Origin of the sequence: Flavobacterium aquiphilum, from assembly GCF_027111335.1 — a bacterium.
Lineage (GTDB): Bacteria > Bacteroidota > Bacteroidia > Flavobacteriales > Flavobacteriaceae > Flavobacterium > Flavobacterium aquiphilum.
The window spans coordinates 57,672-173,014 of record NZ_CP114288.1 but is presented as its reverse complement, the minus strand read 5'-3'; the positions used below and the strand labels follow the sequence as shown (position 1 = coordinate 173,014).

Sequence of the window (115,343 nt, the reverse complement as noted above, 5' to 3'; positions counted from 1 at the left end):
GCAAAAATGGCTTATACCTTCGGAAATAGTGTGGGGCAGGAATTGCGCGCCCGGGACAAAGACATGTTGCTTTCGCCAGCCATCAATATTGTGAGAACTCCATTGGGAGGACGAACTTACGAATATATGTCGGAAGACCCTTTTTTGAACAAAAAAATTGCAGTACCATTGATTGTTGGACTTCAAAACAACGATGTTATGGCTTGTGTTAAACACTTTGCTGCCAATAACCAAGAAACGAATCGTGATATTTATGACGTTCAAATGGATGAACGAACCCTGCGGGAAATATATTTGCCTGCCTTTGAAGCTGCCGTAAAAGAGGCAAAATCGTATGCGGTAATGGGAGCTTATAACAAGTTAAGGGGAGATTATTTATGCGAGAACGATTATATGCTGAATACCATTTTACGTGACGAATGGGGGTTTAAAGGTGTAGTCGTTTCTGATTGGGCTGCTGTTCATTCGACAGTAAAATCATTGAAAAACGGATTGGACATCGAAATGGGAACACCAAAACCGTTCAATGAATTTTTCTTGGCCGACAAACTAATTGCCGCTGTCAAGGCGGGCGAAATCTCGGAAACAGAAATTGACAAACATGTCAAAAGAATATTAGGTGTTTTATTTCAAGTAAAAGCGATGGGAGGCGAAGACCGTGTGAAAGGCAGCATTGCCACTGAAGCACATTATCAGGATACCTACAAAATTGCTTCGGAAGCAGTGGTGTTGTTGAAAAACGAAGGCAACGCCTTGCCTTTAAAATTGAATCGAATAAAATCCATTGCGGTGATTGGTAACAATGCAACCAAGAAAAATGCTTTGGGCGGATTTGGCGCTGGTGTAAAAACCAAAAGAGAAATTACGCCTTTGGAAGGTTTGAAAAACAGATTGCCTAGTTCTATCAAAATCAATTATGCCGAAGGTTATTTGGAACGTTATGAAGTAAAAAACAAGGGAAATATGGGGGATATAACCATGAACGGTCCAGTAACAATCGACCAGTTAGATCCAAGCAAATTGGAAGAGGCCATTGAGGCAGCCAAGAATTCAGATATGGCAATTGTTTTTGCAGGTTCCAACCGTGATTACGAAACCGAAGCTTCCGATCGCAGAAACTTGAAGTTGCCGTTTGGACAAGAAGAATTGATTGATAAAGTTAGGGCGGTCAATCCAAATACGATCGTTGTTATCATTGCAGGAGCCCCTTTTGATATTGACGCTATTAGCAAAAAAAATAAAGCCTTGGTATGGAGCTGGTTCAATGGTTCCGAAGGAGGAAATGCCTTGGCAGATGTATTGTTGGGAAAAACAAACCCTTCAGGTAAATTGCCTTGGACAATGCCAAAAAACATAATGGATTCACCAGCTCATGCCACCAACAGCTTCCCTGGCGGGAAAACCGTAAATTATGCCGAAGGAATTTTGGTAGGTTACCGTTGGTTTGATACCAAAAAGATTGAGCCCCTTTATCCATTTGGCTATGGGTTGTCTTATACCACATTTGCTTTCGATAATGCCAAAACAGATAAAAAAGAATACGCTACTGATGAAACAATTTCAGTTTCTGTAACGGTTAAAAATGCAGGAAAAGTGGATGGTAAAGAAGTAGTTCAATTGTATGCGTCTAAATCGGATTCCAAAATTACTCGCGCTGCACAAGAGTTGAAAGGCTTTGAAAAAGTATTGGTCAAAGCTGGAAAATGGGAAACGGTAACGATTAAAGTTCCAGTAGCAGAGTTGGCTTATTATAATGCCGAGGCCAAAAAATGGACAGTGGAGCCTGGGAACTATAAGTTGAAACTAGGAAGTTCTTCACGTGATATTAAGAAAGAAGTTATTGTAACTATCAAATAAGCAATCGATATGCCTAATGTGGTTGATTACTGAAAAATTACTTAAAGCATAATTCCATTGCCAGCCCTCAATTTTGGTGTTGACTATGGAATAACCAAAAAAACCAAACAAAAAACCAAAACCAAAAAAATGAAAAAAGTAATTAATCGGATATTGAGCATTCTTTTATGCTCAGTATCCCTTGGAATTTGGGCTTGCAGTTCCGATTCGGGTACTGAAGAACCGAAGCCTGCTGCGAAAACACTAACGGTTGATACTAGCAAAATTGATTTTGATAGTAATGAAAATACAACCAGCGTTAAGATTTCAGGAACTGTTAGCTCTTGGTCGGTTAGCTCATCGGATGCGAGTTGGATCCAGTTGAGCCAGACTTCAGGTTCGGGAACTGTAACGATAAGTATTAAAGCGTTAGCGAATGCATCCACTTCATCGCGATCAGCAGTAGTAACCGTAAGTTCAACTGAAGCAGCATCGGTACAAGTTTTAATTTCTCAACTTGGTGTGATAGTTGTTGCACCTTTATACCCAAGTTATAATACAAATCCTCTCCCGGCTGATGCAACCGGAATGGCTAATAGTGCAACCGACTTGGCAGCAAAAATTAAATTGGGTTGGAATATTGGTAATACGCTCGAAGCTACTGGAGGTGAAACCGCTTGGGGAAATCCAAAAGTTACTAAAGCATTGATTGATTTGGTCAAAGCAAATGGTTTCAATGCGATTCGTATCCCATGTTCTTGGAATCAATATTTAGCCAATACTACTACTGCTCAAATCAAAGCGGATTGGCTGAACAGAGTAAAAGAAGTTGTTCAGTATTGCGTCGATAACGATATGTACGTTATCGTTAATATCCACTGGGACGGTGGTTGGTTGGAAAACAATGTTACCGAAGCCAAAAAAATAGAAAACAATGCTAAACAAAAAGCGTTTTGGGAACAAATAGCGACCAATTTGCGTGGTTTTGATGAACATTTGCTTTTTGCAAGTGCCAATGAACCAAACGTAGATAATGCAACTCAAATGTCGGTTTTAACATCTTATCACCAAACCTTCATAGACGCAGTTCGTTCAACGGGAGGTAAAAATGCATATCGTACTCTGATTATTCAAGGACCAACAACAGATATCGAGAAAACAAATAAATTGATGCTGACTTTGCCAACGGATAATGTTGCTAATAAAATGATGGTTGAGGTGCATTATTATACGCCATATCAATTTTGCCTTATGGATAAAGATGCCGATTGGGGAAAAATGTTTTATTATTGGGGAGCGACTAATCACTCCACAACTGATTTAACTCGAAATCCAACATGGGGTGAAGAAGCCGATTTAGAAAAATTTTTCAAATCAATGAAATCGCAGTTTGTAGATAAAGGAATTCCTGTTGTATTAGGGGAGTTTGGCGCCATTAGACGTGATTTGACTGGAGATGCCTTGACTTTGCATCTTAATTCAAGAGCATATTTTTTAAAGACGGTTGTAAAACAAGCCAAAGCCAATGGGATGTTGCCTTTTTACTGGGATGCTGGAAATTTGGGTACAAACACTATGTCTTTGTTCAATAGAACCAATAATACCGTTTATGATCAACAGGCATTGACAGCTTTGCAAGACGGATTGAAATAATTTTAAAGTTTCTAAGTTGCTGAGATTCTGAGGTCCTAAGTTTTTTTAATTCTTAGTATTTTAGAGTCTTAGCAACTTAGTATCTCAATAACTTAGAAACTCTGAAAGAATGAAAAAAAGTATCATATTTCTTTTTCTGATTTTTGGCGCAATGGTTAATGCCAATGTCCGAATGCCTTTGCTGTTCTCTGACGGAATGGTTTTGCAGCGCAACAAGCCAATCCCGATTTGGGGTTGGGCTGACGCCAATGAAAAAGTCGAAGTCCATTTTAATAAACAGACGAAATCCATTATTGCCGATAAAAACGGAAAATGGATGATTAAACTGGATGCTGAAAAAGCGGGCGGCCCTTTTGAATTGATTATTACCGGTAAAAATAAAATCGTCATTGCCAATGTCTTAGTTGGTGAAGTTTGGATTTGCAGCGGACAATCCAATATGGAATTTCAGGTTTTCAAAACAATGAATGCTACTGAAGAAATTAACGATTCTAATTATCCAATGATTCGTCATTTTGGTGTAGCCCAAGATATGAGTGGTACTCCAAAATTAGATTTAAAACAAGGGAAATGGGAAGTTTGCGGTAAAGAAACTGTTGGCAATTTTACGGCAGTAGGCTATTATTTTGCCAAGAAATTATATGCCGAATTAAAAATCCCAATCGGAATAATTAATACTTCTTGGGGAGGAACTTGTGTGGAGACCTGGACCAGTCGCCAGGCATTTGAAAAAAGCGATTACTTCAAAGATATGATTGCCAATGTCCCCCAAGTGGATATGCAGGCTGCATTTGAAGTGTATCAAAAATCAGTTTTGGACAACATCAATAAAATACAAGGTTTTGATGTTTCAATGGAAAATGAAGATCAGTTTAAAGATCCAAATTTTCAGGATACTAAATGGCCCGAAATAAAGGTGCCTTCTTTATGGGAAAATCAGCAATTAGGTAATATTGATGGTGTTGTCTGGATGCGAAAAACAATAGTGCTTTCTGCTGAGCAAGCAAAAAAAGAAGCCGTTTTATATTTGTCCAAAGTTGATGATGAAGATCAAACGTATGTTAACGGGGTTTTGGTTGGAACAAATAATCTTTGGGACAAGCAAAGAATTTATAAGATTCCCGAAAATGTTTTAAAAGAAGGTAAAAACGTAATAGCAGTCCGCATTGCCGATTATACCGGAGGTGGCGGAATTTATGGCGATCCAGCCGATTTGAGAATTGATTTTAAAGATTCAAATTTGCCGCTTGAAGGTCTTTGGAAATTTAATGTAGTACAAGTGAAAATTTCCATTTCGCCAAACACTTATCCTTCGTTATTGTATAATGCGATGGTGAATCCTTTAATTCCGTATGCTTTTCAAGGAGTTTTATGGTATCAGGGAGAAGCCAATGTTTGGAGAGCCAATCAATATAAAAAAGCATTCCCTTTGATGATAAATGATTGGAGAAGCAAATGGAATCAAGGTAATTTCCCTTTTTACTTTGTTCAGTTATCGACTTATAATGAGTTTAACGGAAACAGTAAAGTAGGAAGCCGTTGGGCTGAACTTCGTGAAGCGCAAACCCAGACACTGCAATTACCAAATACCGGAATGGCTGTAACGACTGATATTGGAAATGCAAAAGACATTCATCCCACAAACAAACAGGATGTTGGTAAACGTTTGGCGGCAATTGCCCTGAATAATGTTTACAGAAAGAAAATGGTTTACAGTGGGCCAATGTATAAATCGATGGAGATTAAAGGGAATCAAATACTTCTTTCTTTTAGTAACATTGGCAGCGGATTATCAGCTTCTGATAATTCAGAGAGTTTGAAAGGATTTGAAATTGCCGGTGCCGATAAGGTTTTTTATTCTGCGAAAGCGATAATCAAAGACAATAAAGTAATCGTTTCATGCGAAAGCGTTCCTAATCCGGTTGCCGTTCATTATGGTTGGGCAGACGACGATACGGAAATCAATCTTTTCAATAAAGAAAAATTTCCAGCTTCCCCTTTCAGAACCGATAATTGGGAGATGTTAACGGCGAACGAAAAATATAAAGTGAGCAAGTAATCTGGATTTTGAATTATGAAAACAACTATTCTGTCACTTATTTTTTTCTTGTCGATTGCAAGTCATGCACAACAGCAAAACGCTAAAATTCAGCCGAAGTTTCTTCTTTCAACCATAATGTTTTGAGCGGATTCATGAGTCTTCGTTTGGGGCTTTCTGCTGTTGGTGATGGTCAGGTTACGTTTAAAAATTTTATTTATAAAGCCATTCATTAAATAAGGAAAACATTTAATTTTAGGAATTAAAAAATAAATCTTTACCTATGCGATCGAGTCTCTTAACAAAAATTATTTTGGTTTTTATTCTCTCTTCTTTTGGAGCGAGAATAGTTGCACAATCCAGTCATGTTTTATGGTATAAACAGCCTGCCGATTATTTTGAAGAAAGCCTGGTTTTGGGAAATGGAAAGACGGGCGCGACTGTCTTTGGAGGTGTCAATTCCGATAAAATTTATCTGAATGATATCACGCTTTGGTCGGGAGAGCCTGTAAATGCCAATATGAATCCCGAAGCTTACAAAAACATACCTGCCATTCGTGAAGCATTGAAAAACGAAAATTATAAATTGGCCGATGAACTGAATAAAAAGTTACAAGGAAAGTTTTCTGAGTCTTTTGCACCTTTGGGAACAATGAATATTGTTCATTTTTATAAAGACAAAGAGGCGAAATATTCTGATTATTACAGGGAATTGGATATCGCAGATGCCATTTCTAAAGTGAGTTACGTCATCGAAGGTGTGCACTTTACTCGTGAGTATTTTATTTCAGCTCCAGATAAAATTATGGTTGTCAAGCTCACATCTAGTAAAAAAGGAGGGCTTAATTTTGATATCAACTTTGAGAGTTTGTTGAAATATAATGCTACAACCCAAGAGAATCTAATGCAGATAGAGGGATATGCTCCAGTTCATAGTGCTCCAAGTTATGTAAATGAAGAAAATCCAATTGTGTTTGATGAAAATAAAGGAATACGTTTTTCAAGTTTAATTCAGGTAAAAAACACAGACGGGACAATAAGTAAAATGGGTTCGAATTTAAGTGTTAAAAATGCTACTGAAGCAATAATTTTTGTTTCCATAGCGACAAGTTTTAATGGATTCGATAAAAATCCCGCTACCGAAGGATTAAATGCTAAGGCTATTGCGAAAGAGAATTTAACTAAAGCAATGGCAAAGCCCTATGGGATTTTGAAGAAATCCCATATTGCAGATTATCAAAAATTTTATAATCGGGTGAGTTTGAATTTAGGAAAAACAACAGCGCCTAATTTGCCTACTGACGAACGTTTACTACGCTATGCAGAAGGAAAGGAAGATAAAAATTTAGAGATTTTATATTTTCAATATGGAAGGTATTTACTGATTAGCAGTTCCAAAACATTAGGTGTTCCAGCCAATCTACAAGGTATTTGGAATCCCTATATGCGTCCGCCATGGAGTAGCAATTATACCACAAATATCAATCTCGAAGAAAATTATTGGTTGGCAGAAAACACCAATCTTTCTGAATTACATCAGCCTTTGTTGCATTTCATTAAAAACATATCCGAAACCGGGAAAATTACTGCCAAGACATTTTATGGAGTCAATGGTTGGACGGCAGCCCATAATTCAGACATCTGGGCGATGAGCAATCCTGTTGGAAATTTTGGAGGAGGTGATACCAATTGGGCTTGTTGGAATATGGCTGGAGCTTGGTTGAGTACTCATATTTGGGAACATTATTTATTTTCTCAGGATAAAGATTTTTTGAAAAAAGAGGGTTATGAGATTCTACGTGGAGCTGCCCAGTTTTGTTTAGAATGGCTGGTAGAAGATAAAAACGGAAATTTAATTACATCACCATCCACTTCACCTGAAAATAAATTTATCACACCTGATGGCTATGTGGGTGCTACTTTATATGGAGGAACTGCTGATTTGGCAATGATTCGTGAATGTTTTTTAAATACGATTGCGGCATCTAAAGTTTTAAATACTGATACTGAATTTAGAACTAAGCTGGAGAATGCGCTTACGAAATTATATCCTTACCAAATAGGAAAAGAAGGAAACTTACAAGAGTGGTATTTTGATTGGAAAGATGAAGATCCAAAACACCGCCATCAATCGCACCTTTTTGGACTTTTTCCAGGCAATCATATTACGGTATTAAAAACACCAGAGTTGGCTGAAGCTTCGAAAAAAACTTTGGAAATTAAGGGTGATGAAACAACCGGCTGGTCAAAAGGTTGGAGAATTAACCTTTGGGCTAGGCTTTGGGATGGTAATCGTGCTTATAAAATGTACCGTGAATTGCTTCGATATGTTGATCCAGATGGTAAAAAAACGGAAAAGCCAAGAAGAGGAGGAGGGACTTATCCTAATTTATTTGATGCGCATCCTCCGTTTCAGATTGACGGGAATTTTGGGGGCGCAGCTGCAGTTGCCGAAATGTTGGTTCAGTCTAATGAAAATGAAATTCGTTTATTACCTGCTTTGCCGGATGCCTGGGAGAACGGAAACGTAAAGGGAATTTGTGCCAGAGGAGGTTTTGAAATTTCAATGGAATGGAGTGCCAAAAGATTAAAAACGCTCACAGTGTTTTCTAAAAAGGGAGGAAAAACGACTCTTATTAGTGGAGATAAGAAACAAAGTGTCACTTTGCAAAAAGGACAGAAATTAAAAATAGTCTGGTAGTAAAACAAAAGAGGTGCTGATTTAATAGCACCTCTTTTGTTTATATTGGGTTTCCAATGATTTGATCCATCACCCAACTGGTATGAGCAGCTGTAGATCCGCTCGATGGATGTGTTTGGTTTCCTAAAAGATGTTCTCTCATTTGTTGCACATGATAAAGCTGAATGTTTTCAGGATGTTCTATAAAATGTGTCGATTCGCCATCTGCCGTTTTCAGAATTATAGGCTCATTTTCGAAAACTGAAAAAGTGATTTTGCCTTTGCTTCCATAAATTTCAACAACATCTTCTCTTTCAAATGAACCAAAATTCCAGCTTCCGCTACCTGTAACCCCCGATTCGTGAAGCCAGTTGGCGACAGCTGCATCTTTTGACGTATAAAGTCCTTGCTGATTTAAGCTAATTCCTGAAACTTCTTTTATCGGTCCAAGATAATGAATGAACAAATCCAACCCGTGACTTGCCAAATCGTCAAAATAACCTCCTGTAGCAATGTTTATGTCAGTTCTCCAATTGTAGTCGCCGGAAAGGTCAATGTCGTTTGCTGCCTTGGACAAATGCCATCTGATGTGTCTTATATCACCGATAGTTTTAGAATCAATCCATTTTTTGATTTGTTCAAAATGAGGAAGTGATCGTCTGTAATAAGCAACAAATAACGCAATGTTCTTTGCTGCAAAAGCTTCAACAATATTCTGGCAATCTTGATAATTTGGGGCTAAAGGTTTTTCGATACAACAGGGTTTTCCTGCTTCGGCAACTTTTAGACCATAATATTTATGAGTATCTGGCGGAGTAGCTATATATACGGCATCAACTTCAGGGTCATTGATGAGTTCGTCCGCATTTGTGTAATATTTGTTTATACTGTGTCTTTTGGCATAATCTGCAGCTTTTTCCGCATCTCTGCGCATTACTGCCGTTATTATGAATCCTTCGGTTTTTTGATAGGCGGGGCCACTTTTTACTTCAGTGACATTTCCGCACCCAATGATTCCCCAACGGACTAATTTAGTAGTGTTATTCATGGTTATTTAGTTCGTATTTTGGTTTAAAAGTTTAATGTTTAAAGTTGAGGCAAGAGCCTAAAAAACATAAAGTATGCAACCTATACCAAATATTAATTATTCACAACCTTCAATTGTGCAGCTGTTTGTTGCGACAGTATTTTCAATTTTTATAGAAGTCTCAAATTTTCCTTCTTCCCAAGCTTTTTCGAGAGTTTTTAAAAATGCTTCTGTTGGTTGCGCTCCAGAAACAGCATATTTGTTATCAAAGACAAAGAAAGGAACACCTGTAATTCCAAGTGATTGAGCTTCCTGTTGGTCTTGAAGAACTTCTTTGGTGTATTCATTTGAATTAATAAGTTGTTCTATTTCGGATATTTCTATTCCAACTTCCAGACCAATTTCTTTTAAAACATTCCAATCATTTACATTTTTGCCTTCAGTGAAATGAGCTTTGAACAATAATTCTTTTACTGGACTGGATTGTTTGTGTTTTTTTGCCAAATGCATTAATCGGTGTGCATTCAATGAATTGGCTAAAATAGCTTTTTCAAAATGAAATTCAAGACCTGATTGTTTCGCATTTTCGGTTACATTATCAACCATTCCTTGTGCCCAATCGGTATCTCTTCTATATTTTTCTGCCAAATGATCTACTATGGTTTCATTGGGAGTTGCAACAAAATTAGAATCTAGTTGAAAACTTTTCCATTCAATAATTACTGAATCTTTATTTTCAAATTGGGTGAGTGCTTCTTCAATTTTTCTTTTACCTATATAGCAAAACGGACACATTACGTCCGACCAGATTTGTACTTTTAATTGATTTTCCATTTTTGGGCTAAGTCAAATTTGTTAAGATCGCAAAATTACGAAATTAAGATTCTAAGCTTTTTTGTTTTAAGAGTTTATTGTGAATTAACTAAGGAATGATTCAGTCCGCTTTAGTTTTTTTATCTGGAAATTGGTAGTTAAATTGTTTTAGATTATTGTTTTCTTTTTTCTTTTTTGAAACGCTATCAGGTACCATTGATTCCTTCTCATTTAAATCTGTTTTATTAGAAAGATAATTGGAGAAATATTTTTTAAGCACTTGAATTTTGTGAACTTCAATGGAGTAGATGGTTTTCTTTCCTTCATTTTTAATATTCAACAATTCAGCTTTTTTTAATTCAGATAAATGCTTAGAAATTGTTGATTGTGCCAATGGGATTTGTGCTACTATTTCTCCACAGGTTCTATTGTTTTCTTTCCATAACAGAGTCATAATTTGCATACGGGTAGGATGCCCCAAGGCTTTACAGATTTCTGCGATCGCATTTGTTTCCTGATCGAAATATTGTCTTTTAGTCGTTCCCATAGCTCATTAGTTTCATATCGTAATTTAACGATTATATTTGAGACAAGAGGACTTATTTGTATTTTTTGTTAATACTCTTATGAAGCAATAACTTTGGCGAAGATTTAGTTTTTAGGGTATTTAAAGTTTTATTGGAAAAGAATTTCAGTAAATCACGTATTAATACGTTAAAATGGGAATTTTGTATTTGATATCTTCGCTAATATTAAACTTGTAGGGGGATTTATATAAATAATATTTATAGTTATTTTATAAAAATAGATCATAAATATTTATTCACATAAATTTTAGGTTTAATTAGATTCGGGGGAAAATGCCATCAATTCATTTAATTGATGGTTTTTTTTTAAAAGTAAAGAACCAGCCAAATATTTGACTGGTTCTTTACTTTATAGAAATACAGTTTCATTCTATGCTAATAAATCCAAAACTAACGAAGGGAACAATCCTAAAATTATATTCAAAAGAATTGAAATGATTGCAACTGCATAAATCAAGAATGGTTTTCCAGTACGGGCTTCATTCGACTCTTTGGTGTACATAGCCAAAATCAGTTTAAAATAGTAGCCAACACTTACAATCGAGTTGATTACGGCGAATATAACCACTACTAAATACCCTGCTTGAATCGTTTGGCTAAACAATGCTAATTTAGCAAAGAAACCTGCGAAAATTGGAATACCCGCCATCGAAAGTAATGATCCCGTTAAGATGGCTGCCAATAATGGATTTGTTTTTCCTAAACCGTGAAAGTTTACAATGTCTTCGTTTTCTCTGTTTTTGCAAACGTATAATATCACGCTGAAAGCAGCGATACCTGACAATGCATAAGCCGAAGTGTAATACAATAAGCTTCCGGCAGAATTAGCTAAACTCAATAAGGCCATTAACATAAATCCAGCATGCGAAATACCTGAAAAAGCCAACATACGTTTTACATTAACCTGTCTTAACGCCATAATATTTCCAACAGTCATAGATGCTATGGAAATGATAACAACTACAATTTGGAAAGAGTAATTGATATCGGCATTCATGCCTGCCAATAATTTATAAAGTGTTGCGATTGCTACCACTTTTGCTAAAGTACTCATTAAAGCTGTTGTCAAAGTTGGAGAACCTTCATAAACGTCAGGTGCCCAAAAATGGAATGGAACGGCTGCGATTTTAAATAACATTCCTATTGTCATCAGTACAATTCCGATTGGGAACCAAATTGGTAACTCGGCTGATTGTGACATGTCGCTGATTTCAGTGATATCAAATGATCCCATCGCTCCATAAATCATACAGATACCAAATAAAATAATTCCCGATGCAAATGATCCCATCAGGAAGTATTTCATACCTGCCTCATTACTTTTTATATTTAATCTGTTACTTGCAGCAAGTACGTAAAGTGATATTGATAGGATTTCAATTCCTAAAAAGAACATTGCTAAATTTCCAAATGAAACCATAGCAACAGCTCCGGATAAAAGGAATATTTTAATGGCAATATAATCAGAAAGTTTGGTTTGATGGTTTTCGTAAAAACTATGTCCCAAGGCTATCAAAAAGATTGTCAATATAATGAATAGACTAGAAAAAGAAACCGAAAATTTATTTACAACAATCATATTGTTATAGTAACTTCCAGGAGAATTAAATTCGGACACGGTAAGTCCCAGAATAGCCAACAATCCAATAATTGTTACCGGAATAATCGCTTTTCTAAAATCAAAGATTTCAAATACAAGGCTTAAAATACCTAATCCTACTATAGCTATTAATGTTGTCATTTATATTATGCTTTTTACTTAATTGTATTTATTAATAGTGTTTAAAATAGTTTCAAGACTTGGCGTTATCAAATCGTTGATTGGTTTTGGATACAATCCGAAGAAAAACAGGACAGCAATAATGATTACCATTGTTAGACCTTCAGATAAAGTAATATCCGCAAAAAGTTTTTTGTTTGTTTCTCCAAGCATTACGTGTTGGAACATTTTCAACATATAATAAGCTCCCAAAATGATTGTTGTTCCGCCCAAAATAGCGAACCAAACATTCACCTGAAAAAGGCTGTACAGTACTGTAAATTCACCAATAAAGTTAAAAGTTGTTGGTAAAGCAACAGATGCTAATACCAAAATCATAAACATCGAAGTGAATTTTGGAGATTGGTAACGAATACCACCCATTTCGGAAATTAATCTTGTTTCGTATCTTCTGAAAATGATTTCAGCAGCGAAGAACAATCCAACAACCACAAAACCGTGTGCAATCATTTGTAAAACCGCTCCTCTAAAACCGTCAAGGTTTAAAGCATAAGTTCCGGCAGCAATCAAACCAACGTGAGCAAGGGAAGAATAAGCCAATAATTTTTTCAGGTCCTTTTGTCTCAAAGCAACAATTGAACCGTAAATTACTCCCACTATACCTATTCCGATGAAAATATACATGTATTCTTTGGCAGCTAATGGAGCCAAAGGCAATTGCCAACGGATCAGGCTGTACAATCCCATTTTTAGCATAATACCTGATAAAAGCATGGTTCCAAGAGTTGGAGCTTTTTGGTACACATTTGCCTGCCAAGTGTGAAAAGGGATCAACGGAATTTTAATAGCATAAGCAAGGAAGAAAGCCGTAAAAATCCATTTTTGTTCGTTTATGTCGAGTTTTAATTTATATAAATCTTCGATTAAGAAGCTTCCTGCTTTTTGATACATATAAACAAATGCAACCAGCATGAACAAAGATCCTGCAAGTGTATAGATAAAGAATTTAACTACTGCTTTTTTTCGCTCTTCGGCATCACCATTACCCCAAATCAAAGCGATAAAGTAAATAGGGATTAATGATAATTCCCAAAAGATATAGTATAATAAACCGTCGCTTGCCAAGAAAGTTCCTGTCATAGCAAATGACATAAACAATATTAGTGAGTAAATGGCTTTTGAATTTTTGAATTCGTTACCAAAAGAAGATAAGATGATAACCGCTGTCAAGGTAACTGTCAACAAAATCATTGCCATTGATAATCCATCGGCTTGTAAAGCAAATGAAACTTTTGGTAATGTTATCCATTGGCTGCTGTAGCTGATGTTTTCGCCTAAATTAAAATGATTTAATAAAACAATTGAACAACCCGTAGCCGTTAACCCGAAAAATAAAGCCACTTTTGAAGCGAGCTTGTCGCCAGCTAAATAAGTCGCAAATGCGCCAACTAAAAGGATGATTAATATTAGAGATACATTCATTTGTAATTTTTTATTGTTTTTTAAATGTCAAATGGAATAGACTTTTTTTAAATTATTTTTAGTAAAAAAGTCTATTTCATGGTATATAATTATTGAGCTAGAAATATAAATGAAACAATGGCGCACATACCCAAAACAAAAGCAAATAGATAAAGTCCAACGCTTCCATTCTGTAATTTTTTCCCTTGGTAACTTAGTTCGTTTGCAATTTTACCAAATCCAAAGACTACCGAAGAAATTCCTGTTTCTACATAGTCTCTAAAGATTTTAGACAAACTGTTTATTGGTGCAACAAACAATGAATCATAAATTTCATCAACATAGTATTTGTTGTAGAGAACTTTTGAGAACCCTGCTATGTCAGCATCTTCGCTTGGAACAGCATTTTGTTTGATGTATTTAGCGTAAGCAATTCCGATTCCGACTAATCCGCCGACAACCGCGATTGCCATCAACATATATTCAGTGGTCCCCAATACATGTTCTTCTGTTCCCGCTTTAGCGAAAAGAGGAGCCAGGTACTCGTTCAACCAACTATTGCCAGGTAAACTGATTAATCCTCCAAAAGTTGCCAAAATAGCCAATACAATCAAAGGAAAAGTGATTAAAGCCGGGCTTTCGTGTAAATGATGTTTTTGTTCTTCCGTTCCTCTGAAATCATTAAAGAAAGTCAGGAACATTAATCGGAACATATAGAAAGCAGTCATGATAGAAGCAACCGATCCAACAACCCAAAGCGGAATGTTATGGTGGAAAGCGGTCATCAAAATTTCGTCTTTAGAGAAGAATCCCGAAAACAAAGGAACACCTGAAATGGCTAATGACGAAATAAGCATGGTCCAAAAAGTAATTGGCATCGCTTTTTTCAAACCACCCATTTTACGCATGTCTTGTTCACCATGTAATCCGTGAATTACCGAACCTGATCCTAAGAACAGACAAGCTTTGAAGAAAGCGTGAGTGATTACGTGAAATATCGCCACCTCATAAGCACCGAAACCTAATGCCAAGAACATTAATCCTAATTGAGAAACGGTAGAGTAGGCTAGTACCTTTTTGATATCATTTTGAACCAAACCAATTGTTGCGGCAACTAATGAGGTTACACCTCCGATTACAGCAATAATGGTTTGTATTTCGTGTGTTAAATCAAATAAGAAATGCATTCTAGATACCATGAAAATACCGGCAGTTACCATCGTTGCAGCGTGGATTAATGCCGAAACAGGTGTTGGTCCGGCCATCGCATCAGGTAACCAAGTATATAATGGAATTTGAGCCGATTTTCCACAAGCTCCAATAAATAGAGCTAATGCAGCTATACTCAACCAAACGGTATCAAGATTGTGAGCTCCTGCAATTGCTGTTTGTAATGAAGCAAAATCCAAAGTAGAGAATTGAGCTCCTAAGATAAATATCCCGATAAGCAATCCTAAATCCCCGATACGGTTCATGATAAATGCTTTTTTGGCAGCATCGTTATAATCTTGGTTTTTGTACCAAAATCCGATTAATAAGTACGAACAAAGTCCAACTCCTTCCCAACCAATGAACATTACCAATAAGTTGCTTCCAACTACAAGGGTAATCATGAAAAAGATAAAGAGATTTAAATAAGCGAAGAAAGAATGCATTTTTTCGTCGTCATGCATATAGCTGATGGAGTATAAATGAATCAGCGAACCGATTCCAGTTACAAACAACAACCATAAAACGGATAACTGATCTAGTAAAAAACCAAAACTAATATTGAATTTGCTGATTTGAATCCAATCAAATAATTGAATGTTTATCGCTTGTTTTGTTTGATTGATTTGTAGAAAAAAGGAAACAGCAACAACAAATGAAACCACTACAGAAAGTGTTCCGATAATTCCCGAAGCCGATTTTCCTAAACTTTTCCCGAAGAAAACATTAATTAAAAATCCTAAAAAAGGAGTTAATAGTAAGACTAAAGCTAAATTGGTATCCATTGCCATTTATCCTTTTAAGTTTTTTAAATTATCGATGCTGATTGATCCAATATTTCTAAATATCGAAACCAATATGGCCAGTCCTACTGCGACTTCAGCCGCTGCTACAGCCATGGAGAAAAATACGAATACTTGACCTTGTGTGTCTTGGTGGTAAGTTGAAAAAGCCACAAACAATAAGTTAACAGCATTCAGCATGATTTCGATAGACATGAACACAATGATTGCATTTCGTCTGTACAAAACCCCAAAAATACCAATACAAAAAAGTGTTACACACAGGAAGATATAGTTTTCTATACCAATTTGAGTTAAAATATTATTCATTATTTCCCTTGTTTTTCTTTTTTAGACAATAGTACAGCTCCAATCATTCCCACTAATAACAAAATGGAAGCAAATTCAAAAGGCACCATATATTCATTCAACAATGCTTTTCCTAGAACTTTTATCGATTGGTAATCCTCTCCTGTATAATCATATTCCACGATTGGTTTTGAGTGGATAAATATTTTGATCAAAACCAAACAAACCAAACAGAAGGAAACAATAGCTCCTAATCTTGTGAATCTCGGTTTGTGTACTTCGTCTTCATGGTTTAGGTTCATCAACATTATGGTAAACAGAAGCAAAATCATGATAGCCCCGGAATAGACAATGATGTGTACAATTGCCAAAAACTGAGCGTTTAGTAGTAAATAATGTCCTGCGATGGAAAAGAAACAAATTACCAGATAAATGGCACTGTGAATTGGATTTCTGCTAAAAATAGTTAAAAATGCTGTTAGCAATGTGACTGCAGACAATATGCAAAATAAAATAAGTACTGTTGACATATTAGTTAGCGTTTTTAAGTTGAGTATTTTTCAAAGCCATTTCCAGTGGCATAACCAGTTTATCTTTTCCAAAAATGAAATCTTCCCTGTCATAATTAGATGGGACTAACTCTTTAGAAATTGTCAAATAGATAGCGTCTTTTGGACAGGCTTCTTCACAAAGTCCGCAAAAAATACATCTCAACATATTGATTTCATATATCTCGGCATATTTTTCTTCTCTGTATAAATGCTTTTCTTCCGGTTTGCGCTCAGCAGCTTTCATCGTAATAGCTTCGGCCGGGCAAGTCAAAGCACACAAACCGCAAGCAGTACAGTTTTCTCTGCCTTGTTCGTCACGTTTCAACATGTGACGCCCACGATACACCGGACTCATCTCGCGAACTTGTTCAGGATATTGAATCGTTGCTTTTCTTTTGAATAAATGCTTCAGCGTAATGAACAAACCTTTTACAATCGCAACCAGATAGATGCGTTCCAAAAAAGTCATCTCTTTATTGGAGACTACCTTTTTTCTTCCCGATAAGGATATAGTTTCTATTGACATTTTATATTTTTTATTTGTAGCTAATCCTGCTATCCGCTATATCTTTTATTTTTTAAAGGAAAAAATAAAAGGATGCCGCTTCTATCAGGGCTAGTCCAGTTAACTATTGGGATTTGGTTGAATTAAAATCCTAAATAAGCAGCGATATCGTGTCTTAAAATCACAACTCCGGTAATCATAATATTAGCAATTGCAAGTGGAATCAAAATTTTCCATCCCAAATGCATCAATTGGTCATATCTAAATCTTGGAATTGTCCAACGAACCCACATGATAAAGAAAATAAAGCCGCATAATTTAATGAACAGCACCGCCATTCCCAGTACATTGGCAACATTTACTCCACAGTTTTCCAATACCCAACCCATTCCAGGATAATTGTATCCGCCGAAAAACAATACAGCCAAAATGGTAGAGGAAACGAACATATTCGCGTATTCAGCAAATAGGTAGAATCCCATTTTCATCGATGAATATTCGGTGTGGTATCCACCTATTAATTCCGATTCACATTCCGCCAAATCAAAAGGTGTTCTGTTTAATTCTGCAAAAGAACAAATCAAGAATATTAAAAATGTTAGTGGTTGGTAAAGCACATTCCAATGCCATTCGGATTGCTGAATAGAAATTTCTTTTAGGCTCAAAGTTCCAGTCATCATAATCAAAGCGATTATGGATAATCCCATCGCTACCTCATAAGAAACCATTTGAGAAGCAGCTCTAATTGAGCTCATCAAAGAGAATTTATTGTTGGATGCCCATCCTCCAATCATGATGCCATATACTCCAAGGGAAACTACTCCAAAAATGTACAATATGGCAATGTTCACGTCAGTTGCTTGAAGCAAAATATCTCTTCCAAACAAATGTAGTCGATCACCCCATGGAATAACAGCACTTGTCATCAAAGCTGTTCCCATAGCGATTGCCGGACCGGTAAAAAATAAAAATTTGTTTGGCGTGTTTGGTTCAAATTCTTCTTTCGAAAACAATTTCAAACCATCGGCAAGAGGTTGGAATAATCCCAATGGTCCTGCTCTATTTGGTCCAATCCTGTCTTGCAACCAAGCTGCTACTTTACGTTCAGCCCAAGTGGCATACATGGCCATTAACATTGTAAGGGCAAATACCACAATTATAACTACACTTTTTTCTATAACAAATGTACTTTCCATTTTTTAAGATTTTTGAGTGTTAGTGTCCAATGGAATTGCTGCCATACTTATTTTTTTTCTGTCTTGATCTCTTCCCAAAAGAATATTTTTTTCAGTATTGATTTCTACTTTTTCTAATGGGCGGGTATAGTTATTTTGGTTGATAACCGAATCTTTTTCGAATTCACGAGGTCCTTCGATTACCCAGTCAGTCACTTCTTTTTTATCGAAACGACAAGTGTTACAGATGAATTCTTCTACTTCGTGAAATTCGTCTTTACGGCCAGTAACACGCTGAATTTCGTTCCCAAACATCCAAACGGTAGTTTTTCCACAGCATCCTGGAGTTGTACATTCTCTGTGTGCATTATAAGGTTTGTTAAACCAAACTCTTGATTTAAATCTAAAAGTTTTATCAGTCAAAGCACCAACTGGACATACATCAATCATGTTTCCAGAAAATTCATTTGTTATGGCTTTTGAAATACAAGTAGAGATGTTTGCATGATCACCGCGATCCAATACTCCGTGAACTCTGTTGTCTGTCAATTGATCGGCAACTTGCACACATCTTTGACATAAAATACAACGGTTCATGTGCAATTGAATGTTTGGACCAATATCTTCGGGTTCAAAAGTTCTCTTTTCTTCAATAAAACGGGAAACCGATTTTCCGTGCTCAAAGCTTAAGTTTTGTAAATCACATTCTCCTGCTTGGTCACAAATAGGGCAATCAAGTGGGTGGTTGATTAGTAAAAATTCTGTTACTGCTTTTCTGGCTTCTTGAACTCTTGGAGATGCTTTACTTGCGATTTCCATTCCGTCCTGACAGCCCGTCACGCACGATGCCATTAATTTAGGCATAGGTCTTGGGTCAGCATCACTTCCTTTGGTCACGTCAACCAAACAACAACGGCATTTACCTCCACTTCCTTTTAATTTTGAATAATAGCACATTGCAGGCGGAACAACATCTCCACCAATCATGCGCGCAGCTTGCAGAATCGTTGTTCCTGCTTCTACTTCAATTTCTTGACCGTCTATGGTTACTTTCATATGCTTCGGTTTAAAAGTTTAAGGTTTAAAGGTTTAAGTGTTTGAACTTCTAACTTCCAACTTCCAACTTCGTACTTTTAAATTATACTGCTTCTTTAGAAACTAGGTGCTTTACTTTTTCAAAAGGTTCGGCAACAAAATGGTCTCTGTTTTTTATTTTTTCAGGGAAACGAATATGATATTCAAATTCATCTCTAAAGTGACGAATAGCTGCTGCTACAGGCCAAGCTGCCGCATCACCTAGAGGACAAATTGTGTTTCCTTCTATTTTACTTTGAATGCTCAATAACAATTCGATATCTTCCTCACGTCCGTGACCGTTTTCGATTCGGTGCAATACTTTTTCCATCCATCCTGTACCTTCTCTACACGGAGTACACTGTCCACAACTTTCGTGGTGGTAAAAACGAGAGAAATTCCAAGTGTTGCGAACGATACAAGAAGTGTCATTATATACAATAAATCCACCAGAACCCAACATAGATCCTGTGGCAAAACCACCGTCGCTTAAAGATTCGTAAGTCATCAAACGATCTTCGCCAGCTGCAGTTTTGTAGATTAAATGTGCAGGTAAAACCGGAACAGAACTTCCTCCAGGAACAAATGCCTTCAATGGACGGTCTGAACTCATTCCGCCAAGATATTCGTCAGAATTCATGAATTCGTAAACGCTTAATCCCAATTCAATTTCATAAACTCCAGGGTTTTTGATGTGACCTGAAGCAGAGATTAATTTGGTTCCCGTAGATCTTCCAATACCAATTTTAGCATAATCAGCTCCGGAATTGTTTACAATCCACGGCACAGTTGCGATAGTTTCTACATTATTTACTACCGTTGGATTTGCCCAAAGTCCCGAAACAGCTGGGAATGGTGGTTTGATACGAGGATTTCCTCTTTTACCTTCCAATGATTCGATTAGCGCAGTTTCTTCACCGCAGATGTAGGCTCCGGCACCACAATGAACATGTAGTTCCAAATCATATCCTGTACCCAATATGTTTTTTCCTAACCAACCAGCAGCTTTTGCTTCGGCGATGGCTCTTTCTAATATTTTGTAAACCCACATGTATTCTCCACGAATGTAGATATACGAACGGTTTGCACCCAATGCATAACTCGAAGTAATCATTCCTTCAATCAGTAAGTGAGGAATGTATTCCATCAAATAACGATCTTTGAAAGTTCCCGGTTCAGACTCATCGGCGTTACAAACCAAATGTCGAGGTTTTCCTGATTTTTTATCGATAAAACTCCATTTCATTCCGGCAGGGAAACCAGCACCACCACGACCGCGTAATCCTGAAGTTTTTACTTCTTCAACTACTTCGTCAGGAGTTAGCATTTTTAGTGCTTTTTCCACAGAAGCGTAACCACCGTTTTGACGATACACTTCATAGGTTTTAATCCCAGGAATATTGATTTTGTCTAATAATATTTTTTGTGACATCTTATTTATCGTGTAATATTATTTTATCGTCTTTGCAGTCAGCAATTAACTGATCTACTTTTTCTTTTGTCAAATGCTCTTTGTAAAAATCGCCCAACTGCATCATTGGAGCATAACCGCAAGCACCCAAACATTCAACTCCTCTTACTTCAAAAAGACCGTCAGCTGTAGGTTCTCCTACTTGTACGCCTAATTTTTCACAGGTATAATCCATTAAATCTTCAACACCGTTCAAGCAACATGGAGAAGTTTGGCAAAATTCAAACATGTATTTACCAACCGGTCTTCTGTTGTACATCGTGTAAAACGAAACAACTTCATATACTTCGATTGGTTTTATTTGTAAAATTTCGGCAACTTTATCTTGTAATTCAATACTCAACCAGTTGTCGTGGGCATCCTGAACTTCATGTAAAACAGGAAGCAGTGCCGATTTTCTTTTATCTTCAGGATAATGGCTGATCAATTCATTGATGCGGGACATCAATTCCTCAGTCATGTTTATTTCTTGTTTGTAATGTGTGTGTACCATAATCTATGCGTCTAATTCTCCAGCAATAACATTTAAACTTGATAAAATAACGATGGCATCAGATAACATTGAACCTTTAATCATGTCCGGATAGGCTTGATAATAGATGAAACAAGGTCTTCTGAAATGCAATCTGTATGGAGTTCTACTTCCGTCTGTTTCAAGGTAAAATCCTAATTCTCCATTAGCACCTTCAACAGCATGGTAAATTTGTGCAATTGGAACCGGAACTTCTCCCATTACAATCTTGAAATGGTATATTAAAGATTCCATATTGGTGTAAACATCTTCTTTTGGAGGAAGATAGTATTCGGGAACATCAGCATGGTATTCATTTCCTTCCGGCATTTTGTTCAATGCTTGATTGATAATGCTTAAACTTTCCCAAACTTCGGCATTACGAACACAAAAACGGTCGTAAGTGTCTCCTGATTTTCCTACCGGGACAATGAAGTCAAAATCTTCGTAAGAGCTGTAAGGTTGTGCTACACGTACATCATAATCGATTCCGGCAGCACGCAAATTTGGTCCGGTAAGTCCGTAAGCCATTGCTTTTTCTGCAGTTATGGCTCCAACATTTACGGTACGATCAATAAAAATTCTGTTTCTTTCGAATAGATTTTCAAATTCTTTCCAGGCAATTGGGAAATCTCTTAAAAAATCGTCGAGTTTTCTGAAAGCTTCAGGAGACCAGTCTCTTTCGAAACCACCGATTCTTCCCATATTGGTCGTCAATCGGGCTCCACAGATTTCTTCGTAGATTTCGTATATTTTTTCTCTGAATTGGAATACATAAAGGAAACCTGTATAAGCTCCAGTATCCACTCCCAGAATGGAGTTACAGATTAAGTGGTCTGCAATACGAGCCAATTCCATTACGATAACACGTAAATAATCGACTCTTTTAGGGACTTTTATGTCAAGAAGTTTTTCAAGTGTCATCCACCATCCCATATTGTTGATTGGAGAAGAACAATAGTTCATTCTGTCCGTGAGAGGTGTGATTTGATAAAAAGGGCGATTTTCGGCGATTTTTTCGAAAGCCCTGTGGATATAGCCAATAGTTGGTTCAGCATCCAGGATTTTTTCACCGTCCATCAATAAGATGTTTTGAAAAATACCGTGCGTAGCGGGATGTGTGGGGCCTAAATTCAGAATAGAAAGCTCGCTTCCGTCTTCATTGTGTTTTTCCTGAATTATTTTAGCATAGCGATGCTCCGGTGGTAATAATAGTTCTGACATTTATTTAATGTGAAAAATTATATATAGTTTTTTTAGCAATTTGATGGCGTTCTTCCAAAATACCTGTCGTCTTTGTCAGTTCTTCCACTGTCTTCCATCGGGAATTCTTTTCGCAATGGGAATGACGTCATTTCATCCATGTTCAAAATACGTTTCAATTGTGGATGCCCTATGAAATTGATTCCATAGAAATCATAGGTTTCCCTTTCCATCCAGTTGGCACATAAAAAGATATTTGAAACAGTTTTGATTTCCGGTTTTGACTCGTTTAAGAAGGATTTAATTCGGATGCGTTTATTGTCAATCCAATTGTGTAAATGATAAACAATCGCAAATTGTTTGCTTTCTTCATTATCCGGGTAGTGAACACCACATAAATCGGTTAAAAAGTTAAAACGCAAAGTGGGGTCGTTTTTTAAATAAAGAATAACAGCTGTTATTATGTCTGATTCTACTTCAAATGAGAAAATATCTTTGTCCTGTTTGAATTCTAAAACTTTTGAACCAAAAGTAGTAGTTAATTTCTCTTGAATTTCTGTTGTTTCTAACGCCATTTTACTTATTGAATGTTATAAGATGCCAATAATTCTTGGTACTCCGGGGAACTTCTTCTTCTTACGGATTCGTTTTTTACTAACTCCTGTAATCTCATAACTCCATCTACGATTTGTTCCGGACGTGGTGGGCAACCAGGAACATATACGTCAACCGGAATCACTTTGTCAATTCCTTGTAAAACAGAATAAGTATCAAAAATTCCACCTGAAGTGGCACAAGCACCAACAGCGATTACCCATCTTGGTTCAGCCATTTGTTCGTAAACTTGGCGTAAAATTGGAGCCATTTTTTTTGAAATAGTCCCCATTACTAGTAGCATGTCGGCTTGACGAGGAGAGAAACTTACTCTTTCGGAGCCAAAACGGGCCAAATCATAATGTGAAGCCATTGTAGCCATAAATTCGATTCCGCAACAAGAAGTTGCAAAAGGTAAAGGCCAAAGCGAATTGGCACGTGCTAATCCTACCACATCATTTAGTTTTGTAGCGAAGAAACCTTCACCAACAACACCTTCCGGAGGAGCTACCATATTTATTTTTGAATCGCTCATTTTGTTTTTATTTTTTAGATTTCGGATTTAGCTTCTTGGCGATCCTAAAGCCAGAATCAATGTTTTATAAAATCGTTTTAATTAATGAATTTCAATTTCGGATTTTTGCGTCTTAAATCCTGTTTTCGAATTATTGAAATTAAATTTAAGACTAAATACCTAAAATTTGAATTTACTTTTTATTCCCATTCTAAACCTTTCTTCTTGATGATATAGAAAAAACCAACCAAAAGAAGCATCATAAAGATAATCATTTTTATCATTCCTTCAATACCTAAGTCTTTGAAATTCACGGCCCAAGGGTATAGAAAGATTACTTCGACATCAAAAAGAACAAACAAGATGGCAACAAGGAAATATTTTACAGAAAATGGGATTCTGGCGTTTCCTATTGATTCGATACCACATTCAAAGTTTCGGTCTTTGTTTTCCGATGATCTTTTTGGTCCAAGTTTGCCTGAAATTATGATTACGGCTACTACAAATACCACAGCCAAAGCTAGCTGCATAAAGACTGGAATATAGTTTATTTGTTCGGATTGCATGATTGAAAATGTTTTGCTTAAAAATCGATGCACAAAGATAGCTTTAGTGAGTGTAAATCACAAGTAGAAAATCAAAATTAGTTTAAGAAAAATTTATAAATTCTCATTATTTTGATCTGTTATAAATAATGTCATATTTGAGAGGCTTTATAGTGAGAATATCGCAAAAAAAAACGTTCCGAAATTAATCGGAACGTTCTTTTAGACGCTCTTGCAAAAAATATGAAATTATTTTTATGCTTAGATAACTGCTACTTTAGCAGCTACTTTTCCTTTTCTTCCTTCTTCTTCTTCATAACTTACTCGGTCACCTTCGCGTAATTCTTCCGCGCTGATCCCTGATGCATGAACAAAAATGTCTTTTCCTGTTTCTTCGTCTGTAATGAATCCGTAACCTTTAGATTCATTGAAAAATTTAACTGTACCTGTACGCATTGTAATAGTAATAATAATTTATAATAAAACAAATGTAATCTTTAATATAATACAAAAATCATTCTATCAAAATTTTTTTCTAAAATTATTGATATTCAATGTTTTCGACTAATTTGTTAAATTTAATTTAATATTCAATTCCTTTAATTGTGATTCGTCAATAATTGATGGAGCATCAATCATAACATCTCTTCCCGAATTGTTTTTTGGGAAAGCGATAAAATCACGAATTGTTTCTTGTCCCCCTAAAATAGCCACTAGACGATCTAGTCCAAAAGCCAAGCCTCCATGTGGCGGTGCTCCAAATTGGAAAGCATCCATCAGGAAGCCAAATTGCGCTTTGGCTTCTTCTTCGGTAAAACCTAAATATTTAAACATCAATTGTTGTGTTGCTTTATCATGAATACGAATTGAGCCTCCACCAATTTCATTTCCGTTCAAAACCATATCATAGGCATTGGCACGCACTTTTCCTGGATTAGTTTCCAATAAGTGCATGTCTTCCGGTTTTGGAGATGTAAATGGGTGGTGCATTGCGTGGTAACGTCCGCTTTCTTCGTCGAATTCCAATAATGGGAAGTCAACTACCCAAAGTGGTGCAAATTCGGCTGGATTTCTCAAACCTAAACGAGTAGCCAGTTCCATACGCAAAGCGCTTAATTGTGTTCTTGTTTTGTCGGCAGGGCCTGAAAGTACAAAAATCATATCACCAGGTTTTGCTCCTGTAGTTTTTGCCCAATTAGTCAAATCTTCCTGATCGTAAAATTTATCTACGGATGATTTATAAGTTCCGTCCTCGTTGCATTTTACATATACCATTCCACTGGCACCTACTTGCGGACGTTTCACCCAGTCAATTAAGGCATCAATTTCTTTACGAGTGTAATTTCCAGCTCCAGGAACCGCGATTCCAACAACCAATTCGGCTGCATTGAAAACAGGGAATTCTTTGTGTTGTGCGAATTGGTTCAACTCGCCAAATTCCATTCCGAAACGGATATCCGGTTTGTCGTTACCGTAGGTTTTCATCGCATGCTCGTAAGTCATCCTTGGGAATTTATCGACTTCGATTCCTTTTAGTTCTTTTAGCAAATGACGGGTCAATCCTTCAAAAACATTCAAAATGTCTTCTTGTTCAACAAAAGCCATTTCGCAGTCGATTTGTGTAAATTCAGGCTGACGGTCAGCACGTAAATCTTCGTCGCGGAAACATTTCACAATTTGGAAATATTTATCCATTCCGCCAACCATCAATAATTGCTTAAAAGTTTGCGGCGATTGTGGCAAAGCATAGAATTGTCCTTCGTTCATACGGGAAGGCACAACGAAATCTCTTGCTCCTTCGGGAGTTGATTTGATTAAGTATGGTGTTTCCACTTCGCAGAAATCTAAATCCGAAAGGTATTTTCGCACTTCCATTGCCACTTTATGACGGAAAAGAAGGCTGTTTTTTACAGGATTTCTTCGAATGTCTAGGTAACGGTATTTCATTCGGATGTCTTCGCCACCATCAGTTTCATCTTCGATAGTAAACGGAGGCGTCAAAGCTGCGTTTAAAATGTTCAGTTCCGAAACTAAGATCTCGATTTCTCCGGTCGGAATGTTTTTGTTTTTGGCTTCACGCTCAATAACAGTTCCTTTTACCTGAATCACATACTCGCGTCCCAATGTTTTGGCAGCTTCAAAAACTTCTTTTACAGTACGGCTTTCGTCAAAAATCAATTGTGTAATTCCGTAACGGTCTCGTAAATCAACCCAATTCATAAATCCTTTATCCCTTGATTTTTGAACCCATCCGGCAAGTGTAACTTCTGTATTGATATGTGAGGCGTTCAATTCGCCACAATTATGACTTCTGTACATGATATAAAATTTAGTTTTTTTGCTCTTTTTAGCGCGAGTGCAAATTTAGGACTAATTATGAATTTTAGAATGTGAAAGTCAATTTTTTGCGTTTTGCATTTTTATTTTTTTCAAAAATGATAATTAATAATTTCAGATAAATTGCAAATTACTGATTTTTTGTATTTTAACTATTGAAAATCAATATGTTAAGATTGAAAAATGCTCGTTTTTTTGATTCCCAATGTTAAGTTTTCGTTTGTGTTACGAAATTGTTACCAAAATGTTTTTTTAATGTAAAAATTGTCTCTAATTTTGATAAAAAAGATATAAACAATTAAAAACTAACGATATGAAAAAGCTTGGAATCTTAGTGGCGTTATTATTCTCAGGGGTTGTTTTTGCTCAAGATGCGAAACCTGTTTTAGAACCATTTGGAAAAAAAATTAAAGCTACCTATTTTTATGAAAATGGACAGGTACAACAAGAAGGTTATTTTGAAAATGGTAAATTGGAAGGACTATGGGTTTCTTACAATGAATCAGGAGACAAGATTGCCTCAGGAGAATATACAGCGGGAGTAAAAACTGGCAAATGGTTTTTCTGGTCTCAAAAAGACGGAAAAAATAGCCTTGCTGAAGTAGATTTCTCCAATAACCAAGTTGCAAAAATTAAAAATTGGAGACAAGATGCATTTGCAACTTCAAATGAATAACAACAAATAGTTAATTTTAGAAAAAGGAGAAAGCTTTCATAGGTTTTCTCCTTTTTTTATTGTTGATTTTCAATGTTATAACTTTGTTAAGTCTGAGTTTTTTATATGTATTTGTTGTAACTTTAATGTTGAAATACAACATATAATTTGGGGTGAAATAGAGAACCAGTTAGTTTAAATATCTATTTGTAAGCGTTCCGAATTATAAAATTTGTGTTTGTTAAGAAATCGGCTTATATAGGTTACTGTATTAGCCGATTTTGACTGTTTAGTGTTTTTTTTAAATTTTAAATTTAAAAAACAATTGATGTAACTGCCCCTTTCAGCATTAATCTCTTTCATTCCTTTTGTTGTTTACTAAAGCGGATTCAAAAAGAGATTTTCTATAATTATTTTATTCTAACTTTTTTAATCTAATTACTATGCCAAAGTATGTTATTGAAAGAGAAATTCCCAACGCGGGGAATTTAACACCAGAACAATTAAAAGAAATTTCGAATGCTTCTTGTGAAGTTCTAAGAAAAATGGGGCCTGAAATACAATGGAAACACAGTTATGTAACCGATGACAAAATTTATTGTGTTTACATTGCCCCAAATGAAGAAATGATTCGGGAACATGCCGATAAAGGTGGTTTTCCAGCCAACAAAATAAGCCTTGTTTCTGAAATAATTGATCCTGTCACAGCCGAATAGCTTTTGAAGTTTATAAAAAAGGAGAAAACCGTTGTGATTTTCTCCTTTTTTGTGTTTTATGTAGAAAAGTATTTGATTTTAGCTTCTAAACAATATTTATTTGCCACAGATTCACAGATTAAAATGATTTTAAAATCTGTGAATCTGTGGCAATTTCATGAATTTCGAGATTGCTGGATGTCAGTTCGAGGCCAATTTGCTATAATCAAAAACACCGTCCCAGATCTCGTCAATCCTTATAAGCGCTTGTTCCAAAGGAATAACTTTCCACTTGCCATTGGTTTTAATGCCAAGGTCACTGTTTTTTAATTTCTGCAATGCTTCTTTCACGTCAAAATCAAGATCGGTATTGTGTTTTGTTTTAAACCAAGATTCAATTTGATGGTCGAGTTCGTCAGCCGATAACGGTATTTTGCTTCGGTTCAAAAAGGAGTAGGCAAGGATTGTTTCCTTCAAAACTTCCTCTTCTGAAGAGTTTAATAAAGAATAAAAAGCACCGCTGTTATTTCCTATATTTTTGAAATAAAGGCTGTCCGAAAGCATTTTGGAATACTTTATTTTCTTGTTCACAAAGTTGTTGTATTGGCGGAATAAGTAAGCACCCAAAATCCCAAGAGCAATCAAACCTTGATTTAAGGAGGTTTTGCTGTTCAAAAGATCAATAGTTTCACCCGATTGATAAGCTGCCTGCATTTTAATCAGCGCCGGAATTACTTTGGCACTCAATAAGGAAATACCACCCACAACGCCCGGAACCCATAATAACAGCTTGTCGGTTAACGACATTTTGGGCGTGGCATTCGGGAATATGGTTTCCAAGTCATTTTTTGGAACACGTTTGAAAATCTTCAAAACGACAGTTCCGGGTTCTATTAATGATTTGTGTTTTTTAAGCTTTTTCTTTTTGTAATAATCCGCATCGTGATATTTGAGGTAAATCATTACACGGTCATAATACTCGACCTCAATTTTTTTCTTCCAAAAAAAGTATTTAGTGACCTTTTCTTTGGCAGTATGCTGACCCCTAACATATATCTCATAGTCTTTATAGACGTCCAAATCAATGTCCAGTTTCAATCCTATCAAATCCGAATCCTTAAAAGCCTTGTCCAAAACTTCCTGGCTCACTTTCGAATAATTGCTTAGTTCCAGTACTTTAATCAAGGTGTCTTTAAAAACCGAAAAGTCGCTTTTCCCTTTAAAAGCCTCTCTTTCTTTGGCAGGCAGATCAGGGTCAAAAAAAGCGTAATTCTTTTTTATGTTCCGAATCAGGTTAAAGGCTTCGTGGTGATAATAATGTTCAATAATGTCAAACAGCTTCTTGAAATCCTCGACCTGTTTTTCGTCACCAGCATATTCCGCCAGTTGTTCATCGAGCAGAAATTCCTTATCAAATGGGATATAATGTTCTCGGTTCATTTTGAATTCGATGGGGCTTTTTTAAGTTTTGCAAAGGTAAATTACAAAAGCCGAAATCTTTAAATTTTTCAATGCCAATTCTTTGCTAAATTTTGAAAATAATAAGGAGCGAAAGAATCGGCTTTATCGGGAGACATGGGTTCCTGCTCTTGCCTTTATCTCTCCTCTCGTCCCAAAAGACGAGATACGAGGATATCGGCTAACACGAGTGTAGCGAACTGGCGAAGCAATCAGGGCTAGTAGGCAGGCAGAGGGATTTTTGGAGATATTTAATTATCCAAAACAATAAACCACGTTTAAAATCAGTAAACGAGGTTGTGCTTTGTTATTATTTTATTTTTCTGTGTTCAACATCCTGACGGTTATCCCAAAAGGATACAATCTCAATTCTATCTTCATTTATTTCATAGAAAATAAGATAAACTTTCATTGGAATTACACGTGTAAATTTATTTGAAGTCAGTCTTCTAATTAGTTCAGAGTTAGAAAGTGTATTTAATAAGTCTTCTACTTCTTTAAGTAGTTTTAAACTATAATTTGGATTACCATCTCTCTCAACATAATATTCCAAAACAGTTGCAAATTGAAGTTTTGCAATTTTTGACTAAACTATCACTTTTTTAGCCATTCTCTCATTTCAGAAATTACTTCATCGTTGTTGTGAAATTTTCCCTCTTTGATTTCGTTTCTGCCAATTTCAATTGAAGATTGTTGTTCTGCAGATAATTGATATAAGGCTTGTTCTGACGAATCAAATATAGTTTGAAGCGCATTTAGAAAGTTCAAATCCTTAGAATCTTTAATTCTAGAAATTAAGTTCTTTTTTATTTGGGCTGTCATATCCATAACCAACATTTTTATTATTCAAAAGTAAAGATTTATTTTCAAATGGCGTTGCAGATGTATTGTGGAATTTTGTCTATATAATAACGTATTTCTCTATCCAACAACAAAAAAAACCACCCAAAATCAAATTTCAGGTGGTTTTATTTATATAAAATTTAAAAAATTATTCTTCGATAGGATGCTCTTTTCTCCAATCTCTTAACCAGTATTTGGTTCTTTTTACCAAGTAGAACATCACCGGTACCATAATCAGGGTCAAGACTGTGGCATAAGTTAATCCGAAGATGATGGTCCAGGCCAATGGTCCCCAGAAAATCACGTTGTCCCCTCCCATGAAAATGTGCGGATTCAAGTCGGTTATTAAGGAGAAGAAGTCAAAGTTCAGTCCAATCGCCAGCGGGATCAATCCCAGTACCGCCGTAAGAGCCGTAAGCAATACAGGGCGCAGCCTCGATTTACCGGATTCGATGATAACTTCCTTGATTTCTTCAAGCGTTAAATCGTTGTGGCTTTGTAAATGATTATCAGCTACTTTTTTGTCTAATAACAATACAAAGAAATCCATTAATACGATTCCGTTCTTCACCACGATACCCGCCAGCGAAATGATTCCCATCATCGTCATTAGGATCACAAAATCCATATTGGCGATAACATAACCGTAAAATACCCCACTGAAACTCAGCAGTACCGTAAACAGAATCACTATCGTTTTGGAAACCGAATTAAACTGCAGTACGATGATAATCGTGATTCCAGCCATTGCCAAAAACAGTGCGTAGAACAAGAAGCTTTGGTTTTTGCCTTGTTCTTCCTGTACTCCGGAGAAAGAATAGGTAATTCCTTTTGGCAATTCATAACCTTTTAAATCGGCAGCAATTTGTTTCGTAATTTCATCACCATTAAAACCAGTCAAAACGTTGGAGTAAACCGTCATGATACGTTTTTGGTTTTTACGTTTGATTTGGTTGTAAGTGGTTGTTTTTTCCGTTTGGGAAACGGCAGAAATAGGCACCTGCATCATTTGCCCGTTCGTTTGGTTTCGGAACGTTAAAGATTGGTTGAAAAGGATGTTTTCGTTTTTACGTTGGTCATCCTGCATACGCATGGTGATGTTATAATCGTCATCGCCTTCTTTGTAAGTAGAGATTTCCTGTCCATAAACGGAACGACGTAAATTGAATCCCAATTGTCCTGTTGAAACGCCCAAACTTCCTGCACTTACGCGATCTACTTTTACTTCCAATTCCGGACTTTCTTTATTGACATCAACACTCAATCGTTCAATTCCGGGAATGTTTTTAGTGTTGATAAAAGTGATCATTTTGTCGGCCTCTTTCAGCATTTCATCATAATCGCTTCCGGTCAACTGAATACTGATTGGGTAACCGGCCGGTGGTCCATTGTAATCTTTTTCGACCGTTACTTTAGCTCCCGCGATTCCTTTGACCTTTCCTCTGATTTCTTCCAGAATGTCAGAGGTGTTGATGCCTCTTCGGAATTTAAACTCGGAGAAATTCACCGTTACTTTCCCTTTAAAAGGAGTCTCCGAAGCCGATCCCGCGTCCACATTCGGATTTCCAGCTCCAACCCCAACTTGGGATACAATGGATTCGGCCAAAAAGTTTTTGTTAGTTTTTGGATCTATGTATTTACTTAGGATATCGATAACTTGTTTTTCAACAAATAGGGTAGCCTTATTGGTTTTTTCAATATCGGTTCCTTGCGGATATTCAATGTAAGCAATTACCTGATTCGGGATGTTGTCCGGGAAGAACAATACTTTTCTTGGGAATACTCCCAAAAGTATGAAGGAGAGAAATAACATTCCGATAATTCCGGCAAGAGCAAACCAAGCTCTTCTTTTGGTTAAAACTTTAGCCAAAAAGATTTTGTATTTCTCTTCCATTCTCGGGAAAAAGCTGTGTTGGAAATCTTGCGTCCATTGATAAAGCTTCAATTTATACAACCACATCAAAGCAAAAGATATGATTGCCAAATGACCAATAGCTCTTGCCAATTTTGAATCGTAAATATTTCCAAGCAACACAAAAATTACGGCAATTATGGTGAAAATTATCGAGTATATTTTCGCCGATCTTTTGGTAACGTTTTTATCTTCAATATCCATCGAACCTCCCGTCATGGCGGCATTGACAACCATCGCGACAAACAGCGAAGCCGAAAGCGTTACCGTCAATGTCATTGGGAAATATTTCATGAATTTACCCATCGTTCCGGGCCATAAGGCAAAAGGAAGGAAGGCCATCAGGGTAGTGGCAGTAGAAGAAATTACAGGCCAGGCGATTTCACCGATACCAATTTTTGAAGCTTCGAATCGTGGCATTCCTTTTTTCATATTGGCAAAAACGTTGTCTACAACCACAATACCGTCGTCCACGAGCATCCCCAGTCCCATAACCAGTCCGAAAAGTACCATCGTGTTCAACGTGAGTCCAAACATCGAAAGGATACTAAACGCCATTAACATTGAAAGTGGAATAGCAGCTCCCACAAATAAGGAGTTTCTAAGTCCCATCGTAAACATCAAAACAATCATTACCAACACAATACCGAATATAATGTGGTTGGATAATTCATCAACTTGGTGTTCAACGCGTGACGATTGATCGTTTGTCAATTCTATTTTTAGATTCGAAGGCAAATAAGATGCTTGTGCTTCTTTGATTTTTTCTTTAACCTGCTCGATTGCCGAAATCATGTTTTGGTTCGAACGTTTTTTCACGTTTAGCATGACAACCTCGGTTCCTTTTTCACGGGCGTAAGTTGTTTTTTCTTTTTCTTTGAACTTAATAACCGCAATGTCTTTCAGGTAAACGGTCCCTCCATTGTGTTTGACGATGATGTCTTCCAATTCTTTCGGGTCTTTGATTTCACCCACGATTCGGATGTTGTTTCTTGAACCTTGCGAAATTAAATTCCCTCCCGAAAGTGTCATGTTTTCGTATTTCACCGCATTTTGAATGTCGTCAAAAGAAACTTGCGCTGCGGTCATTTTGAAAATATCAACGGCAATTTCAACTTCTTTGTCATCAACACCAAGGATGTCCACTTTTTTAACTTCAGGGATTTCCTCAATATCGTCTTGAAGCAATTCTCCGTATTTTTTAAGTTGCTGTGTGGTGTAGTTTCCTTGCAGGTTGATGTTCAGAATTGGTACTTCCTCCGAAATGTTCAATTCGAATACGCTTGGTTCTACTTTACTTCCGTTGTCAAGGTTTGGCCAATCGGGATCGGCTTTTACAATATCAACTTTGTCTTTGATTTTTGTTTTAGCATCCAGGATGGTCACTTTATCGTCAAATTCTACGATGATCATACCGTAATCCTGAAAAGAGCTCGAAGTCATTTTAGTAACTCCGCTGATGTTTTTGAACTCTTTTTCAAGCGGTTTTATGATTAATTTCTCGACATCTTCGGCTGAATTTCCAGGGAAAACAGACGAAATGTAAATTTTGTTTTCTATAATTTCCGGAAAATCCTCCCTAGGCATCGTAATGTAGGCAATGACTCCGGTGATTACAATCAGTAAAGTCAGGATATAGACTGTCACGCGGTTTTCGACAGCCCAGCTTGATATTCCGAATTCTTTATTTTGATGGCTCATTTAATTTGAGATTTTAGATTAACGATTTTTGATTTTAGATGTATAGTGTGATTAACTAAGATGTCAGACATAAGATTTTAGATTTTACCGATGCAGAAATCTGCAATCGAAAATCGTTAATCTACAATCAAAAATCATTTTAAAAATTAAGTTTCATCCCGTCCGAAATGGTGTTCATACCTTCGGTAACTATTATCGCATCAGAGTCTAAACCGCTTAAAATTTCGGTTACGTTGTCTGAAGATTGACCTGTAGTAACAATCACTTTTTTAGCAATTCCGGTTTTTCCGTTTGAGTTGGCCACTGTATAAACAAAACTGTTTTTCTTGGCATCTTGCTGAATCACATTGGTAGGGACAACCACGGCATTTTTGCTTACATAATCAATCACTTTCAGTTTAGCTACTTGGTTAGGGCGCAATAAATTTTCCGGATTTGGTACACTAACCTCGATTCCGAAACTTCTGTTGTTTGGATTAACGAAGTTTCCAATTTGGCGTACTTTACCTTTGTATGATTTCCCCAAAGAAGTTAAGTAAACGTCCACTTCAGTACCAATTTTCAGTTTACCGATATAGGTTTCAGGGATTGAGGTTGAAACGTACATATTTCCAAGGTTTACAATTCGCATTAATCCTTTTGGACTCGCTGCAACAACTTCTCCTTTTTCTACAAATACCTCGTCAATAGTTCCTGAAAATGGCGCTCTGATTACGGTTTTTGCAATTTGAGCTTTGATTTGGGCTACTGCTTTTTGTGCCGAAACCATTTGTGTTTGCGCTTGAAGGTATTGGATTTCAGAACCAATTTTTTGGCTCCATAGGTTTTTTTGACGTTCAAAAGTGGTTTTGGCAAGAGCGTATTGGTTTTCGGCACTAGCTAATTGTTGACTCATACCACCATCGTCAGTGCGGCCCAAAACTTGACCTTTGCTTACTTTTTGTCCCGCTTTAACATTCAATTCGATTAAATTACCAGGGAATTCAGGTTGGATTAATACATTTTCATTGGTGTTAATGTTTCCTTGAATCTCAAGATAGTGGTTAAAAGTCGTGTCTTTCAATTTTACGGCGGTAACTAGCGCAACGACTTCTTTATTTACGTCCAAAGTGGCCAAGGCTTCGTCTATTTGCGTAAGTTGTGCCTGCAGTTCAGCTTTTTTTGCGGTTATTGCCTTAACGTCTTTGGTTGCAATAATAGCGTCAACCGATTGATTTTTATCTGAAGAATTACAGGCAATCAATACGACGGAAAGGGTGGTCAGGATTAGTATCTTTTTCATATATGTAAAATTTAATGGTAGTCGTTATTTAGTGATGATTTTTTCTAAACTGGCTTTTTTGTTGATGATGTTCACCATCGTTTGCAGGTATTTTTGTTGTGCGGTGTACAATTGGCGTTGCGCGTCATTGAAATCAAAACTTGTTGAAAGCCCTTCGGTGAATTTAATCTGTTGCTTTTTCTCGATTCTTTCGGCTAGGTTCAAATTACTTTTGGCCGTTTCATAATCGGCGATGCTGTATTCGTATTCGCTTTTTGCGGTAGCATACTGTAATTTCAGTTTTTGTTCGGTTTCGCTCAACATTGTTTTTGCCTGATCCAAGGCAATTTTTGCCTGCTGTGTTCGGGAACTTCTGGCTAAACTACTGAAAATAGGTACGTTCAGGCTAAGTCCAAGATTGGAATAATTAAACCAGTTTTGGTTTTGGGTAAAAAATTCAAATTGATCCTTAAAAGCGGTGTATCCAAAATTGACATTGGCCGACAAGGAAGGAAGTGCTTTGCTTTTTTGAAGTTTGTATTCCAATGTTCTTTGTTCCTCAAAATTGCTGGCTATCTTGAAATTGATGTTGTTGTTTACGTCAAATTCAGAATTGGAAAAAGACAAATCCATGTTTTGAACCGTCAGGGCATCCAATTTATCGGTCAGTGTAATCTCGTCATTGATATCTATACCTAAATTAATTTTAAGCATTTTGTAAGTGATGTCCAATAATCGCTTGTTGTAGTTTAGGGTGCTTTCCAATGACGACAATGTGATTTGTAGTTGCTCAACACTTTCTTCTTCGATCAGACCGTTTTTGTAAATGGCTTTGGTGTCGTTTAAAGTTTTTTGCAGTGAAGCGATATTTTTTTCAAGGATTTCAATGTTTTCTTTGGCCAATAAAACATTGCCATAGGAGTTGATTACCATTTCCTTGATCTCAATATCGGACCTTTTCTTGGCATTTTGATAGTAGGCCAAATAGGTTTTGGAAGCCTGAAGTGCCACGATATAGGAACCGTCAAAAATAAGTTGGCTCAAAGTGGAATGGGCAACCATATTGTATTTGGTCCCAAAAGCCACTTCGGCATAAGTTCCGGGTTCTCCGCCAAAAAACTCGGCAGGGATCACCGATTTTTGTAAAACAAAATTGTTGGTAAAATCGACTCCGGCATTAATCTGCGGCAATCCCATTGCGGTGGTTTCCCATTTTTTTTCTTTGGCCGCCTCAATATCACGACCAGAGTTAATCGCCGAATAATTGTTTTCCAACGCGTGGTTTATAGCCTCTTGCAGCGAAAAAGAATAACTCTTTTTCGTGTCTTGGGCATTGACGCTCAAGACAAAAAGGGAGAGGGTTATAATAAATAGATTCTTCATTATATGTTGGTTTTAAGTAGTTGTTTTTCAAGTTCGGCAATCCCTTTTGGTGTTGCCATTGCTCTGGTGTGGTATTCCAACGCCTGAAGTTCGAGCTTTGTGGATTCTTTTTCGGAGCTGGTATTTTCTTTGATGCTAAAAATCAATGAATAATAAAATTTGACATAAACATCAATGTCCAAGTCATTTCGATATAGATCTTGTTCAATCCCTTTTTCAATATTTTGTCTAAAACACATGCTGCACTCGTCCAATTCCCGGCTCATTACCTTTTGATAGATTTCCGGATAATGTTTTTTTAGTTGATAAAGTGGAGAAGTGTCAGTGGCCTGAAACATTTCCTTGAACATTTTCCGAATCTCAAAATTCTCTTCAATCGCATTGTAATTTTTGCCAACGATAGTGTTTATGACTTCGTGGACAGTTTTGTGAACCAATTCTGTGCTCTCTTCTATCAATATTTCTTTATTGCAGAAATATTTGTAAATCGTTTTTTTGGAAATGCACATTTCACAGGCAATATCATCCATAGTAACGCTTTTAAAACCGAGTTTTAAAAATAAATCGCTTGCTTTGGATATGATTTTATCTTTCATATTATTTATGTGGTATTTTATTGTAAGTCTGTGGTTTAGTGTAGAGTTATAAAAGAGGGATTTTAGTAGAACGGAGTTTTTATCGATTTTATTGATGAACAAATTCCAAATTGGCAATTAATTTAATATCAGAGCCAACCGCATATCCGCCGTGAGCAAAATACGGATTGTAATTCAAGCCAAAATCTTTGCGGTTGATGTTTCCGGTAATTTCAAAAGTCGCTTTTTCGACTCCATTGTAATTGTTGTAACCGATGAATTCAGTATCGAGTTCGACTACTTTGGTAATGTTTTTGATGGTCAAAAGCCCTTTTAGAAAATTGATGTTTTTATTTATTTTTTGAAAAGAAGTCGATTTGAACTGGATAACCGGGGTTTCGTCATAGTCGAAAAAGTCAATTAGTTTCAAATCGGAGGTTTTACTTTTGTCATTCGCTTTCAAAGAGAATTCGATCGAAGCATCTTTCACTTCATTGTTTTGTATGGCAACGTGTCCTTTAAAATTATTTTTGGTTCCGGACATGTAATCAATCAAAGAACGTTTTGTTTTTAACAACACGTCTGATTCGTTCGAATCAATTTTCCATTCTTTTTCCATGTTTTCAGTTTTTTGTAATAATTTTGTAGTGCAAATATAGCAATGGAAACTTTAAAAACAAATAAAGTTTCCATTGTTTTGTTTAGATTGTATTATAAATTAGATGGTTAGCTTTTTGCTTGAAATCTTAATTAATAAAATAGAGTCGATTTACTAGCAAAACATTCATTCAGACTCTTTAGTATTTTATAAGTTTTTTCGCTTTTATTTTTTATAACTGCATGAAAAAGGATATGCTGGATGCATGAACAATATAGTACCGAATTTGATTTTAGTTCAATTGTTAATCTTTTGATTTTATACAAATGTTCTATGATTTAATCGACGAAAAATTTCCAAGCTGATATTTGAATTCAGTAATTAAGAAAAGATGATTTCTTCATACAATTCAGACAAGCGTTTTCGCAAATGCAAAACGGCGTAATGCTTTCGAGAAAGCAATGTATTGACGGAGACACCTGTTTCTTTGGCTATTTCTTTGAATGACAAACCATCTAATTCACTCTTTTCAAAAACTTCTCTTTGTTCCTGAGGTAATTCTGCCAAGGCGTTTTCGAGTTCAATCCACATTAAAGAACGCAGGTATTCTGTTTCTGGAGATGGTGAAGTTTGCTTACTGAACAGTATTTCCGTAATATCCTGCATCACCTCCTCGTCTTCGTATAGGTACGATGGTAGTTCTTCTTCATGCTTCTTAATTTGTTTATTGATTATCATGTTACGGGCTACCCGATACAACCAAGCAGCAACTTGCTCGATCGGGTTCATTGCCGTATCGACTTTTGCCAGTTGGTAGAATACGTCCTGCAGAATGTCTTCAGCATCTTCCTTGTTTGAAACGCGTTTATTGATAAACGCCTTCAAACGCGGTTTATAAGCTGTTACCAGAGTTCCGACATCCTGCTGTTGGCTATTACTCATTATCTTTTTTGTCGAAATCAGCACTTTCAAAATCAAAATCCCTGCCTCCAAAGAAATGGCCACGACCAAATCTTCCTCCGCACATATGTTCTTTGCGTTTACTTATAAATTCTTTTCGTTCTTCTGGAGTCATGTTCATCCATTTTTCACGAATCGCATTTCTATTTCTGAAACCACCAAATCTACGACCACGCCCAAACCCAGGGCCACCATGTCCGTGACCACCGAACAGAAGACGGGAAAGAACAAGTAATCCCAATGCTTGCCAAAAACTGATAATTCCCAATCCGAATATGTCAGGAATAAGTGCATTCCACAGCAGCATTACTGCAAAACTAAATCCTGCGCCTGCTGCAATGACAAGCAATACTATTCCTGCTATTTTAAAACCTTTTGTATTCATTTTATAGTTTTTTTTATGTGTTTTTAAATTCATTTTATGAGGACCTCTATTTATGTAGACAAATGAAAGTGATAAATATTTTATCGAAATGCAGTTTTTTTTAATTTTTTTTTCTCCCACAAATAAACACTGGATAAAATTACTTCAATGTGTCTGTATAAAGGCTGTTAACAGTAATGTTTTTATGTGTTGTAGAAAGAAGTGTAATTTCGATGTATATGTTTGAAGAAGCAGGTAGAGTTTTCTCTGGTTCACAAAGGAGGGAGGCTTTGCGAGGCGGCATTTTAGTGTGTTTGAGAACCCTTAGAAAATCTAGACTGTGCTTGATGTGACAAAAGCAGGATTCGACTATTTTATAAATGCAAATAAAATAATTTGCAAAAAAAAAGGCCATCGGAGCGTAACCCGATGGCCTTTTACAAAAAACTAACAATTATTTTATTTTAAGCAGTTTTAACGCTAACAAAAGTACCCATTGCTGTGAAGTTCAATTTTAGTTTCGTTCCGGTAGCAGTAGTAATGGTAACATCATAACTTCCGTCAGATTCCAAATGTGCCTCTGTAATGGTAGCTCCGGCATAATTGGTGGTTATGTAGGTTTTTATATTGGCAATTAAATCTTTTACAATAACCAAAACCATAGCTGCAAGATGGTTATTATTAGAATCCGAACCCACCACAAATGCGCCTGCAGCGTTAAAATTTAATTCTAATCGTACGCCAGCTGCGGTAGTAATATGTACTTCTGTACCACCATTCCAGTCTTTTTCAGCCGATGTTATTGTGGCTCCCGGATAAGTGGTAGTGATGTAAGTGGTGATTGCTGTCATTAAATCCGCAACAGCAATCTCTGTTTCATGATTCAAATGATTGTTTCCGTTGGAACTTACCGAAATAAAATCGCCCGTAGCACTAAAATTCAGGTTCAGGTTGGCTCCTGCGGCAGTGGTAATAATTACGTCAATTGTATTATCAGACTCTTTATGGGCAGAAGTGATTGTAGCTCCTGTATAATTAGTCGAAATATAAGTTGTAATACTTGCTACCAAATCAGCTATGGCAACCGGTGTTTGATTGGCGGAATGATCGTGATGGTGATTCCCATGAAGATTAAGAGTGTGTGCAGATACAAATGTACCGTCAGCAGCGAATTCCAATTTGGTTTTGCTTCCATCGGCTGCAGTAATTAACACATCAAAACTTCCATCCGATTCTGAATGAGCTTCGGTTATAGTTGCACCGGCATAATTAGTTGAAATATACGTTTTTATTGCAGGCAATAAATCAGCAATGGCAATTGATGTTTGTGTCTTTGCTGACAGTAAAATGCCTTTGGCTGTAAAAATCAATTTTACCACAATAGTGGTTGTTTTTTCTGTAGTAGTTGATTTGGCAGTTGCACCCGGAGCCAAACTTACATAGGTTGTATAAGTTCCATCTGCGTTCAGGTTTACTTCGGTTGTGGTAGAACCCGCGTATTTTGATGTAATGTAAGACGATACCGTAGTTGGCAAAGCTGCCGCAGAAACTACTTCATAGGTTGAGGCTGCTGCAGTGGTTTGTGAATCCGATGAAGTAGAATCATTGTTGGTGCAATTAGACAAAGACATTGCTAAAGACATTGCTAAAGCCAAAGAGAAAAAAGATTTTTGATTTGTTTTCATATACTTAAAATTTTAGGGTTAAGTAAAAATATGCCATATTTATAATTGATTTTTAGGGTGTACTAGTCTAGCTTGTGGTATAAAACATTTCAAAATACAATCACCCTACTTTTTTTTTACTTTTTTTTAATAGGTTTATGATTCCATTAAATCTTTTAGTTTTAATTGATATCTGATTCATTCAGTTTGTCGTTGGTTAAGGGATACAAAAGACAGCCTATCAGGTCATTCTTTTTCTGCGGAAGCGCTATTTTGTTGGTTTGAGAGTGAAAGATGACTGTAAGGAAGAAAAAAAGCAATTTGTAAGTGTAACTATTATTTTTTTCGTTTGAAAAAAGAAACGACGGATATTCATGCAAAAAATCGAGAGACTTTTATTAGATTTATGTTTTTAAAGAATATTAAAAAAAGCGCAAAGTCGAGAGACTTTTCGGAGCGGGTTTGTAAACAATTTTCTTCACATGAATTTAAATAAATATAAAACTAATGAAAAACTCAGATTTTATTTTAAGTTTTAATAATTTGCCAAAGGATAATATTCTCAGAGATAGTGTTTATACTTTAAAAATACCTTCTGAAAAATTTGAAATAACATATGATTTAATAGGTTTACATAAATTTACTGAAGAGCAATTAGATTCATGGAAAAATCTATTGTTAGCAAAGAATCCTCGTTCTAATTACTCATTAACTTTTTTTTCAAAATTATTGATTGCAATTGAAAATTCAATTAATAATTTAAAACTAACATTAGACTCAAACAGAGGAATACAACAAATAATTGCAAAAACTCCGAAGACAGTTTTGTTGAGTAATTCTCCAAAAACTCAATTTCTTGAAAAATTATATTCTAAACATCCTGAATTCATTGATGGAGCATTTGATAATTTGATAAATAACATCCAAAATGCAAATTTTATTAATCAAAACTATTTGAAAGGGATTATTCTTGCTATTAATTTTGAAATGCAAGACATTAATCCTCTTTCTTTAAGTGAAAGCGAAGATATATCTTTTTCAGAAATAAGGAATAAATTTTTAGGCGAAAATAACGAAGCTATAGATAAATTTGGAGAAATATTGAATAGTACAAAAGAATTAACTTCTATAGAAATTCAAAATTTAAAGACACTAAAAGAAAATTGGGATGATCGGTTTTACGAAATTTATGATGAGTGGACATCGAAGGCTGAAAAAGAAATGAAAAAAAGTAATGTTAATGCTGTTAAACTTCTGAAAAAATCATTGCAATCTAAAATAGATTTAGAGCAAACATATAAAGAGCAGCTTAAATTTCAAGTCCCTGCTGTCTATTGGAAGCAAAGAGCAAATGAATTGAATAGCGAGGGGTATAAATTTATGAAATGGTTAATATTTCTTGTTATTCTTGGAACCTCTCTACTTTTTTCTATATTATGGTTAAGTCCTGAAGATATGTTAGAAAGCATTTTCTCAAAAGAACCAGTTAGAGCAATTAGGTGGTCAATAATTTTTATAACTTTCATATCATTTCTTTTTTTTGGTATACAAGCATTAAAAAAAGCAATGTTTTCAAGTTTTCATTTAGCTCGAGATGCCGAAGAAAGAGAAAAACTTACCGTCTTTTATTTATCGCTGATTAAAGACACAACAATTACTCAGGAAGATCGAAGTCTAATTTTGCAATCACTATTTAGCCGAGCTGAAACTGGTATGTTAAAAGACGATGGAAATCCAACGATGCCAGGGATTTTTGATAAAATTAAAGCATAAATAAATTGTGGTAATATCTACTGCAACATATTTACCCACAATGTCTTAATGGAAAAATGATTTTGTATTTGGAGCGTTCATGTCTTTTTCTTCCTTAAAAACTAATAAAAAAGGGCTTTCAAACATCGTTGAAAGCCCTTTTTTGAATTAGTAAGAAACCTGTTTTAAACCGTATGCTTTGGATTGAAACCATCCTCGCTTAGTTCTTTGTGATCGTATTCAGCAACCATTTCGGCTTCGTAATCTATTTTTTCTTCTTTAGAGAATTTGGCGATTATTTTTTCCATGATTTCATAAATCACGGGAACAATAATCAAGGTTAGGAATAACGAGGAAATCAATCCACCGATAATTACCCAAGCCAAACCGTTTTTCCATTCGGCACCCGCTCCGGAAGCCAATGCAATTGGGAACATACCGAAAACCATCGCGATTGTCGTCATCAAAATCGGACGCAAACGAGCGTGGTTCGCCTGAATCAAAGCTCTTCTGATAGTTTCGCCGGCAGCTCTTCTTTGGTTGGTGTAATCCACAAGCATGATTGCGTTTTTACAAACCAAACCAATCAACATGATAATACCCAAAATGGTGAATATGTTCAGTGTATTGTTGGTTAAAGCCAAGGCAAACAAAGCACCAATAAACGAAAGCGGAATGGCGAACAATACCACAAACGGGTGAACGAAACTGTCATACAAACCAACCATTACAAGGTAAACCAAGATAATAGCGGCCAATAAAGCAATTCCCAATGTACCAAAACCTTCGCTTTGGTTTTCCTCGTCTCCACCCCAAATGTAATTTACGCCAACCGGTTTTTTAAGTTTTTCCAATTTCACTTTCCATTGGTTCACAATCGTTCCCGAAGCAACCCCGACGTTTTGTCCCTGAACTGTCACGGAAGCCGATTTGTCTCTACGTTCCAATTGGCTAGGTCCTGAACCTTCGGTGATTTTGGCAAACTGAGACAATTTGATTTGTTGCCCCATATTGTTGATGAAAATCAGGTTGCTAACGTCGGTAATGTTTTTTCTGTCGAAAGCATTGTATTTAATGTTGATGTCGTATTCGTATTCACCGGCTCTGAATTTTCCGTCGGTATTTCCGCTGTAAGCCGTTTGCATTGTCATACCAACCGTTTGTAGCGTTAATCCCAAAGCAGCCATTTTATCACGATCCACCTGAACGTTGATTTCAGGGTTTCCTTCTTCAACGGTCAATTTAATCTCGGTTGTTCCCGGAATGGTACGCAATTCGGCTTCGGCCAATTTGGCAAATTTCATTGCGCTTTCTACGTTTGGACCGGTAACAATTAATCCTAAAGTCGCGTTTTGGGCTGTTCCCAAAATACCAACCGGAACCGTTTTTACTTTGGCTCCAACCAATACTTTTTCCAATTTACGTTTGATTTTTGCCGCGTAAACAAAAGCATCATCAGTACGATCTTCCTGGTCAATCATTTTTACGTCAATCTCCGCTTTGTAGGCAGTAGCTTGCGCAGCTCCAATACCTTCACTGGTTTGTCCTACAGTTGTAATTTGGCTGTGAACATACTCTTGGGTTTTTAAAAATGCTTCGGCTTTTTGGGTCATAAAGTTGGTTTGTTCCAATGAAGCGTCTTTCGGCATTTCAATTTGAACCAAAAACTCACCACTATCCGAAGTCGCGAAGAATTCCCCTCCGATAAAACCTCCTCCAAACAAACTGAAGATGGTTCCGAAAAACAATACCAATACAACCACGATTGTTTTGATGTAATGATCCAAACACCAATTCAACAATTCGGAAATCCAATTGGTGAAACGGGTTAATGAATCTTCGAACTTAAGGATGATTTTTCCGAACAGGTTTTTTCCTTCAATGTGTTCCAATTTTCCAAAACGGGAAGACAACCACGGAATAATTGTAAACGAAGCCAACAATGAAAATAATGTCGAGATGATTACGGTAACGCAAAACTGTGTGATGATGTTGGATACTAATCCGGAACTCATTGCAATCGGCAAAAATACCACCACAATTACCAAGGTAATCGAAGTTACGGTTCCACCGATTTCGGCAGTACCGTCAAAAGCGGCACGAACACGGCTTTTGCCCATTTCCATGTGCCTGTAAATATTTTCCAATACCACAATCGCATCATCCACAAGAATACCAACCACAAGTGAAAGTCCCAATAAACTCATTAAGTTCAAGGTATATCCCAAAAGGTAAATTCCGATAAATGTTGCAATTAACGAAGCCGGAATCGACACCATTACAATCAATGAATTTCGGATACTGTGCAGGAAGAACAACATTACAAAGGCAACTAGAACTACTGCAATCAATAAATCGTGCAATACAGAATCTGCCGCTTCCAATGTATAAACGGTACTGTCTTTGGCGATAGCCAGTTTTAATTCATTGGTTTTGTAGTCGGTTTCCAAACCTTTAATCGTTTTGATCAATTGTTCGCTTACCGCTACGGCATTCGCATCAGATTGTTTGATTACCTGTAAAATGATGGCGCTTTTTTGATCAACACGGGAAATTTTCTCTGCGATTTTTTGGGCATCTTGTACGTCGGCGATGTCTCTCAAACGGATTTCAATTCCATTTTTGGAGGAAACAACTAGGTTTCTTAACTCTTCAACATTTTTATATTTTCCGGCAAGACGGATTAATATCTTTTGATTACGGGTTTGGATGTTTCCCGTTGGGAAATCAAGGTTTGAAGTCAAAATAGTTTGTTGCACTTGCGGAATCGAAAGTCCGTAACCCTGCATTTTTACTGCATCAAGGTTAACCTGGATTTCACGTTCCTGACCACCAATGATGTTTACCTGCGCCACACCGGCCACACGGGACAACACGGGAGCAATTTTTTTGTCAATCAAATCATAAAATGCGGCTTCGTCCATTTTACCATTGGCACCAATAGTCATAATTGGTAAATCGCTCAACGAGAATTTGGTCAAGGCCGGAGTTTTGGCATCATCGGGTAAATCACTGATAAGCGCGTTGATTTTTCGCTGTGCGTCATTCATCGAAATGTCAATTTTTGCTTTGGATGTCAAAGTAATCGAAACGATGGACAAGCTTTCGTATGATTTGGAATCAATTTTTTTGATGTTTTCCAAAGAAGCGATTCCGTCCTCAATTTTTTTGGTTACCGTATTTTCGACCTCACTTGGGGAAGCTCCGGGATAAACAGTCGAAATGGTGATAACGTTTTGCTCGAATTTTGGAATCAATTCGTATCCCAATTGGCTGTAGCTGAATAGCCCACCAAGGATTAAAATTGCAAATAATACAATTATCAGCGACGGACGTTTTATGGATATTTCTGCTAATTTCATATTTTTTTCTTTTTGCTTTAGGCAGTAAGTTTTGGGCTTTACACTTTTTAAATTGCGTAAAGCTTATTGTTTACAACTTATAGTTTGTAATTACTTAATGATTTCTACTGCGTTACCGTCTTGCAAGTTGATTTGTCCTGTAACAATTACAGTTTCTCCGTCAGATAATCCGTCAACGATTTCTACTTGGTCTCCCAAAATTCTACCTGAGGTTACTTTTTTCAATTTGGCAACACCATTTTGAACCACAAAAACCTCATTGCTGCTCACACTTCCTACGAAAGCATTTCTTGGGATCACTTTTAATTGTTGTTTTTGTTTGGAACCAAAATTGGCTGTTCCGTACATTCCCGCTTTTAAACTTTTGTCAGCGTTGTTTTCAATTTCAAGTTCGACTGGGAAATTCAAGCTTTCGTCAGCTTTTGCGGCAATAAATGTAATTTTCCCTGCAAATGTTTTATCAGGAAAAACGCTTGAAGTTACATTGATTGTGTTTCCAAGTTTTAAACCGGCAACCTGGCTTTCGTTTACGGTAACTTTTAATTTCAATTTGGAAACGTTCACGATATCAAACATTGCTGTGGCAGGCATTCCTGTTAGGATAGAACCTGGTTCAATGTATTTTTTGTTGATAAAACCTTTGATTGGCGCTTTAACTTTGGTGTCGCCAACGTTGATGTTTGCCTGTTTCAGGTTGTTCGCTGCGTTGGTCATGGCTAATTTTGCCTGATCCAATTGCTGTTTGGTTACACCGCCTGTCTGGTATGCATTTTCAAAACGGTTGTAATCTGCTTTTGCATTGTCATAAACCGCTTTTGCCGTTTGGGCATTCACATTTATAACGTCACTTCTAACGATTACCAATGTTTGTCCAACATTTACATAATCACCTTCTTTTACCAAAACACTGATTACTTTTCCTGATTTTTCGGCAGAAAAAGTCAATTCCTGAATCGGTTCAAAATTTCCGTTGGCCAAGAAATCCAATGTAACTTCTTGAGTTTGTACTTGTGCTGTTTTTACCGAAACAGACGCATTTTTTTCGGCAACAAGATCGGTTTTAGCTTTGTTTTCTGCTTTGTTCTTGTTTAAAGTAAAAGCGATAAGCGCTAATGATCCTAAAATTATAACTGCTGTAATTATATTTTTTTTCATCTTATTTTTAGTTTAATAGGGTTTTAAGTTGTCCTTTGGATTTGATTAATGATACTTCTGCTATTTTATATGCCAATACGGCTCTGGTATAGTTGTTTTGTGCTTCAAGATTTGCGTTTTCGGCGTCTAATAAATCGGTCAACGAAGCCAATCCCTGAAGGTAATTGTTCTTGGTGTTTTTCAGAATTTCCCCTGCCAATTGCATATTCTCCTTTTGATTTTGGATGGTTATAAAGTTGTTCTCAATTTGAGTTTTGGCATTTTTATAATCCAAATCGAGGGAAAGTTTGGTGTCTTTAATATCTTCCTGCAATGTTTTGATGTCAACATCAGCTTGTCTTACTCGGGAACGGGTACCGAAACCATTAAAGATTGGGATTTTCATGTTTACGCCAATGGCTGAGTAGTCAGACCAATACACACCGTCTTTTGGTTTTGCGAACCAAGGCATTTCCGGTCCTTGTCCTAAATAATTATAACCTGCAACCAAATTAAGTGTCGGATAGTATTCGGCTTTTACTGCTGTTTTTTGAAATTGCAATAATTCTTCCTGTTTTTTCAAAAGCAGATACTCGGTTCTGTTTTCAATGTTTGGCTCTTCGGTCAATGCGATCGGTGTTGCTTCAAATTCGGTTTTTGGGATTATGATTTGAGTTTCAATCGGCATTCCCATAAAAAATTTCAATGAATTTTCCTGTAATTCAATTTGATTTTTGATTTGTTGGCGATCCGTGTCGATGTTGGATAATTTAACGATGATTCGGTCCAAATCAATTTTTTTGGCCAAGCCATTATCATATTGCCCTTTTACGATGTCGCGCACTTTTTTGGTGTTAACATAATTGCTGTCCAATAAAGCCAATCTCTCGCGTTGTACATAAACCGAGTAGTAATTGTTGGCTACTTTTTCGATTACCTGTTCTTCAGTCAACTGATTGTTTATTTGATAAAACTCACGAGTGGTTTTTGCAGCTCTCAAACCTGTAAAAACAGATTCGTCAAAAATCGTTTGGCTTAACGAAACTCCTGCTCCCGAAGTCCATTTTTGGCCGAAAGAAGCCTGAATTGTAGTTCCGGGTGCTCCAAAAGCCTTTCCGTCTATTACATTGGTTTGTAAAATAGGATTGTATGTCAAGCTGCCGTTTGCGGTGATTTGCGGCAAAGCTCTTGAACGTGTTTCCTGAATTTGGTATTCGCCTTTTTCAATGTCTAATTTTGATTTTTTGGCATCGGCTTTGTTCTCAAGCGCATAAGTGATAGCCGACTTTAAAGTAAGGGGCTGTGCAGGTGTTGTACTTATCCCTTGGGATTGCGCAGTGAGAGCAAAGGTTAGGAACGTTAATAAAAGTATTCTCTTCATGATAAGATTGGATTTTGTAATTGTTTTTCTAATTCTATGATCCCATTTGGGGTGGCCATAGCCCTAATGTGATATTCTAATGCTTCTAGTTCTAATTTTTGTGATTCTCTTTCGGTACTCGCTGTGCCGTGGATGCTGAAAATAAGGGTGTAATAAAATCCAACATAGATGTCTATATCTAGATTTTTTCTGTAAAGTCCCTCACGAATTCCTTTTTCTATATTGTTTTTAAAGGCCGAGTTGCATTCGTTCAGTTCCCTGGAAATTACTTTGTTGTAGATTTCGGGGTAATGTTTTCTTAACTGATAAGCCGGTGAGTTTTCCCCTGATTTAAACATTTCCTTGAACATCTTTTTGATTTCAAAATTTTCCTCGATGGCATTATGATTTTTCGCCGCGATTGTGTCCATGCTTTCGTGAATTGCTTTGTGGACCATTTCTGTGCTTTCTTCGATCAGTATTTCTTTGTTGCAGAAAAACTTGTAAATCGTTTTTTTTGAAATACACATTTCGGTGGCAATATCATCCATGGTAACGCTCTTAAAACCAAGTTTTAAGAATAGTTCCGTTGCTTTTGAAATAATTTTATCTTTCATTTTGAATAACTTTTGTAATTTGAATTAAATGATACATTAAAAGTTAGTTGGTAAATGAGGTTCGGTTGTTTAAAGTTTTAAGGAGTAGTTATTCTTAATGCGAAAATGCAAGATTGGCTATTAATTTTATATCTTTTCCTATTGGATGTCCGTCGTGTTGGTGATGTGTATTGGAATTGAGACCAAATTCCTTACGGTTAATATTTCCGGTAATTTCAAATGAAGCTTTTTGCACGCCATTGTAATTATTGTATCCGATAAATTCGGTGTCTAATTCTACTACTTTGGTTATATTTTTGATGGTAAGAAACCCTTTCAGAAAATTGAGGTTTTTACTGATTTTCTGAAAAGAAGTCGATTTGAACTTTATGATCGGCGTTTCGTTCTCTTCGAAAAGATCATCAAATTTTATATCCTTCTTCTCTCTATTTGGGTTAACAAGTTTGTCATTTACATTCAGCGAAAACTCAATGGATGCGTCTTCCACTTCGTCATTTTGTATGGCTACGTGTCCTTTGAAATTGTTTTTGTTTCCGGGCATATAACCTAGTAAGGAATGTCTTGATTTTATTAATACGTCTGATTCGTTTGAATCAATTGCCCATGCATTTTCCATGATTTTTATTTTAAGTAATGTTCTTCTATGATTTTTGTTTTTTAATTATACTTTGGAAACTTTAAACACTCTAAAAGTTTCTTTTGTTTTGCAAATGTAAGAAGGAAACTTTAAAAACCAACAAAGTTTCCATTGTTTTTTTTAAATAAAATGAATAAACAAAAACTATGCCTGTATTTTGGGCTGTTTTAGAATTCGATAATTCATAATTAAATCGACTTAAATATGGTTTTCTTTTGCTTCAAATGTTAAGCATTTAGTTTGTCTAATTTTTTTTAAGATTTAAGGTGTAGGAGTGTTTTGTTAATTGGCTGACTTTTTTTAAAAGATTTGCAAGGCAAAAAGTCACGATTATTTGTTTCGAACTTAATTGTGCTTGATAAGGGAAAATGCGAATACAATGGTTGTTTAATCTTAGATGACTTATATGGTAAAAATGAATTTGTATCTTTGGGCTTTAAATTTCAAGTAGTAAAGACTACGAAAAGTAACCGAGACCTTATTTTATGTACGCTATTCATCAGTATCAAGAATTTTTTATTACCTATTTAGAAAATCAAAATTTTAGTAAAGAGCCAAGAAATTTATATCTTCCTGTGGAATATATTTTGGGATTGGGAGGTAAAAGAATCCGCCCTGTTTTGACTTTAATGGCTGCGGAAGTTTTTGATACTGATTATAAAAAGGCACTTCCGGCAGCGATGGCGGTTGAGGTCTTTCATAATTTTTCATTGGTTCATGATGATATTATGGATGATGCGCCTTTGCGAAGAGGAAACGAAACAGTTCATGAAAAATGGAATGTAAACACCGGAATCCTTTCGGGTGATGCGATGCTGATTTTGGCCTACCAATATTTTGAGCAATATGAGCCGGCTGTTTTTAGGGATTTGGCCAAATTGTTCAGCAAAACAGCGCTTGAAGTGTGTGAGGGCCAACAATGGGATGTTGATTTTGAAACCCGAAAAGACGTCACTATTCCCGAATATCTTAAAATGATTGAATATAAAACGGCGGTTTTGGTAGCGGCAGCTATGAAAATGGGGGCGATAATTGCGCATACTTCAGAGGAGAATGCTAATTTGATTTACGATTTTGGACTCAATTTAGGATTGGCTTTCCAATTGCAGGATGATTATTTGGATGCTTTTGGTGATCCGGAAACTTTTGGAAAACAAGTGGGAGGAGATATTATCGAAAATAAAAAAACCTATTTGTATTTGAAAGCATTGGAATTTTCTACTCCTGAAAAAGCTTCGGAATTAGAGCAATTGTTCACTTTGCAATTAGAAGACAATACGGAGAAAATAGAAACTGCAAAAGGAATTTTCAACGAATCGGGCGCTTCCAAAGCAACTCAGGAAGCAATTGAAAGGTACACTTTTAAAGCTTTTGAAACTTTGAAAAAAATGGATATTGATTCTTCGAAAAAAGAAGTGCTAAAGACTTTTGGAGAAAACCTGATGGGAAGAAAGGTTTAAATTTCTGAATGTAGATTTAAGATTAAAGATTTCTGATTTGAAGTCTTGCATTTTTAATAGTTAGTTTTTTCTTTTAAATCAAAATATATCGAATTTTTACAAATCTGAAATCTAAAGTCAAAAATCTTAAATCTTAAATCAACATGTTTATATCGCCAATAAATACCGATTTATTACTTCAGGAAGCTAACAAGGAGGAGCTTTATGCTAATTTGATTGCCCAATTGAATAAGGATTTCAATTTGGCTAACGAAGCGGTTGATTTTCCTAAAAGCATCAGTCCTGATGAATTGAAAATTCAATTGCATGAAAAGATCTACCGACTCATTCAGTACAAATTTGCCGAGTACCTTAATTTATTGTACATCATTGATGTTTCCGAAGACGAAATCAAAAAACTAGATGGCTCTGATTTGGTTGTTCTCGCCGAAGAAGTTTCTTTTCTGATTTTAAAAAGAGAATGGCAGAAAGTGTGGTTTAAGAATTATTATAGGTAACTGCTTTAAGTGGCTAAGATTCTAAGTTTCTGAGATTCTAAGATTTTTTTAAAAATTAGGGACTCTTCTAAAATATAAGACCCGACAGTTTTTTGAAACCTGTCGGGTCTTTTTCGCTTTTGAAAAGTCTTAGAAACTTAGTGTCTCAGTAATTCAGTAACTTTTAAAAATACGCTCTCACAAAAGGCATTACCGCATCACTGTAAACATGATCGTTTTCGTCAAACAATACATTGTAGGCTATCCCGACCGTTACATTCCCAGCTCGGTAGCCCGCTCCCAAAAATAAGGCCGTGTTCCAAAAATTATCGGTATAAGCGGGTAGGTTATGATAGGCTTCATAATGATTGTTGACGTAGGATTGGTTTAGATTTATAGAAAATTGGATTTCGGGAATTGGGTTGATGAAGGTCAAAAAGCTTGCGCCGTAAATTCCTGAATCGTAATATCCTTTGGAAGAAACATAGCTACCCTGCAGTCCTAAACCAACCGCCAAATAAGGGTTGACATTGTAAATGGCACTCGGTGCAATCGAAATATCGGTATATCCGCTCCCAAAACTTAATCCTAATCCTCCTCCAAACTGCACTTTACTCCAAAAAGGATTTACAGAATGTGGTGTTTGTTGGTATTGAGCTATTACGTTTTCGTAAAAGAATAGGAGAATAACTATAGAAAACAACTTTGTTAGGGAAGAAAAGGAGTATTTTTTCATGTTAGCAGCTTTTTTTTAACATATTTTTACGTAAAAGTACGTAAAAAATAGATTTAAATAAATTGCTTTATTGTATTTTTGCCGAACTATTTAACAAAAGTATATTCGATAAGATTATGGATAGGTTTTCATTTTTAAACGCAGCACATACAGAATTTTTTGCTCAATTATACGATCAATATTTAGAGAATCCAGATAGTGTAGAGCCAAGTTGGAGAAGCTTTTTTCAAGGTTTTGACTTTGGAATGACCACTTATAATGATGAAAATCCTGTTCAGCAAATTGTTGAAGTGGCTACAGGAAACGCTGATTGTAGTTTGGTTTCAGACAAATTGCAAAAAGAATTTAAAGTATTGAGATTAATCGACGGTTACCGTTCAAGAGGGCATTTGTTCACTAAAACAAATCCGGTTCGTGACCGTAGAAAAAGTTCTCCGACTTTGGATATTGAAAATTTCGGCTTAACTACAGCAGATTTGACAACTGTTTTTGATGCAGCACAGGCAATTGGTATTCCGCCTAGCTCTTTACAAGATATTATAGCACGCCTTCAGGCGATATACTGCCAACACATTGGGGTTGAGTACATGTATATTCGTAACCCTGGCGTTGTGAAATGGATTCAGGATAAATTGGGGGTTAACAATAACCAGCCAAACTTTTCTTCAGAGGAGAAAAAGAATATATTAAACAAATTAAATGAGGCTGTTTCGTTTGAGAACTTTTTGCATACTAAATATGTTGGGCAAAAACGTTTTTCATTAGAAGGAGGAGAGACCGTAATTCCAGCTCTTGATGCTTTGATCGAAAAAGCGGCCGAAAAAGGAGTGGAGCAATTCGTAATGGGAATGGCTCACCGTGGACGTTTGAACGTTTTGGCAAATATTTTTGGTAAATCGACTCAAGATATCTTCGGAGAATTTGACGGTAAAGATTATGACCAAGAATACTTTGACGGTGACGTAAAATACCATTTAGGTCTTACTGCCGATAAAGTAACCAAGTCAGGAAAAAAAATAAATATCAATTTAGCACCAAACCCTTCTCACTTGGAGACTGTAGGTGCCGTAATTGAAGGTATCACAAGAGCAAAACAAGACAAATATTTTGCTGACGATTTCTCTAAAGTATTGCCTATTGCCGTTCACGGGGATGCTGCGATTGCAGGACAAGGTATTCTTTATGAAATAATCCAAATGTCATTGCTTGACGGATACAAAACAGGGGGAACGATCCACGTTGTAATCAACAACCAAGTTGGATTTACGACTAACTATTTGGATGCCCGTTCTTCAACTTATTGTACCGATGTTGCCAAAGTAACACTTTCACCGGTATTGCACGTAAATGCTGATGATGCCGAGGCTGTTGTTCATGCAATGTCTTTTGCATTGGATTACAGAATGGAATTTGGGCGTGACGTATTTATTGATTTGTTAGGATATAGAAAATACGGTCATAACGAAGGGGATGAGCCTCGTTTTACACAACCTGTTTTATATAAAATCATTGCAAAACACCAAAATCCAAGAGATATTTACGCTGAGAAACTATTGTCAGAAAGAGTTATCGATGCTAACTACGTAAATACAATCGAAAAAGAATACAAACAGGATCTTGAGCAAAATTTAGAAGCTTCCCGTAAAAAAGATTTGACAATCATTACTCCATTTATGCAAAATGAATGGAAAGGATTCGAGCAGGTTTCTGATGATGTGATGTTAAAAAAAGTAGATACAAAAGTTGACAGATCGACTTTGGATTCTATCATAAAAACAGTTTCAACTTTACCATCTGATAAAAAATTCATTAACAAAATTTCAAAAATTGTTACTGACAGAAAAACAGGATACGACAACAACACTATAGATTGGGGTACTGCAGAAACATTGGCATACGGTTCATTATTGACTGAAGGTTTTGATGTGCGTATTTCAGGACAGGACGTAGAGCGTGGGACTTTCTCACACCGTCATGCTGTTGTAAAAGTTGAGGATTCTGAAGAAGAAGTAATTCTTTTGGATAGTATCGAAAATAAAAAAGGGAACTTCCATATTTATAACTCGTTCTTGTCTGAGTATGGAGTTTTAGGTTATGATTATGGATATGCTTTGGCCAACCCAAATGCTTTGACAATTTGGGAAGCACAATTTGGGGATTTCTCAAATGGTGCCCAAATTATGATTGACCAGTATATTTCTTGTGGTGAAGACAAATGGAATAACCAAAATGGATTGGTGATGTTGTTGCCTCACGGATACGAAGGACAAGGAGCAGAGCACTCATCTGCACGTATGGAGCGTTACTTGCAACTTTGTGCACGTCACAATATGTATGTTGCCGATTGTACAACTCCTGCGAACTTCTTCCACTTGTTGAGAAGACAAATGAAAACTAATTTCCGTAAACCGCTAGTGGTTTTCTCACCTAAGAGTTTGTTGCGTGATCCAAGATGTGTATCTCCGGTTGAAGATTTCACTTCAGGAGAGTTCCAAGAAACAATTGATGACAATACAGTAAATAAAAAAGACGTTAAGACTCTAGTTTTCTGTACAGGTAAATTCTACTACGATATTACTGCAGAAAGAGAAAATAACGGAAGAAAAGATGTTGCGGTTGTTCGTATCGAGCAATTGTTCCCCTTCCCAGTTGATCAAATCAAAGAAATCATTGCCAAATATCCAAATGCCGACGATTACGTTTGGGCACAGGAAGAACCTAAAAACATGGGAGCTTACAGCTACATGTTGATGAATTTTGACTTGGTTAAATGGAGATTGGCATCGTTAAAAGCATATTCTGCTCCTGCGTCAGGAAGTTACACACGTTCAAAACGTCGTCACGCCGATGCAATCAGAATGGTATTTGATAAAAATTTATTTAGATAAAAAGAATTGTTTCAGGTTTAAAGTTTCGAGTTTAATACCAACTTGAAACTTTAAACAATTTAAACTTTAAACAAAAATTGTATGATTTTAGAAATGAAAGTCCCATCACCAGGGGAATCAATCAAAGAAGTTGAAATTGCAACTTGGTTAGTAAAGGATGGCGATTACGTAGAAAAAGACCAAGCTATTGCTGAAGTTGATTCAGATAAGGCAACTCTTGAATTGCCAGCTGAAATGAGTGGAATTATCACGCTAAAAGCGGAAGAAGGAGATACTGTAGCGGTTGGGGCAATAGTTTGTCTTATTGATACTGACGGAGCAAAACCAGCAGGTTCTGCAGCACCGGCAGCAGCTCCAGTAGTTGAAGCTCCAAAAGCGGCTCCAGCTCCAGCTCCGGCTCCTGTAGCAGCAGCTCCGGCACCAGTAGCATCTTATGCAGCAGGAACACCATCTCCGGCAGCTAAAAAAATATTGGATGAGAAAAATATCGCTCCATCTTCAGTTTCAGGAACAGGAAAAGGTGGAAGAATCACTAAAGATGATGCTGTAAATGCAGTGCCTTCTATGGGAACTCCAACAGGTGGAAGCCGTGGTGTAGAGCGTACAAAATTATCTATGTTGCGTCGTAAAGTAGCTGAAAGATTGGTTTCTGCTAAAAACGAAACAGCGATGTTGACTACTTTCAATGAAGTAAACATGACGCCAATCAACTTGATCCGTAATGAGTACAAAGATGCGTTCAAAGCAAAACACGGCGGTTTAGGTTTAGGATATATGTCATTCTTTACAAAAGCTGTAACAAGAGCTTTGGAATTGTATCCAGACGTTAACTCTATGATGGATGGTGATCATAAAATTGCTTTCGATTTCTGTGATATTTCTATCGCAGTTTCTGGACCAAAAGGATTGATGGTTCCTGTTGTTCGTAATGCTGAAAACTTGACTTTCCGCGGTGTTGAAGCTGAAATCAAAAGATTGGCTTTGAGAGCTCGTGACGGACAAATCACAGTTGACGATATGACAGGAGGAACATTTACTATTACTAATGGTGGTGTTTTCGGAAGTATGTTGTCTACGCCAATTATCAACCCTCCTCAATCAGGAATCTTGGGAATGCACAATATTATTGAGCGTCCAATCGCCGTAAACGGTAAAGTTGAAATTCACCCAATGATGTACGTAGCACTTTCTTATGACCACAGAATCATCGACGGACGTGAGTCTGTAGGTTTCTTGGTTGCCGTGAAAGAAGCTTTGGAAAACCCATTGGAATTATTGATGGGTGGAAATGCTAAAAAAGCGTTAGAACTATAGTTTTAAATAATTTCAATTTAAAGCTGGTGTTTGTATTAAACACCAGCTTTTTTTGTTAGGCTTATAATTATAAAATATTTTTACTTATGTATAGCATTAATTTTTTTGTTATATTTTTGTCAAATTAGTAATAATTTATTATTAATAAGGTTTAAACGAGATGTTGTGAATTCTCAAAACTAAAAATTTATGAGCGAAGAACTTTTACAAAGAAATTTAATAAATAATCCTCCTAAAATTGGGAAATGGGATTATTATAACGTAGGAGCAACTTCAATTAAACAATTTAAAGATGCTCAAATAATTAGGAATGTTGATTATGGAAAAGAAGAAAAGAAAAAAGTTGATGCCTTATTAGTTCAAAAGAAAAATGTAATCGCCGTAATTGAATTTAAAAGACCGTCTGAATTTAATACAAAAGCAAAGCAAAATAGAGCAATAGAACAAGAATTAGAAGTTGCTAAAAAATTGATGCTCATATAATTATTGCTACGGATACTAAAGAAAGTATTTGGGTAAATGTTTTAACAGGAAACAGAATAAAAGATGAAACAGGAAAAGAATTGAAAGTTAATTTTGATTCTAATGATGAAAAATTACCCGATTTAATTGAAAAATTAATTTCATCTTTAAATGAAAAAAATGATCAAATTAAACCAAAGAGATTAGTAAATCCGACAGATTTAGCAAAACAAATTTGGCAAGATATTTGGTCTGCAAGTGGAGAGTCTCCAACAAATTCATTATACTCATTTGTTGAATTATTTATTTTTAAATATTTAAGTGATTTAAAAATTTTAGGGCAAGGTTTGGATTTTAACCATCTTATGGAACGATATAATTATAATTTAGAAAACCCAGAAGATCAAGCTTTAGATTATTATGCAAATAATATTAGACCATATATAAAAAAATTATTTCCTGAAGGAAATGATAATACTACTATAATTAATGGGTCAGTTTTTGTGAATAAAGAAGGCTATCCTGATAAAAGATACAGTAGTGTTTTTAAAAAAGTCCTGACTAAATTTAAAAATTACGGGCGATTAGAAAATATTGATTTTTTTCCTTAAATCCGACAATTTACAAAACAAATTTGGCAAGATATTTGGTCTGCAAGTGGAGAGTCTCCAACAAATTCATTATACTCATTTGTTGAATTATTTATTTTTAAATATTTAAGTGATTTAAAAATTTTAGGGCAAGGTTTGGATTTTAACCATCTTATGGAACGATATAATTATAATTTAGAAAACCCAGAAGATCAAGCTTTAGATTATTATGCAAATAATATTAGACCATATATAAAAAAATTATTTCCTGAAGGAAATGATAATACTACTATAATTAATGGGTCAGTTTTTGTGAATAAAGAAGGCTATCCTGATAAAAGATACAGTAGTGTTTTTAAAAAAGTCCTGACTAAATTTAAAAATTACGGGCGATTAGAAAATATTGATTATGATTTCAAAAGTAAATTATTTGAGGTTTTTTTAAAAGAAAGTATTAGTAAAAAAAATCTAGGTCAATTTTTTACACCTATAAAAGTAGTTCGTGCTATTGGTGAAATGGCAAAAGACGATATTAAACCAAATATCAAAATTTGTGATCCAGCTTCTGGCGTAGGTAAATTTTTGTTAGAACCAATAAGAACTAAAATTGATCAATTGTTTGAGGTTAAAAATGGTGAAATAATTTCAAAAATTCAAATTCATGGATTTGATAAAGGATTTGATGGAGAGGAGCAAAAAACAATTATTTTGGCTAAAGCAAATATGCTTATTTACTTTTCAGACTTAATAAAAGATAACCCCACATTAACAAATAAATTTTCGAAAGTATTTAATGATAGTTTTCAACTAAAAACAGACTCAATACTTGGAACATTATCTGATACTGTTGAAAATGAATATGATTTAATACTTACTAATCCTCCATATGTTACAAGTGGTAGTAGTAATCTTAAAGAAGAAATTAGTAATAATACAAAATTAAAAGATTATTATAAAGTTAACGCAATAGGCGTTGAAGGTTTATTTATAGAGTGGATAATTAGGGCGCTAAAGCCTGGGGGAAAAGCTTTTGTTATTGTTCCAGATGGAATTTTCAGTAGACAAAATGATAAAAATTTACGCCAATTTATTTTGGATGAATGTTTTATTGACGGTGTAATTTCTTTACCACTGAAGACTTTTTTCACCACTCCTAAGAAGACTTATATTCTTTGTGTTACTAAAAAAGAAAATAAAACAAACATTCAAATAGATCCTGTTTTTACTTATTTAGTTAGTGAGATAGGTGAAAGTAGGGATAATTATCGTTTTGATATTGAACAAGATGATTTGTCCGAAGCTGTAAATTTGTATTCCTTTTTTAAAGGAAATAAAAAAGGATTTGAAAAAATAAATACAGACAAAAGGTGCAAAATTTTTCAAATTAGCAATTTTGAATTAGATAAAAATTGGTGTGTAGAGAAATGGTGGTCTATTACAGAACAAATTGAATTAGGCGTAATTGAAGAAGAAAATAAAACTAAACTTAGTGAATTACCTTTTATAATAGAAGATGTTGCAAATAATATTTTAAGTTTTAAAGATGAAATACGTTCAATAAATGATAAAAATTCTCATAAATCAAAACTGGTAAGTTATTTAGTTGAAGATATCTTTGAATCTCCTCCAACTAATTCAGGTTTAAAAAAAATCCATGTGAGTCAAATTAAGACCGATGAATTTAATATTCCAGTTTATTCAGCATCCAAAGAAGAAAATTTAGTTTTTGGTTGGGCTTCGAATGATAGTAAATGGAAAAAATATGAAAATGTTTTAACATGGAATAAAGATGGTAGTTCAAGCTATGTTTTTTATAGAAAAGACAAATTTATTCCTTATGAAAAAGTTAAATTGTTGCAGTTAAAAGAAAATTTTTCTACATGTTTATATGATTATCTTAAGATTGTTATTCAAAATAGAATGATAAGAGAAGGTTTTGGTTTTAATCATAAATGTTCTATGGACAGAGTTATGAAGTTAGATATTTCAATACCTTATGATGAAGTAGGTAATATTGATGTTGCAAAACAAATAGAGATAGCCGAAAAATACCAAAAGACAGAACAAATCAAAAAAGATATTTCAGATGAATTAAATAAAATAGCGAATATTGAAATTGAATATGAATAAAATTGAAGCCAAAATTAGAGAAGCATTAAAATCTAATAAACTCAACCCTGAAATTTTAGGTGAAAGAAAATGGTGCACTTATTTTATCTCAGTAAATAAGTTAGTTTGGTCTAGAAATCTTTGGGATGGTTATGAAATTCATGTTTATTCGGATGAATATAAGACTCTACATCTAGCAACATTTAAGATTTAGATTTTTTTTATTGTTGACGATTATTTCAAATACAAACAATGATTGTAGTAATCGATTATTCCTTTGCCTTTCATCAAAATATCGGCGCCAATGATGCCGTGGACGGGTTTTACTTTATAATGTCCTAAGGCTTCGTTTACGTGCGATAAATCGAAGATAATAAGGTCTAGTTTTTTATTCTTCCATTTACCCAATTGAAGTTTGTTTCCGGAAGCCATTTGGGTAAACATTCCCGTCGCTCCAGCACCCGAAGCTTTCGTTTTGGAATTTTGAGCCTCCAATGTAAAAGTTTCTATGCTCTCAAATCCCACACAACTGTTGGACGCGCCGGTGTCCAAAATGAAGTTTCCTTTCACACCATTGATTTTGGCCTTGATTAAAAGGTGTTGCGTTTTGGTGACTTTGAATTTTACTTTTTTATAATCTACCTTCTTTAATTTTTCGTGTAAATTTTTCATTTTGCAAATGGCTTTTCGGTAAGGTAAAAATAGGATTTGTTGCGGGGTTATTGGTTTTTGAATTTCAGTTTTTCTTTTTTAATTCGGTTGGTAATAAACTTAAACAATACAAAACCTCCTGTTAGTGCAACAAAAATTAGTAATCCAAACAGTAAATAGTTGCATTCATATTTGCTTTCGACGTTTCCGTAATACACAAAGGCAGCCCAATAATACGGTGATTTTTTGGTGTTGGATATGTTTTTGTTTTTTAAGAAGTCCCGTTTTGCGTTGGAATTGGCCTCAATGTAGGATTGCCCATTTTTGATGTTTTGGTAAAAGGAATCCATGAACATTGAAGTAGTATAGTCATTGACTTTCCATAAAGAAAACAATAAGTTTTGAGCTCCCGCAAATTGAAATCCGCGGGCTACACTCATTGCGCCTTCGGATTTAAAGAGTTTGCCAATACCTGTTTCGCAAGCGCTCAAAACGACCAAATCAGGATGGATGTTCAAATGGTACAGTTCGGAGTACAGGATTTCCTGATCGTAAAATTTGATGCTTGCCGGCGTTTCAATATCTCCTGAACTAGCATGAGTGGATAAATGCAAAATGTTATAATTGGCTGCATTTTTTTTGAAATTATCGAAAGTGGCTGAGGTATTTTCAAAGTATTTCCCTTCGAAATTCTTTTGAATCGATTGCATTTCGTCTTTCGAGTAGCTCAAGGTGTAAGGAGTATTTTCGAAAACAGGAAAAATACCCAAAACAGTTTCTTTTTGTCGTTTTTTACTTTTGTTAAAAGACAAATAAAAACCCGCCGAATTCTCGTAGCCAATGTTGTAATCGTTCAAAAGATAGTGCATTTGAGCAAAATTAGTTGTTGAAGTTTCTTTAGTTATTAAAGCTTCAAAAGGCAGGAAATTTAAAATTCCGTCGGGAACAACGATGAGGTTTTTGGATGCCGAATTTATGGGCAAATGTAATAATTGATAGGCAATGTTTGCATAGTGATTGTAATCGTTTGGATTGTTTACAATGGTATTTGGATCATTAAAAAAGTCTATGAATTGCGCTATTTTTACTGATGTATGGGCATTATTGCTGAATGAGTTGAGATACATCTTTTTGTCAATAATGGTAAAAGAATAAACCTTTGAGACTCCTGAAAAATATTCGATCATTATGGCATTATCCTTTTCCAATTTTGAATACAAATTATCTAAATTGATATCCTGAACAGCCTTGTTTTCTTTTTTTGTTTGGCTTTGCTTTACTAACAGCATCAATTCATTTTGTTTTTTGATGGCTGAATTGATTTTGATAATATCGGCTAGATCTTCTTTTTGTTGTTCTTTTAAAATAATGTTGTTTTGGTTTTGAAGTTGTTCGGAAAGTTTTTTTTCAGCGATTGACTGCGTTTTTGAATTGTTAATTCCTCGCTGTAAAATAGCTGATTTTGTATATTCTGAAAGTTGAAAAGCCTTTTCGAGATATGTTGTTTTGTGCTCTTTTTCAAAAAGCGATTTGTAAATGGCAATACACTTTTCTGTGCGATTTCGATTCCTGATTTGGTTGATGATTTTCGAGTTTTCATAAACCAAAAGTGATTGAAACAGTTCTTCTATATGGAAAGCAAGCTCATAACTTTCCAATGCTTTTTTGGATTGGTTTTCAACTTTAAAAATTTCGGCTTGTAAGTCCAAAGCATCCAATAAAATGGATTCTGCATAAAGTGAATTTTTCTTCGGGAGGATGTTTTTTTTACCCGAATAATCAGGAATCAATATTTTGAAAATGCTTGCAATAACTGAGCTTGATTCGTTTGGTTTTCCTAGTTTGAAAAGAATATTTGCTTCGTCAAAATAGAATTGGGCTTTTTTTCGAGGACTGATATTGGTTGATTTTTCAAATTCGGCTTTGGCCTTTATAAAATAGGTATTCGCCAATTCAAAGTTTTGCCATTGTGCATTAAGGGCTGATAAATTACGATAGCAATTGGCTAAAGTCTCCGATTGGTTTTTCTCGTTTTTTAATAATTTGATTGCTTCCAGATAGGAGTTTTCAAGGTTTTCGGGAAAATTATTTCGGATTGGGAAAGTTGGATTCGGGTCTTTATAACTCAATACATAACTATTTCCCAAGTTATTGAGTAAAGTTCCTTTTTGAATATTGGATAATTTCTCAGTTTTAATGGTTTTTTCCAGTAAGTCAATAGCAAGGTAGTTTCTTCCCGAATTTTGGTAAACATTTGATAAATTGAGAATGGCGGCTATTTTGAGGTTTCTGTTTTTCTCCTGCGTAGCGATGAAATAATATTGTTTGATGGTGTTTTCGGCATTATCGTAATCGCCGACAATCGTGTAGAGATTTCCCAGAGGTTTCAAGCAGTATTCAGTAATGTCGTAATCGGAGAGTTTGTAATTTTGGTATGTTTTCCAAGCTTTTTCATAGCTAGTGATGGCCTCGTTTATTTTACCGAATTTATTTTCGAAATAGGCTTTGTTGCAGTTTAAAACAACGATCGAAAGCAGTGCGTCTTTTGATTTTTTGTCTTTGTTTTTCCAAAAATTGGTTTCGAAGGTATTTAGTTTTTCAATTCCTTCCGGCGTTGGATTAGCAACAAAATTATCGACGGCGTTGTAAATAACTTCTTCTTGTGTGTGGGCTTTTTGGCTAAAGAGAGTCAGGGATATAAAGAAGCAGAAGAAAAATATTTTTTTTGTCATCGATAGTCCCTTTGTTTCAGCTAGTTTGAGACTAAAATTAAGCCAATTTTTGGATTTGCCAAACACAAACAAAGCAAATTTTGAATTAAATTAGTTGAATAAATCCGTTGTAGCTATTAAAGGGTGTAGTTTAACGTAAAGTTGATAACATTACAATTGAACTATTCTTTTGCAAGCTCATATACTGCCGCATCAATTTCTTCAAATGTTGGATTTAGTACAATTCTATTAACCTCTTTTATTACTAATTCGTTTTTAATGATTTTACCAAATATTAAAAGAATCCAATATTTCCACATTTCGTCACGACCTTGTAAGATTTTAAAGATTTCAAATGCAATATTTTCAGAATAAGGAATTAAAAAATCAGCAATTAATTGACTAACGGGCCAATTCAAATCTTGTAACCATTCCAATAAATTAGGAATGATTGGCTTGATTTCTTCAAAAGAATAATTTTTTAGCTTTTCAGCTGTTTCAATATCAAATTTATCTTTTGGTATTAAATTTTCAATATTCATTTAACAAAATTCTTTTCTATCCATAATTTTTTTCTCAAATATATCCGCTAACTTTCCACTATCCAAAAACATTATTTTAAAATTTTGTCCCAATGAAATGGAAATTATGAACTTAACTTTTCTTGCTTACAAAAACTAAAATTTCCAAATCGCATACAATTGAACATAATTGAAATCATTGTCGAAATTGAGGACGTATCGAGCTCCCAAACTTGGACCTATTCTAGCAAAACCTGCCGTGAAGTCAAACAAAAGCCCAGAGTTTAGTTTCGTAAATGATTTTGTGTCTTTTGGTGTTGAATATTCTGTTCGCAGCAGCAGTTTGTCTGTTGTTCCTTCGTAAATGTCAGTTTTGATGTTTTGTGTTTGCTCTTCGGAGACATTCATGTTGAATTGCATACCCGCTCCAACACCAAAATAAGTCGAAATATTGTATCGGAACAAAACTGGAATTTCCCAGTTGATGTTTTTGTTTTCTATGGATGTGGTAATTAGGTTCAAATGTACGGCTCCGGTGCTTTGGTCTATTGTTCTGGAATTGGTGGTACCACCGTCATAGGAAGTGACGCTGTTGATGAATTCGGCTTGACCGTAATAGCGATAGGATTTAAAAGGCGAAATGGTAGCCCCTACGAAATAGCTTTTCGGGTTTTTCAGATTGGTGTATATGTTGTATCCGGCTTTGGCTCCGATGGATATTCCCGGCGTGAATCGGGTAGTGGCATAGTTGGTGATGATGGGTTCGTTTTTGTCGAAGATAATCGCCGTTCTGCTTTTGGTTTTTACTTTGTGAAAATCTTCATTGAACTTCATCGAGTATTTCACAAAACCTTTGGTGCTGTCTATTTCCGTTACATTTTTTTGGTTGCTGCCCGGCAAATAGATATTTCTGAAAACAAAAAATATCTGCGTTTCCCTTTCGATAACGTCGAGACAACTTGTCGTCGCGACTTCGCCTTTGGGACAAATGGGGCATTCGGGGTACATGCTTTCTATTTTTAGGGTGCTTTTGTCAAACATATCGGGGATGTCGGTTTCTAGCTGTATTTTTCGGGCTGGGCCTTCACCGTTATTTTGAAAACTAGTTTTGAATTTAACCCTTTTGTAGCGAACGAAGCGGTAATTCATGAAACTTCCGTTGGAGCCCATTTTATTGGGATCGTGTGAAGTAACGATTTCCATTTCCAGGTTTTTTATTTTATGGTCTTTAAAACTTCGGTTGGGGACATAAATGCTGCGGATGGTTATCGTGGCACTGGTGTCCTTGATCATTTCGGGAGTGGTTTTGAACGTATAAAACACGTTTCGGGTTTCTCCCGGGTTGTGATCGTCTATTTCTAAAATGGCCACGTTTTTATAACTGTTTTTAGCAGCTAATAAGGTGGAATCCAAATTGGTTTCATTGGTTGTTTCCAAATATTTTTTGGAAAAAGTCAAATTTTCGTTAGAAGCCAAATAGCGGTTGGTGTTGTCGATGTCGTCTGCAGAGACGATATTATTTTCTTTGACTTCCCTTTCTCCGGCATATGGCCTTACTTCCTCTAGGACGAAATTGTTGTTTTTGAATTGCTTTTCGTTGTAAAAAAGATAGAGTTTTCCGTTGGTGACATAGTTTTCAAGGTTTTCGTAACTCACAACAACCTGCATTTCCTGTTCCGGAATCGGGTCGCAGTTTTTTATGATCGATAATCCGTCTTGAGTGTCGATAGAAGCGATGTCTTTGTAATTGGTGTCTGAAATTTCATTGACCACCACTTTTTTTGGGCGTGTTGCTGGTGGTTTTCCGTTGTCGTAATTGTTGGTTACGGTAAGTTTGGCGGTATAAGTTCCTTTGTTTTTATAAACGTGTTTGGGTTCTGCCTCTCTACTGTAGTGGCCATCGCCTAATTCCCATAAATAAGTGTAGCTTGGTTTTGGTGCACCGGCAATAGGAATTAGCGGAGGTGTTTCGGGTTTGAACGAAACTAAATTCCCTTTTTGGTCGTAACCGATATTGGCTCTTCGGGTGACCGTATCTTTTACTTTGACTTGAGCATACAGAGAGGTTGCAAAAATGAGAAAAATTACGAGTAGTGATTTGTTCATACTTTGGTTATTTTGGTCAGTCATTGTTTTTTCGGGAGCTTTTGAAAGCAGTAAAAAATCAAATTGGTTTAAAAGTAAAAAAAAGCGGTGAGCAAATCACCACTTTTTTGACATTAATTGAGGGCATGGGGTTATTGGATGGCATTGATTGCAGCTACCAATTGCGCTTCGGTGCCAAGAGTAGTTTCGGCCAGCGTGAAAGTGTAAACATCATTTGCGCCTATGGTAACAGCTTTGATGGCGTATCTCCACTGTCCGTCTTCCTCGGTGGCAAAAATGATATGACAAGCCAATCCAATCGGGATTTGACCGTAGTGCTCGCTGAATAATCCTGCTGCGGTGTAGGTATCCAATTTTGCAAGAGCGTTTTTGCCCTCTCCGTCATAGGACAAATAAATGGCGCTGTTGGTGTTGTCGTATCCATCGGGAGCATCGACAAGAATGGTTGTTTTTGGTCTGGTGTCACTGTAAAATTTATCTACGTTTGTCCATCCGAAGTTTCCAAAAGAAACATAATAGTTGCTTCCTTCTCCTTGTACTCCACCTTTTCCTCCTGCGGTTCCTGGATCGGCTACATTTCTCCAAACTAGGTTTTCCGGATCATCCAAATTGCCTATCCATAACTGCATTCCTGTTTTTAATCCGTCGGTTAAACTTGTTGGGACAAGAAGGGTCATTGTGGCCAATGATTCTAGCGCCACTCCGTCTTGGGTTGCTTTGATGTAGAATTCGCCACCAGAGATTAATAGGTTTTTCTTCCCGTCTGTGGTCAATCCCATTGTAGGCTTGTTTGCCACGAGCATATGCCCTTTGTCGAAAAGCTCTACGTATTCGATAGAAATCGGACCAGTTACCGGATTTCCGTTTTTTCGGAGGTAGTCCCTGTTGATCATTAGTTTTACCCCTTTGGCAGAAGTGAGTGTCACTGTCCCCGAAGCCTCGGTGATGGTGAACGTTTGTTTTAGCTTAGTTAGGGCTTCGGTTTTGATGGCTTTGAACTCGGCGGCAGTTGCCGGGATAATTGGCGTTTCGGTTTTCGGTGTGTCCTCGTTTGTACAGCTTACCATTGCCATTGTTGCCACAAATAAAAGTGCGATTGATTTTAAATTCTTGTTCATGATTTCTAAGTTTTTGCGATCTGTCCCGAAAGTTTCAGGATGTTTTTCAGATTCTGGTTGTTAATTGTTTTGTTGTTAAATCAATTGGGGTTTGATATTGTTACCCTTGTTTTTAAATTTTTTTCCTCTCCTCAACCTTCTCCGAAGGAGAGAGAGCTAGAATTGGATTTTTTTTAGCTTTTATTTTTGGGGTATATCAATTGAATGGTTTATTTGTTACCCCTGTTTTTTATCGGGTGATTAATGTCCAAAGTTTGTTAATGAAATTGGCGCCTATTTTTTTGATGTTTTCCATAATCTAAAAGTTTTAAATGTTGGTTTATGTTGTTATATCCATTGAGGTTGGATATTGTTACCCCTGTTTTTTAAATTTTTTTATTTTTTTTAGATGAAGGTTTGTGTTTTGGAAACCTGTTAGGATGAAAAACGGCAATCTTGACTTGTTTTTTCAGCAGTTAATTACTGGTTTTGCAGTTCGCGTGAGGGATGGGAGCAAGTTACCGAAGTAACGCGGACAGCCCGACGCTGTTTAATGATGGGGCTGTATAAGTGGTATTGTAAGTAAGCCCCATTGTTAAACAGGGGCACGCCCAAGATTTTTTTTTACTATTTTAATTGATTACGAGGTATTTGTTTTTTTGTATTTTCGTTAAAATTTTTCTTATGGATCGAAAATCCCATCACCCTGACCAGATTTATATTGATGGACTTGCGAATAATGATTCGGAGGTCATTCATGCTATTTATAAAAAGTTTGTGCCCAAAGTTGTCGGTTATATTAAGAACAATTCGGGTGATGAAGACAAGGCTCAGGATGTGGTTCAGGAAGTGTTGATTTTGCTTTTTGATCAGGCAAAGGCGAAAAAGTTGCAACTGACTTGTCCGTTTGATGCTTACTTTTTTTTGCTGTGTAAGCGAAAGTGGCTCAACGAGTTAAAAAAACATTCGAATAAAGGGGTAACAATTAATAAAGAGTTGACATCTATAGACGGATCTGTGGATGAAATGGTTTTGCAGAGCGAACATTTTGACGAGAAACAGCAATTGTATGATATGATGTTTCAAAAGCTGGGTGAAAAATGCCAGGAGTTGCTAAAGCTGAGTTTTGCGCTTCCGTCTATGGAGGAAGTTGCTGAAAAACTGATGGTGACTTATGGTTATGTCCGCAAAAAGAAATCGCTTTGTATTGGTCAGCTCACACAATGGATCCAGGAAAACAATCGTTTTAAATCTATAAAAAATACCTAGCCATGAATGAGGAACACTTTTTGGAATTTGATGAATATCTTCAAGGGGAAATGAATGCTGGGGATAAATTGGCGTTTGAGCAACGCTTGAAGGAGGAACCGGAGTTGAAAATGGCTTTTGAAACATACAGGGAACTGCACCAACATTTGGAAAACAAGTTTGGCCATGCCGATGAGCGAAAAGCTTTTAAAGAGAATTTAAAAAAGATTTCGAAAGAACATTATAAAAAGCATAAATCCAAAGTGATTAAGTTCAAACCTTGGTATTATGCGGCTGCAGCATCGGTTGCTGTTTTGTTTGGGTTGTTGTTTTTTAATTATAATCAAGATCCGGTTTTTGAGGATTACAATCATCCTGAACAGGCTTTCTTTACCGAAAGAGGGACTGCTGATGCAAATTTGAAGCAAGCCGAAACTGCTTACAACGGGAAAAAGTACAGTGAGGCGATTCCGTTGTTTGAAACTATTTTGAAAACAGACAAAAGTGCCGAGATCCAATATTTTTATGGGGTTTCTTTGCTTGAGGTAAACAGGTTTGCCGAAGCCGAAAAGGTTTTTACTGCTTTGAAATCGGGCAATTCGATTTATAAAAACAAGGCGATTTGGAGCTTGGCGTTGAGTAAGTTGAAACAGAAAGATTATAAATCCTGTAAAGAGCTTTTGTTGACCATTCCTGAGGATTACGAGGGGAATGATCAGGTTGATGCTTTGTTGGATGAGTTGGATTAGTATTTCAAAATAGTTATTTCGTAAAGATTCACTAAGGAAATGCTTAGGTTCACAAATATCTTTTTTAAAATATTTATTTGCCACAGATTCACAGATTTTTAAAACATTTTAATCTGTGAATCTGTGGCAATTTCATAAATTTTTCGGAATCCAATCTTGCAGACTTTTTGTCTGCCAAGCCAAAACTAAAGGCTTTCAGTACATAGTGGTTCATTTTGAGAATCTTTGTGCAAAAATTTAGCGTCATTCCCTATTTGGTAAAGCCCTATTTTTGAGTAATTTTGCCTCTTTAAAATTTACACTTGGAAACAAAGGCAATACTTACCGATACCCACACCCATTTATATTCTGAAGAATTTGATCAGGACCGAAGCGATATGATGCAACGCGCCATAGACAATGGTGTTACCCGTTTTTTTGTTCCGGCAATAGATTCGACTTGTACGCAAAGCATGTATGATCTAGAACGCGACTATCCAAATAACGTGTTCTTGATGATGGGTTTGCACCCAACCTACGTAAAGGATGATTATCTTGAGGAATTACAGCATGTTGAAAACGAATTGGCCAAAAGAAAGTTTGTTGCTATTGGCGAAATTGGAATTGATCTGTATTGGGACAAAACTCATTTGAGAGAACAGCAGTTTGCTTTTAGAAAGCAAATTCAGTTGGCAAAACAATACAACCTTCCAATTGCGATTCATTGCCGTGAGGCTTTTGATGAAATCTTCGAAATTTTGGAAGAAGAAAAATCACCCGAATTGTTCGGTGTTTTTCACTGCTTTACCGGAACGTACGAACAGGCTTTGCAAGCTATATCCTATAATATGAGTTTGGGAATAGGAGGAGTAGTTACTTTTAAAAACGGAAAAATTGATCAATTTTTGCATCAAATCGATTTAAGGCATATTGTCCTTGAAACAGATTCTCCTTATTTGGCCCCGATTCCCTATAGGGGTAAGCGTAACGAAAGTAGTTATTTGGTGAATGTTGTCGATAAATTGGCTCAGATTTATGGCCTTTCGGCAAATGAAATAGCAAGTGTAACAACTGAGAATTCTATGAAAATATTCGGTATTTAATGTCGATTTTCTCCAAGTTTAATATTTTTTTTGTTCTTTTGTCGAACTAAATTGAGAACCAAAATGAATAAATTTGATGCGATTAGGTTTTTTGATGATTCTGAAATAAACCAGGGAATATTAAAGGTTATTGACCATCCTATGATGAAAGGGTTGATGAACTTTTGTTTTCCGGGCGTTGACGATGAAATTTGGAAAGAACAACTTCGTAATACACACTCTATTCAAGAATTTCAGTGTAACTTTATTTATCATGGGGTACAGCAGGTGTTGGAGAAAAGCTCCGAGGGCTTGACGACATCAGGTTTTGAAAAATTAGAACCAAATACTGCCTATCTTTTTATTTCCAACCACAGAGATATTGTTCTTGACACCACTTTGCTAAATGCATGCCTGTATGAACACGGGATGATAATGACTTCATCGGCCATTGGCGATAATTTGGTGCACAAACCATTTTTGAAAATATTGGCCAAACTAAACAGAAACTTTTTGGTTCAACGCGGATTGTCTCCAAGAGAAATGCTTGTGAGTTCCAAATTGTTGGCGGAATATATGGCTCAAATGTTATTGCATGATAATCGTTCGGTTTGGATTGCACAACGAGAAGGAAGAACCAAAGATGGGAATGACGAAACCAATCCAGGTGTTTTGAAAATGATCGCCATGGGATCTGACGAGGAAAATATCATGGATTATTTTAAGAAAATCAAAATTGTCCCGGTTTCTGTTTCTTACGAGTACGACCCGACAGATGCCCTGAAAATGCCACAGTTGTTGGCCGAGGCAAATAATGAGATTTACAAGAAAGAGAAAAATGAAGATTTCATGACTTTGCTGAGCGGAATCATTGGACAAAAGAAAAGAATTCACATCCATGTTGGCGATGTTCTTGATACTGAAATTGACGATATTATCAAAAACGTAGATACTACCAATAAACAAGTTCAGGCATTGGCACAAGTAATTGATGATTCTGTGTTGAGTAATTATCACTTGTGGACGACCAATTTTATCGCTTATGATATTGTAAACAATTCAGATCGTTTTGCTCATTTGTATACCGAAAATGAAAAAATGCTTTTTGAGCGTCGATTAGAGTTGAGAATCGATCACGAGCATCCAGTTGCCAAACAAGGCTTTTTGGATATGTATGCCAATCCTGTTGTCAATAAATTAAAATATTTTGATGAACTCTAAGCCTCAAATTCTTTTGATTTATACTGGTGGAACCATTGGTATGAAAAAAGATTTTGAAACAGGGGCGCTTAAGGCTTTTGATTTTGCTAAACTGCTTCACAACGTTCCTGAATTAAAATTGCTGGATTGCGAGATCGCTACTTTTTCTTTCGAAAATCCTATCGATTCATCGAATATGAACCCGGAACATTGGGCCGAAATTGCCTGTACTATCGAGAATAATTATGATAATTTCGATGGTTTTGTGGTGCTTCATGGTTCTGATACAATGTCATATTCGGCTTCGGCATTGAGTTTTATGCTCGAAAATCTTTCCAAACCTATTATTTTTACAGGCTCCCAATTGCCAATCGGGGATTTAAGGACAGACGCAAAGGAAAATTTAATTACGGCAATTCAAATTGCTTCTTTGCATGAAAACGGCAAGCCATTAATTAAGGAAGTTTGTCTTTATTTTGAATACAAATTATACCGCGGTAATAGAACGACAAAAGTAAACGCCGAACATTTCAGGGCTTTTATATCTCCAAATTATCCTTTCTTGGTGGAGTCTGGTGTGCATTTGAAAATGAACTCTGAATTGTTTTTACAAACAAATGAGGCTGAGTTGAAAGTTCATACTTATTTAGACAATAATGTCGCTATCATTAAGATGTTTCCTGGAATAAGTGAAGCCGTCCTATCTGCAATTTTGAATATTGAGAGTTTGAAAGGAATAATACTGGAAACTTACGGAGCAGGAAATGCACCAACTGAAGATTGGTTTTTGGAGCTTTTGCAAAATGCTGTCAATAGGGGATTGTACATTGTTAATGTTACGCAGTGCGCTATTGGAAGTGTAAGTATGGGGCATTATGAAACGAGCACCACGATGAAAAATCTGGGAATTATTTCCGGGAAAGATATCACAACCGAAGCAGCCGTGACCAAATTAATGTACTTATTAGGCCAAAAAATAGCACCATCGAATTTTAAAAATGTATTCGAAACATCTTTGAGAGGTGAAATTTCCCTTTAAATTACTAAAAACATATTAAATTTTGTAGCGAACAGGGCAGGTTTCGAGCTCCTTTGTGTTTTTTTGATTTTTGTAATACAGATATATAATTACAGAAACGATAGATATTACTCCCTGAATAGCGACTGTAGTTCTTACGCCAAGGGAGTGAGAGATATAGCCAATGATTAAACTTCCCACCGGAATCATGCCTTGATATACCATCATATAATAGCTAATGCTTCGGGAGCGCATGTGTGCCGTGCTTTTGGTTTGAATATAGATATTTATAGAAGACGTTTGTCCCATCATCCCAATACCACTTAAAACCATACATATAAGGGTTAGGATAAAACTGCTTGATAATGCAAGAACAAGAATACTAGTGCCCAGCAAAATACTCGCTCCAATCATTATGTTATCTATGTTTGATCCCGATTTTAAGTTAGCCAAATAAATAGCAGATAGTATTGATCCAATTCCAGCAGCACTTTCAAACCAGCTAAAAGTTTGAGCGTTTCCGTTGAAGATGTCTTTGGCAAAAACAGGCATTAGAGTGTTGAATGAAATTACGAACAAACTACTACAAGTGAGCATTAATAACATTTTTGCCATTTGACTTTCTTTTTTAATGTAGTCCAGACCTTCGATAAAATCGTCTAACATTTTAAGTTTGTCGGTCGCTTTGTTGTAAGGTTTTATTTTCATTAAAGCAAGGGAAATAAGTACTGGGATATAGCTAAGAAAGTTGCCTATGAAACAAATATCATCTCCGTATTGTTGTAAAATAATACCTGCGAGAGCTGGACCGGCAATTCGGGCAAAATTCGTTAAAGTAGAATTCAATGCTACGGCATTTGGTAAATCTTCTTTGGTATCTACAATATCGATCATCATGGTTTGTCGGCAAGTCATGTCAAAAGCATTGATGATTCCTTGAATTAAACTCAAAATTAGTATAAAAGTAATATTATACATTTTTAAATAAATCAATAATGCTAAAATGCCAGCTTGTAGCATCGCTAGGGACTGCAATACAATCATACTACGGTGTCTGTTGTAACGACCAATAATACTTCCTGCTAAGGGAGCCAAAAACAATGAGGGAATCATGCTTAAGAAAGTCGCCAATCCCAATAAAAATACTGAACCAGTAATACTGTAAACCATCCAGCTTACGGCTGTTTTTTGTAGCCAGGTACCAATTACTGATACAGATTGCCCGTAGAAGAAGAGTTTGAAATTTCGTGATCGAAGTGCTTTAAACATGATTTTTTTCTTTGATACAAAGTTGGTAATTATAATGTCATTAAAAAAATTACTAATTTTACTTGTAATGATTAATTTAACTTATTAATTATGGAATTATTTCAATTGCGATATTTTGTAATCTTGGCAGATGTATTGCATTTTACAAAAGCGGCTGATGCTTGTTATGTTACACAATCGGGTTTGTCACAACAGATTAAAAAACTGGAGGAAGAGCTTGGAATGCCTTTGTTTTTAAGGACTGGCAAAAAAGTACAATTGACAGAAGCAGGTGATGTTTTTTTGAAACATGCTAAACGAGTGATGGAAGATGTGGAATCAGGGAAACAAGCGATTGATGATTTGAATAATTTAATTGGTGGAGAATTGCGAATAGGAGTTACCTATATTTTTGGTTTACTGGTATTGCCTGTTGTGGAATTATTTGCCAAGAAATATCCGGATCTAAAAATTATTGTCGAATATGGGTCAACGGAACCTCTACAGAACAAGCTACTTCAAAATGAACTTGACTTGGTTTTGGTAATATCCAATAATGAAATTGAATTGCCGATGCAAAAAATTCCATTGTTTACCTCCAAGCTGGTGATGGCAGTTTCTAAAAATAATGAATTAGCCAAATTAAGTTCGATACCTTTTAAAAAATTAGAAGATATTCCGCTGATTTTACCATCGAGAGGATTCAATTCAAGAGAATTTTTAGATGTTTTATTTGAAAAATTCAACATGAAACCTAAAATTCCGATAGAGCTTAATGCAATTCATGCGCTGCTGAGAATTATAGAAAACAGTGATTGGGCAACTATTGTGACTGAAAAAGCACTGAAGGGATGGCATGGAATTCAGGCAATTGAGTTAACAGGAGTAAAAACCGAACGAAAATCATATATTATAACTATCAAAAGTGAGTACGAAAAAAAAGCCATCGGTTTGTTTATTGAAGCTTTTCGGGATTTAGTTGTGACATAAAGTAATAATTAATCATTTAAAATATTTTTTAAATTCATTTTTTTTAGTGTTCTTTGCACACCAAAATAATAGAGAGGTGTCCGAGTGGTTGAAGGAGCTAGCCTGGAAAGCTAGTATATGGGTAACTGTATCGAGGGTTCGAATCCCTTTCTCTCTGCGAAATGACTTACAGAATTTTAAAAAACCGAAAACTTTGATTTTCGGTTTTTTTGTTTTTAAAGTTTATCTGTAAAATTCATTCTTGGTTAAGTGTAAACGTTTAAAATCAATCGGATTCACTAATTTACTTTGGAGTCCATTGTTAACTACAAAACCTTATATTTGTAACAGCAATAGATTTAGCAAACTTTAAATACTGCAATTCCCAATTTAATTCTCAAAATAATGATGCGATTATTTCTTGGTTGTTTTCTTTTTTTATCATTTTTCATGGGTTATTCTCAAGAGAAAGAGAATACATTTTCAATCGATACTTTGCATGTTAAGATTGACAGTCTTTATAGAGAAGATCAGTTTTATGCCGGAATTAATTATAACTCGCTTATAAAAAAACCTGATGGTGTGTCTCAGTCTAAGATATCATTTGGTTTTTTTGGCGGATTTCTTCGGGATATGCCAATAAATAAAAAAAGAACTTTTGCGATCGCGCCTGGAATTGGTTTTTCGTTTAATAATTATCTTCAAAATATGGCCATTACTGGAAGTGGCCAAAATCCTGTTTATACCGTAATACCTTCAGATGTGCATTATGATAAAAGCAGGTTTGAGCAATTTCGGGTTGAATTTCCAATTGAAATTAGATGGCGAGATTCTGATCCTGTGACTTACCAGTTTTTTAGGATATACAGTGGTTTTAAATTGAGTTATTTATTGTTGGATAAATCAGTTTTTGATGATGGGATTAACAAGATCGTAGTAAAAAATAATAAAGATTTTGAAGATTTTCTTTACAGTGTGTATGTTTCTGTAGGGTATAGCGCCTTTAATTTACAAGTACATTATAACTTGAATTCTTTCTTTAAATCGTCAGCTCAAATTGATTCGGTTCCCATTACCATGAATGCTCTGAGCATAGGTGTCATTTACTATATTTTATAGCCATATAAAGAGAAATGCCATTTGAGGGATACTTCCCAATAATAATCCTATAATTAATTCTTTTGGAGTATGAGCTTCCATAACCAAACGTGAAGAAGCAACAAATCCATTCATTAGTAGTAAAAAAGGAATTACGTATATATTTCCTGTTTGGTAGTGTGTATTCAATCCAAAAACAAAAACGGTTAAAGCTGAAATAGCCAGCATGTGTAAACTGGCTTTGATTTTAGCAAATAATAGCCCAAGTGCAAATAAGGTGCTAAATAAGGCTCCTAAGAAGAAAAAATGTAATTCAAAGTAATATTCCAACGGAATGCTTTTTCTGAGCAATAAAATGATTAAAAAGCTTTGAAAAACAAGCGGTAGTTTGCGTTGTTCTATTTCGGCAATCATTATGGAATCGACTTTACCAGTGTAGCGCAATAGAAAATACAATGCCATTGGTGTCAAAATGGTTATGATTGAAATATGCAAAAAAAACGATTTGACCTGATCTATTCCAAAATCGGAAATATGATATAAAAAATAGAAAAAGCAAGCTTGCACTGGTGTGAAAAGCGGATGGAAGATGTACGAGAATATGGGGAGTATCTTTTTCAATTTCAAAAAGAGGTTTGATGAAAGTTAAAACTGAAAAACAACACTTAAAGTTTTTTTCTCATACGCGCAACAGGAATTTCAAGCTGTTCTCGGTATTTTGCAATTGTTCTTCGGGCAATCGGATATCCTTTTTCTTTAAGGATTTCAGCCAATAGATCATCCGGCAACGGATTTTTCTTGTCTTCTTCCTCAATGGTATTTTGTAAAATTCTTTTGATTTCAATAGTTGAGACTTCTTCGCCCTGGTCGTTTTTCATTGCCTCCGAAAAGAATTCTTTTATCAGTTTTGTGCCATAAGGAGTTTCTACATATTTACTGTTGGCGACTCTGGAAACAGTTGAGATATCAAGACCAATCATATCTGCGATGTCTTTTAGAATCATCGGTTTTAAACGGGTTTCGTCACCGTCGAGCAGATAGTCTTTTTGGTAATGCATTATAGCATTCATCGTTACAAACAAAGTGTCCTGACGTTGCTTGATGGCATCAATAAACCATTTAGCCGAATCCAGTTTTTGCTTGATAAACTGTACAGCATCTTTTTGTGAACTCGATTTGTCTTTTGATTCTTTATAGGTTTGCATCATTTCCTGATAATCTTTGGAAACGTGCAGGGAAGGAGCGTTTCTTCCATTTAATGTTAGTTCCAAATCACCGTCAACAATACGGATGGTGAAATCAGGAACTACATTTTCGGTGATTTTGCTGTTTCCAGAAAATGAACCGCCCGGTTTTGGATTCAGTCTTTCGATTTCGTGTATGGCATTTTTAAGCTGCTCATTGGAAATGCTGAATTTCTGAATCAGTTTGTCGTAATGTTTTTTTACAAAAGAATCAAATTGTTGTTCGATAATGGAAGTAGCCAGTTCGATTGATTCTGTCGGGGTTTTGTGTTTTAACTGAAGTAATAAACATTCCTGTAAATCTCTTGCGCCAACGCCAGTTGGTTCGAGTTCGTGGATGATGTTTAGGATAGCTTCTACTTGTTTTTCGGTAGTGTAAAGACCTTGGGTAAAGGCCATGTCATCGACCAAATCGGGAATGCTTCTGCGGATATAACCCATGTCGTCGATACTTCCCACCAAAAATTCGGCAATATCACGCTCCTCGTCATTCAGGATAAACGTATTTAACTGATTGATGAGGTCTTGGTGGAAACTTATTGCTGCGGCAAATGGCGTTTCCTTAGATTCGTCATCATCGCTGTAGTTGTTGGCCTGAGTTTTATAATCTGGAGTGTCGTCACTATTGAGGTATTCGTCTATATTGATATCTTCGGCATCCACTCTGTCCGCTTCAGAATCATCATAATCGTCATAATCTTCAGTGTCGAACTCGTCTTTTTCGTAGTTATCCTCCTCTTTTCCTGATTCCAGAGCAGGATTTTCGTTCATTTCTTCAAGTAATCGTTGTTCAAATGCTTGCGTAGGCAACTGAATTAACTTCATCAACTGAATTTGTTGTGGAGATAATTTTTGTGATATTTTTAAATTTAAAAACTGCTTAAGCATTTATTTTTGGTTTAAAGGTTTTATGGTTTAAAGTTGTTTAAACAAAATTAAACAATTTAAACAATTTAAACGGCATTAAACTTTTTCTAAAAATCTGCATTTTGTGGAGTTCTTGGGAAAGGAATCACGTCACGAATGTTAGTCATACCTGTTACAAAAAGAACCAGTCTTTCGAATCCAAGACCGAAACCGGAGTGAACTGCCGAACCAAATCTTCTTGTATCCAAATACCACCATAATTCTTCCTCGTCGATTCCAAGTGCTTTCATTTTTTCGACCAAAACGTCAAAACGTTCCTCTCTTTGTGATCCTCCTACGATTTCTCCAATTCCTGGGAAAAGAATGTCCATCGCACGAACTGTTTTTCCATCTTCGTTCAAACGCATATAGAACGCTTTGATATTTGCTGGGTAATCAAACAAAATTACCGGAGATTTAAAGTGTTTTTCTACCAAATAACGTTCGTGTTCTGATTGTAAATCGGCTCCCCATTCATTGATAAGATATTGGAATTTTTTCTTTTTGTTTGGAGTAGAATCTCTTAAAATGTCAATTGCTTCGGTATAAGAAACACGTTTGAAATTGTTTTCTAATACGAAGTTAAGTTTTTCGAGCAAAGCCATTTCGCTTCTTTCGGCCTGTGGTTTTGTTTTTTCTTCATCCAATAAACGGCTTTCCAGGAATTTTAAATCATCCGGGCATTTTTCCATTGTATATTTAATAACATATCTAATGAAATCTTCGGCAAGATCCATATTGTCATTCAAATCATTGAAAGCCACTTCCGGTTCAATCATCCAGAATTCAGCTAAATGTCTGGAAGTATTGGAATTTTCGGCTCTGAATGTTGGTCCAAAAGTATAAATCTGCCCCAAAGCCATCGCAAAAGTTTCGCCTTCTAATTGACCTGAAACTGTTAAATTTGTGTGTTTTCCGAAGAAATCTTTTTTGTAGTCAATATTGCCTTCTTCATTTTTAGGCAAATTGTCCAATGGCAATGAAGTCACTTGGAACATTTCGCCAGCACCTTCTGCATCGGCACCTGTGATGATTGGCGTGTTTACATACACGAAACCTTTTTGCTGGAAATAGCTGTGTACTGCAAAAGACAAAACGGAACGCACACGCATAATTGCCCCGAAAGCGTTCGTGCGTACACGCAAATGCGCATTTTCACGCAAGAATTCCAACGAATGTTTCTTTGGCTGCATTGGGAATTTCTCGGCATCCGAGTCGCCCAAGATTACCAGTTTGTTAACCTGAATCTCGTATTTTTGACCGGCACCTTTGCTTTCTACCAAATTTCCTGTTACCGAAACCGCAGCTCCGGTTGTGATTCTTTTTAGAGTTTCGTCTGGGGTGTTTTCAAAATCGACAACACATTGTATGTTATTGATGGTTGAACCATCATTTAAAGCAATAAACTGATTGTTCCTAAAAGTTCTAACCCAACCTTTTGCATTGATTTCCTGTAATGTTTTTGTGCTGTTTAGTAAGTCTTTAACTTTTGTGTGTCTCATTTTGCTACTCTATTTAAGTCCTGTAGTTATCAGGATGTTTTTAATTTGATGAAAAAATAAATGTTATAATTTTATGCAAATATAAATTATTTGTTTGAAATGGTAATTGCGAGATGCAGTGTATTGTAGAGGATTTTGGAGTTAGTTCTTTTATTCTTTTGTAGAAAATGAAAAAGATTTCTCTTCGAACGAAGTTTGCTCAACGTTCATTAAAAATAAAAGAAAAGCGAAGTGGTCAGGATTAGGGTTTTCTGTATAAATGGTATTATTAGTTTGGCGTTATGTTTTTTGGAAACAAAAAAACACCCAAAAAAATAAAATTTTGGGTGCTTTTTGAAATAAAAATATTCTTGATTAATGTGCGTGTTCCAAATCCTCTTTCTTGGTTCTTTTCTTTTCAAAAGTCAATACCAATGAGGGTAAAACCAATAAGTTAGCAAACATGGCAAATGTCAAAGTACATGAAATCAATCCTCCAAGTGCAATTGTTCCGCTAAAACTTGATAAAGTGAAAGTGGCAAATCCTAATATCAGTACAATCGAAGTGTAAAAAGTACTGATTCCGGTTTCTCTCAATGAACTGAATACCGATTTTTTTATTTTACCGTTATTCTGAATTAAATCGTGACGGTATTTGGCCATAAACTGAATAGCATTATCTACAGAAATACCAAAAGCAATGCTAAAAACCAATATCGTTGAAGGTTTTAATGGGATTCCAAAATATCCCATCAATCCGGATGTGATGCAAAGTGGTAGAACATTTGTAATTACTGATGCCATGACCATTTTGAACGATCGGAATAAATACAGCATCAAAACTGCAATCACGATAATGGCAAAAATCAAAGATTCTATTAAGTTATTTACTAGATAGGCTGTACCTTTTTGGAAAACCAAAGCTTTTCCGGTAATAGTAACTTCAAAACGGTCTTTTGGGAAAATCTCATCAATTTTAGAATGTAGTTTTTTCTCAATTTTGGCCATTTTATCAGTACCAATATCCTTCATGAAAGTTGTGATTCGGGCATATCGTCCAGTCGAATCTACGTAAGCTTTCATTAAATTTTCTTTGTTGTTTTTAGTAGCATTTTTGGCATAACTCAAAATGAAAGCTTGTTCCTGCGACGTTGGTAATTCATAATAGTCGGGATTTCCGTTATAAAAAGCCTGTTTTGAATATTTAACCAGGTTTACAACCGAAACCGGTTTTGCCAGTTCAGGTATTTCTGTAATGGTATTTTGCAATTCATCCATTTTACGAATGGTTGATGATTTCATAACACCTTTTTTCTTTTTGGTGTCAATCATAATCTCCAGCGGCATAACTCCGTTAAATTCTTTTTCGTAAAATAAAATATCTTTGAAGAAAGCAGCGCTTTTTGGCATTTCACCAATTAAACTTCCCGAAACTTTCATCTGCGCAATTCCAATAACACTAAACACCAAAAGAATTCCATAAATGGTGTAAATTACTTTGCGTTTGTGTTTTACGGTGTCTTCGACAAAATTTAACAGAGATGAAATGTACGTTTTTGATAAATGGTACAAATGCTTCTCTTTTGGAAGAGGCATAAAGCTGTAAACAATTGGTACGATAAGCAATGTCAGCAGGTAAACTGAAATTACGTTGATTGAGGTTACCAAACCAAATTCAAAAAGCAAATCGTTTCCGGTAATCATAAACGTGGCAAAACCAATTGCAGTAGTCAAATTCGTCATCAAAGTCGAAACTCCAATTTTTGAAATAATACGTTGTAAAGCTTTTGCCTGATTGTTATGTAATTTAATTTCCTGTTGGTATTTATTGATAAGGAAAATACAATTGGTAATCCCGATTACAATAATTAAAGGCGGAATAATAGCCGTTAATATTGTGATTTTATAATGAAATAATCCAAGTGTACCGAACGACCAAACTACGCCAACAATCAAAATGCAAATTGACATAAATGTCGCGCTGAACGACCTGAAAAAGAAAAAGAAAATTAACGATACAGTCAGTAAAGCTGCACCGATGAATAGTCCGATTTCGCCTTTCATGTTATCAGCGTTGATCGTCCTGATGTATGGCATTCCCGAAACACGAAGGTCAATTCCGGTAGTTTTTTCGAATTTGTCGATTTTCGGAACTAAATTTTCAATTATAAATGTTTTTCTTTCGGCAGTGTTTACAAGCGCTTTGTTCATGTAAACTGCCGAACGGATACTTCCGCTTTTTTTATTAAACAACAATCCTTCATAAAAAGGCAGATTGTGAAATAGATCGTATTGTACCTTTTTTAAATATTCAGGATCAATGGTTTTACTTTGGTCGATGAAAGGCGAAAGGACAAATTTTTGGTTAATAGTATCTTTTTCAAGTTTTTTTAAATCATTTAAAGATACTACCAAATCAACTTCTTTGGCTTTTTTCAAGCTTGTCATCAATTCGTTCCAGGCCGCATAATTTTTTGGCGTGAAAAATTTTGGGTCTTGAAAACCAATTACAATAAGGTTTCCTTCTTCTCCGAATTTGTCCAAAAACTTTTCGTAATCTTTATTGGCAACATGATTTTTTGGAAGTAAGTTGGCTTCGGTATACGTCATTGAAAGATTTTTCCATTGATAACCAAGGAAAATTGTAATGAACGCGACAGCAATTAAAATTGGAATTCTGTTTCTAAGAATGATTCGGGCTAATTTCTCCCAAAACCTATCTTGAATATTATTTTTCATAATAATCTTTAAAAATGCATGCAAATGTAAGCAAAACAGTTAGAAATCTCATGTTAGTGTTTGTGTTTTCTGGTTTTTGACATGCTATTTGCGACTTTATTTCGTTTACAATAAAATAATTTCTTTATTGTAAATTTTAGATTTGTTTTTCTCATCTTTGTTTCGTTAAAATTAAATTATTGTCATTGATATTGTTATGAAGAAATACAGGAATACATTGTTTTATTTGAGTGTTACAGGCGTTTTTTCTACTTTAATATATTGGATTATTGAATTGGGTAAAAAACTGGAGGGGAATAAAGAGATTATTCGTCCAGTTACCAGTGTAAGTTCATGGGAAGATTTTCTCGCCTCAATGGTTCACAATGTGCAAGATCCTTTGGCTATATTATTGGCACAAATCATAATGATTATCCTTGTAGCCCGTCTTTTTGGTTGGTTTTTTAAGAAAATAGGGCAACCTTCGGTAATTGGTGAAATTATTGCCGGAATAGCTCTGGGACCTTCTTTGTTGGGAATGTATTTTCCGGATTTTTTCCATGCACTTTTTCCTGACAAATCTTTGGAAAACCTTAAGTTCTTAAGTCAGATAGGGTTGATCCTTTTTATGTTTGTAATTGGAATGGAGCTTGATGTCAAGGTTTTGAAAAACAGGGCAAAAGAAGCCGTTGTTATTAGTCATGCCAGTATTATTATTCCGTTTTCATTAGGAATTGGACTAGCTTACTTTGTTTATAACCGTTTCGCACCGGAAGGGGTTACATTTCTTTCTTTCTGTTTGTTTATGGGAATCGCGATGAGTATAACAGCTTTCCCGGTTTTGGCACGTATTGTTCAGGAAAGAGGAATGCATAAAACCAAATTGGGAGCTATTGTGATTACTTGCGCCGCTGCCGATGATATTACGGCTTGGTGTATTCTTGCGACAGTAATTGCCATTGTAAAAGCGGGAACTTTCGAAAGTTCGATGTTTACCATTTCGTTGGCTGCGATTTACGTTTTGTTAATGATATATTTAGTTAAGCCTTTCCTGAAGAGAATTGGGGAATTGTATGGAAGCAAGGAAAGTTTGAGCAAACCAGTGGTGGCTATTTTCTTTTTGCTATTGATTATTTCTTCTTATGCTACAGAATTGATTGGAATTCACGCTTTGTTTGGCGCTTTTATGATGGGTGCTATTATGCCGGATGTGGCTAAGTTTAGAACTGTTTTTATTTCCAAAGTAGAAGATGTTTCCGTTATATTGTTACTGCCATTGTTCTTTGTATTCACGGGATTGAAAACAGAGATTGGTTTGCTGAATGAACCATATTTGTGGAAGGTAACCGGTTTTATAATTCTTGTAGCGGTAGTAGGGAAATTTTTTGGAAGTGCTTTGGCGGCTAAATTTGTAGGTCAAAGTTGGAGAAACAGTTTTGTGATTGGAGCCTTGATGAACACTAGAGGCTTGATGGAATTGATTGTTTTGAATATCGGATTAGCTCTTGGAGTACTTACAACCGAAGTCTTTACAATGATGGTGATCATGGCTTTGGTGACAACTTTTATGACAGGACCGGCATTGGATTTAATTAATTATATCTTTAAAACCACTGATATTACAGATCACGAAGAAGAAGTTAACCACAATAAGTACCGAATTTTGATTTCTTTTGGGAACAATGAAAAGGGGAAATCTTTGTTGCGATTGGCTAATAGCATGGTAAGAAAGCAAAAAGAAGCTTGTTCTATTACAGCTTTGCATTTGTCTTTGAGTGATGAAATGCATACCTTCAATATGGAAGACAAAGAGAAAAGCAGCTTTAATCCGATAATGAAAGAGGCGGTTGTTTTAAAGCAGGAAATTACTACTATTTTTAAAGCGACAATTGATATCGATACCGAAATAATCGATATCGCTAATCAAGGTGATTATGATTTGTTGTTGGTTGGATTAGGAAAATCAATATTTGAAGGGACTTTATTGGGTAAAGTAATTGGGTTTACTTCACGAATAATCAATCCTGAAAGATTGTTAGATAAATTTACAGGTAAGGAAGGACTTTTTGAAAATTCACCTTTTGATGAAAGAACAAGACAAATTGTAACGAAAGTCAAAATGCCGTTGGGAGTTTTGATTGATAAAGGATTAAAAGAAGTGAATCAGGTTTTTGTCCCTATTTATGGTTCCGAGGATTCCTTTTTGATCGATTACGCCCAAAAAATAATTTACAACAACAATGCAAATATTACCTTTTTGCCTGTTAATAGTCATGTGCAGTCTAATTTTGTAATTGCAAGTGCTTTGGATTCCCTAAAACAAAAATTCCCTAAAAATGTTAATATAGATAATGAATCTGTTTTGACCGATGACTTTTTGATTAAACAGGATTTAATGATTGTTAGTCTGGAAAGTTGGAAAGATTTATTGAATTCGCGTCCTTTTTGGTTAAGCGGAGTTCCTTCGGTATTAATTATTAAACCGTAATTATGAATTGGTTGATGCTTATTGTGGCAGGTTTTTTTGAAGTAGGTTTTGCTACTTGTTTGGGCAAAGCCAAAGAAACAACTGGCATGACTTCAACTTTATGGACGGTTGGGTTTTTTATAGCGCTTTCCATCAGTATGGGGTTGTTGTACAAAGCTTCCCAAACACTGCCGATAGGAACTGCTTATGCAGTTTGGACAGGAATTGGAGCTGTTGGAACTGTTCTCGTTGGTATTTTTTTATTCAAAGAACCAGCGACTTTTTGGAGACTTTTTTTCTTGTTTACTTTAATATCATCAATCATTGGGTTGAAATTTGTGTCGGCTCATTAAAAAAAACAAGATTCCGTTTATGATAAAAGGCCTAACTGTGTATTTTGCAGTTAGGCCTTTTAATTATAGTGTCTAATAAACTTATAAAGCTTTTTCATGAACTATTTCAGGAAAATGGGTACAGATGATTTCAAGGAGTGATTCCCTGCTCATAGGTTTTTGCCTGAATTCTGCAACTTCAGCATATGATTCAGCTTTTACTTTGTCAGCAGGATTAAAAGAACTGCTAAGCATTACAATTACAATATTTTGTTTGTATGCATTATCTAATTTTTGATAGGTTTCAATAAATTCCCAACCATCCATAACCGGCATGTTGATATCCAATAATATCATTTCGGGTTTAGGGTATTTGTTATTATCTGATTCAAATTTCCCCTTATTGCAAATGTATTCAATGGCTTCCTTACCGTTTAAGGCAACATGAACGTGTTCGATTATATTGGCTTTTTCTATGATTTTTTTGTTGATGAAATTGGTAGCAATATCATCATCTGCCAATAAGATACAGTTTAGTCTGTTTTTCATTTTTATAAGGTTTTTGAATTATTAATTTGAACTTTGTTTAATCGGGAAAGTCCATTTGAATGTAGTCCCTTCATTAAATTTAGATTCGACCCAAATTTTTCCTCCGTGATGTTCTATGATTTTTTTGCAATGCGATAATCCTATTCCGGTTCCTTTGTATTCATCGCGGTTATTCAAACGTTTAAAAATTATAAATGCCTTGTCAATATCTTGTTCCTTAATTCCTATTCCATTATCTTGAATAGAGAATAACCAATTGTCGCTTTCTTTTGTAGCAGCAATTTTTATTTTTGGTTGTTGCCCTTTTCTTTGAAATTTATTGGCGTTGCTAATCATATTTTGAAACAATTGTCTCATTTCGGTTGGGCTGCCTTGAATAATAGGCAGGTCATTATATTCAACAATAGCATCGCTTTCCTTGAGGCTAACAGTCATATCTGAAAGAACGGTAGAAACAATCTCATTGCAGTCTATCGTTTCGTTTATTCTTTCCTTTCCAATTTTGGAGTAATCTAATAATCCTTTGATTAACATTTGCATACGTGAGGTGGAACTGAGGATAAATTCTAGGTATTGTTTTTGGTCTTCGTCTAAAATTTCGCCCAGTTCATCTTGAAGGAGGCTAATGCAATGCATCACTGTGATTAATGGCTCTTGCAAATCGTGTGATGCGATATATGCAAATTGTTCTAATTCTATGTTTTGGAATTCCAGTTGTCGTTTTTTGGCAATCACTTCCTTTTGAATGGCAATACGGTCATTAATGTTTCTCATGGATCCTTCAATATACATCGAATTCCCATTTTCGTCATATATAATGCGGGCGTTAAAAGAGAGGAAGATAATGTTACCCTCGTTGTCTTTAAAGCGTACGTCGAAATCGTTGACTTGTTTTTGATCTTTTAACTTGCTGATAAATAATTCTCTATCTTTTTCATCATAATAAAAATCATAAACGGTTCCTCCAAGGGCTTCTGAGCAAGGCTTTTTGAAATGTTTTTCAAATGAAGGGCTAACATCAAGAATTGTCCCAGTCATACTGGTTCTGAAATATATATCTTCAAAATTTTCGTAGATGGATCGGAATTTTTCTTCACTTAATTTTAGATTTTTTTCCGCTAATTTCCGTTTGGTAATATCCCGTAGTGAACCTATCGCAAATTCGGGTTCTCCATTTGAATCGAAAATGATTTTAGCATTGATTGAAACATAAAATGATTTTCCTTTTATCGTTATTTCGCTATTATAGTCAACTACTTTGTGTTCTGTCATTATTTGTTGGAACATCAATTGCGCCTTATCCTTGTTTGAATAGATACTGGACATATTTTGACCAATGAGTTCTTCTCTTGTTATTCCGTTAAAGGTGCTGCAGGATGGACTTACATCCAATATTTCTTTTGTCTTTATTGAAGTTTTGAAAAAGACATCTTGAATATTTTCGAATAAAATCCGATAGGATTCTTCACTTTTTGTAAGCTTTTCCTCTGCTATTTTGGTTTCCAGAGCTTTGGAAATAATATCAGACAAGGTTTCCAGTAATTGGATTTCTTCTTCGAGAAAAATAGTATCCATTTTCAATTTTTCTGCATTAAAATAGCCCATTTCTATGCAACCGAATTCTACACCGTTTATGATTATTTTTTGAGTAAGCTGAAAATCATTTTTTTGGTAATTGTCGGATAAGAATTCTTCTCCCTCAAATTGGATTCGGGAATAGGCTGTTTCGGGAAATTGAAGTGCTGAAGGGATAATTTGTACACAAGCTTGTAATTTCTCTGATTTGGAGAGTATTTTATTGCTTAGGATTTTGGTAATGTTAAAAAGGCAATGAAGCTCTTTAATACGCTCATTAAGTGAATTGTTGTTCTTCTTTAGTTGAATCTCCTTTAATTTTAATTCGGTGATATTGGTAACAATTACAGTTACTCCAATAATCTCATTTTTTTTGTCTCTTATTGGTGATTTAAAAATTTTGGAATGTATGTTCTCAGTATTTTTTTCCTCTTTTGTATAATTGTCTCCTTTTAAAACATTATGATATATGGATGTAAATTCTTTTTTTTTGTCTTCTGATGAAATTAGCTCGATGTGATTATCGCCAATTTTGATTGAAGCTTCATGTTGGTTTTTCATAAAATTTTCATGAACCGAATTGAAGCTTAAATAGTTTAAATTGGTGTCTAATGAAAAAATACTGACACCATTTGTACTTTCGATAGTCGCTTTGAGAATATTTCTCTCCAGGCTTAAATTTTGTTCGCTTATTTTTAATCTAGTTTCTTCGTTTTCTTTTTCTTTCAAAATGGCTTTCAAAAACAAGATAGATACCATGTTTACAAATAAAAATAATTGTAACATAAAGTAGTCGTTGTTCCAGTCGCTGAAAGCAAAACCTCCTATTTTCTTGCTCGTGAAGTATATAGAAATAATTGCTATGATTAAAGTTGTTGTGGTGATAAGTCTATTGCCAAATCGGTATGCAACCCATATCAATAAAAGATAGAGAATGGATTCATTATGCGTCTGTGAACTGAAAACATATATTGAAAGAGTAATAGAAATTACTGACAGGATAAGTGCTTCTGTTTTTTTTAGAAGAGACCATTTAGTATTGTTTTCTTCTTTGTGTAGCCATGATAATACAAAAGGGGCAAATACGATAATGCTCAACGTATTTGCTCTAATTAAATTACTCCACATTAATAAGAGGTCATCAGTAGAAAAAAAAGTTCCTTCGGAAAGAAATGGAATGCATACTGAAGAGGCGATCACGCTCCCTAATAAACAGGATGTGGCAAAATACAATACATGTAAACTGTTATTAAACGGATATTTTGTTTTACACCACAATTGGGTAAAATAAAAGACTAGAAATGTGTTTAAAGAAGCTATTAAAGACCTAAGAAGGCAAATACAAAGGAAAATTACAAACTGATGAAAACTTATAGGATTCAGTAATTGATTTTGAAATATGCTTATTGAAAATAGAAAACCTCCAATTGCCACACCAAGAATTGCTTTTCGTCCAAAAATTATGGCGATGGCTGTTCCAAAACCTATTGCAGGAAAAAAAGGAGGCAAATTAATTTCGCTGATAAATATAGATTGGGATAATTTGGCAAATAGAAAATATAAAATTGCTGTGAAAGCAACAATTTTGCCTGTCGAATTAAGATAGACAGAAATATTTTTATAACCAATATTTGTATTTGTATCCATTTTTTTGCCAGGAGGATTTCTTTGCTATAAATGCAAGAGTTTATTCAATTAATTCTAATGTAATCAAAATAAAAATTAAAACCAAGATGTTTTATAAGTTTAAGATTATATTTATGTAAAAAGCATGTATTTTGTCGAATTATTTAACTCTTCAAAGATACATTTTTTGCGCTAAACTTTTGATTGTCAATTGTTTTTCGTTTTTTGCTTTAAAGGGAAGAATTTGATTCAACAAATTTTTGGTTGATTTTGATTTAGATCCCCAAATCAAGAATAAAAGTGAGTTTTATGGCAATATTGTCTTTGAAGTTAGGCAAGTGGTTTGGTCCATAACGATAATAGCTGCCAAGTCCAAATCCGTTATATATTTGGTTGAATTCCAATCCTGATTCGAAAAAGCCTTTGTTTAAGGTCTTGTATTCGAGACCAACATGATTTTCAGGGTTTTTCATATTTCCCCAAGCCATTCGGGTAACAAAATCAATTGCGGGTTTTATCTTTTTAAAAAGAAATATTCGGCTGAAACCATGTTTGAATTGAAAAGACATGAATTCGCTAGAGAAAAATTCGTTGAAAAACATAGTCTCAAAACTGTTTTTTCCGGCAAATGTAATTCGTTGGAAAATAGTTTCTTTGTTGAGGTTGTTTGGCGAATTTCCATATAATTGCGGGAGTGGAAGATCTCCAAAAGCTTTACCTGCTTCAAACAGTAAATATGTTTGCTGTCCATCCAAATAATTAATTAGATATTCCGTTTTAAAGTCAATTTTAGAAAAACTGAAATCGTTGTTAAGGACATTTGGAATGGATTGAGTGAATTGAAATATGAATTTGGGATACCTTTTTTCAGTTTCAATTCTGCCCGTAGGAGTTTGCATATAATCACTAAACGGATTCCATTTTACAGAAACCGTTGCCGTAGTCATGGTGTAGTCTGTGTATGACTTTCCATTTAGATTATAAGTGTAATTGAATTGAGGCGTTACAAAAGTATTGGCAAATACAAGAGTGCTTTCTGTATTTGGGATAATTTTGGACTCCAATGCAATTCTCCAATTTTCATAGCGGTAAAAAGTACTGAAGTTGATGGAACGTGGATCGTATATTTTGAAAGCTCTTCGTTCGACGGCATAATCGGTGCTGGCATTTTCATGGAGATCATCAGTATAACTCGCACCAATCCAAGTGTTGGAGAATTTATCGACTCTGGCACCAGCGCCAAAACTGTATTTGAAATTATAATCTCTCAATCCGTAAGCACCATATCCTTCTAGTCTATATTTGCTGGAAAATGCATTATTAGTGGTTCCACCAATACCCAGTCGAAGACCTTCATAATTGTTGTAACTGAGTATTTTGCGCAAATCAAAATCCCAAACATTGAAAGGCAAATAACCGCTTAGGATTTTTCGTCCGAGATTCAGCCTGTTTTCGATTCTTTTTTTTACCGAAATACTGTCAACCAATAAATAAGTTTTCTGGCTGCGGAGATCTAATTTCTCCTGTCTGTATTGTTCCCAAAAGCTTTCAGGTTTGTCTATCGCTTCGTCTTTGAGTTCAACAGCGACAATTGGTTTGTTGATTATAACAGGAGCGTTATATGTAACGTCAAAGTTTGTTGTTTGGGAATATACGTATATATAATCCGATTCGACTCTTTTTCGTTTCTTTAGATTTTCTTCTATGTCACCATCGAACTGAATCGTTCCACCCAATATTTTTATGTCGTCATCATTGGTTCCTTTTACGATTTTGAATTTTTTTTCTGAAGGAAACCATAGATTTTCTTCTGGAATGTATTGAAATTCGTGAGTTCCGCTAATGTCCAGTATGCCTTTGATTCGCATGATTGCTTTTGCGATTCCGTAATTGTCCTGATCGATGTACAGAATCCCTTCCAAGCCCGCAGCTTTTTTCTTTTTCTTGTTTTTGAAATGAATCATATAAGCATTTCTGCCATTTATAGCCACTGTGTCAAGAAGTTTGAAGTTGTAATCAGTTAAGGCGTCATCGGCGATTGGGCTGTTGTATTTGGTTTCAAAAAGTTCGTATTTGGAATCGTAAATGGAAAAAGATTGAAGGTTAAATGAAAGGATTTCGTAAACCGGTTGTTTGAATCCTGACATTCTGGTTCCTAAGATGGTTTCCTTTAGTCTGTCTCCGTCGTATTGGTATTGTGATACTTTTTCGGTTTGGAACAAATGCTGTTTTGAAATAAGCTGTTTGAATTTGTAATTGGTCGAATCCAATTTTTTGAAATGTTTTTCAAATGGATTGATTGTAAAAACAGAGTCAATTTTACCTTTGATTGAATCCGGATTTGCTGTAACGATGAGTTTGTTGTAGGCTTTAAATTCAAAACTTTTGAGCTTTTCCTGCGGATTGTTCTTTGTTTTGTTCAGAATGGTTTTTTTTATTATGGCTAAGGCTGGATTGATATTAGAAATTTTTACTTCGTTGAGCGAGTTTGTTTTTTGCTGAAGAAATATTTTGTAATACAATTGATTGCTTTCCACAGCAATAGATTGTTGCTGGTAACCTACATAAGAAACGGTTAAAAACGAAATTTTGTTTTTGGAAGTAATACTGAATTTTCCATCCACGTCTGAAATCGTGTTGGAGCCATCATTGGCAGAAATGGTAGCAAATGCAAGTCCTTTTTGGGTCGAAGCGTCTTTGACAATTCCGTTTACTTGAAATTGCGCTTGGATCGAAAGCGTAAAAAAGAAGAACAATAAAAAAAAGTGCTTCATAAAAACGGGTTGTTGCAAAAGATGTTCGGTTACAATTTGTTATGGCAAAAATAGAAATAAAAAAATCTGTCTTGTTCCAAAAAACGAGACAGATTTTATATTTATTTAAACAAAAGGTTAAACTTTCATTATTTCGGCTTCTTTAACAGCAAGAAGCTCGTCGATTTTTTTGATATAGGAATTAGTCAAGTTTTGTACTTCTTCCTCGGCGCTTTTACAAATGTCTTCAGAAGTTCCTTCTTTTTCTAATTTTTTGATATCGGTATTGGCATCTTTACGGGCATTTCGAACACCAATTTTGGCATCCTCGGCTTCAGACTTTGCTTGTTTTGCCAATTCACGTCTTCTATCCTCGGTAAGTGGCGGAACGCTGATGATAATCATATCCCCATTGTTCATTGGGTTGAAACCAAGATTGGCAATCATAATTGCTTTTTCTATAGGATGCAACATACTTTTTTCAAAAGGTTGAAGCGTAATGGTTCTGGCATCTGGCGTACTGATTTTTGAAACTTGGGACAACGGAGACGCCGACCCGTAATAATCTACGAAAACACTCCCCAACATTGCCGGAGAGGCTTTTCCCGCACGAATATTCAAAAAGGATTTTTCCAAATGTTCGATAGAACCTGTCATAGATTCTTCTGTACTATCCAATATAAATTCAATTTCTTCAGTCATAACTTTATTGTTAGTTGTTTGTTATTACTGGTTTGTAGTTGACTATAAACAACAAACCAAAAACGATAAACTATATATTAACTACTGTTCCTATGTTTTGTCCTTCGCAAATTCTCAATAGATTACCTGGTTTGTTCATGTCAAACACAACAATAGGTAACTTGTTTTCCTGGCTTAAAGTAAAAGCGGTTGTATCCATTACATTCAATCCTTTGCTCAATACATCTTCAAATGATATGAAATCAAATTTTACCGCTCCGGCATTTTTCTCAGGATCACAATCGTAAACACCGTCAACACGTGTACCTTTTAAGATCACATCGGCATTGATTTCGATACCACGCAAAACGGCAGCTGTATCGGTTGTGAAATATGGGTTTCCGGTTCCTGCTCCAAAAATTACGATTCTTCCTTTTTCCAAGTGACGATCGGCTCTTCTTTTGATATAAGGTTCAGCGATGGATTCCATTTTTAGCGCAGTTTGCAAACGGGTTTTCATACCTTTGTCCTCAAGTGCGCCCTGTAATGCCATTCCGTTGATTACTGTGGCCAACATTCCCATATAATCACCTTGTACTCTGTCCATTCCTGAACTGGCTCCTGCAACACCTCTGAAAATGTTTCCTCCACCAATTACTATGGCGATTTCTACTCCTTTGGCATGAATTTGTTTGATATCATCGGCGTATTCGGCTAGACGTTTTGGGTCGATTCCGTATTGTAAATCACCCATTAAAGCTTCACCACTTAATTTTAGAAGGATTCTTTTGTATTTCATCAGTCAGGTTTTGTTTTTTTTTAAGGTTTCCCTTCGTTATCGAAAGCAAATCGGTTTATTGATTGGGTTCAATGTTTCCAAATTTGTGCAAATATAGACATAATCTGTTTTTTTTGAAAAAAGAGTTCTTAAATTTTGAATTTAGTTTTTAGTTTCTCAAAAGGGCGTCATTCGGCTAAAATCCTAAATCTGAGTTCACTTATTGAATTTTTTTTTTGGATGATGGTAAAAAGGTAAAATGTTTCTTTTTAGCCCCGATTGCAGTGAAAATCCTTATAAGTCGGTGTTCGGCTTATAAGATTGTAACGGAAAGCGGGACCAATGCTTGCTGAAAATACCAAATGTTTATGCTTCAAAAAACACTAATTGTTTGCAGCTTTTTGGCTGTAATTTTATGAAAATAAGGCTTTTTTGTCTTTTATAAAGTGATTTTTATCACATTTTTTAAAGAATCATATGGCTACTTTTGTATCAAATAAACTTGTATAATGAAATGGGCATGTCGACATTGTAGTGTACACCAATGAAGATGTGCCGGTTTTATGTAATGATGAAAAACAGAAAAAGCTATGAAAAATTCGGTAGCAAAAGCTTTACTCAATAGTTATTCCTATTTGGAATTTAAAGATTTAATATCCAATTTATTGCATGAAGGAAAATCAACCGGAAATGTGCAATCTGAAGATTTGTTGCAATACAGTACTTTGAATGAAATCCGATTGAAGCGTTTAGATAAAACGCTTGTTGTTCCTGATGAAATAAAAGAGCAATTGAAGTCGTTCGAGAATGAATATATTTGGTTGGTCATCGCTGAAGGTTGGTGTGGAGATGCCGCTCAGATTCTTCCTATTTTGAATAAAATGGCTTTAGAATCTGATAAAATTGACTTGCGAATTGTTTTGCGCGATGCAAATGATGAACTAATGAACTATTTTTTGACCAATGGGGCAAGAGCCATCCCGAAATTGCTTATCATCGATAAAGAATCAGGAAAAGTTTGTAATCATTGGGGGCCAAGACCACAAGGTGCTACTGATTTAATTCAAAATTATAAAAAAGAGTTTGGTGTTGTAAATGAAGAAGCCAAAACGCAACTGCAGTTATGGTATTTAAAAGATAAAGGTTTGTCTGTTCAGGAAGAAGTCGTTGAGATGATGTTGTCTTCAGTAGATGAATGTGTTTGTGTATAGTTTGTTATAAATAGGTTAGATAGTTTCAATGAAAAAAGACGAATCATTTTTGTGATTCGTCTTTTTTGTTTTTAATGAAAATCTATAAAACAGCTTTTTTGGAATGATTTATGAATCAGTATTATTGACTTGATATATCATCAAGTTGTTTTCTTTTTTTGCCAATAACTACAATTCCTTTTGGAGTTTGTTTAACTGTCTCAAAATATCGTTTCCCATTTTCAACTCTACTGCGTATGTAACTTGGTGCACGTCTTAACATAACACAAAATTGATTAAAAAGATTACCATTGAAGAATAAAGAATGATCCCCTTGCCTTAAAATATTATCATGAATATTAGAAAGGTTGCCCCATTTATAAATTCCATCTTCTAAAACATAATAGTCAGAAGTAGTTGGCAGGTATGTAATCATTTCGTTCGGCTCTAAATCAGTAATTTTTTTTCCTTTTTCGAGAGTTTTTTTCTTTTTAAATTTTAAAGTGTCTATTTTATTGAAATCTAAATTTTTAAATTCTTTGTTGAAGGAATAATATAAAGTTTTTATATATTGTTTTTTACTTTTTCTATAGGTAAAATAAATTTCTCCAAAATAATATACATACGGTGTTCTAAATTGCTCATTTTTTAAAGTTTTGAATTTTTTTTCGTAATCCTCTAAAACCTGCTCAGAAGATTGATTGTCTGATGCTCTATATTTAAGAGCTTCTTTTGTGAAATTATCGAAAGCTAATGGATAGCTTGAAGAGCAATAACCCCAGTACCAATTTGGTTTAAAATTGATTTCCATAGGTTTATTGTAAAGTATAGTGTAGGGACTTTCGTAAAAAACTATCTTGTCAATTTTTATATGAGGTAATTTATCATAATAAACGTTTTCGGTAGTTTTGTTAGATTGTGCTGTTATAAGTACAGGTAATAGTAATAGTATTCTGAAGATTTTCATGTTCTTATTCTTTTGTTAGATTTATTAGGATATGACCTTAAATCGTGATCTAAAGATAGTTTGTTTTTTAAATGAATCTATTGAAAAACTGATTTATTCTTATAAAAAAAAGTACAGCTTTCACTGTACTTTCTAACTATTTAATATAAATGTTTTTAAAATTGTTACTCGTCTTTTTTCGGAACTAAAGTATCCACAAAAGCGGTCACATCAATAGCATTTTTTACATCATAATCCCCAATTTTGGTTCGGCGTAAAACGGTTAAATGTGAACCTGAATTCATGGCGCGTCCAAAATCGTAAGCTAGTGAACGGATATAAGTTCCTTTACTGCATACCACTCTAAAATCGACTTCAGGAAGAGCGATTCGGGTGATTTCAAATTCGTGGATTGTGGTTTTTCTTGAAGCTATTTCTACGGTTTCACCTGCACGGGCATGTTCGTATAAGCGAACGCCGTCTTTTTTGATAGCCGAAAAAATGGGTGGTTTTTGGTCGATTTCACCCAAAAACTGTTTTACGGTTTCGTGTATAAGCGATTCGTCGATATGGTCTGTCGGGAAAGTCTGGTCGATTTCGGTTTCCAAATCATAGGAAGAGGTCGTGGCTCCTATATAAAAAGTTCCCGTGTATTCTTTGGCCTGCCCTTGAAGTTCTGATATTTTTTTGGTGAATTTTCCGGTACAGATCAATAATAATCCGCTAGCCAAAGGATCCAAAGTGCCTGCATGCCCAATTTTAAATTTCTTAGGCAAACCCGCTTTGTTGATTAGCGAATATTTTATTTTATTGACCGCCTGAAACGAGGTCCAATGCAAAGGCTTATCGATTAAGAGGACCTGACCGTTTAAAAAATCTTCGGTAGTCATTAAATTACGGTCAAAGGATGAATGAAATAATGAATCGCAAGTAATATTAGTCCTGCAATTATTCGGTAATAACCAAAAACCTTAAATCCGTTTTTTGTCAAAAATCCGATGAAACTTTTAATTGCTAAAAGTGCAACAATAAAAGCAACCACATTTCCAATAATCAAGAAATTGATTTGGTCGTGGGACAAAACAAATCCGTCTTTATAATAATCGTAGCATTTTTTTACCGTTGCACCAAGCATGGTAGGAACTGCAAGGAAAAATGAAAATTCAGCTGCAGAGGTGCGGGATAATTTTTGTGACATTCCACCAACGATTGATGCACCACTTCGGGAAACACCGGGAATCATGGCAAGGCATTGGAACAAGCCTATTTTTAAAGCTTGACCGTAAGTAATATCCTGAGCTTTTTCGGAAACATCAGGGTTGTTGAACCATTGGTCCACTTTCAATAAAATGACTCCACCAATCAATAATGAGATGGCCACAGTTACCGGATTTTCGAGTAAAGCGTCTATTTTTTTTGCGAAAAGCAATCCAAATACAACCGCCGGAATGAAGGCAACCAACAATTTGAAATAAAAATCAAAAGATTGAAAAAAGCGTTTGAAGTACAAAACTAAAACCGACAGAATGGCTCCCAATTGAATCACGATGGTGAAAAGTTTAGTAAAATCTTCATGCGCAATTCCAAAAAAGGAAGAAGCAATAATCATGTGTCCTGTAGAAGAAACAGGCAAAAACTCTGTAATTCCTTCAATAATGGCAAGAACAATAGCTTGTAGTGTATTCATTTAATTTTAGATTTTAGATTTTAGAATTCAGATTTTAGTTGTTACTAACTGAACACTAAATACTGAATACTGCAAACTATTTTTTAGGGTTTTTAAGAATAGCGTAAATAGTGATTCCAAAACCAATTAAGACAGTAGTTGGAGCCAGACGTATTCTGCGGAAATCAAAAACGGCATCGTTAAAAACATTCGGGTCATCACTTCCACCGCCAGACATCAATATAAATCCAAGGGCAATAACCGCAATTCCAATCAATAGAATTTTATAGTTAACTTTCTCAAAAAGGAATTCGTGTTTGTTTTCTTCGTTTTTCATTTTGTTATTTCGACGAATGAAATAAGCTCATCCGTTCTTTAAAGGTTTATTTTTTAAATCAGAAATCAAAAATCGTTAATCTCAAGAATCAGAAATCAATATAAATCGTCCGTTCTCAAGTTCAGGAAACGTTGTGTAGCAAAATGAGTACTTAGCCAAGTAATCAAAACTCCTGCGCCAAATACGGCAATCAACACTAGCGCTATAATTAATTTGTCGTCCATGATTCCAAGACTTGGGAAATTGCTTTCCAAATAAAATAGCAATCCAATTAAAGCAAGAATTGCGATTCCGGCTCCAATCATTCCCAATTTTATACTACGCATCACAAAAGGTCTTCGGATAAAAGATTTGGTTGCACCCACCATTTGCATCGTTTTAATGATGAAACGGTTGGAATAAATAGAAAGACGTAAAGAACTGTTGATTAAAAGTACCGCTACAACAGTCAGAAAAGCGCTGATAATCAAGATCCACATACTGACTTTCTTGATATTGTCATTTACTAAGTTCACCAATTGTTTGTCATAAACAATATCCGAAATCATTGGGTTTTTGCGCAAGCGGCTTTCTATTTTAGAGATGCTGTCCCTAACAATATAATCGGCTTTTAAGTGAATATCATATGAGTTTTGCAAAGGATTTTCGCCCAAAAAGGTCACGAAATCTTCACCAATGATATCCGAATGTTCTTTTGCGGCCTGTTCTTTGGAAACATACACAAAGGTTTTCGAAAATTTGGTTGCTTTTAGTTCTTGTCCAAAAGCTTTTATGATTGAGTCATTGGCTTCGTTTTTGAAAAAAACGGTCATAGCTATTTTTTCTTTGAAATCATCAGCCAATTTCTTGGAATTGATGATGAAAAATCCAAGAATACCCAATAAAAACAATACTAAGGCGATACTTAGCACTACCGAAAAATAAGAGGAAATTAACCTGCGTTTTTGAAACTTTTCAAAGGATGAACTCATAGCGTATAAAAATTATGGGGTAAAAATAATAAACATATTCATTAATCTGAACTTAAAGTCTCCCAAAGTTTCAATTTTACTACATTTTTTTGACTTTAAAGCCGAGTTCGATGATTATTTTTTGGGAGCAGAAACATTTGGCTTTTTCAGGTAATATCCTCCCGCTTTACACTACAATCTCTTGTCTTGAACCCCAAGACAAGAGGATTTTCGTTTCAATCGGGGCTAAAAGGAAGCATTTTGGCTTTTTAAGAATCATTGAAAAAAGCTTTTAAAATCTCGCAAAGGCGCAGAGACACAAAGATTTAAACCTTTTCTTTGCGTCTTCGCGCCTTTGCGAGAACTAATGATTCGGCAGCAGGAACTAAATCTTCCCGACATTCCAAGTTAATGACACATAATAGAAAGCTCCAATTTGTGGGCCTCCCAAAATAGAATAATACGGTTTGTTCAAAAGATTGGTAGCACCAAGCTTCGCCACAACCCCCGATTTTGTAAAGCTGTAATTGGTTTGCGCATCCATCGTCCAATATGCAGGAACGGAACCGCTTACAAGGAACGAAACATAGTCATATTTGCTTTGCTGATGATAGCCAACACTTGCCCCTAAGTTTTTCCAAAAGTTATCGGCGATTATGGTTCCGTTGGCCATTATTTGTGGGGTGTTGAAACCGTCTTCCAATCCGTCTTTGTCATCGGTTCTGTCCAATTTAGAATAAGTCACATTCCCTAAAGCCGAGAATATATCATTGAATCGGTATTTTAGCCCTAAACTGCTTCCGTAATTGTAGATTTTACTTTTGGAATTCGTCCACAAACGGTAACGGTTTTGGGTGTTTTTATTATACAAAGCTGTTGGTATCTGTGCAGGATCGCTTGTGTTCGGGATAGAAGCTTCCACTTGGGCAATAAAGTTTTCGTAGTTGTTGTAATAAAAGTCGGCATCGATAAACAAGCTCTTTTTTAAGGCTACACCTCTGAATCCAAATTCATAGGAACGTACAAATTCAGGCTCCAAATAGGTGTAAGGATTTTTTTGAATCACGCCTTTATTTTTGTCGATGGCCTGTGCTTGGGTCAATCCCAATGTGTTGATGTCGCTCGTTACCTGAGCCTGAAATTTATCGATAGAAACTTTGGTATAAGAGTTTTCAAAAATTCCGTCAGACATAATGCGTAATCCTCCAACGCGCTTTACGCCACCGCTGTTTACGTTTGAAAACCCTTCGAAAATACTCGGGAATCGGTAACCGCTTTGGTACGAGGCACGGAAGTTAATTTCTTCTTTTGGAGAATAAACGGCTGTAATTCTCGGTGTGAATTTCACGTCAAAATAATCGGCTTTGTCGGCACGGATGGTAGCACTCAAACGTAATTTTTTATCAAATAAATCTTTGCTTAACTGAGTAAATCCGCCTGTTTTGCCATATTTTAAGTTTTCTCCGGGATTCTCAGGATTGATGAAATAATTTCCGTCGGGTACAATGATGTAAGTTCTATAGTCAAAACCGCTTAGGAGCTGCGCACCCATTTTTTGGAAAAAATCTTTAAAAGCTTTGTCCCAATTGAATAAACCTTCGGAATGGATAAGGTCTGATTTTACTCGTAACGCCGCTCCGTAATCCCAATTGTTGATGTTGACCAATTCTTCTTTTTTCTGTTCATAAGCAGCAGTACCGGGAATAAATCTTCCTTGGTCAGATGCAGTTCTTGCTATTTTATGAGCATCGGCAATGGTCGATCCACCTGTTATTGCTGAGCTGTAGGTTTTCGTGTAATCGGTGAACCATTGGTCATCTGATTTGAAGGCGCGATCCATATTTTCCGCCAAAGAGCGCATGTTGTATGAATTTCCAGTATTTTCGTGCGTTAAATAAGCACGAACCATAAAAATATCGGTATGATAATCAATCGCATATTGGCTAAGTTTATAATCGTCGAGCCTAAAACGGTTCGAACGCTGATAAACGGTGTTGATTAAAGCACCTTTATAAGTAACTGCCAATTCATGTCCTTGTTTTGGACGGAAGTACAAACCGCCATCCCATTTGTAATTTTCGATATTATAATCGGCAATATCCGTTTCGCGGTAACCTGTTCTGGAAACCACATATTTTTTTCCGTTGAGTGTCAGTGTTCTTCGGTTAGCCGATTCGTTTCCGTAACCGTTTACTTCGTCAAATGCGGGATTATCACTGCCGTATAAATTGGTGGAAGCATTGATGTTTGGTGCCAAATCGGTTCGGTTGTCCGCAACCCAATCGGTTCCGTTAGTGATGGATCCGTTTACTTTGAAGGCTAGTTTTGAATTGAAAGCCTTGGCATAGCGCAGATTGGTCGTGGTAAAAAGTTGCGGAGAAAAACGATCAATATTTCCGGTATGGTTGACACCTGTTATTTGCTGTATGCTCATTCCCTGATACTGAAACGGATTTTTGGTTTGGATATTTGCAAGTCCGTTGATAGCGTTCATCCCGTACAAAGCCGCCGCCGATCCTGGGATTACCTCAATTTTGTCAATATCAAGGTCATTGGCTCCAAGGGCGTTCGCAATTGGTGCACCTAGATGTGGTGCCTGATTGTCTATACCATCGATTAATTGTGCAAAACGGACATTGGTAGTATTAGCGAAACCTCTTGTGTTTATTACTTTGAAACCTAAACTTGGTGTGATAACCTGTACACTTTTTAGGTTTTCCAAGGCATCAAAATTGGTTGGCGAACCGTAGTTTTTCGCATCGACAGATTTCAATTGTTCAATGGTGATTGGGGAGCGCAAAAATGTTTCCTGAGTACGTGAAGCTGAGATTACAACTTCTTTGAGGATTTCTTTTTTGATGGTGTCTTGTTCTTTTTTTGAGTTTCCGGATTGAGCGAAACTTTTCAGGCTTAAGGCGAGTAGGAATAGAGGGAATTTTTTCTGCATAAAGATAGTTTTTCAGTATGTTTTAAAAAGAATACTGCTATTTGTGATTTAGTTTAGTTATTATTTGTTTAATATTTCAGTATGTTTAAAAATGAATAGTGAGTGATAAAAAATTTTAAAACTTCAAATTTTGGGTTTCTTTTTGGGCAAAATCCTTAATTCGTTTTTCGATTTCGTAAAAAGTCTGAATGGCTTTTTCTCCGGCTTCGGTTAATCTAGCGCCACCGCCGCCTTTTCCTCCAAGGAGTTTTTGGACCAAAGGGCTTTCGGCACGTTTGTTCATTTCTTCAACCAATTGCCAAGCCTGCCGATAAGCCATTTTCATTTCTTTGGCGGCATTAGTAATAGAGCCCGTTTTCCCAATGTTCTCCAACAGCCAAACCCTACCAATACCCAAAAAAGAACCTTCGGCTTCTTCAACCCAAATTCTTACAGCAATGGAGTATTTTTTATTTTCGGACATAGGATTATGTTTTTAGAAACATATCGGCAAACATACGTATTTTTACGTAGAAATAAAATTTAATTCAGAAAAATTTGAATTTGTATTCCTGCAAGGTTTCAAAAATATAAGTTTAGAGAAGAGTTTTGTTTGTCATTCCTGATGTACTTTGAGAATAATCAAAAAAAATCTGCGTGAATCTGCGAAATCTGCGTGAAAAAATACGGCACGCAGATTTCGCAGATGAAATGATTAATGATGTTAGGAAATAACCTGAATAATTGGATTAAAAGCTTTGGAAGCGACCAATACTTTTTGGCCAACTTTAAAGTTTTGAATTTCGTCTTCGGTGGCGACAACCCTAATAATATTGTTTCCAGAAGAAACTTGTATTACATATATGATGTCACTTTTGTGGATACTGATAATTTCGCCGGTTAATTTGAATTTGCTGCTTATTTTATCTTCCAAAAATACACTTCCGGGAGTTCCTTCTTTAATGACTTTTCCTTTATCCAAATGAATGACACTGTCCGAAAGTTTGAATATTTCGGGCATAGAGTGTGTAATCATTAAAGTGGTCAATTGGTACTTTTGATGAATCTTTAAAATATAATCCTGAAGTTTAAATCGCATTTCGTCATCAAGTGCAGAAAGAGGTTCGTCCAACAAAAGGATTTTTGGTCTACGGACAATGGCTCGAGCCAAAGCGACACGCTGTTTTTGTCCTCCCGATAAGTTTTGCGGTTTGCTGTTTTGTAGCTGTTGCAATTCCATCAGTTCGATCAATTCGGAGATGATGTTGATGTCGTCGCCTTTTTGCAAAGCAAATTCTAAATTCTCTTTTACAGTTAAATTCGGAAACAGCGCATAATCCTGAAATACAAAACCAATGGAACGTTTTTGTACAGGCAAATGGATTTTTTTCTCAGAATCGTCCCAAATATTATCTTCAACAGTAATTATACTTTTGCCGGCTTGGGTAAGTCCTGCCAATATTCTTAAGAGCGTTGTTTTTCCCGCACCCGAATTTCCATAAATAGCCAAGAATTGTCCTTTTTGGATGGAAAAGGAAACATCCAAAGGCAATTCACCGTCTGCGGTTTGCAGCATTTTGTAGGCTTTAAAATGTATCATTAATGAAGATTTGTTTTTCGGGATTTATTATTGATTAAATGAACGACTAACAAAATAGAAAAAGAAAACGCAAACAAAATTCTCGCGTAAATATTGGCATTATCGTAATTCATCGATTCGACTTCTTCGTAAATAGCAATGGAAACTACCTTGGTTTCATGAGGAATACTTCCCCCAACCATAAGGACTACACCAAATTCTCCAACCGTATGCGCAAAAGTCATAATGATTCCGGTGAGCAGTGAAGGACGGATATTGGGAAGAATGATTTTTAAAATGGTTACAAATCTTGATTTTCCCAATGTAAAAGAAGCTTCCTGTAATGAAACCGGTAAGTTTTTTAATCCGGATAAAATGGGATTTACCATAAAAGGTAAACTATATAAAACGGATGCGAGAATTAATCCTTGGAACGTAAAAACCAATCGTAAATTAAAATATTCGGATAAAAATTCACCAAAAGCATTTTCTGGGCTAAATGCTAGAAGGAGGTAAAAACCCAAAACAGATGGCGGAAGTACCAAAGGCAAACTGATAATGGCTTCGATAATGGCTTTGAATCGAAATCGGCTATAGGCAAGCCAGTAACAAAGCGGGATCGCCAAAAGAAAGAGAATTAGCGTTGTGATAAGCGCTAGTTTTGCCGTGAGCCATAATGGAGAAAAATCAATCATTGGGAGATAAGCTTACTTCGTTTGTTTTTACTAATGCCAATACAGTGTCGTTTTTTTTAAGCTGTAATTCTTCACAAGCATTTGTTGTTATTATGGATTCGACAATTGTTTCACCAAAGTTCAGGTTGATTTGACTGAGCAAAACACCTTTTATAATGGATTCAATTGTGCAATGCATTCGGTTTTGAATGCTGAGATTCGGGTTTAAATCTTTAGAAATTATGACTTCGGTTTCTTTAAAAATGATTTTTACGAAATGACCGTTCTTGAGATAAGAGGCAGTTTCGGCTGTGTCAAGAACAATCGAAGTGAAAAGGGTATTGTTGGAATTCACTTTTACCAATGAAATTCCTTGGTATGATTGAATTGTCGTTATGTATCCGTTTAATGTATTCATTTTTTAGCAGTTGAATAACCGTAATATTTTAAAATGGCAATGGCTTTTTTTGAGGAAATAAAGTTATAAAATTTAACCGCACTTGCATTTCCTTGTGCGCGTTTCAGGATTACGCAGCCTTGCTCCAAGGGCGAGTGGCTTTTTTCGGGGATGATATAATATTTACCTCCTTCTTTCTGCATATTTGGGGTGAGTACCAATGATAGAGCTATAATTCCGATGTCGGCGGCTCCGGTGGTGGCAAATTGGGCTGTTTGATTGATGTTTTCACCAAAAACCAATTTGCTTTTTATTTTATCATAGACTTTGTAGAATTTTAAACTTTCGACCGCTTTTTCACCATAAGGCGCTGTTGACGGGTTGGCAATGGCTATTTTTTGAATATTGGCATCCAAAAGGCAGTTCATTTTCCGTTTGTTTGGATCTGTTTTTTTACTCCAAATGGCTAATTTTCCGGTGGCGTACATTTTAATTTCCGATGCTGTCAGTTTTTTTTCTTTCAATTGATTTGGATAATCCATATCGGCGGAAAAGAATAAATCGAAAGGAGCGCCATTGGAAATCTGTTCAAATAATTTTCCTGAAGCTCCGTAGGTTATTTGCGAGTCTATATTTGGGTTTTGTTTTTTGAAAACGGTATTTATTGAGTCTAATGCTACTTTTAGATTGGCAGCAGCTACAATGGTGATTTTTTGTTGTGCTTTTACTGTCCCGAATGCCGACAGTATAAGGGTTATTAGGATTAAGAATAGAGAGTTTTTAGGAATCATTAGTTTTACTTAATTTTCATTGTGTTTTGACTAATAGACACAAATTTGAGGATTAATTTTATATTAGAATTCTATTTAATTGCCTCGTAGAGGCTCACGGTTTGTAGCAATTATTTGGTATTTGTTTAAAAGCTCCATAGGAGCGAACTGTTTATCATTGAATCCATTGATATAAATATTTTTCATCATATTCAATTTCAAATTTTTCTAAAAACGAAATATATTCTTCTTTGAAGGTTTGTTTTTTATGATTGCTTTCTTGGTTTAGAATGTATTTTATTACATTATCGAGTTGACTTTTTGAATAAGAAAATGCTCCATATCCTTCCTGCCAATTGAATTTTCCGTTAATCCATTTGTTGTCATTAATGAATTTTGAAGAACCTGCTTTTATATCCCTTACTAGATCGGAAATTGCCATGTTTGGTTTTATTCCAATCAAAATATGGACATGATCGGGCATTGCAAAAATAGCTAATAACTTTTGTTCTCTATTGGAAACAATGCCGGTAATGAATTTGTGCAATTCTTCGCGGTTTTCTTTTCTAATAAGATTTTCTCGCCCTTTTACAGCAAAAACAATTTGAATATAAATTTGTGAATACGTATTTGCCATAGAATCATTTTTTCAGGTCGCTCCTATGGAGCTAAAATCAAAACCGCTTATTTCTACAAACAGTTTACCTCTACGAGGTCTCATTATTCGGTGAACTATTTAACTAATATCAAATAAGAAGCAACCAACCAAAAATAAGTATTTCCACTTAATTAAATGATTTATTTTTTTGTTTAAGAAATAACTTTGGCACAATGTACAATAAACGTAAATTTGCGGCTTTATAATTTAAAACTTAGAAACTTAGTTACTCGGTAACTTAGCAACTCACATAAAAATGACTTGAGTGTGCGAAAGCATGACTCCATTAAAAATAAAATATAAAAACAAGGAATGAAATACAATCCGAACGAAATAGAAGCCAAATGGCAAAAATACTGGGCTGATAACAAAACTTTTGCAGCCAAAAATGATTCTGAAAAGCCGAAACATTATGTTTTGGACATGTTTCCTTACCCATCGGGAGCGGGATTGCACGTTGGGCATCCGCTGGGGTACATTGCTTCGGATGTGTATTCGAGATACAAAAGACATCAAGGTTTTAACGTGTTGCACCCAATGGGATATGACAGTTTTGGGCTTCCTGCTGAGCAATATGCGATTCAGACCGGGCAACGTCCTGAGGATACAACCCGCGTAAACATTGACGGAGGTGTGGACAAGGAAGGGAAAGTGATTGCCGGCTACAGAAAGCAGTTGGATAAAATAGGATTTTCATTTGATTGGGATCGTGAAGTTCGTACTTCGAATCCTGATTATTACAAGCATACGCAGTGGATTTTTATCCAATTGTTCAATTCGTGGTACAATAAAGATACCGACAAAGCTGAAGATATTTCGACTTTGGTTGCTGTTTTTTCGTCAGAAGGAAATGCAAACGTAAACGCGGTTTGTGATGATAATATAGAAATTTTTTCTGCTGATGAATGGAACGCTTTCGCAAAAGAGGAGCAGGAGCGTATTTTGTTGCAGTATCGATTGACTTATTTGGCAGAAACAGAAGTGAACTGGTGTCCGGGATTGGGAACGGTTTTGGCAAATGACGAAATAGTAAACGGTGTTTCGGAACGTGGCGGTTTTCCTGTTGTTCGTAAAAAAATGACGCAATGGAGTATGCGAATTTCGGCTTATGCTGAGCGTTTATTGCAGGGTTTGGATACTATTGACTGGAGCGAAAGTATCAAGGAAAGTCAGAGAAACTGGATTGGAAAATCGGTTGGAGCGTCAGTAGAATTTAGATTGCAGAATTCAGAAGGCAGTATTTCAGTTTTCACCACCCGTCCTGACACTATTTTTGGAGTTACATTTATGACTTTGGCGCCGGAACATGAATTGGTGGCACAAATTACAACTGCGGAGCAAAAAGCGGAAGTTGAAGCCTATATAGAAAAAACGGCAAAACGTTCTGAAAGAGAGCGTATGGCTGATGTAAAAACCATTTCGGGAGTTTTTACAGGTGCTTATGCGGAACATCCGTTTACAAAAGAGCCAATTCCGGTTTGGATTGGCGATTATGTTTTGGCGGGTTATGGAACTGGAGCTGTAATGGCGGTTCCTTGTGGAGACGAAAGGGATTATGCTTTTGCGAATTTCTTCAAAGGTCAGAACGGAATGCCTGAAATCAAAAACATTTTTGCGAATGTTGATATTTCAGAATCGGCTTATGGTTCAAAAGATAATGTAGAAATTGCTAATTCAGATTTCCTGAACGGTTTGAATTATAAAGAAGCGACCAAGAAAGTTATCGCTGAACTGGAAAAATTAGGTCAAGGAAAAGGGAAAACCAATTACCGTTTGCGTGATGCCGTTTTCTCCCGTCAAAGATATTGGGGAGAGCCGTTTCCTGTTTATTATGTGAATGGTTTGCCTCAAATGATCGATAATAAACATTTGCCGATTATTTTGCCAGAAGTTGAGAAATATTTGCCAACTGAAGACGGATTGCCTCCATTAGGAAACGCTTCTGTTTGGGCATGGGATACCGTAAACAATAAAGTTGTTAATACTGATTTGGTTGACAATGTTTCGGTTTTTCCTTTGGAACTGAACACGATGCCGGGTTGGGCAGGGAGTTCATGGTACTGGATGCGTTATATGGATGCGCAGAATGAAGGGGAGTTTGCAAGTCAGGAGGCTTTGAAATATTGGGAAAGCGTGGATTTATACATTGGCGGAAGCGAACACGCAACAGGTCACTTATTGTATAGCCGTTTTTGGAACAAATTCCTAAAAGACAAAGGTTTTGCTCCAACTGAAGAACCCTTCAAAAAACTGATTAATCAGGGAATGATTTTGGGGATGAGTGCTTTTGTTTATAGATTGGAAGTTTTGTATCATCACTTTAAAGATAATGCAGTAAGATCAGGAACTGATGGTAAAATATATGTTGATATCTATATCTCAAAAAAAATAATTGAAAAATATAATTTAGATAAAGATGTCACTTTTCTTCCAGAATCTATACAAGAAGATATAGCTTATTATATTTCTGTTTTTAAGAAAAAAAATGAAGGCTGGGAAATCAATTATACACTAGATTTCCATCCAATTCATGTTGATGTATCAATCGTTAATTCTTCTGATGAATTAGATATTGAAAAATTCAAAGCTTGGAGAGAAGATTATGCCAATGCAGAATTCATTTGTGGAGAAAACGGAAAATACATCGTTGGTCGCGAAGTCGAAAAAATGTCAAAATCAAAATACAATGTAGTAACTCCTGATGATATTTGTGCGGAATATGGTGCCGATACCTTGCGTTTATACGAGATGTTTTTAGGACCATTGGAACAGGCAAAACCATGGAATACTGCCGGAATTTCGGGTGTTTTTGGTTTCCTTAAAAAATTATGGCGTTTGTATTTTGATGAAAATGGTTTAATTGTTAACAATGACGAACCAACAAAAGACAATTTAAAATCGTTGCACAAAACCATCAAGAAAGTCGCTGACGATATTGAGAATTTCTCTTTCAATACTTCGGTTTCGCAGTTTATGATTTGTGTGAATGAATTGTCAACTCAAAACTGTCATTCGCGTGCGATTTTAGAGCCGTTGGCGGTTGTGATTTCGCCTTACGCTCCACACATTGCCGAGGAATTATGGTCGTTGTTAGGGAATGAAGGTTCGATTGCAACGGTTCCATTCCCTGTTTTTGAAGAGAAGCATTTGGTGGAAAGCGAAAAAGAATATCCGGTGTCTTTCAACGGGAAAATGCGTTTCACCATCAAATTGCCTTTGGATTTAACCAAAGAGCAAATTGAGGAAATCGTTATGAAAGACGAAAGAACCATCAAACAATTGGATGGAAAAACACCAAACAAGGTGATTATCGTTCCGGGGAAAATTATTAATTTGGTGGGATAAGGTAAATGTGAATGGTGAGTTGTGAATTGTAAATGCAACTAACCCAAATATTTTAAGAATCCAAATTTCAATGACATTGTGTTAATTGGAATTTGGATTTTTTTTTAAAACACATAGAAACATAGATTTTTTTTGCTTTTGATAAAGCGTTTCACTTTTTGATACTAGATCATAGCTATGTTAACCCAGAAATGGGCTATCTAATTCTTTATTTTTCTATGTTTCTATGTGTTTAAAATTTTATTGATTGCTATTTTGAAATTACTATTTTAAAGATTTTTTAACGGATGTCAAATTGGCATTTTCTAAATTTGGTTCACAATTTGATGCTTATTTAAAAACAAAAAATCAAAATATGGGAATGAGTTATTTAATACTTGCGGGCGGAATTATGTTGGCAAGTTGGTTAGTGAGTTCTACACTAAAGAGTAAATTTGAGTTTTACTCGAGATTGCATTTGCAAAATGGTATGTCGGGTGCGGAAATCGCCGAGAAAATGCTTGCTGATAACGGAATTTATGATGTTCGTGTCATTTCGACTCCGGGTCAGTTAACTGACCATTATAATCCGGCGGATAAAACGGTTAATCTGAGCGAGGCGGTTTACAACCAACGTAATGCGGCTGCTGCAGCCGTTGCTGCTCACGAATGTGGTCACGCGGTACAGCACGCACGAGGTTATCAATGGCTGACGTTGCGCTCACAGTTAGTGCCAATTGTAAATGTGGCTTCGTCGTATATGCAATGGATTTTATTGGCCGGAATCTTGATGCTGCGTACTTTTCCGCAGTTACTATTGGTTGGTATTGTAATATTTGCCGCCACGACTTTATTTTCGATTGTTACTTTGCCGGTGGAGTATGATGCGAGCAACAGGGCTTTGGCTTGGTTGGAAAACAAAAGAATGCTTACAAGAGAAGAGCAAGCCGGAGCAAAAGATGCTTTGAAATGGGCTGCCAGAACGTATGTTGTTGCCGCTTTAGGTTCTATTGCGACTTTGTTGTATTATATTTCAATTTTCAATAACAGAAGGTAGATTTTTGCCATTAAAAAAAGAAATCCGTTTCGTTTTGCAACTTGACGGATTTTTTTATTGAAGTATTGAAAGTTTTATTCCTGCATGCCCTGTTCTTGCCATTTTACTAAAACAGCAACTTCTGCTTCTGTTAGAGCGGGTTTTTTGTTTACCGGAGGCATGAATTTACGGTTGTCTTGCGGTAGTTTTACGCGTTCGATTATCGAGGCGATATGTTCTTTTACTTGAGCGTAGTTTTCAAAAGGTTCTTTTCTTCCCTGAGGTGGCATATGGCAGGGAGTGCAACTGTTGGCAATAATTGGTTTGATGTCATTGTTGTAGCTTATTTTTTTCTCTACAGCTTTGTATTCTGCTCCTTTTTTGGTGGAGTTGCAATTCATTAAAACAATAGAAAAAGGGAGGATGAGCAGGACGAGTTTGAGTTTTTTCATGTAGTAGTTGTTTATTGGTTTTTATTGTTAATATGCAATTATTGGATTTTTTTCTTTTATTATTCGATGCTTGTCAAAGGTTGAAAATTTTAGACTATTCTCTTGACCAAAGGTTTAATTCATTCGTGGCCTAAAAGTATAAAAGTTTAGGTTTTGGAGTTGCATCCAAAATAGTAAAAAAATAAAATTCCAAATTCCAACAGATTAAAGTTGGGATTTGGAATTTTAAATTTGGAATATTGTATGTGTCTATTTTGCTTTGTTGACCTCAATAATGTATTTTTCCAAAGCCATTGTCATAGATGGCGTTCCCGGAGTTGGAGCCATAATGTCCACGCGTAATCCGTGATCCAAAGCTTCTTTTTGAGTGGTGCTGCCAAAAACAGCTATGCGAGTATTGTTTTGTTCAAAATCAGGAAAGTTTTTGTATAATGATTTAATTCCGGTAGGGCTAAAGAAAGCCAATACATCATAATAAACATCGGCCAAATCGGACAGGTCACTCATAACGGTTTTATAAAAAATAGCTGGAGTCCAGTCCACTTTCAAGGTGTTCATCGTTACAGGAATATCAGCGTTCAATTGGTCAGATGCAGGCAATAAAAACTTTTCGTCTTTATATTTTTTGATTAAAGGCGATAAATCGGCAAAGTCTTTTGGCCCAACATAGATCTTACGTTTTCTGTACACCACATATTTTTGCAGGTAAAATGCAATGGCTTCAGATTGGCAGAAATACTTTAATCCTTCAGGAACTTTATAACGCATTTCATCAGCTACTCTGAAAAAATGATCCACAGCATTTTTACTTGTTAATATAATAGCAGTGTAGTTATTAAGATCGATTTTCTGAAGTCTAATCTCTTTTGCGCTTACTCCTTCTACGTGTATAAAAGGTCTGAAATCAATTTTAACTTTATGCTTTTGTTGCAGCTCAAAGTATGGAGAATTTTCTACTTTAGGTTCTGGTTGTGACACCAAAATTGTTTTCACTTTCATATTAAAAAAAATTTCTAAACGCTACCTTTTGTAAACCAATAATACATAAAATAATAGGGTGCTATTTCAAGAGTGCAAAGATATAAAATAAAATAAAACAACTTACCGAAAATTTCGTTTCTGTAGTTTTTTATTGAGTATATATAAAGTAAAACGTTCAGAACTACGATGGTATAAAGGATAGTAAGCGGAATGTTTTTTAGAATGGTGTCATAATAGTATAAAATGATGTCAATTGGAAGTAATACTAAACCGACATAAGTACGGTATGTAACCTTCTGTAGATTAAATTGTTCTACAAGTTCTTCTATTTTGAATGTGGTCGCAATGATTTTTTCAACTAAAAATTTCGATAAAATGAAGTAAACGACAAAAGTAAATATTTGGATAAAAAGGATCCAATCGGTTTTTGAACCATGACCAAAATTGGCCAGTAAAATTTGAATGAAAAATGAAAAGGAAATTACCTGAACGAAGAATAACGAGATGGAAAACATTCCCATCAAGTGACTACTGTCTCGGTATATTCTTACGTACTTGTCTGAAAATATTAACTTGGTGAAATCTTCAAAGCGGTTTTCATAGACCGATTTGGTTAAAGCAACTATACCAAAAGACAAAATAAAAACGAGGGTTACCCAGTCGTTTGTGTCTGTTATTCTAGGATGAAGTACGTGTTCAGTCATAATTAGGACAAAATTAGTAATTTTTATAACATTATTTATTATAATTTTATTATTATCAAATGGCATAAAAAGGTTATTTTTGCACGGAAATTAAGCGAAACATGAATAGTTGCATTGTTATAATTCCCACCTATAACGAAATTGAAAACATTGAAAGCATCATTAGGGCAGTGCTCTCTCAACACAAACCTTTCCATGTCTTAATTATTGACGATAATTCCCCGGATCATACTGCCGATAGAGTAGCTATGCTTCAGTCTGAGTTTGATGGTAGGTTGTTTTTGGAAAAAAGAGCCAAGAAATCGGGGTTAGGGACTGCTTATGTTCATGGATTTAGATGGGCGTTGCAAAATAATTATGATTTTATTTTTGAAATGGATGCCGATTTTTCGCACAATCCTTCAGATTTAGAAAAATTATACGATGCCTGTCATTTTGGAGATGCTGATTTGGCAATTGGTTCGCGATATGTAACTGGGGTAAATGTTGTAAACTGGCCTTTGAGCCGAGTGTTGTTGTCTTATTTTGCTTCGGTTTATGTTCGAATGATTACCGGAATGAAAATTCATGATGCAACCGCCGGTTTTGTTTGTTATAAAAGGGGAGTGCTTGAAGCAATTAATTTGGACAAAATCAAATTTGTTGGGTATGCTTTTCAGATTGAGATGAAATACCGCACGTTTTGTAAAAAATTTGCCATTTCGGAAGTGCCTATTATTTTTACCGATAGAACTAAAGGGCAATCCAAAATGAGCAATTCAATTATTAGAGAAGCCGTATTTGGAGTTATCATGTTACGATTAAAAAAAATGGTTAACAGTTTGTAAAAGAAAACTACTATGAACAGATATTTAATTAAGAATGCTAAAATAGTAAATGAAGGGGTTATTTTTGAAGGAGATGTGTTGGTGGAGAATGACCTTATTGTTGAGGTTTCCGACAACATTAGCCTGAAGTCTTCGGATTGTATGATAATTGATGCAGAGGGAAATTATCTTTTACCTGGAGTTATCGATGATCAGGTTCATTTTAGAGAGCCGGGACTTACTCATAAAGGAGATATTGAATCAGAATCCAGAGCTGCGGTTGCGGGAGGGGTTACTTCTTTTATCGAGCAACCAAATACAGTCCCTAATGCGGTTACTCAGGAAATTCTAGAGGAAAAATATCAAATTGCTGCCGAAAAATCATTTGCCAATTATTCTTTTATGATGGGGGCAACCAATGACAATTTGGAGGAAGTATTGAAAACAAATCCAAAGAATGTTGCCGGGATTAAAATATTTTTGGGGTCATCCACAGGGAATATGTTGGTGGATAATGAAGCGGTTCTAGAAAAAATATTTTCTTGTACTTCGATGTTGATTGCTGTTCATTGCGAAGATGAAATGACAATCAAAAACAATTTGGAGAAATTCAAAGAAGAATATGGTGAAGATGTGCCGGTAACTGCCCATCATCTTATCCGTAGTGAAGAGGCTTGTTATCTTTCTTCGTCAAAAGCAATTGCATTGGCTAAGAAAACGGGAGCGAGATTGCATGTTTTTCATCTTTCGACTGCAAAGGAAATGGAGTTGTTTACGAATAAAATTCCGCTTGAAGATAAAAAGATTACAGCCGAAGTTTGTGTGCATCATTTATGGTTTACCAATGATGACTATGAGAAAAAAGGAAACCTTATCAAATGGAATCCTGCCGTAAAAACTGAAAATGACCGAAAAGTATTGTGGGAAGCACTTAATGACGGACGTATTGATGTAGTTGCTACTGATCATGCGCCACATACATTGGAAGAGAAAAAACAAAAATACCTGCAAGCTCCATCAGGAGGGCCATTGGTACAACATTCTTTGGTGGCGATGTTCGAAGCGCACCATCAAGGAAAGATAAGCATTGAAAAAATCGTTGAAAAGATGTGTCACAATCCGGCCAAGATTTTCAAGATCGAAAAAAGAGGTTTTATCAAAGAAGGTTATTATGCTGATTTGGTTGTCATCAATTCTGGTTTGCCATGGAGTGTTAAGAAGGAAAATATACTTGCAAAATGCGGTTGGTCGCCTTTTGAAGGATATACTTTTAAATCAAGGATTACGCATACTTTTGTAAACGGGAAGTTGGTTTATACCGGTTTCAAGGTAAAAGACATTCGTGCCGGTCAAAGATTATTGTTTGATAGGTAAAATATATATTCATTGATGAAAAAGATAATATCTCTCTTGGTTTTTGCTGCGTTGCTTGTTAGTTGTAATAAAGATTTGGTTGAAAAGCCAGATAATCTTATTGACAAAAAAGTAATGGGGGATATTCTTTATGATATGTCAATTCTGGAAGCTTTGAAGTATCAGAATCCAAATCCCTTGTACGAGAACGGTATTAACCCGAAGACCTATATTTATAAAAAATATAAAATTGACAGTCTTCAGTTTGCAAAAAGCAGTGCGTATTATGCCGCCGATTATAGAGAGTACAAAAAAATGTACGATGATATTAGTGACCGATTGAAAAAGGAAAAGAAAACTTTGGAATTGGTGATCAAAAAAGAAGAGAAAAAAGCGGCTGCTCTAAAAAAGGCAAAGGAGAAAAAAGTTAAGGATTCTATAGCAAAAGCTAAAAAAGAAAAGGAGCTGAAACTTAAAAAAGGCAAGGATTCTGTTGCTAAAAAGAAATCAGTTAAGGAACCGAAAAGTAAAAAAGAAAAAGATTCCATAGCTAAAAAGAAGTCAATTAAAGAAACTCCAAAAAAGAAATAGTTACAAATTTGTAATTTCTTTGATATAACTATGAACGTCCATGAATGTAAAATTCAGGGCGTTTTTTATTTTTTCGTTGGAATATAAATCGGTAGTGTAAGATGATCTCGCAGAAGCGAGGCTGAGTTGTCTTTTTTGTAGAAAAATATTCGAAGCAATCCAGTCCAGTTTTGATAAAACAGTCATCATAAAAGGAGTTGCGTGATATTGAGGTTTTTTGACTTTTAAAGCTTCGGCAATCGAGTTTAATAAATCCTGAAAAACGATATTTTGACCTATTAATGTATAACGTTCTCCGTGTATTGGACTTTTCATCAGTTGGTGCATTATGGTCACAACATCCAAAACTGCGACAAAACCAGTTAGTCCTTTGGTGTAGAATGGTAATCCTTTTTTAACTCTAGTAAAAAGTTCGCCGCTTCCTTGATCCCAGAATCCGGGTCCAATAATAACACCGGGATTTACAATTACCACTTCGAGACCTTCTTGTAAGCCACGCCATATTTCCATTTCGGCACCATATTTTGAAATGGCGTAATCACTGTGTGGTTTCTCAGGATTCCATTCGGTTTCTTCGGTAATGATGGATTCGTGTTCCGGAAGGTCGCCAAGAGCGGCTATCGAACTCACATGGCAGAGTTTTTTGATGTTTTTGGCAAGGCAAAAATTGACAATGTTTGCAGTTCCTTCGATATTGGTTTTTCGAACGGTTTCTTCTTCTTTCGGGTCAAAAGAAATCATTGCTGCGCAGTGATATACTTCGTCTATTTCCTCAAAGGTATTTTCAAGAGCAGGAATTTCCAAAATATCTCCTTGGATCCATTGAACGGAATCGAAAAGTGCTTCTTTTTTGTACAGTGAAAAGAGGTTTTTAGTCTTTTGGATGTTGTCTGAATTTCTATAGATAGCACGAACTTTTTCGCCTTTTTCCAATAGGTGAATTAAAAGATGTGCGCCTACTAAGCCTGTTCCTCCTGTGACTAATACCATATTTACAAATGTAGTAAGTTTAAAGTTTCTAAGTTTCTAAGTTTCTAAATTTTTGTTGAAAAATTCCGAGTTCTTAAGTTGAAAAGTATGGTTTTGTTGCCCCAATTCATAATTGATAATTTAGAATTCATAATTGAATTGCTATCTTTGCGCCAAATTATTTAAAAAAATGAAGAATTTAGTTGAAGAATTACAGTGGCGTGGTCTGGTACACGATATCATGCCAGGAACTGAAGAACAACTTTTAAAAGAAATGACGACTACCTATATTGGATTTGACCCAACATCAGATTCATTGCATATCGGTAGTTTAGTGCCAATTATTTTATTGGTTCACCTTAAGAATTTTGGTCACAAACCAATTGCTTTGGTAGGTGGAGCAACTGGGATGATTGGTGATCCTTCCGGAAAATCGGATGAGAGAAATTTATTGGACGAAGCTACTTTGCGCAATAACGTTGAAGGTATAAAAGGAGTGTTGTCACGCTTTTTGGATTTCAAAGATACGAGCGTAAATGCCCCGGTTTTGGTAAACAACTACGACTGGATGAAAGAATTGTCATTTATCAATTTTGCCCGTGATGTAGGTAAACGTATTACGGTGAATTATATGATGGCAAAGGATTCTGTTAAGAAAAGACTTTCTGGCGAAGGAGAGGGAATGT

The 115,343-nt window shown here is 35.7% G+C and carries 98 protein-coding genes and 1 tRNA gene (2 of these 99 cut by a window edge); 32 read left to right on the top strand and 67 right to left on the bottom strand.

Features of this window, described 5'->3' with window-relative positions; genetic code table 11:
• From OZP12_RS00730 to OZP12_RS00715, 4 genes are all read left to right on the top strand, one after another.
• Positions 1 to 1,857, top strand: partial view of a glycoside hydrolase family 3 C-terminal domain-containing protein gene (locus tag OZP12_RS00730; RefSeq protein WP_281227126.1) — the 3' portion only. 378 nt of this gene lie to the left of the window's left edge; the window shows 1,857 of its 2,235 coding nt (coding positions 379-2,235); its start codon lies beyond the left edge, outside the window; its stop codon occupies positions 1,855 to 1,857.
• 129 nt (positions 1,858 to 1,986) lie between these two features.
• Entirely contained in the window at positions 1,987 to 3,489 is a 1,503-nt protein-coding gene (locus OZP12_RS00725) for a cellulase family glycosylhydrolase (RefSeq protein WP_281227125.1), read from the top strand.
• A gap of 109 nt (positions 3,490 to 3,598) precedes the next feature.
• A complete protein-coding gene (locus OZP12_RS00720) occupies positions 3,599 to 5,548 on the top strand; it encodes a sialate O-acetylesterase (RefSeq protein ID WP_281227124.1) in 1,950 nt (649 codons plus the stop codon).
• A 262-nt stretch (positions 5,549 to 5,810) separates the two neighbouring features.
• Positions 5,811 to 8,228, top strand: coding sequence for a glycoside hydrolase family 95 protein (locus OZP12_RS00715; RefSeq protein WP_281227123.1), 2,418 nt, complete (start codon positions 5,811 to 5,813; stop codon positions 8,226 to 8,228).
• Between the two features lie 40 nt (positions 8,229 to 8,268).
• Here the strand turns inward: OZP12_RS00715 and OZP12_RS00710 are convergent, their stop codons facing one another.
• The 19 genes from OZP12_RS00710 to aspS all read right to left on the bottom strand — a co-directional run bounded on the left by OZP12_RS00710 (position 8,269) and on the right by aspS (position 26,577).
• Positions 8,269 to 9,255: a Gfo/Idh/MocA family protein gene (locus tag OZP12_RS00710; protein ID WP_281227122.1), complete on the bottom strand. Its 987-nt coding sequence runs from the start codon at positions 9,253 to 9,255 to the stop codon at positions 8,269 to 8,271.
• Between the two features lie 96 nt (positions 9,256 to 9,351).
• The gene (locus OZP12_RS00705; RefSeq protein WP_281227121.1) at positions 9,352 to 10,068 is read right to left on the bottom strand and encodes a DsbA family oxidoreductase; all 717 of its coding nucleotides are present in this window, start codon (positions 10,066 to 10,068) and stop codon (positions 9,352 to 9,354) included.
• 100 nt (positions 10,069 to 10,168) lie between these two features.
• Positions 10,169 to 10,594, bottom strand: a complete 426-nt coding sequence (locus tag OZP12_RS00700) for an ArsR/SmtB family transcription factor (RefSeq protein ID WP_281227120.1) — start codon at positions 10,592 to 10,594, stop codon at positions 10,169 to 10,171.
• 410 nt (positions 10,595 to 11,004) lie between these two features.
• Positions 11,005 to 12,375: an NADH-quinone oxidoreductase subunit N gene (locus OZP12_RS00695; RefSeq protein ID WP_281227119.1), complete on the bottom strand. Its 1,371-nt coding sequence runs from the start codon at positions 12,373 to 12,375 to the stop codon at positions 11,005 to 11,007.
• A gap of 18 nt (positions 12,376 to 12,393) precedes the next feature.
• Positions 12,394 to 13,836 carry a complex I subunit 4 family protein gene (locus tag OZP12_RS00690; protein WP_281227118.1) on the bottom strand — a complete coding sequence of 481 codons (1,443 nt, stop codon included), beginning with the start codon at positions 13,834 to 13,836 and terminating at the stop codon, positions 12,394 to 12,396.
• Between the two features lie 89 nt (positions 13,837 to 13,925).
• A complete protein-coding gene (gene nuoL / locus OZP12_RS00685; protein WP_281227117.1) occupies positions 13,926 to 15,809 on the bottom strand; it encodes an NADH-quinone oxidoreductase subunit L in 1,884 nt (627 codons plus the stop codon).
• A 6-nt stretch (positions 15,810 to 15,815) separates the two neighbouring features.
• Entirely contained in the window at positions 15,816 to 16,136 is a 321-nt protein-coding gene (gene nuoK, locus OZP12_RS00680; RefSeq protein WP_100432422.1) for an NADH-quinone oxidoreductase subunit NuoK, read from the bottom strand.
• The gene (locus tag OZP12_RS00675; RefSeq protein WP_281227116.1) at positions 16,136 to 16,645 is read right to left on the bottom strand and encodes an NADH-quinone oxidoreductase subunit J family protein; all 510 of its coding nucleotides are present in this window, start codon (positions 16,643 to 16,645) and stop codon (positions 16,136 to 16,138) included. The genes nuoK and OZP12_RS00675 overlap by 1 nt, the downstream gene beginning before the upstream one ends.
• Position 16,646: 1 nt before the next feature.
• Complete coding sequence (locus OZP12_RS00670; protein WP_281227115.1) at positions 16,647 to 17,192, bottom strand: NuoI/complex I 23 kDa subunit family protein; 546 nt, start codon at positions 17,190 to 17,192, stop codon at positions 16,647 to 16,649.
• 122 nt (positions 17,193 to 17,314) lie between these two features.
• A complete protein-coding gene (gene nuoH, locus OZP12_RS00665) occupies positions 17,315 to 18,367 on the bottom strand; it encodes an NADH-quinone oxidoreductase subunit NuoH (RefSeq protein WP_281227114.1) in 1,053 nt (350 codons plus the stop codon).
• 3 nt (positions 18,368 to 18,370) lie between these two features.
• Positions 18,371 to 19,402 (bottom strand): NADH-quinone oxidoreductase subunit G, encoded by a 1,032-nt coding sequence (locus OZP12_RS00660; RefSeq protein WP_281227113.1) that lies wholly within the window; start codon positions 19,400 to 19,402, stop codon positions 18,371 to 18,373.
• A gap of 82 nt (positions 19,403 to 19,484) precedes the next feature.
• Positions 19,485 to 20,852 (bottom strand): NADH-quinone oxidoreductase subunit NuoF, encoded by a 1,368-nt coding sequence (gene nuoF / locus OZP12_RS00655; protein ID WP_281227112.1) that lies wholly within the window; start codon positions 20,850 to 20,852, stop codon positions 19,485 to 19,487.
• 1 nt (position 20,853) lies between these two features.
• Positions 20,854 to 21,384, bottom strand: a complete 531-nt coding sequence (locus OZP12_RS00650) for a complex I 24 kDa subunit family protein (RefSeq protein WP_281227111.1) — start codon at positions 21,382 to 21,384, stop codon at positions 20,854 to 20,856.
• A 3-nt stretch (positions 21,385 to 21,387) separates the two neighbouring features.
• Positions 21,388 to 22,626, bottom strand: a complete 1,239-nt coding sequence (locus OZP12_RS00645) for an NADH-quinone oxidoreductase subunit D (protein WP_281227110.1) — start codon at positions 22,624 to 22,626, stop codon at positions 21,388 to 21,390.
• 32 nt (positions 22,627 to 22,658) lie between these two features.
• Positions 22,659 to 23,180, bottom strand: coding sequence for an NADH-quinone oxidoreductase subunit C (locus OZP12_RS00640; RefSeq protein WP_281227109.1), 522 nt, complete (start codon positions 23,178 to 23,180; stop codon positions 22,659 to 22,661).
• Positions 23,181 to 23,185: 5 nt separating this feature from the next.
• Entirely contained in the window at positions 23,186 to 23,734 is a 549-nt protein-coding gene (locus OZP12_RS00635; RefSeq protein ID WP_281227108.1) for an NADH-quinone oxidoreductase subunit B, read from the bottom strand.
• A gap of 179 nt (positions 23,735 to 23,913) precedes the next feature.
• Positions 23,914 to 24,279: an NADH-quinone oxidoreductase subunit A gene (locus OZP12_RS00630; protein ID WP_281227107.1), complete on the bottom strand. Its 366-nt coding sequence runs from the start codon at positions 24,277 to 24,279 to the stop codon at positions 23,914 to 23,916.
• A 240-nt stretch (positions 24,280 to 24,519) separates the two neighbouring features.
• Positions 24,520 to 24,714, bottom strand: a complete 195-nt coding sequence (locus OZP12_RS00625) for a cold-shock protein (protein WP_035634121.1) — start codon at positions 24,712 to 24,714, stop codon at positions 24,520 to 24,522.
• 108 nt (positions 24,715 to 24,822) lie between these two features.
• Positions 24,823 to 26,577 carry an aspartate--tRNA ligase gene (aspS, locus tag OZP12_RS00620; protein ID WP_281227106.1) on the bottom strand — a complete coding sequence of 585 codons (1,755 nt, stop codon included), beginning with the start codon at positions 26,575 to 26,577 and terminating at the stop codon, positions 24,823 to 24,825.
• Positions 26,578 to 26,908: 331 nt separating this feature from the next.
• On the opposite strand from aspS, the gene OZP12_RS00615 reads away from it, so the two are divergent.
• Both OZP12_RS00615 and OZP12_RS00610 read left to right on the top strand, forming a co-directional pair.
• Entirely contained in the window at positions 26,909 to 27,271 is a 363-nt protein-coding gene (locus OZP12_RS00615) for a toxin-antitoxin system YwqK family antitoxin (protein ID WP_281227105.1), read from the top strand.
• Positions 27,272 to 27,693: 422 nt separating this feature from the next.
• Positions 27,694 to 27,966 (top strand): DUF4242 domain-containing protein, encoded by a 273-nt coding sequence (locus OZP12_RS00610; RefSeq protein WP_281227104.1) that lies wholly within the window; start codon positions 27,694 to 27,696, stop codon positions 27,964 to 27,966.
• A 180-nt stretch (positions 27,967 to 28,146) separates the two neighbouring features.
• On the opposite strand, the gene OZP12_RS00605 is transcribed toward OZP12_RS00610, so the two are convergent.
• From OZP12_RS00605 to OZP12_RS00555, 11 genes are all read right to left on the bottom strand, one after another.
• Positions 28,147 to 29,385 (bottom strand): TMEM143 family protein, encoded by a 1,239-nt coding sequence (locus OZP12_RS00605; protein ID WP_281227103.1) that lies wholly within the window; start codon positions 29,383 to 29,385, stop codon positions 28,147 to 28,149.
• A 328-nt stretch (positions 29,386 to 29,713) separates the two neighbouring features.
• The gene (locus tag OZP12_RS00600) at positions 29,714 to 29,983 is read right to left on the bottom strand and encodes a type II toxin-antitoxin system RelE/ParE family toxin (protein ID WP_349293584.1); all 270 of its coding nucleotides are present in this window, start codon (positions 29,981 to 29,983) and stop codon (positions 29,714 to 29,716) included.
• A gap of 14 nt (positions 29,984 to 29,997) precedes the next feature.
• Entirely contained in the window at positions 29,998 to 30,231 is a 234-nt protein-coding gene (locus OZP12_RS00595) for a hypothetical protein (protein ID WP_281227101.1), read from the bottom strand.
• Positions 30,232 to 30,394: 163 nt separating this feature from the next.
• Positions 30,395 to 33,859 (bottom strand): efflux RND transporter permease subunit, encoded by a 3,465-nt coding sequence (locus tag OZP12_RS00590; RefSeq protein ID WP_281227100.1) that lies wholly within the window; start codon positions 33,857 to 33,859, stop codon positions 30,395 to 30,397.
• Positions 33,860 to 33,998: 139 nt separating this feature from the next.
• Positions 33,999 to 35,141: an efflux RND transporter periplasmic adaptor subunit gene (locus OZP12_RS00585; protein WP_281227099.1), complete on the bottom strand. Its 1,143-nt coding sequence runs from the start codon at positions 35,139 to 35,141 to the stop codon at positions 33,999 to 34,001.
• Between the two features lie 24 nt (positions 35,142 to 35,165).
• On the bottom strand, positions 35,166 to 36,503 hold the full coding sequence (locus tag OZP12_RS00580) for a TolC family protein (RefSeq protein WP_281227098.1): 1,338 nt from the start codon (positions 36,501 to 36,503) through the stop codon (positions 35,166 to 35,168).
• A complete protein-coding gene (locus OZP12_RS00575) occupies positions 36,503 to 37,099 on the bottom strand; it encodes a TetR/AcrR family transcriptional regulator (protein WP_281227097.1) in 597 nt (198 codons plus the stop codon). The genes OZP12_RS00580 and OZP12_RS00575 overlap by 1 nt, the downstream gene beginning before the upstream one ends.
• 88 nt (positions 37,100 to 37,187) lie before the next feature.
• The gene (locus OZP12_RS00570; RefSeq protein WP_281227096.1) at positions 37,188 to 37,697 is read right to left on the bottom strand and encodes a YceI family protein; all 510 of its coding nucleotides are present in this window, start codon (positions 37,695 to 37,697) and stop codon (positions 37,188 to 37,190) included.
• A gap of 360 nt (positions 37,698 to 38,057) precedes the next feature.
• On the bottom strand, positions 38,058 to 38,618 hold the full coding sequence (locus OZP12_RS00565; RefSeq protein WP_281227095.1) for an RNA polymerase sigma factor: 561 nt from the start codon (positions 38,616 to 38,618) through the stop codon (positions 38,058 to 38,060).
• On the bottom strand, positions 38,611 to 39,054 hold the full coding sequence (locus OZP12_RS00560) for a hypothetical protein (protein ID WP_281227094.1): 444 nt from the start codon (positions 39,052 to 39,054) through the stop codon (positions 38,611 to 38,613). Before OZP12_RS00560 ends, OZP12_RS00565 begins: the two co-directional genes overlap by 8 nt.
• A gap of 410 nt (positions 39,055 to 39,464) precedes the next feature.
• The gene (locus tag OZP12_RS00555) at positions 39,465 to 40,685 is read right to left on the bottom strand and encodes a PepSY-like domain-containing protein (RefSeq protein ID WP_281227093.1); all 1,221 of its coding nucleotides are present in this window, start codon (positions 40,683 to 40,685) and stop codon (positions 39,465 to 39,467) included.
• Positions 40,686 to 41,171: 486 nt separating this feature from the next.
• On the opposite strand from OZP12_RS00555, the gene OZP12_RS00550 reads away from it, so the two are divergent.
• Positions 41,172 to 42,437, top strand: a complete 1,266-nt coding sequence (locus tag OZP12_RS00550; protein WP_281227092.1) for a DUF6161 domain-containing protein — start codon at positions 41,172 to 41,174, stop codon at positions 42,435 to 42,437.
• A gap of 164 nt (positions 42,438 to 42,601) precedes the next feature.
• Here OZP12_RS00550 and OZP12_RS00545 read toward each other — a convergent pair whose 3' ends face one another.
• From OZP12_RS00545 to OZP12_RS00525, 5 genes are all read right to left on the bottom strand, one after another.
• The gene (locus OZP12_RS00545; RefSeq protein ID WP_281227091.1) at positions 42,602 to 45,778 is read right to left on the bottom strand and encodes an efflux RND transporter permease subunit; all 3,177 of its coding nucleotides are present in this window, start codon (positions 45,776 to 45,778) and stop codon (positions 42,602 to 42,604) included.
• Positions 45,779 to 45,868: 90 nt separating this feature from the next.
• Positions 45,869 to 46,933, bottom strand: coding sequence for an efflux RND transporter periplasmic adaptor subunit (locus OZP12_RS00540; RefSeq protein ID WP_281227090.1), 1,065 nt, complete (start codon positions 46,931 to 46,933; stop codon positions 45,869 to 45,871).
• 7 nt (positions 46,934 to 46,940) lie between these two features.
• Positions 46,941 to 48,293 carry a TolC family protein gene (locus OZP12_RS00535; protein ID WP_281227089.1) on the bottom strand — a complete coding sequence of 451 codons (1,353 nt, stop codon included), beginning with the start codon at positions 48,291 to 48,293 and terminating at the stop codon, positions 46,941 to 46,943.
• The gene (locus OZP12_RS00530) at positions 48,290 to 48,889 is read right to left on the bottom strand and encodes a TetR/AcrR family transcriptional regulator (RefSeq protein ID WP_281227088.1); all 600 of its coding nucleotides are present in this window, start codon (positions 48,887 to 48,889) and stop codon (positions 48,290 to 48,292) included. The genes OZP12_RS00535 and OZP12_RS00530 overlap by 4 nt, the downstream gene beginning before the upstream one ends.
• A 94-nt stretch (positions 48,890 to 48,983) precedes the next feature.
• On the bottom strand, positions 48,984 to 49,505 hold the full coding sequence (locus OZP12_RS00525; RefSeq protein WP_281227087.1) for a YceI family protein: 522 nt from the start codon (positions 49,503 to 49,505) through the stop codon (positions 48,984 to 48,986).
• 506 nt (positions 49,506 to 50,011) lie between these two features.
• Between OZP12_RS00525 and OZP12_RS00520 the strand changes: the two genes are divergently transcribed.
• Together OZP12_RS00520 and OZP12_RS00515 are read left to right on the top strand one after the other, a co-directional pair.
• Positions 50,012 to 50,986 (top strand): polyprenyl synthetase family protein, encoded by a 975-nt coding sequence (locus tag OZP12_RS00520; protein WP_281227086.1) that lies wholly within the window; start codon positions 50,012 to 50,014, stop codon positions 50,984 to 50,986.
• A gap of 143 nt (positions 50,987 to 51,129) precedes the next feature.
• Positions 51,130 to 51,483, top strand: coding sequence for a hypothetical protein (locus tag OZP12_RS00515; RefSeq protein ID WP_281227085.1), 354 nt, complete (start codon positions 51,130 to 51,132; stop codon positions 51,481 to 51,483).
• Between the two features lie 163 nt (positions 51,484 to 51,646).
• Here OZP12_RS00515 and OZP12_RS00510 read toward each other — a convergent pair whose 3' ends face one another.
• Positions 51,647 to 52,198, bottom strand: a complete 552-nt coding sequence (locus OZP12_RS00510) for a hypothetical protein (RefSeq protein WP_281227084.1) — start codon at positions 52,196 to 52,198, stop codon at positions 51,647 to 51,649.
• 116 nt (positions 52,199 to 52,314) lie between these two features.
• On the opposite strand from OZP12_RS00510, the gene OZP12_RS00505 reads away from it, so the two are divergent.
• From OZP12_RS00505 to OZP12_RS00480, 6 genes are all read left to right on the top strand, one after another.
• On the top strand, positions 52,315 to 55,086 hold the full coding sequence (locus tag OZP12_RS00505) for a 2-oxoglutarate dehydrogenase E1 component (RefSeq protein ID WP_281227083.1): 2,772 nt from the start codon (positions 52,315 to 52,317) through the stop codon (positions 55,084 to 55,086).
• Positions 55,087 to 55,167: 81 nt separating this feature from the next.
• Entirely contained in the window at positions 55,168 to 56,400 is a 1,233-nt protein-coding gene (odhB, locus tag OZP12_RS00500; RefSeq protein ID WP_281227081.1) for a 2-oxoglutarate dehydrogenase complex dihydrolipoyllysine-residue succinyltransferase, read from the top strand.
• Positions 56,401 to 56,589: 189 nt separating this feature from the next.
• Entirely contained in the window at positions 56,590 to 56,883 is a 294-nt protein-coding gene (locus OZP12_RS00495; RefSeq protein WP_281227080.1) for a hypothetical protein, read from the top strand.
• An 80-nt stretch (positions 56,884 to 56,963) separates the two neighbouring features.
• A complete protein-coding gene (locus OZP12_RS00490; protein ID WP_281227079.1) occupies positions 56,964 to 57,473 on the top strand; it encodes a hypothetical protein in 510 nt (169 codons plus the stop codon).
• Between the two features lie 153 nt (positions 57,474 to 57,626).
• A complete protein-coding gene (locus tag OZP12_RS00485) occupies positions 57,627 to 59,582 on the top strand; it encodes an N-6 DNA methylase (protein WP_281227078.1) in 1,956 nt (651 codons plus the stop codon).
• A complete protein-coding gene (locus OZP12_RS00480) occupies positions 59,575 to 59,775 on the top strand; it encodes a hypothetical protein (protein WP_281227077.1) in 201 nt (66 codons plus the stop codon). Before OZP12_RS00485 ends, OZP12_RS00480 begins: the two co-directional genes overlap by 8 nt.
• Positions 59,776 to 59,795: 20 nt before the next feature.
• Here OZP12_RS00480 and OZP12_RS00475 read toward each other — a convergent pair whose 3' ends face one another.
• From OZP12_RS00475 to OZP12_RS00455, 5 genes are all read right to left on the bottom strand, one after another.
• Positions 59,796 to 60,233, bottom strand: coding sequence for a retropepsin-like aspartic protease (locus OZP12_RS00475; RefSeq protein WP_281227075.1), 438 nt, complete (start codon positions 60,231 to 60,233; stop codon positions 59,796 to 59,798).
• A 47-nt stretch (positions 60,234 to 60,280) separates the two neighbouring features.
• Entirely contained in the window at positions 60,281 to 62,944 is a 2,664-nt protein-coding gene (locus tag OZP12_RS00470) for a CHAT domain-containing protein (RefSeq protein WP_281227074.1), read from the bottom strand.
• Positions 62,945 to 63,105: 161 nt separating this feature from the next.
• Positions 63,106 to 63,465, bottom strand: coding sequence for a DUF5071 domain-containing protein (locus tag OZP12_RS00465; RefSeq protein WP_281227073.1), 360 nt, complete (start codon positions 63,463 to 63,465; stop codon positions 63,106 to 63,108).
• A gap of 135 nt (positions 63,466 to 63,600) precedes the next feature.
• On the bottom strand, positions 63,601 to 65,550 hold the full coding sequence (locus tag OZP12_RS00460) for a DUF7849 domain-containing protein (RefSeq protein ID WP_281227072.1): 1,950 nt from the start codon (positions 65,548 to 65,550) through the stop codon (positions 63,601 to 63,603).
• A gap of 131 nt (positions 65,551 to 65,681) precedes the next feature.
• Positions 65,682 to 66,668: a hypothetical protein gene (locus OZP12_RS00455; protein ID WP_281227071.1), complete on the bottom strand. Its 987-nt coding sequence runs from the start codon at positions 66,666 to 66,668 to the stop codon at positions 65,682 to 65,684.
• A 663-nt stretch (positions 66,669 to 67,331) separates the two neighbouring features.
• Between OZP12_RS00455 and OZP12_RS00450 the strand changes: the two genes are divergently transcribed.
• From OZP12_RS00450 to OZP12_RS00430, 5 genes are all read left to right on the top strand, one after another.
• Entirely contained in the window at positions 67,332 to 67,916 is a 585-nt protein-coding gene (locus OZP12_RS00450; protein WP_281227070.1) for an RNA polymerase sigma factor, read from the top strand.
• A gap of 2 nt (positions 67,917 to 67,918) precedes the next feature.
• A complete protein-coding gene (locus tag OZP12_RS00445) occupies positions 67,919 to 68,644 on the top strand; it encodes a tetratricopeptide repeat protein (protein ID WP_281227069.1) in 726 nt (241 codons plus the stop codon).
• 302 nt (positions 68,645 to 68,946) lie between these two features.
• Entirely contained in the window at positions 68,947 to 69,726 is a 780-nt protein-coding gene (locus OZP12_RS00440; RefSeq protein ID WP_281227068.1) for a TatD family hydrolase, read from the top strand.
• Between the two features lie 63 nt (positions 69,727 to 69,789).
• The gene (locus OZP12_RS00435) at positions 69,790 to 70,926 is read left to right on the top strand and encodes a 1-acyl-sn-glycerol-3-phosphate acyltransferase (protein WP_281227067.1); all 1,137 of its coding nucleotides are present in this window, start codon (positions 69,790 to 69,792) and stop codon (positions 70,924 to 70,926) included.
• On the top strand, positions 70,916 to 71,944 hold the full coding sequence (locus OZP12_RS00430) for an asparaginase (RefSeq protein WP_281227066.1): 1,029 nt from the start codon (positions 70,916 to 70,918) through the stop codon (positions 71,942 to 71,944). The genes OZP12_RS00435 and OZP12_RS00430 overlap by 11 nt, the downstream gene beginning before the upstream one ends.
• A gap of 15 nt (positions 71,945 to 71,959) precedes the next feature.
• On the opposite strand, the gene OZP12_RS00425 is transcribed toward OZP12_RS00430, so the two are convergent.
• A complete protein-coding gene (locus tag OZP12_RS00425) occupies positions 71,960 to 73,192 on the bottom strand; it encodes an MFS transporter (protein WP_281227065.1) in 1,233 nt (410 codons plus the stop codon).
• Positions 73,193 to 73,282: 90 nt separating this feature from the next.
• Here OZP12_RS00425 and OZP12_RS00420 point away from each other — a divergent pair, with 90 nt between their 5' ends.
• The 3 genes from OZP12_RS00420 (at position 73,283) to OZP12_RS00410 (ending at position 75,259) form a co-directional block, all read left to right on the top strand.
• The gene (locus tag OZP12_RS00420) at positions 73,283 to 74,161 is read left to right on the top strand and encodes a LysR substrate-binding domain-containing protein (protein ID WP_281227063.1); all 879 of its coding nucleotides are present in this window, start codon (positions 73,283 to 73,285) and stop codon (positions 74,159 to 74,161) included.
• A 70-nt stretch (positions 74,162 to 74,231) separates the two neighbouring features.
• Positions 74,232 to 74,318, top strand: a tRNA-Ser gene (locus tag OZP12_RS00415).
• A 227-nt stretch (positions 74,319 to 74,545) separates the two neighbouring features.
• Positions 74,546 to 75,259, top strand: coding sequence for a porin family protein (locus OZP12_RS00410; protein WP_281227062.1), 714 nt, complete (start codon positions 74,546 to 74,548; stop codon positions 75,257 to 75,259).
• On the opposite strand, the gene OZP12_RS00405 is transcribed toward OZP12_RS00410, so the two are convergent.
• The 4 genes from OZP12_RS00405 to OZP12_RS00390 form a co-directional block, all read right to left on the bottom strand.
• Positions 75,254 to 75,859: a hypothetical protein gene (locus OZP12_RS00405; protein WP_281227061.1), complete on the bottom strand. Its 606-nt coding sequence runs from the start codon at positions 75,857 to 75,859 to the stop codon at positions 75,254 to 75,256. The genes OZP12_RS00410 and OZP12_RS00405 overlap by 6 nt on opposite strands.
• A gap of 44 nt (positions 75,860 to 75,903) precedes the next feature.
• Positions 75,904 to 77,370 (bottom strand): RNA polymerase factor sigma-54, encoded by a 1,467-nt coding sequence (gene rpoN / locus OZP12_RS00400; protein ID WP_281227060.1) that lies wholly within the window; start codon positions 77,368 to 77,370, stop codon positions 75,904 to 75,906.
• 86 nt (positions 77,371 to 77,456) lie between these two features.
• On the bottom strand, positions 77,457 to 78,890 hold the full coding sequence (gene asnS, locus OZP12_RS00395; protein WP_281227059.1) for an asparagine--tRNA ligase: 1,434 nt from the start codon (positions 78,888 to 78,890) through the stop codon (positions 77,457 to 77,459).
• Between the two features lie 354 nt (positions 78,891 to 79,244).
• Positions 79,245 to 81,608: an efflux RND transporter permease subunit gene (locus tag OZP12_RS00390; RefSeq protein ID WP_281227058.1), complete on the bottom strand. Its 2,364-nt coding sequence runs from the start codon at positions 81,606 to 81,608 to the stop codon at positions 79,245 to 79,247.
• Between the two features lie 196 nt (positions 81,609 to 81,804).
• Here OZP12_RS00390 and OZP12_RS00385 point away from each other — a divergent pair, with 196 nt between their 5' ends.
• Complete coding sequence (locus OZP12_RS00385) at positions 81,805 to 84,075, top strand: cation:proton antiporter (RefSeq protein WP_281227057.1); 2,271 nt, start codon at positions 81,805 to 81,807, stop codon at positions 84,073 to 84,075.
• A gap of 2 nt (positions 84,076 to 84,077) precedes the next feature.
• The gene (locus OZP12_RS00380; protein ID WP_281227056.1) at positions 84,078 to 84,407 is read left to right on the top strand and encodes a DMT family transporter; all 330 of its coding nucleotides are present in this window, start codon (positions 84,078 to 84,080) and stop codon (positions 84,405 to 84,407) included.
• Between the two features lie 81 nt (positions 84,408 to 84,488).
• On the opposite strand, the gene OZP12_RS00375 is transcribed toward OZP12_RS00380, so the two are convergent.
• The 5 genes from OZP12_RS00375 to pyrH form a co-directional block, all read right to left on the bottom strand.
• Positions 84,489 to 84,935, bottom strand: coding sequence for a response regulator (locus OZP12_RS00375; protein WP_281227055.1), 447 nt, complete (start codon positions 84,933 to 84,935; stop codon positions 84,489 to 84,491).
• Between the two features lie 21 nt (positions 84,936 to 84,956).
• Positions 84,957 to 88,157 carry a PAS domain S-box protein gene (locus OZP12_RS00370; RefSeq protein ID WP_281227054.1) on the bottom strand — a complete coding sequence of 1,067 codons (3,201 nt, stop codon included), beginning with the start codon at positions 88,155 to 88,157 and terminating at the stop codon, positions 84,957 to 84,959.
• Positions 88,158 to 88,411: 254 nt separating this feature from the next.
• Positions 88,412 to 90,910 carry a DUF5686 family protein gene (locus tag OZP12_RS00365; RefSeq protein WP_281227053.1) on the bottom strand — a complete coding sequence of 833 codons (2,499 nt, stop codon included), beginning with the start codon at positions 90,908 to 90,910 and terminating at the stop codon, positions 88,412 to 88,414.
• Between the two features lie 117 nt (positions 90,911 to 91,027).
• Positions 91,028 to 91,591, bottom strand: coding sequence for a ribosome recycling factor (gene frr, locus OZP12_RS00360; protein WP_281227052.1), 564 nt, complete (start codon positions 91,589 to 91,591; stop codon positions 91,028 to 91,030).
• A gap of 70 nt (positions 91,592 to 91,661) precedes the next feature.
• Positions 91,662 to 92,369, bottom strand: a complete 708-nt coding sequence (gene pyrH / locus OZP12_RS00355) for a UMP kinase (RefSeq protein WP_281227051.1) — start codon at positions 92,367 to 92,369, stop codon at positions 91,662 to 91,664.
• 569 nt (positions 92,370 to 92,938) lie between these two features.
• Here pyrH and OZP12_RS00350 point away from each other — a divergent pair.
• Positions 92,939 to 93,559 (top strand): thioredoxin family protein, encoded by a 621-nt coding sequence (locus tag OZP12_RS00350; protein WP_281227050.1) that lies wholly within the window; start codon positions 92,939 to 92,941, stop codon positions 93,557 to 93,559.
• A gap of 121 nt (positions 93,560 to 93,680) precedes the next feature.
• Here the strand turns inward: OZP12_RS00350 and OZP12_RS00345 are convergent, their stop codons facing one another.
• The 12 genes from OZP12_RS00345 to tnpA all read right to left on the bottom strand — a co-directional run bounded on the left by OZP12_RS00345 (position 93,681) and on the right by tnpA (position 104,420).
• Positions 93,681 to 94,505, bottom strand: coding sequence for a hypothetical protein (locus OZP12_RS00345; RefSeq protein WP_281227048.1), 825 nt, complete (start codon positions 94,503 to 94,505; stop codon positions 93,681 to 93,683).
• 164 nt (positions 94,506 to 94,669) lie between these two features.
• Positions 94,670 to 95,374: a tRNA pseudouridine(55) synthase TruB gene (truB, locus tag OZP12_RS00340; RefSeq protein ID WP_281227047.1), complete on the bottom strand. Its 705-nt coding sequence runs from the start codon at positions 95,372 to 95,374 to the stop codon at positions 94,670 to 94,672.
• Entirely contained in the window at positions 95,374 to 96,171 is a 798-nt protein-coding gene (locus tag OZP12_RS00335) for an undecaprenyl-diphosphate phosphatase (RefSeq protein WP_281227046.1), read from the bottom strand. Before OZP12_RS00335 ends, truB begins: the two co-directional genes overlap by 1 nt.
• Positions 96,172 to 96,247: 76 nt before the next feature.
• Positions 96,248 to 96,487, bottom strand: a complete 240-nt coding sequence (locus tag OZP12_RS00330) for a DUF3098 domain-containing protein (RefSeq protein WP_281227045.1) — start codon at positions 96,485 to 96,487, stop codon at positions 96,248 to 96,250.
• Between the two features lie 95 nt (positions 96,488 to 96,582).
• Complete coding sequence (locus tag OZP12_RS00325; protein ID WP_281227044.1) at positions 96,583 to 97,458, bottom strand: cell division protein FtsX; 876 nt, start codon at positions 97,456 to 97,458, stop codon at positions 96,583 to 96,585.
• Positions 97,459 to 97,822: 364 nt separating this feature from the next.
• On the bottom strand, positions 97,823 to 100,384 hold the full coding sequence (locus OZP12_RS00320; protein ID WP_281227043.1) for a TonB-dependent receptor: 2,562 nt from the start codon (positions 100,382 to 100,384) through the stop codon (positions 97,823 to 97,825).
• A 115-nt stretch (positions 100,385 to 100,499) separates the two neighbouring features.
• Entirely contained in the window at positions 100,500 to 100,847 is a 348-nt protein-coding gene (locus OZP12_RS00315; RefSeq protein WP_281227042.1) for a winged helix-turn-helix domain-containing protein, read from the bottom strand.
• A gap of 240 nt (positions 100,848 to 101,087) precedes the next feature.
• On the bottom strand, positions 101,088 to 101,963 hold the full coding sequence (locus OZP12_RS00310; RefSeq protein WP_281227041.1) for an ATP-binding cassette domain-containing protein: 876 nt from the start codon (positions 101,961 to 101,963) through the stop codon (positions 101,088 to 101,090).
• Positions 101,963 to 102,637, bottom strand: a complete 675-nt coding sequence (gene modB, locus OZP12_RS00305) for a molybdate ABC transporter permease subunit (protein ID WP_281227040.1) — start codon at positions 102,635 to 102,637, stop codon at positions 101,963 to 101,965. Before modB ends, OZP12_RS00310 begins: the two co-directional genes overlap by 1 nt.
• Positions 102,630 to 103,034: a TOBE domain-containing protein gene (locus tag OZP12_RS00300; RefSeq protein ID WP_281227038.1), complete on the bottom strand. Its 405-nt coding sequence runs from the start codon at positions 103,032 to 103,034 to the stop codon at positions 102,630 to 102,632. Before OZP12_RS00300 ends, modB begins: the two co-directional genes overlap by 8 nt.
• Positions 103,031 to 103,804 (bottom strand): molybdate ABC transporter substrate-binding protein, encoded by a 774-nt coding sequence (gene modA / locus OZP12_RS00295; protein ID WP_281227037.1) that lies wholly within the window; start codon positions 103,802 to 103,804, stop codon positions 103,031 to 103,033. Before modA ends, OZP12_RS00300 begins: the two co-directional genes overlap by 4 nt.
• 154 nt (positions 103,805 to 103,958) lie before the next feature.
• Entirely contained in the window at positions 103,959 to 104,420 is a 462-nt protein-coding gene (gene tnpA, locus OZP12_RS00290; protein ID WP_281227036.1) for an IS200/IS605 family transposase, read from the bottom strand.
• A 333-nt stretch (positions 104,421 to 104,753) separates the two neighbouring features.
• On the opposite strand from tnpA, the gene OZP12_RS00285 reads away from it, so the two are divergent.
• Together OZP12_RS00285 and OZP12_RS00280 are read left to right on the top strand one after the other, a co-directional pair.
• The gene (locus OZP12_RS00285; RefSeq protein ID WP_281227035.1) at positions 104,754 to 107,786 is read left to right on the top strand and encodes a leucine--tRNA ligase; all 3,033 of its coding nucleotides are present in this window, start codon (positions 104,754 to 104,756) and stop codon (positions 107,784 to 107,786) included.
• 355 nt (positions 107,787 to 108,141) lie between these two features.
• The gene (locus tag OZP12_RS00280; protein ID WP_281229107.1) at positions 108,142 to 108,822 is read left to right on the top strand and encodes a zinc metallopeptidase; all 681 of its coding nucleotides are present in this window, start codon (positions 108,142 to 108,144) and stop codon (positions 108,820 to 108,822) included.
• 74 nt (positions 108,823 to 108,896) lie between these two features.
• Here the strand turns inward: OZP12_RS00280 and OZP12_RS00275 are convergent, their stop codons facing one another.
• From OZP12_RS00275 to OZP12_RS00265, 3 genes are all read right to left on the bottom strand, one after another.
• Positions 108,897 to 109,253, bottom strand: coding sequence for a hypothetical protein (locus OZP12_RS00275; protein WP_281227034.1), 357 nt, complete (start codon positions 109,251 to 109,253; stop codon positions 108,897 to 108,899).
• 249 nt (positions 109,254 to 109,502) lie between these two features.
• Entirely contained in the window at positions 109,503 to 110,252 is a 750-nt protein-coding gene (locus tag OZP12_RS00270) for a uroporphyrinogen-III synthase (RefSeq protein ID WP_281227033.1), read from the bottom strand.
• 14 nt (positions 110,253 to 110,266) lie between these two features.
• Positions 110,267 to 111,004, bottom strand: a complete 738-nt coding sequence (locus OZP12_RS00265; protein ID WP_349293563.1) for a DUF4271 domain-containing protein — start codon at positions 111,002 to 111,004, stop codon at positions 110,267 to 110,269.
• 35 nt (positions 111,005 to 111,039) lie between these two features.
• Between OZP12_RS00265 and OZP12_RS00260 the strand changes: the two genes are divergently transcribed.
• The 3 genes from OZP12_RS00260 to OZP12_RS00250 are packed head-to-tail and all read left to right on the top strand — an operon-like array spanning position 111,040 to position 113,688.
• The gene (locus tag OZP12_RS00260) at positions 111,040 to 111,765 is read left to right on the top strand and encodes a polyprenol monophosphomannose synthase (RefSeq protein WP_281227032.1); all 726 of its coding nucleotides are present in this window, start codon (positions 111,040 to 111,042) and stop codon (positions 111,763 to 111,765) included.
• A gap of 12 nt (positions 111,766 to 111,777) precedes the next feature.
• Complete coding sequence (locus OZP12_RS00255; protein WP_281227031.1) at positions 111,778 to 113,118, top strand: dihydroorotase; 1,341 nt, start codon at positions 111,778 to 111,780, stop codon at positions 113,116 to 113,118.
• 15 nt (positions 113,119 to 113,133) lie between these two features.
• On the top strand, positions 113,134 to 113,688 hold the full coding sequence (locus tag OZP12_RS00250) for a DUF4296 domain-containing protein (protein ID WP_281227029.1): 555 nt from the start codon (positions 113,134 to 113,136) through the stop codon (positions 113,686 to 113,688).
• On the opposite strand, the gene OZP12_RS00245 is transcribed toward OZP12_RS00250, so the two are convergent.
• Positions 113,689 to 114,678, bottom strand: a complete 990-nt coding sequence (locus tag OZP12_RS00245) for an NAD-dependent epimerase/dehydratase family protein (RefSeq protein ID WP_281227028.1) — start codon at positions 114,676 to 114,678, stop codon at positions 113,689 to 113,691.
• Positions 114,679 to 114,847: 169 nt separating this feature from the next.
• Here OZP12_RS00245 and tyrS point away from each other — a divergent pair, with 169 nt between their 5' ends.
• Positions 114,848 to 115,343: the 5' portion of a tyrosine--tRNA ligase gene (gene tyrS, locus OZP12_RS00240; protein ID WP_281227027.1), read on the top strand. It continues 803 nt past the right edge of the window; the window shows 496 of its 1,299 coding nt (coding positions 1-496); the start codon lies at positions 114,848 to 114,850; the stop codon falls past the right edge of the window.

Excerpts from the sequence above, each read along its gene's own strand:
- OZP12_RS00725 (WP_281227125.1), top strand. The coding sequence starts at position 1,987 with ATGAAAAAAGTAATTAATCGGATATTGAGCATTCTTTTATGCTCAGTA.
- OZP12_RS00720 (WP_281227124.1), top strand. The coding sequence starts at position 3,599 with ATGAAAAAAAGTATCATATTTCTTTTTCTGATTTTTGGCGCAATGGTT.
- OZP12_RS00715 (WP_281227123.1), top strand. The coding sequence starts at position 5,811 with ATGCGATCGAGTCTCTTAACAAAAATTATTTTGGTTTTTATTCTCTCT.
- OZP12_RS00710 (WP_281227122.1), bottom strand. The coding sequence starts at position 9,255 with ATGAATAACACTACTAAATTAGTCCGTTGGGGAATCATTGGGTGCGGA.
- OZP12_RS00705 (WP_281227121.1), bottom strand. The coding sequence starts at position 10,068 with ATGGAAAATCAATTAAAAGTACAAATCTGGTCGGACGTAATGTGTCCG.
- OZP12_RS00700 (WP_281227120.1), bottom strand. The coding sequence starts at position 10,594 with ATGGGAACGACTAAAAGACAATATTTCGATCAGGAAACAAATGCGATC.
- OZP12_RS00695 (WP_281227119.1), bottom strand. The coding sequence starts at position 12,375 with ATGACAACATTAATAGCTATAGTAGGATTAGGTATTTTAAGCCTTGTA.
- OZP12_RS00690 (WP_281227118.1), bottom strand. The coding sequence starts at position 13,836 with ATGAATGTATCTCTAATATTAATCATCCTTTTAGTTGGCGCATTTGCG.
- nuoL (WP_281227117.1), bottom strand. The coding sequence starts at position 15,809 with ATGGATACCAATTTAGCTTTAGTCTTACTATTAACTCCTTTTTTAGGA.
- nuoK (WP_100432422.1), bottom strand. The coding sequence starts at position 16,136 with ATGAATAATATTTTAACTCAAATTGGTATAGAAAACTATATCTTCCTG.
- OZP12_RS00675 (WP_281227116.1), bottom strand. The coding sequence starts at position 16,645 with ATGTCAACAGTACTTATTTTATTTTGCATATTGTCTGCAGTCACATTG.
- OZP12_RS00670 (WP_281227115.1), bottom strand. The coding sequence starts at position 17,192 with ATGTCAATAGAAACTATATCCTTATCGGGAAGAAAAAAGGTAGTCTCC.
- nuoH (WP_281227114.1), bottom strand. The coding sequence starts at position 18,367 with ATGGAAAGTACATTTGTTATAGAAAAAAGTGTAGTTATAATTGTGGTA.
- OZP12_RS00660 (WP_281227113.1), bottom strand. The coding sequence starts at position 19,402 with ATGAAAGTAACCATAGACGGTCAAGAAATTGAAGTAGAAGCAGGAACA.
- nuoF (WP_281227112.1), bottom strand. The coding sequence starts at position 20,852 with ATGTCACAAAAAATATTATTAGACAAAATCAATATTCCTGGGATTAAA.
- OZP12_RS00650 (WP_281227111.1), bottom strand. The coding sequence starts at position 21,384 with ATGGTACACACACATTACAAACAAGAAATAAACATGACTGAGGAATTG.
- OZP12_RS00645 (WP_281227110.1), bottom strand. The coding sequence starts at position 22,626 with ATGTCAGAACTATTATTACCACCGGAGCATCGCTATGCTAAAATAATT.
- OZP12_RS00640 (WP_281227109.1), bottom strand. The coding sequence starts at position 23,180 with ATGGCGTTAGAAACAACAGAAATTCAAGAGAAATTAACTACTACTTTT.
- OZP12_RS00635 (WP_281227108.1), bottom strand. The coding sequence starts at position 23,734 with ATGAGCGATTCAAAAATAAATATGGTAGCTCCTCCGGAAGGTGTTGTT.
- OZP12_RS00630 (WP_281227107.1), bottom strand. The coding sequence starts at position 24,279 with ATGCAATCCGAACAAATAAACTATATTCCAGTCTTTATGCAGCTAGCT.
- OZP12_RS00625 (WP_035634121.1), bottom strand. The coding sequence starts at position 24,714 with ATGCGTACAGGTACAGTTAAATTTTTCAATGAATCTAAAGGTTACGGA.
- aspS (WP_281227106.1), bottom strand. The coding sequence starts at position 26,577 with ATGTACAGAAGTCATAATTGTGGCGAATTGAACGCCTCACATATCAAT.
- OZP12_RS00615 (WP_281227105.1), top strand. The coding sequence starts at position 26,909 with ATGAAAAAGCTTGGAATCTTAGTGGCGTTATTATTCTCAGGGGTTGTT.
- OZP12_RS00610 (WP_281227104.1), top strand. The coding sequence starts at position 27,694 with ATGCCAAAGTATGTTATTGAAAGAGAAATTCCCAACGCGGGGAATTTA.
- OZP12_RS00605 (WP_281227103.1), bottom strand. The coding sequence starts at position 29,385 with ATGAACCGAGAACATTATATCCCATTTGATAAGGAATTTCTGCTCGAT.
- OZP12_RS00595 (WP_281227101.1), bottom strand. The coding sequence starts at position 30,231 with ATGGATATGACAGCCCAAATAAAAAAGAACTTAATTTCTAGAATTAAA.
- OZP12_RS00590 (WP_281227100.1), bottom strand. The coding sequence starts at position 33,859 with ATGAGCCATCAAAATAAAGAATTCGGAATATCAAGCTGGGCTGTCGAA.
- OZP12_RS00585 (WP_281227099.1), bottom strand. The coding sequence starts at position 35,141 with ATGAAAAAGATACTAATCCTGACCACCCTTTCCGTCGTATTGATTGCC.
- OZP12_RS00580 (WP_281227098.1), bottom strand. The coding sequence starts at position 36,503 with ATGAAGAATCTATTTATTATAACCCTCTCCCTTTTTGTCTTGAGCGTC.
- OZP12_RS00575 (WP_281227097.1), bottom strand. The coding sequence starts at position 37,099 with ATGAAAGATAAAATCATATCCAAAGCAAGCGATTTATTTTTAAAACTC.
- OZP12_RS00570 (WP_281227096.1), bottom strand. The coding sequence starts at position 37,697 with ATGGAAAAAGAATGGAAAATTGATTCGAACGAATCAGACGTGTTGTTA.
- OZP12_RS00565 (WP_281227095.1), bottom strand. The coding sequence starts at position 38,618 with ATGAGTAATAGCCAACAGCAGGATGTCGGAACTCTGGTAACAGCTTAT.
- OZP12_RS00560 (WP_281227094.1), bottom strand. The coding sequence starts at position 39,054 with ATGAATTTAAAAACACATAAAAAAAACTATAAAATGAATACAAAAGGT.
- OZP12_RS00555 (WP_281227093.1), bottom strand. The coding sequence starts at position 40,685 with ATGAAAACAAATCAAAAATCTTTTTTCTCTTTGGCTTTAGCAATGTCT.
- OZP12_RS00550 (WP_281227092.1), top strand. The coding sequence starts at position 41,172 with ATGAAAAACTCAGATTTTATTTTAAGTTTTAATAATTTGCCAAAGGAT.
- OZP12_RS00545 (WP_281227091.1), bottom strand. The coding sequence starts at position 45,778 with ATGAAATTAGCAGAAATATCCATAAAACGTCCGTCGCTGATAATTGTA.
- OZP12_RS00540 (WP_281227090.1), bottom strand. The coding sequence starts at position 46,933 with ATGAAAAAAAATATAATTACAGCAGTTATAATTTTAGGATCATTAGCG.
- OZP12_RS00535 (WP_281227089.1), bottom strand. The coding sequence starts at position 48,293 with ATGAAGAGAATACTTTTATTAACGTTCCTAACCTTTGCTCTCACTGCG.
- OZP12_RS00530 (WP_281227088.1), bottom strand. The coding sequence starts at position 48,889 with ATGAAAGATAAAATTATTTCAAAAGCAACGGAACTATTCTTAAAACTT.
- OZP12_RS00525 (WP_281227087.1), bottom strand. The coding sequence starts at position 49,505 with ATGGAAAATGCATGGGCAATTGATTCAAACGAATCAGACGTATTAATA.
- OZP12_RS00520 (WP_281227086.1), top strand. The coding sequence starts at position 50,012 with ATGTACGCTATTCATCAGTATCAAGAATTTTTTATTACCTATTTAGAA.
- OZP12_RS00515 (WP_281227085.1), top strand. The coding sequence starts at position 51,130 with ATGTTTATATCGCCAATAAATACCGATTTATTACTTCAGGAAGCTAAC.
- OZP12_RS00510 (WP_281227084.1), bottom strand. The coding sequence starts at position 52,198 with ATGAAAAAATACTCCTTTTCTTCCCTAACAAAGTTGTTTTCTATAGTT.
- OZP12_RS00505 (WP_281227083.1), top strand. The coding sequence starts at position 52,315 with ATGGATAGGTTTTCATTTTTAAACGCAGCACATACAGAATTTTTTGCT.
- odhB (WP_281227081.1), top strand. The coding sequence starts at position 55,168 with ATGATTTTAGAAATGAAAGTCCCATCACCAGGGGAATCAATCAAAGAA.
- OZP12_RS00495 (WP_281227080.1), top strand. The coding sequence starts at position 56,590 with ATGAGCGAAGAACTTTTACAAAGAAATTTAATAAATAATCCTCCTAAA.
- OZP12_RS00485 (WP_281227078.1), top strand. The coding sequence starts at position 57,627 with ATGGAACGATATAATTATAATTTAGAAAACCCAGAAGATCAAGCTTTA.
- OZP12_RS00480 (WP_281227077.1), top strand. The coding sequence starts at position 59,575 with ATGAATAAAATTGAAGCCAAAATTAGAGAAGCATTAAAATCTAATAAA.
- OZP12_RS00475 (WP_281227075.1), bottom strand. The coding sequence starts at position 60,233 with ATGAAAAATTTACACGAAAAATTAAAGAAGGTAGATTATAAAAAAGTA.
- OZP12_RS00470 (WP_281227074.1), bottom strand. The coding sequence starts at position 62,944 with ATGACAAAAAAAATATTTTTCTTCTGCTTCTTTATATCCCTGACTCTC.
- OZP12_RS00465 (WP_281227073.1), bottom strand. The coding sequence starts at position 63,465 with ATGAATATTGAAAATTTAATACCAAAAGATAAATTTGATATTGAAACA.
- OZP12_RS00460 (WP_281227072.1), bottom strand. The coding sequence starts at position 65,550 with ATGAACAAATCACTACTCGTAATTTTTCTCATTTTTGCAACCTCTCTG.
- OZP12_RS00455 (WP_281227071.1), bottom strand. The coding sequence starts at position 66,668 with ATGAACAAGAATTTAAAATCAATCGCACTTTTATTTGTGGCAACAATG.
- OZP12_RS00450 (WP_281227070.1), top strand. The coding sequence starts at position 67,332 with ATGGATCGAAAATCCCATCACCCTGACCAGATTTATATTGATGGACTT.
- OZP12_RS00445 (WP_281227069.1), top strand. The coding sequence starts at position 67,919 with ATGAATGAGGAACACTTTTTGGAATTTGATGAATATCTTCAAGGGGAA.
- OZP12_RS00435 (WP_281227067.1), top strand. The coding sequence starts at position 69,790 with ATGAATAAATTTGATGCGATTAGGTTTTTTGATGATTCTGAAATAAAC.
- OZP12_RS00430 (WP_281227066.1), top strand. The coding sequence starts at position 70,916 with ATGAACTCTAAGCCTCAAATTCTTTTGATTTATACTGGTGGAACCATT.
- OZP12_RS00425 (WP_281227065.1), bottom strand. The coding sequence starts at position 73,192 with ATGTTTAAAGCACTTCGATCACGAAATTTCAAACTCTTCTTCTACGGG.
- OZP12_RS00420 (WP_281227063.1), top strand. The coding sequence starts at position 73,283 with ATGGAATTATTTCAATTGCGATATTTTGTAATCTTGGCAGATGTATTG.
- OZP12_RS00410 (WP_281227062.1), top strand. The coding sequence starts at position 74,546 with ATGATGCGATTATTTCTTGGTTGTTTTCTTTTTTTATCATTTTTCATG.
- rpoN (WP_281227060.1), bottom strand. The coding sequence starts at position 77,370 with ATGCTTAAGCAGTTTTTAAATTTAAAAATATCACAAAAATTATCTCCA.
- asnS (WP_281227059.1), bottom strand. The coding sequence starts at position 78,890 with ATGAGACACACAAAAGTTAAAGACTTACTAAACAGCACAAAAACATTA.
- OZP12_RS00390 (WP_281227058.1), bottom strand. The coding sequence starts at position 81,608 with ATGAAAAATAATATTCAAGATAGGTTTTGGGAGAAATTAGCCCGAATC.
- OZP12_RS00385 (WP_281227057.1), top strand. The coding sequence starts at position 81,805 with ATGAAGAAATACAGGAATACATTGTTTTATTTGAGTGTTACAGGCGTT.
- OZP12_RS00380 (WP_281227056.1), top strand. The coding sequence starts at position 84,078 with ATGAATTGGTTGATGCTTATTGTGGCAGGTTTTTTTGAAGTAGGTTTT.
- OZP12_RS00375 (WP_281227055.1), bottom strand. The coding sequence starts at position 84,935 with ATGAAAAACAGACTAAACTGTATCTTATTGGCAGATGATGATATTGCT.
- OZP12_RS00370 (WP_281227054.1), bottom strand. The coding sequence starts at position 88,157 with ATGGATACAAATACAAATATTGGTTATAAAAATATTTCTGTCTATCTT.
- OZP12_RS00365 (WP_281227053.1), bottom strand. The coding sequence starts at position 90,910 with ATGAAGCACTTTTTTTTATTGTTCTTCTTTTTTACGCTTTCGATCCAA.
- frr (WP_281227052.1), bottom strand. The coding sequence starts at position 91,591 with ATGACTGAAGAAATTGAATTTATATTGGATAGTACAGAAGAATCTATG.
- pyrH (WP_281227051.1), bottom strand. The coding sequence starts at position 92,369 with ATGAAATACAAAAGAATCCTTCTAAAATTAAGTGGTGAAGCTTTAATG.
- OZP12_RS00350 (WP_281227050.1), top strand. The coding sequence starts at position 92,939 with ATGAAAAATTCGGTAGCAAAAGCTTTACTCAATAGTTATTCCTATTTG.
- OZP12_RS00345 (WP_281227048.1), bottom strand. The coding sequence starts at position 94,505 with ATGAAAATCTTCAGAATACTATTACTATTACCTGTACTTATAACAGCA.
- truB (WP_281227047.1), bottom strand. The coding sequence starts at position 95,374 with ATGACTACCGAAGATTTTTTAAACGGTCAGGTCCTCTTAATCGATAAG.
- OZP12_RS00335 (WP_281227046.1), bottom strand. The coding sequence starts at position 96,171 with ATGAATACACTACAAGCTATTGTTCTTGCCATTATTGAAGGAATTACA.
- OZP12_RS00330 (WP_281227045.1), bottom strand. The coding sequence starts at position 96,487 with ATGAAAAACGAAGAAAACAAACACGAATTCCTTTTTGAGAAAGTTAAC.
- OZP12_RS00325 (WP_281227044.1), bottom strand. The coding sequence starts at position 97,458 with ATGAGTTCATCCTTTGAAAAGTTTCAAAAACGCAGGTTAATTTCCTCT.
- OZP12_RS00320 (WP_281227043.1), bottom strand. The coding sequence starts at position 100,384 with ATGCAGAAAAAATTCCCTCTATTCCTACTCGCCTTAAGCCTGAAAAGT.
- OZP12_RS00315 (WP_281227042.1), bottom strand. The coding sequence starts at position 100,847 with ATGTCCGAAAATAAAAAATACTCCATTGCTGTAAGAATTTGGGTTGAA.
- OZP12_RS00310 (WP_281227041.1), bottom strand. The coding sequence starts at position 101,963 with ATGATACATTTTAAAGCCTACAAAATGCTGCAAACCGCAGACGGTGAA.
- modB (WP_281227040.1), bottom strand. The coding sequence starts at position 102,637 with ATGATTGATTTTTCTCCATTATGGCTCACGGCAAAACTAGCGCTTATC.
- OZP12_RS00300 (WP_281227038.1), bottom strand. The coding sequence starts at position 103,034 with ATGAATACATTAAACGGATACATAACGACAATTCAATCATACCAAGGA.
- modA (WP_281227037.1), bottom strand. The coding sequence starts at position 103,804 with ATGATTCCTAAAAACTCTCTATTCTTAATCCTAATAACCCTTATACTG.
- tnpA (WP_281227036.1), bottom strand. The coding sequence starts at position 104,420 with ATGGCAAATACGTATTCACAAATTTATATTCAAATTGTTTTTGCTGTA.
- OZP12_RS00285 (WP_281227035.1), top strand. The coding sequence starts at position 104,754 with ATGAAATACAATCCGAACGAAATAGAAGCCAAATGGCAAAAATACTGG.
- OZP12_RS00280 (WP_281229107.1), top strand. The coding sequence starts at position 108,142 with ATGGGAATGAGTTATTTAATACTTGCGGGCGGAATTATGTTGGCAAGT.
- OZP12_RS00275 (WP_281227034.1), bottom strand. The coding sequence starts at position 109,253 with ATGAAAAAACTCAAACTCGTCCTGCTCATCCTCCCTTTTTCTATTGTT.
- OZP12_RS00270 (WP_281227033.1), bottom strand. The coding sequence starts at position 110,252 with ATGAAAGTGAAAACAATTTTGGTGTCACAACCAGAACCTAAAGTAGAA.
- OZP12_RS00265 (WP_349293563.1), bottom strand. The coding sequence starts at position 111,004 with ATGCCATTTGATAATAATAAAATTATAATAAATAATGTTATAAAAATT.
- OZP12_RS00260 (WP_281227032.1), top strand. The coding sequence starts at position 111,040 with ATGAATAGTTGCATTGTTATAATTCCCACCTATAACGAAATTGAAAAC.
- OZP12_RS00255 (WP_281227031.1), top strand. The coding sequence starts at position 111,778 with ATGAACAGATATTTAATTAAGAATGCTAAAATAGTAAATGAAGGGGTT.
- OZP12_RS00250 (WP_281227029.1), top strand. The coding sequence starts at position 113,134 with ATGAAAAAGATAATATCTCTCTTGGTTTTTGCTGCGTTGCTTGTTAGT.
- OZP12_RS00245 (WP_281227028.1), bottom strand. The coding sequence starts at position 114,678 with ATGGTATTAGTCACAGGAGGAACAGGCTTAGTAGGCGCACATCTTTTA.